The organism is Terasakiella brassicae (genome assembly GCF_014641495.1).
Classification (GTDB): Bacteria; Pseudomonadota; Alphaproteobacteria; order Rhodospirillales; family Terasakiellaceae; genus Terasakiella; species Terasakiella brassicae.
Genome location: NZ_BMHV01000007.1, coordinates 1 through 115,343, shown reverse-complemented (window position 1 = coordinate 115,343; position 115,343 = coordinate 1). Strand labels below are relative to the sequence as shown.

Below are 115,343 nucleotides of genomic sequence, written 5' to 3'. Positions count from 1 at the left end.
TGGCATTACGCGACGATGGGCATTCCCGGCGTGTCCAAACACCATGAAAGCATGGTGCATTTTGGCGCCCGGCAATGGCTGGACATTATTTCCCCGACAAACTTTTTTGCAACCAACCCTCATGTTTTAAAAACCACCGTCGAACAAAGCGGGCAAAACCTTGTGAAGGGCGCTGAAAACTTCTGGAATGAAGTCATGCGCAACATTGTGGACCAACACAACGCCGCCGACAGTGAATATAGCGTTGGTAAAAATCTGGCTGTGACCAAAGGCAAAGTTGTTTATCGCAACCGTCTGGTCGAACTGATCCAGTACGAACCAACCACCAAAAAAGTGGATGCGGAACCTGTTCTGATCGTACCGGCCTGGATTATGAAATATTACATCCTTGATCTGTCCCAATATAATTCACTGGTGAAATATCTGGTCGATAAAGGCCATACCGTCTTTATGATATCCTGGCACAACCCGACAGCACAGGATCGTGATCTCGATATGGAAGATTACGTCATACAAGGCGTGATGGAATCCTTAAAAGCGGTTACCACCATTGTGCCGGATCAAAAAGTGCACGGTGTCGGCTATTGTCTGGGCGGTACACTTCTAACCATCGCCGCAGCTGCAATGGCGCGTAACGAAGATGACCGTTTCAAAACGATTACGCTGTTCACCACACAAACCGATTTCAGCGAAGCCGGTGAGTTGATGTTGTTCATCGACGAAAGTCAGATTTCCTATATGGAAGATATGATGTGGGATCAGGGTTATCTGGACACCAAACAAATGTCCGGTGCTTTCCAGTTGTTGCGTTCATTTGATCTCGTCTGGTCAAAAATGGTATCGGAATATCTGCTTGGCGAACAACCGCGCGTCAACGATTTGATGAGCTGGAACGCAGACGCAACCCGCATGCCTTACAAGATGCACACGCAATATCTGCGCCGTCTCTTCCTTGATAACGACTTGGCGGCCAGACGTTTTGAAGTCGGCGGTAAACCGATTTCTGTATCCGATATCCGGACCCCCATGTTTGCGGTTGCCACCGGGAAAGACCATGTGGCCCCGTGGAAGTCTGTTTATAAAATCCATCAATTGGTCGATACCGATGTCACCTTCGTCCTTACCAACGGGGGGCATAACGCCGGGATCGTAAATGAACCGGGTCACCCGCGTCGCCATTATCAAATCGGCACCAAACTGGATAACGATAAATTCGTCCCGCCTGCAGAATGGGCAGAAAGGCACCCGGTTATCGACGGGTCCTGGTGGGAGCCGTGGGAGGCATGGTTGACAGAACATTCATCCGGCAAAGTCACCCCGCCTCAGGTCGGGACAAAAGGCGGGGATTACGATCCGATTTGTGATGCCCCCGGCACCTATGTTTTTGAAGATTAAACAAATTTGCTTCACAAACCGATCTCAATAGAAAAGCCCTTTTGCGAACCTTTCGCAAAAGGGCTTTTTATTTTCTTGAAGTTAAAGAACCCAAAGACAATATAAACTAAAGAGACGTAAGGTCGGGGAAGAAATGCCATGCAATGCCACCCAGAAAAAAGCGACAAAGCGACCCTCTTCAATCATATGCAGGCCTTTCGAGCTTTATCGCGCAGCCCCGCCGTTTTGTGCGGGGATTTATATCACGCAATGGAAGATATCGTTCAAACCCTGACGCAGGCCCTTCCCCATGCCCGTATCGGTATCTGGACTATAGACGACACACAAACAGACCGTTGGCAATGCCTTGCCTCAAACCAACCTGCACAACCTTCATTTAAAAGTGCTGAACTTCAAGACCTGATCGATATATTGGATCAGGAATTTATTTATACCGTGGATAATACCGTCACCCTGCCCAAACGCAGTCTCGCCCCTTTGCCTTTTTTCGAGCGACCCATTTGCGCACAACTCTGTGCCGGCATTCAAATTAATGCACAAACCAAAGGGATCGTCTGTTGCGAATTTGAACATACCGCGCACCGATGGTCGATTGATGAAATGTATTTTACGGAATCCATCGCCAATTTTGCCTCTCTCTTTCTCAGTGATTACAACCGGCGTCGGGCGGAAATGAAATTGTTCGATGCCATATGCAATGATCGCCTGACCGGATTGGCCAATGCTTCCCATTTCATCCAGACATTGAAAAGCAAAATTGAACAACGGAGGCAAACACCCCTTCTGCTCGCCTTATTGGATATTCGCGGGTTTCGTCACATCAACGACATTCACGGTCACGATATTGGCGATGAAATCCTGAAGACAATGGCAATAGAACTGACCCGTCGTTTACCCGATGCCTTAATCGGTCGAACCGCCAGCAACGAGTTCATTATCGCGCGCCATATTGATGATATTGAAGTCCTTGCCCATACCAATCACGAACTGACCAAACTACTCCACAGCGATTTACAAATCCGGGACGAACATATAACGCTTGAATCTTCGATCGGGACAGCACTTTACCCAAACAATGCAACCCGGATCAAAAGCCTGATCCGCAAATGCGACATTGCCTTGTTCAAAGCAAAAGAAACCTCGCGTGCCGGATTTATCGCTTATAATGCGCAACTGGGACATGACTACGTTCAGCATATTCATCTCAAAAAACGCCTTAAGACCGCTATTCAAGACAAAACGTTCGTCAATTACTACCAACCCAAAGTCAATCTGGCGACACGCGCAATCGCCTCAGGTGAGGTCCTGATCCGTTGGCGCGACAAGCATGGTAAATTTGTGCCCCCTTCTGATTTTATCCCCATTGCAGAACGAACCGGCATGATCAACGAAGTCGGCCATCTTGTTCACGACAATATATGCAACGATCTGAATTTAATCCGTAATTTCAATCGCTGCAACCATGTCCTTGCGATTAACGCCAGCGTTCATGAATTGCGCGACCCGAATTATGTTGATCATTTACTGGACTGCACACAAGCCTGCGGTCTCCCCCCAAAACAGTTTGAAATCGAAGTTACCGAAAGCACGTTTCTGGATGAAGATTACATCACCCACAACAATTTAAAGCGGCTGCAAAAACAAGGATTTTCACTGGCATTGGATGATTTTGGAACAGGATATTCGTCCCTGTCTTATCTCAAAAAAATACAGTTTGATACAATCAAAATTGATCGGAGTTTCGTTCAAAACATTCATTTGTGTCCCAAGAACCGCGAAATCACCACCTCGCTGATCAAGCTTTTTCATACGATGGGCTGCAAAGTGGTCGCCGAAGGTGTTGAAGATATTGCCGAAGCCCATGTGTTACGTGATCTTGATTGCGACTTCGCCCAAGGATTCCTCTATGCCAAACCGATGGGGATCAATCAATATACCCAATATCTTGATTGTTCCCCTCTGCCTCCACCACCTTTTTTCTATGAAATTTAGCTCATCTCCCGTCCATCATCGCGCAACACCACATAAATCGCGGGGATAACCAGTAACGTCAAGGCAGTTGAGGAAAACAGACCAAAGACCAGCGATATCGCCAAGCCCTGAAAAATCGGGTCTGCCAGAATAAAGGCCGCCCCAATCATGGCCGCAGCGGCCGTCAGGAAAATCGGCTTAAACCGGATCATGCCCGCTTCCAACAAAATATCGCGCAAAGGGCGACCATCATTAATGCGATGACGGATAAAATCAACCAACAAGATGGAATTTCGCACGATAATCCCCGCCAATGCGATAAAACCGATCATCGATGTCGCCGTAAACGGGGCAGAAAACATCCAATGCCCCAGCACAATCCCGATCAAGGTCAACGGCACCGGGACAAGGATCACCAACGGTAACTTGAAACTGCCAAACTGACCAACAACCAGCAAATAAATCGCCAGAATAGCCACCCCAAAGGCCGCGCCCATATCGCGGAAGGTCACATAGGTGATTTCCCATTCCCCATCCCACAAAAAGGTCACGCCATTTTCATTGGCAGGTTGCCCATGATATTTAATCGCAACTGGACCAAGCTTTCCCCAGTCAGCCTGTTCAATGGCCTCTTCCACCGCAAACATCCCGTAAATCGGGGCTTCATACCGCCCGGCCAGTTCGGCTGTGACCATTTCCAAGGCATAGCCATCGCGTCGAAAGATGGGATAGGATGCTTTTTCCCACACAACCTGTACAACTTCACCCAGTTCTACATTGCCGGACGCCGACGGGATCGGCGTTGATAACAAACGTTGCGACATATGAAGGTCTTCTTTGGGCAGCCGCACCATGATTTCCATCGGATCGGTGCCTTCCCCACGATGGGAATATCCCACACGCACGCCACCTAACAACGCGGCGAGAGTGTCATAAACGGCTTCTTGTTCAACCCCGTGATATTCGAGGCGTTGTTGATCGATTTCCAGACGTAGGCGGTCACTGGGCACTCCGAAGCTATCATCCACATCCACGATAAAGTCAATTTCTTTAAACAACGCTTTCAGCTTGTTTGCGGCCTCGCGTCGAGTATGCGCGTCCGGTCCGTAAACTTCGGTCAGTAAAGTCGCCATGACGGGCGGTCCCGGTGGAACTTCGACCACTTTCAACGATGTACCATCCGGTGTGTTCACATTTTTCAAACGTTCACGGACTTCCAATGCAATTTCGTGGCTTTCACGATCACGATCATGTTTGGGCTGTAAATTAAGCTGAACATCACCCAGTTCGGGTTTATCGCGCAGATAATAATGACGCACCAACCCATTGAAGTTAAAAGGCATGGACGTCCCGACATAAGCCTGCATATTCAACAGTTCCGGGATATCTTTTAACTGGTCTGCAACATCCTGTGCGACCCGGTCGGTCATTTCCAGACTGGACCCTTCGGGCAGGTCAATCACCACCTGAATTTCGGATTTATTATCGAACGGCAACAGTTTAACCGTCACGCTTTTGGTATAAAACAACCCGCACGCCGCAATCGTTGCCACACCGACAATCGTCAGCAGCTTTTTCGATTTGCTGCGATCCTGAATGATAGGACGGGCAAAACGTTCGTAAAAACGCCCCATCTTGCCACCATCCAGATCATGAGCGTGACTGCCTTCTTCCAGCATACGACCACGCAATAACATCAACAACCACGGTGTTATGATCACAGCGACAAAGAAAGAAAACAGCATCGCGGCTGAAGCATTGGCGGGGATCGGGCTCATATACGGCCCCATCAGACCGGAAACAAACATCATCGGCAACAAGGCGGCAACAATGGTCAAGGTTGCGATAATCGTCGGGTTGCCGACTTCTGCCACCCCTTCAATCGCGGCTTGTAACGGGGGGCGCCCGTCATTCATATTCCAGTGGCGCACGATGTTTTCCACCACGACAATGGCATCATCAACCAAAATCCCGATAGAAAAGATCAGGGCAAACAAGCTGACCCGGTTAATCGTATAGCCCATCAGGTAAGAGGCAAATAACGTCAACAAAATCGTTGTCGGAATGACAACCGCAACCACGACCGCCTCACGCCAGCCGACCGTAAAGAAGATCAGGATCACAATAGAAACGGTTGCCAATCCCAAATGGAACAGCAATTCATCGGCTTTTTCCGTTGCCGTCTCACCATAATTTCGGGTGACATCCACATTGATATCTGCGGGAACAAGTTTTCCCTGCACAGTTTCAAGACGCTTTAGAATATCTTCTGCCACAAAGACCGCATTGGCCCCTTGACGTTTTGCCAGTGCCAGCGTGACCGCCGGTTTACGTACCAGTGTGCCATCTTCGCGTTTTTCCATCTGCCAGACACGTTTTTCTTCTTCACGTGCCCCAATAACAACTGAGGCCACATCTTTCACATAGACCGGGCGACCATCGTGACTGGTCAGCAGCAACAAACCGACATCCGGCATCCCTTGCAAGGTTTGTCCGGCAACGACAGGCACAGACTGATTGGCTTCGCGCAGGCGACCAATCATAAAAGAACGGTTGGCATGTTGAATTTTTTCGATCAACTGGTTCAGTGAAATACCATAAAGCGCCAGTTTTTCCGGGTCCGGTTCCACCCTGATCTGATCCGCACGTCCCCCGACGATATAGCTAAGCCCCACATTATCAACCTTGACCAGTTCATGCTGCAACTCATCCGCCAAGGCATGCAAACCATTATCGGTCCAACGCTCTGCAACTGCATCTTTCGGGGAAAGGGTCAGGGTGACAATCGCCACATCATTAATACCACGCCCAACAATCAAAGGTTCCGGTATCCCCAAGGGCAAGCGATCCAGATTGGCCCGAATATTTTCGTGAACACGCAAAATGGCGTCATCTTCGCTGGTGCCGACTAAAAAACGGGCGGTGACAACAACCTGATCATCTTGCGTTTGGGAATAGACATGTTCAACAGCATCAATCCCTTTGATAATATCTTCCAGCGGCTCGCTAACCAGTTCGACCGCATCGGTCGCCTTCAATCCGTTTGCGGACACCAAAATATCCACCATAGGGACAGAGATTTGCGGTTCCTCTTCACGCGGTAACATGACCAAAGCCACCATACCGACAACCAACGAGGCGAGTAATAACAACGGGGTCAAGGGCGATGTAATGAATACCTTGGTGATATAACCGGAAAGTCCGAGCTTCATAACGCCCCCCCGATCAACATATCACCATCTTGCACACCAGATAAAATCTCGATTTTATCCCCGATGTGACGGCCCGGTTGTACAACAATTTCGCGATTACCTTCCAACACGACAAAGTGCAAACCATATCGGGTAAAGATAAACCGTTGCGGGATCAAATATGTTGCGCGTTTCCCTGTCGAGACATAAACACGGATGCGTTCCCCGATGAAATAATCCTTCAGTCCGGCGACTTCCACATCAGCGACCACACGCCCATTGCGCATTTCCGGGTAGACTTGACGTACAACCCCTTGGTTTTCCTCTACAGCGGCCTGCGTTATGGAAACCAGATCGCCTTTGCGGATAAAGCGGGCATGGCGTTCCGGGACTTCGATGCGTAAAATATATGTTTCATCGGCGATATTGGCAATCGCTTCGCCCGGCATAACAACCACACCCGTTGTCACATTGACGCGAATAACCCGTCCATTGGACGGCGACAAGACGGATCCTTCGCGTTCACGCTGCAAGATCAATTCCCGATCACTTTCCATCGCTTTCAGGTTTTTCACCACCACATCCAGGTTGGTGCGCGCTTCATCCAGTTTGGCTTGCGAACCGGCCCCGGTTTTGCGCAATCTTTGAGCACGATCCAGCGCAATTTCCGCCAGTTTACGTTCCGCCTGCAAGGATGCCCTGCGCGCTTCCAACGCCTGTTTTTCAAGATTGATTTTTTCATCGACCACGCGGGCAATGACTTGACCGGCACGGACCGTACTACCTTCATCAACCAGCAGATCCACAATGGTTCCGCCGAGACGTGCACGGGCCGGTGTCATATCAACCGTTTGCACCGTTGCCAACACGGCTTTCCTATCGGCAATTTCTTCACGCGCAACCGTATAGCTTTCTTGTGCAAAAACGGAAGAAATGCGCAGAGAGACCACAACAACCAAACCGATAGCGCCAAACCATTTCATCGAAAAACTCCTTGATACAAATCGTATTGACAAATGTATCACACATGGCTAAATTAGCAACTATGAATATTGATGTTTTTAAAGATAAAGCGATTGCCGCAGCCGATCTGCTCAAAATGATGGGCAGTGAACGACGTTTGATGATCCTGTGCCAATTGGGCAGAGGGGAAAAATCGGTCGGGGAATTAGAAAGCCTGATTGGGTTGAAGCAATCGGCCCTATCACAACATCTTGCAAAACTCAGAGCACAGAAACTGGTGAAAACCAGACGGGTGTCTCAGACCATTTTCTATTCGCTGGCTTCTCAAGAAGTCGAACAGATTATCTTGACCTTGTACGGGCTTTATTGCCCAACGGATCAAAACGAGGATATATCCAATGACGATTGATCGCCTTGTAATGGCCTTTGCCGGCGGCGTTATTCTGCTGTCGCTTGCTTTGACTTTCTTTGTCCATCCCAATTTCTGGTGGCTGACGGCCTTCGTCGGGGCCAATATGTTTCAAGCCGCCTTTACAGGTTTTTGTCCCTTGGCAAAAATGCTGAAAAAGATCGGCGCACAACCCGGTGCGGCTTTCAACTAATCAGTCGACACTTACGGAGCAAAATTAGGCGTATCTTCTTCGATATCGTGGGGGTCCTGATGGATCAGGATTTCCGCGTCCGGGTACAATATCCGTAAAGACGCCGCCACTTCATCGGCAATTTCATGGCAATCACGCAAGGCCATGTCCCCATCCAGTTCCAGGTGCAGTTGAATAAACTGTTGCGGACCGCTGGAGCGCGTTCTTAAATCATGCATGCCGCTGACTCTGGCATGGGCACGAACGCATTTTGCAATTTCCTTGCGTTCTTCATCGGGAAATTCCCGGTCCATCAACAGATCAAAAGCATCCATTGCAATTTCGCGTACACTCCACAGAATGTAAGCGGCAATCACCCCGGCAATCAGGGGATCAAACCACAACCACCCGGTATAGGCGGAAACAAGCAATGCCAGAATAACACCCGCATTCACCAGAATATCGGTCATATAGTGTAAAGAGTCCGCAGAAACCGCCACAGAACGGGTTTTACGCACCACGTAACGCTGGAAACTGACCAGCCCGATCGTCAATATGATCGACAGCACCATGACCATAATGCCCATATCACTGTTTTCAATGGCGCGCGGCTGGATAAATCTGCGTCCGGTTTCTACAGTCAAAAACAAAGCAGAGGCAAAAATAAAACCCGACTGCATCAACCCGGCCAAAGGTTCTGCCTTGCCATGACCAAACCGATGTTCACGGTCAGCGGGTTGCAAGGCATAATGAACGGCAATCAGGTTCACCAGCGAGGCCCCGACATCCAGCACAGAATCAATCAAGGTTGATAACAGACTAACCGAATCTGTTGCCAGCCATGCATAGAGCTTCACCCCGATCAGGATTGAGGCCACAGCAACGGACGCATAGGTCGCCAGACGCATTAAGTGCGGTTTATTCAGTTCTTCAAGGCTGATATTCACAACTCAATGACCTTATCTGATTTTAATTAAGGGAACAACCGCACGACATCCCAGCCGTCATCCGTCATTTTATAAACAATGCGGTCATGGAGTCGAAATTTTTGATCCGCCCAAAATTCGATTTGACGGGGTTTCAGTCGGAAACCGGACCAGAAATCCGGGCGCGGAATTTCACCGATACCGAATTTTGCTGTATATTCCGCAATGCGTTTTTCCAGTTCCCAGCGCCCTTCCATTTCTTGTGATTGTTTGGACGCCCACGCCCCGATCCGGCTGACACGTGCGCGGCTTTGAAAATAAGCATCCGCCTCTTCTGCACTTACTGGCTCAATACTGCCTTCGACACGTACCTGTTTGCGCAAGGATTTCCAGTGCAAACACAGGGCTGCATTCGGATTTTCATGTAATTCCCCCGCTTTACGGCTGCCAAGGTTGGTATAAAAGACAAACCCTTTTTCATCGGCGCCTTTTAACAAAACCATGCGCACAGAAGGAATGGCATCCTTGGTTGCCGTTGCCAAAGACATCGCAGTCGGATCATTAACTTCGGTTTTTTCGGCCTCGGCCAGCCATTCATGGAACAAAGAAATGGGATTAGGGCTTTGCGTCACGGCTTTACTGTCCTAAATTATAAGAAACGATTGAAGGGTTCGCCCTTAATGAACGTCTTAGATAGGCGTTTGTCAACCCGCATGAAAGGTTAAAGATCATGTCTGTTTCCAAATTTGCTTGTGCAATTGCCGCCGTTTCCATGCTTGGTGCCTGTCAAACAACAATGGAAGACAATCCCAAACAAACCGTCGGCACCATCATTGGTGCGGTCGGCGGTGCCGTGATCGGATCCAACCTTGGTAAGGGAAAAGGCAGTCTTGTCGGTGTCGCACTGGGCACATTGGCGGGTGCGTGGCTCGGCAGTTCCATTGGGCAATCTATGGACGAGCTGGACCGCATGAAAATGGCAAATGCCACACAGGATGCACTGGAACACAAATCCGTTGGGCAGACATCAACATGGTCCAACCCCGACAGTGGTAATTCAGGTCGCATCACCCCGACTAAAACCTATTATGAACCGGGTGCAAAAGAACCGTGTCGTGAATACAGCAACACCGTCACCATTGATGGTCAGCTTGAAACCATTACCGGAACGGCTTGCCGACGACCGGACGGAACATGGCGAACCGTTGACTAAAGTCGCAGAGCAGATTATCTATGCGCGAAAAATAAGCGACATTACAGGATAGAGTCCGACGATGAAAGACCCATATAGAGTTCTTGGTATCCCCAAAGATTCAACAAAAATAGATATCAAAGCAGCCTATCGTAAACTCGCACGCCAGAACCATCCTGATTTGCATCAGGGCGACACCAAGGCCGAAGAACGTTTCAAGGAAATTCAGGCGGCCTATCAATTGCTGTCCGATGATGATAAACGCAATCAATATGATCGTGGACAGATCGATGCAGAAGGCAATCCGACCTTTCGTTCCGGTGGTTTTGGCGGTCAACGCCGTGGCGGCAATACCGGTGGGTTTGGCGCGGGTGGTTTCCACGATATTTTCAAGGATTTTGCCAATCAGGCCCGTAGACAAAAAGCCCAGGAAGACCCCTTCGCTGATTTAGGACGTGGATTTGGCGGCGGATTTGATTTTAGTGGCAGCTTCGGTGATGAAACCCACCCCCAAAGAAAAGGCGCAACGGTCAACTGCTGGCTGGAACTGGATTTTGCAGAAGCCGCACGCGGCTGTAAAAAAACAGTTCGCTTGCCCACTGGCAAAGAACTGAGTGTCAATGTCCCTGCCGGTTTTGAAGACGGTCAATCCTTGCGACTGAAAGGTCAAGGCATGCCGGGCTTAAACGGTGCGCCCAGCGGTGATGCGATGGTCGAAATCCATATCAAGCCGGACCCGATGTTTTCGCGCAAAGGCAACGATATTCACCTTGATTTGCCCATTACCGTCCCCGAAGCGGTCATGGGCGCAAAAATCGAAGCACCGACCATTGATGGTCCTGTGCATGTAAAAGTCCCGGAACACGCCAATTCCGGTACAACCCTGCGCCTGCGTGGCAAAGGCATCAAAGCAAAGGATGGCACACGCGGCGATCAATATGTCAAATTGCGTGTCATGCTGCCGGAAAAATCCGACAAGGAATTCATTGAATTCGTCAAAAGCTGGTCAGAACGCAAACCATACAGTGTGCGTGCAAAAAAGTCCTGATTTTTCCTTTAGGTTTCAGGTCCCATTCTGTATGCTTCCAAAAGTTAAATAATAAAGCTATGGATCGGTTTGATGCGCGCACTTCTTTCAATGTTTTTGCTTTTGGCTTTGTCCGCTTGCGTCAATAATTTTGACAAATATTATTCTGCAAACGGCACAACCCCAACACCGTATAACACTCTCCCGCCCTCCGGTGAGATCAAGATTATTTCCGTCTCTCAAAAAAAAGGGAAAGAGACACTCTATAAAATGCTGGAAAATGGATACAGCTATATTGGAAACTCCAGTTTTAATGGTGAACTCGGCGACGATTCCCAATTAAAAGCAGTGGCAAAGAAAGTCGGGGCCGAACTGGTCGTTTATGCAACAGCCATGACGGATAAAGAATCCAAAACCTTCGCATTATCAACACCGGATACACAAACAACCTATCATTCCGGCAGCTTTAACGATTATTCAAGCGGCTATTCTCCGACATATTATTCCGGGACCAGTACAACATATTCATCCAAAACAACCTACATCCCCTATACTGTTACCAACTATGATCAAGAGGCCATGTTTTTTGCCAAGAAACGCCCCGGCGGCCTTGGGTTATATGTCCGCGACCTGACTAAAGAACAACGCAAACAGGTCAACAGCAATATGGGCGCTTTTGTAACGGTTGTTGTTAAAGATTCTTCTGCCTTTCGCGCCAATATCATGCAGGACGATATCCTGCTGGGTATTCGTGACGTTCCCATTAAAGATGCCCAACATTATGTCGAACTTGCCCGAAAGGAAATCGGGCAAAAGAAAGTTCCGATTACATTTTGGCGAGATGGGGAAATCTACACACTTTACGTCGATATTGACGACTACGACTTTTCTGATTTAAAACCTCAATCCTGATGGTTGAAATTTATGTCGATGCAGATGCCTGTCCGGTAAAGGATGAGGTTCTTAAAGTGGTTGCAAGGCGAAATGTCAAAGTGCATTTCGTCTCCAACCAATGGCTTCGGTTGCCACAAAGCACACTGATCAACATCGTGGTCGCCCCACAAGGCCCCGATGAAGCCGACAACTGGATCGCAGAACATATCCAAAAAAACGATATCTGCATCACAGGGGATATTCCGCTGGCTGATCGCTGCATTAAAAAAGGGGCCGATGTCCTTGGACATAACGGCAAAACCTTTACGCCGGACAGTATCGGGATGGCACTTGCGACACGGGATTTAATGACCCATCTGCGCGACATCGGTGAAATTGACGGGGGCGGCAATCGCCCCTTTTCAAAGAACGACCGCTCGCGTTTTTCCAGCACACTGGACACGTTGGTTCAAAAACGGCTTTAATCCGCCATTATTCCTGCCAGATAAATCCGTCGAATGTATAGACTTCGGGGAAAATACCGATTTCATAATAAAGCTCTGCAATTTGATGAAATTTATCCGCTGTCACATTACCCAGTTCAACCCCGTTTTGATATGCCAGCTTGCGCAATTCGTGGCCTTCAAAGAGTAAGCTTTCAACCGATTTTTTCTGCCCATTATAACTTTCTTTTATGACCTGAACCGTTTCCTCAATATGATTAAACGCATAAGCCCAGCCCATCAATGAAGCCTCGCGAAAAGCCTTTACCCGTTTAGGATTTTCGCGAATTTCGCGCTCAGACGTAAACAGCAAATCCCCATAATAGGCCTGCCCATAATCTTTCGGGGCAAAACTGTTAAAGGCAATGCCCTTTTCTTTCAGAATAAAGGGCTCATTTGAAATATAGGATGCCATAGCATCCGTTTTACCAGTGATTAAATCATCCAGATTGTAGCTATGCTTTTGCCGGATTATATCAAAAGCACGCACCCCTTCTTGCTGCAACATGCCCATTGTGGCCGCTGCCCCCAATTCATCCGGGGTAATCATAATCTTTCGTCCGATCAAATCGGATATATTTTCAATGCCTGTATCTTTTCTTGTTAAAAGGATAGAAGGCGTATCCTGAAAGATCGCCGCCAACACGACAACGGGCTTGCCTTGGACGCGTGTCGCCAAGAGCGACGAGCGCCCGGTTCCATAAGTGGCTTTTCCCGTTAAAACCTGTGCGACAACATCGTCGTTTTCAAAGGTAAAGGGCTGTATGGCAACATCAAGACCACGATCACGATAAAATCCTTTTTCCTTCGCCATATAATATCCGGCAAACTGGAATTGATCCAACCACTGAAGTTTCAAGCTGACTTTTTCATATGCATGTACTGTTGCGCTTTGCAAAACAAAGATAAACAGCAGCACCACGGCCCGTTTTAAATGCATTTAATGTTCTTCAACGTCCTGTTAATTTTTTAATTTCCTTAACATGCACGATACCCAACCTAAAAGCAATATACCTAACAGATAAAATCAATCTAAAATATCGTATAGCCCCTTTTGCATTGCCTGCATACGGGCAGCTTCCGCTTCTTCAAGGACTTGAGATGCCCGTGTCCCGATAGACGGGCTTTTAATATCCAGCCCCAATATGGAATACAGTTCACTAAAGGGCGCATTGTGTAAATCACGGGCCAGCACCCATTTGTCATCTTGGCTTAAGACAACAAAACCTGCTTTTTCAAGAGCTTTCATCACAACAGAGGCCACATGCGTCCCTAATTCCCGGTTTAATGTTTTATCCGATAATGCGCCGCCTTTGACGTGCTGTTCCTTTAACAAACGCAAGGCATGCAACGCGGCGGCCATTTTATCAGACGGCGAAATGATCTTTCCATTACGAAAGGCATTTCTTCCCCAGTCCTCCAATGTCGCCGTTAATAACGCCCCAATGAGCACCACCGCCCATGTGAGATACATCCAGATGAGAAAAATGGGGATCGTTGCCAAGACACCATAAATCGCCTGATAGGATGGAAAATGAGAAACGTAAAGCCCGAATAATTTCTTCAAAACTGCAAAAAAGAAACCTGCCGTCACGCCACCAATAATGCCATTTTTAAAAGAAATCGTCCGATTGGGCACAAAGACATAGAAAAACGTTAACGCCGCCATCATCATTAAGTTGGGCAGGATGACACTGGCAAACGACGATACGTTGATCCCACCGACACCGCTGACATCCACCCAGTTGGTCAAGGCATAGAAGTAAGTCGATAACGACAAACTTGCGCCCATTAACAGCGGTCCCAATGTCATCAAAGCCCAAAACACCAGCAAACGCGAGACAAAGGGGCGTTTTTCGCGGACCCTGAAAATTCGGTTCATGGCATCTTCGATTGTGGACAGCAACATAATTGCCGTCACCCCCAAACCAACAATCCCGAGCGTTGTCATACCGCCGGTTTTTTCAGTAAAAGTTTGCAGATATTTCGCAACCGCATCGCCTGCTGCGGGGACAAAGTTTTCAAACACATACGCCTGCAATTGATGTTGCACCCCGTCAAAGGCGGGAAAGGCCGCAAAAATTGCAAAACTGATCGCCATCAACGGCACCAGTGATAACAAAGAGGTATAACTGAGAGACGCTGCAATACGCAGACACTGGTCTTCCCCGAAACGACGCAGGATTAACGACCAGATTTGTGCGAGATTTGTCATATCGAACGATGTTTTTTGAGAGGCGTCCATTGTTTGTTACCGACTGTTACTAAAAACTTTAAAATTGTGACGAGAGAATTCTTTCCCCTTTGCTGATAATATCCTATACAAAGTTCAAAGAATTATTGAAGCTTTCTTTGAAAAAAGGCAAAAAGAGCTTCAATTATCATAGTTACAGAAGTTTGAAGTGAGGATGTCATGACTGTGCCTGCGCTTATGGCTGGTAAAAAAGGCCTGATTATGGGAGTCGCCAACGAGCGTTCAATCGCTTGGGGCATTACAAAAGCACTGAGAGAACAAGGTGCTGAACTGGCTTTCACCTATCAAGGCGATGCGTTGCTCAAACGCGTTGCGCCCTTGGCCGAGTCTGTTGGTTCCAACATTATGCTGCCGTGTGACGTCACCGATCAAGACAGTATTGATGCCGTCTTTGATGTGCTTGAAGAAAAATGGGGCAAACTGGACTTTGTCCTCCACGGGATCGCCTATTCAGATAAATCGGAACTTAAAGGCCGTTACGTGGACACAAGCCGCGACAACTTCCTGCAAACCATGGATATCTCGTGCTTCTCCTTCACAGCCGTTGCCAAGCGTGCGGCAGCCATGATGAACGAAGGCGGTGCGCTTGTGACCCTGACCTATTATGGATCGGAACGCGTTACCCCGCATTACAACGTCATGGGCGTTGCCAAGGCCGCGCTGGAAGCATCCGTTCGCTATCTGGCAGAAGACCTTGGTAAAGATAAAATCCGTGTCAATGCCCTGTCTGCCGGTCCGATGAAAACACTGGCGGCCAGCGGGATCGGTGATTTCCGCTATATCCTGAAATGGAACGAATTAAACTCCCCGCTTCGTCGCAACGTCACCTTGGAAGACGTTGGCGGTGCAGGCCTCTACCTGCTGTCCAACCTGTCTTCCGGTGTCACAGGGGAAACCCATCACGTTGATTGCGGGTATCACATCGTCGGGATGAAGGCAGTGGATGCCCCCGATATTGCGACTTCTTAAACGATCAAAAGGCCAAATAAATGTCCGGTAACCGTTTCGGTCACGTTTTCAGCTTCACCACCTTTGGCGAAAGCCACGGTCCCGCCATCGGCTGTATTGTCGATGGTGTGCCCTCGCAAATTGAATTGTGCGAAGAAGACATTCAAGTCTGGTTGGAAAAACGTAAACCCGGTACCAGCCGTTTTACCACACAACGCAAAGAACCGGACGAGGTTCGTATCCTCTCCGGTGTGTTTGAAGGTAAAACAACCGGAACATCCATTGGTCTGGAAATCATCAATACGGATCAACGATCCAAAGATTACGGCGAGATTAAAGATAAATTTCGTCCCGGTCACGCCGATTATACCTATTGGGAAAAATACGGTATCCGCGATTACCGTGGTGGTGGACGATCCAGCGCACGCGAAACCGCCATGCGGGTTGCAGCGGGTGCGATAGCACGCAAAGTCTTAGGCAACGCGATTGATATTAAAGGCTATCTCGTTCAAATCGGCCCCCATAAAATTGATCGCAGCCGCTTTGACTGGGCAGAAATTGACAACAACCCCTTCTTCTGCCCTGACCCGGTTATGGCAAAAGATTGGGAAAGCTATCTGGATGGTATCCGCAAGGATGGTTCTTCCATCGGGGCGGTTCTTGAAATCGTCGCCAAGGGTGTTCCCGTTGGGTGGGGACAACCGGTTTATGACAAACTGGATGCCGATCTTGCCAAGGCCATGATGTCAATCAATGCGGTCAAAGGTGTCGAAATTGGTGACGGTTTTGATGCCGCGAGCCTGAATGGTGTAGAAAATGCCGATGAAATCCGCATGGGGGAAGATGGCAAACCCGTCTTTCTGTCCAACCATGCTGGTGGAATCTTGGGCGGTATTTCCAGCGGACAGGACATTGTCGTGCGTGTCGCGATTAAACCCACCAGCTCCATTCTGGTGGAACGCAAAACCATCGATATTCACGGTAACGAATGTAACCTGATCACCAAAGGGCGCCATGATCCTTGCGTCGGTATTCGCGGTGTGCCTGTGGCCGAAGCCATGATGGCCTGCGTTCTTGCCGACCATATGATGTTGCACCGCGCCCAGCAGGGTTAAGGCTTTTGGCTGGGGCGAGCCTTTTTCAAAAAACGCGTCAGGCCTATCGCCTGTTTTACCCGTTGGCGGCACTCCACGCTGCGCTTTCCATTCCCCTCTGGATCCTCAGTTATCTGGGGCTTGTGGACTTGAGCCTAAGTGCACAGGATCACGCCCATGAGATGATTTTCGGTTTTGCGCTTGCCGTTATGACCGGATTTTTGCTTAACGGTGTCAAAAAGATCAATCTGATTTTATTAACCGTCCTTTGGATGGCGGGGCGGATCGCTTTATTTTTTCCAGACTTCCCCGCTTGGTTTGCAGCAATTCTGTATATTTCTTTCCCGGTTTTACTTGCCATTCTCGCCGCTGTACCCTTATTCAAAAATGCAAAAAGCTGGCGCAACCTGGCCTTTGCCCCCATTTTAACCGCCTTCACCATCGGTGAAACTCTTTTCCAACTCGGGCAAATGGGCATCTGGGACTTAGGCGAAGAACGCGGTCTGATCTTCGGGCTCAATCTGATTTGTGCGATGGTTTATATGATGGGTGGTCGTGTGGTCACCGCCGTCACCAATGGGGCGATGCAAGCCTTTGATGATCATTTAAAACCCGGCGCGCAATCCTATTGGGAAGAAAAGGGTTTTTTTGCTCTCCTCGCCCTTGTCATCGGCGACTTAAGCGGCCTGAATTTTCTTTCTGTCGCGGGTGGGCTTGCTTTAAGTTTTTGCCTCATCATGCGTCTTTACCACTGGCAGGTCTTACGTCTTCACCGTAATCCACAATGTCTTTGGCTTCATATCGGATTTGCATGGTTGTTGATTGGAATTGTCTTGCGCACAATGGGGCATATTCTGGGGGCTCCCTATGCCATCCTTGGCATCCACACAATCACGATTGCCGCCCTCGGCACCCTGACCCTGACCATCATGTGCCGAACCACCCAACAACGTCTGCGCATAAAAATTCACATTCCACCCGCCTTGCTATGGATGCTTGCGTTCCTAAGTTTTTCCGTAGTTAGTCGATTGCTGATGGAGATTGTTGATATCTCCCCTTGGGGCATTATCTCTGCCGCGTCCTATAGCATCGGGTTCACTTTATTCTTTATCTGGATCATACGGCAATTCTCTATAAGTAACCGTTGATAAATACCTTTGCGATAACAGAGAGCCACAACGCAAATCCCCAATCCCATTACATTCTATGTCATTTCACACCCGGTATCGGTGATTGTACGAGGCATATTTTTTTGTTTTCTTTTGTCTGACAAATATGATAACAATTTGTTCATATAACAAACAATATGTAAACCGAACATAAACAACAGGAGGAAAACATGCCGCAACCCGATCATATCGTCAAAGTTGCCCTACCCGATCAAACCAAACTGGATGACGACATTCAGGCATATTTTGCAAAATGTGAAGAAAAGTTGGGAATGGTACCAAACGTCTTACGGGCCTTTACGTTTAATTCTGATAAATTTCGCACCTTTAGTAAATTCTACAATCAATTAATGCTGGGCGATTCTGTTTTAACCAAATTGGAACGCGAGATGATTGCCGTTGTCGTGTCCAGTTGCAATCGTTGTTATTATTGCCTCGTCGCCCACGGTCAAGCCGTGCGTGAGCTTTCAGGTGACCCACAACTGGGGGAAATGCTGGTGATGAATTATAGAATCGCAAAGCTGGATAAAAAACAGCGTACAATGCTCGACTATGCATGGAAATTAACGGATACTCCCCATGATATTTGTGATGAGGACCGAGAGGCTCTCAAACAAGCCGGATGGGGGGACGATGCCATTTGCGACATTACGGATGTTACCGCATTTTTCAATTATACCAATAGGATGGCACACGGTTTAGATATGATCCCCAATCCTGAATACCATGGCCAGTCACGTTAACTACGCTCGACTATCTTCTGCCACAGGATCGTAATTTATAATTATTACAATTTATATTGACAGAGTAGGAGAGTCGGATTAATAATGACCTCACTAAGTTGATGATATCTGATTTCATTAAGAATGATGATTGAGACAGCCACGTTTCCTACCGTCCCGGGCGACTTCCCCCCCCTGTTCCTACCCCCACGCCCGGGACGGTTTTTCTTTTTTCCATTTTCTGATACATAGAAGCCCTGACCAATAAGGGCTATATTACTATGAGCGAATTTGCTTCCATCATTCTTCATGCAGGGCGCGCTGGTGTCGAACTCGCGCTTTTTGTGTTGCTCCCTGTTATGATCGTTATGCTCAGCCTAATGCGTCTGTTGGAAGCCAAAGGTCTGCTGGACCGTCTCGTCGCTGTTGTCGCCCCCATATTACGCCCCTTTGGGTTGCCCGGCCTTGGCGTCTTTGCCATGATACAGGTTCTGTTCGTCAGTTTTGCCGCCCCTATGGCCACCCTCGCCATGATGGATAAGGGTGGTTCACCACGCCGACATATCGCGGCAACACTGGCTATGGTATTGGGAATGGCACAGGCCAATGTGGTCTTTCCAATGGCGGCCCTTGGCCTGAATGCACCAATCACGATGGGTGTTTCTGCCCTATGCGGTCTAATCGGTGCCGCCCTGACCTATCACGTATTTGCGCGAAATTTACCAGACCGTGACGATGACAACCCCATGATCGTCAAACATAAAGATGCCGATGGCCCAAAAGGGGTCCTTGATGTCATTAACAAGGCCGGTGGCGAAGCTTTAAAAATCACCGTTGGTGCCATCCCGATGCTGGTCCTTGCCCTCGTCTTTGTATCCATCATGCGCGAAGCCGGTGTGATGACCTTTCTCGAAGAGGCACTTACCCCGCTGCTCAATACTCTCAACTTGCCCGGCAGCGTCATCATGGCAACCATCAGTAAATATATCGCGGGCGGAACCGCAATGATGGGGGTTATGAAAGACTTTTTGGATCAAGGCCAAGTCACCATCCCGGAATTCAACCGATTGGCAGGCTTTCTCATTCACCCCTACGATGTCGCCGGGATTGCCGTTCTCATTTCTGCCGGTCAACGGGTTGCCGAGGTTTTAAAGCCCGCTTTGTTCGGCGCCGCAATCGCCATTATATTGCGCAGTCTCATTCACGGTTTTCTTTTTTAAACGGAAAGATTGACGGAAAGTTGAACCGTTAACACATCACTTTGTATATTTGATAATTCCGTATCGACATCACGTAATGACTTTTCGGCAGACTTGACATCATCGTTGTCCTTGCCCTTTTCTTCCAGTTCCAACTGCCGTTTCACCAGTTCAATCAACGCCTTTAATTGGCCTTTAACTTTTCGAACTTCATTCATAAAATCGCGATCTTCCTGCGTGCGGGATAACTGTTCGGCCTGTTTTTGGGTGATCCCCATCAACTCGGCTTTCTGTTTTTCTTTCTCTTCTGTTTGTCCCTGCGCACTATCTTGTGAAGGATTGTTTTTACCTTCCTCGCCCTGTGATGATGTCGGAACAGAGTTGGCGCCAGATACCGTTACCGTGCCCCCCGTTGAGACAGCTTGTGTCTGCCCATCAGAAGTATCCCCAGTCGATGACACCATCGATCCACCTCCCATTCCAGTCGATGTAGAACTCGGCGTACTCGCACTGCCATAGGCTTTAACAGCAGCCGCCAGTTCCTTTGATAACTGGGCAAGACGCCGGGCAACCGCTTTGGGGTTGATACGTGCCATCATCATCAACATGGCAATTTCTTGCTTGATTTGTTCGATTTTCTGGCGCGCACGCTCTTTTTCGGCTTCGCGGGCATTTTCAACAGCCGTACGCACTTTCTTCAGGGCTTCACTTTCACTACGACGTTGTTCTTCAAGCTTTTGCGCCAGCTTGGCATCTTCCAATGCCTGCTTTAATTTTTTTACGATTGCATCATCTTCATCAAGACGGGCTATCAGGTTCGATGCTTTTTCGAACTGACGCTTGGAGATATGACTGGAAATTGAAGCAAGGGTCGTAGCAAAATTATCATCCCCCTTATTTGAAAGATGATCTTTCGTGCGCGCATTCCCTGCCCATGCAGAGAGCGCATTTGTCGCTACCGTATTCATGATTTTCTCCTTTCTGGAGTATTTGATGAATTCTCTCACCAACAGTTATTCTACTACAAAGCCCACCCCTGATCAAAATAGAACACCTCAAAACGATTTGAGCGCATGAGTTTACATGTCAAAAAACAAATAGGCCGCAACCCCGCATAGAATCACCCCCATCGTGCGATTGAAAATTTGCAATCGCTTTGCATCATCCAGAAAATGTTGTGCCCCGGCCCCCAACACGGCCCAAAATCCCACACCAACGCTGCATATAAGAAAATAGAGGACACAAAAAATCATTAAATTCGCTTCATTTTCACCACTTGCAAAAGCCCCGACACCGGACAAGCACGCAATCCACGCCTTTGGGTTTAACCATTGCAGCAAAAAACCTTCGTGGAATTTTGGCAACCTTGCTTGCGATTTTTCCAGAATTCCTTTGGCCAAAGCGATGCGTACGCCAATATAAAAAATAAAGGCCGTTCCCCCAAAATGCAGAACATCCATGACGTACGGATAGTTTTGCAATAGAGCCCCGACCCCCACCCCCGTGATATAAAGCAATGCCGTAAACCCTACGCACGCGCCCGTAACGAACGGTAACGTCCGAATGACACCATTATTTACCCCAGACACCAGCGTCACCATATTGACAGGCCCCGGTGATATGGAAAGCACCATTGCAAAACTGGCCATCGCCAAAAAAAGCGTCATGAAAATCTCCTTTCTCTGTTGAAAGGAATGTAATCACACCATAAATATATTATTATACAGAATTATAAAATTATACTGTTCTGGAAAATGATATAATGATTGATAACCTTCGCGCCTTGGCCCTGTTTGTCAAAACGGTTGAACTCGGATCCTTTCGTGAATGCGCCCGTCATTTTCATCTCTCGCCATCCGTTGTCAGCCATCAAATCAGTGATCTTGAACGCCGTCACGGTGTTCCCCTTCTCTATCGGACAACCCGTAAGCTGTCCCTGACCAAAGAAGGCCATAACGTTTTTGACCAAGCACAAATCATGGTGGAAGCCGCCCATCATGCTTTGAACCATTTAAGTGATGGTTCAGAAATCCCATCCGGGCATTTGGTTTTAACGATGCCCGCAGGATTAATCCAAAACCCGAGCATGAAACGTATTGCACATTTTTGTAGTATTTACCCACAGGTCACACTGGATATCCGGTTCACAGATGAACGCGTCGATTTGATCGAACACGGCCTTGACCTGGCCTTACGCGTTGGGAAAATGGACGATAGCACCTTAAAATCACGCAAAATCGGACAGATCGAACGGAAACTGGTTTGCAGTAAAACCTATTACCACAGACACCCCACGCCCGCCCATGCCGATGATCTATCAAACTGGGACTGGATCAAAATGAAAATGATGCCCCCTTACCGGCAGTTGATTGCCCCCGATGGGACCGCCCATAAAGTTTATTCACAGTCGCAAATCGAAGTTGATAATGTACAAGCGATGTATGAACTCACCTGTCATGGACTTGGCCTCTCAACACCGCCTGTCGATTTACTGGATCATGCCCTCAAGAACGGGGATTTAATTGAAGTTTTGCCGGACTGGGGTGTTTCATCAATGCCGGTCTATGTCGTCTGGCCGCAAAATGGGCTGCGTCGCCGTCTGACCAGTCTTATGCTGGATATATTGACCGCTTAAGATGGCTTATATCTTCTGCCCACAGATCAAAAATTCGATATTGCCTTCCGGCCCCTTGATCGGGCTTTGTGTCAAACCGACAACGGACCAGTCATCCAGTTCATTCAGCCAGTTTTCGATTTTATCGCAGACTTCTTGGTGTAATTCAGGTTCACGCACGACACCGCCTTTGCCGACACGCCCTTTACCCACTTCAAACTGCGGTTTGATCAAGGCAACCAAATAACCACCACTGCGCACTAAATCCATGGCAGCGGGTAACACAGTTTGTAAACCGATAAAGCTGGCATCACACACCACGATATCAACCGCATCCGGGATATCGTCTGCCGTCAAATGACGGGCGTTTGTGCGTTCCATCACGACAACACGTTCATCGGATCGCAATTTCCAGGCAAGCTGACCATGACCGACATCAACACTGTAAACTTTTGTCGCACCACGTGTCAGTAAAACGTCTGTAAACCCACCTGTAGATGATCCAACATCAATGCCAATAAACCCATCAACCGCGATATCAAATTCATCCAGTCCCTTGACCAGCTTCAGGCCGCCACGTGATACCCACGGGTGGTCCTGACCTTTCAGTTCAATCGCAATATCTTCGGCAACTTTCTGCCCGGCCTTGTCCAGACGTTTGGTCTCGGAATAGACATTGCCCGCCATAATCATAGCCTGAGCGCGCGTGCGTGATTCCACCAGTCCCCGATCGACCAACAATTGATCCAACCGGGTTTTGGTGATTTTCTGTTTCTTATGTTCAGGCACGTTGGGCATCTTCTGCTGATCGTCCCAAGGCTTTTAAAACCGCACGGACCATACCGGAAGCATTAATACCAGCAGCCTCGTACTGTTGATGAACATTACCATGATCGACAAATTTATCTTCCATTGTCAAACAACGCACTTTCAACGTACCATCCATCAGGCCTTCACTTAACATATACTGTACGACATGGGCACCGAAGCCACCGGCACTACCTTCTTCAACCGTGATCAGAACTTCATGGTTATTGGCAAGATTGCGCACCAAATCCCGGTCAATCGGTTTTGCAAAACGGGCATCGGCAACGGTTGTCGCCAAACCGAGTGCCTCCAGCTTTTCAGCGGCCAATAAAGCTTCGGCCAAACGTGTCCCATAAGACAGGATGGCAACGCTTCCCCCTTCTTTCATGATGCGGCCTTTGCCGATTTCAAGAACCGTCCCTTTTTCCGGCAGATCGACACCGACACCTTCGCCACGTGGATAACGCAGCGCACTGGCGCGGTCATCAATTTGCGCAGACGTTGCCACCATATGCATCAATTCGGCCTCATCACTTGGGGCCATGACGACAATATCAGGCAAGGTACAGAGATAGGCAATATCAAACGACCCCGCATGGGTCGGCCCATCTGCACCGACCAAGCCCGCCCGGTCAATAGCAAAACGAACCGGCAAATGCTGTAAAACAGCATCATGGATCAACTGGTCGTACCCCCGTTGCAGGAAGGTCGAATAAATGGCGCAAAACGGCTTGAACCCTTCTGCCGCCAATCCAGCCGCAAAGGTCACCGCATGTTGTTCGGCAATCCCCACATCAAACATCCGGTTCGGGAACCGTTCACCGAACTTGTCCAACCCGGTCCCGGACGGCATAGCCGCCGTAATACCGACAATCTTTTCATCGGTTTCGGCTTCTTTAATCAAGGCCTTGGCGAATGTGCCCGTATAGCTGGGCGCATTGGATTTGGTTTTTTGCTGCTTGCCTGTTACCACATCAAACTTGGAAACACCGTGATATTTATCCGCCGAATTTTCCGCCGGCGCATAGCCATGACCTTTTTTGGTTTTGATATGCAGCAACACAGGCCCCGGGTCTTTATCATCGCGCAGATTTTCCAGCACAGACACCACATGATCCAGATTATGCCCATCAATCGGCCCGACATAATAAAAGCCAAGATCGGAAAAAATATTACTGCCGCCCGTCACCATTTTGCGCGCTGCACTTTCTGCATCTTTCACAGTTCGCGCCAGACTACCCGGCAGTTTTTTGACCAGATCTTTCGCGCTATGACGGAAAGATTTCAATGTTGTGCTGGTCAAAAGTTCCGACAGATAATAGCTCATGGCCCCAACAGGCGGTGCAATCGACATATCATTATCATTCAGAATAACAATCAAGCGACTGTCCAGCGCGCCAGCGTTGTTCATGGCTTCATAAGCCATGCCCGCCGTGATGGACCCGTCCCCGATTACCGCAATCACATGATTTTTGCCACCTTTCAAATCGCGTGCAACCGCCATACCCAAACCGGCAGAGATCGAGGTAGAACTATGCCCCGCACCGAAAGGATCATAATCGCTTTCTGTGCGTTTGGTAAAACCGGAAATACCGCCATCCTGACGCAGCGTGCCCATCTGATCGCGTCGCCCGGTCAGAACTTTATGGGGGTAACACTGGTGCCCGACATCCCAGATAATTTTATCATCGGGTGCGTTAAACACATGATGCAAACCAACGGTCAGTTCCATAACCCCCAGGCTGGCCCCCAAATGCCCACCTGTGCGCGAAACATGGCGCACTACATCGTTACGCAACTCATCCGTTAACTGGCGCAATTGATCAAGGTTCATGCCTTTCAAATCGGCCGGGGAATGAACGGTATCGAGTAAAGGTGTGTCAGACACGTCTTTCATCCTTAAGTCTTAATTATTTTAGCTGCGGCGGTTTACCACATATTGCGCCATTGCGCGCAATAATTCTGTATCACGATCAAAAACATCCAGATGACGGCACGCCTGCTCTGATAGCATATGGGCCTGTTCGCGCGCACGTTCCACCCCTAAAAGGGATACAAACGTGGCCTTACCGCGTTCGGCATCCTTGCCGACTTTCTTGCCGGTTTCTTCTTCGGACGCTTCCACATCCAGCAAATCATCTGCAATTTGAAAAGCCAGCCCCAGATCATGCCCGTAATTACGCAAAGCCTGCATTTTGATATCTTTCGCCTTGCCCAGAATGGCCCCGGCCTTACAGGCAAAGACGATCAAGGCACCCGTTTTCAAACGCTGTAAACGGGTGATTTCAGGAATACCAAGCTCGCGGGTTTCCGCCATCAAATCAATCATTTGACCGCCAACCATCCCGTTCATACCGGACGCCTTGGCCAGTTCGCTCACCAACGCACACCGTACACTTGGCGAAGGATGTGTTTCTTCATCGGCCAAAACTTCAAATGCCAATGTCAGCAACGCATCACCCGCCAAAATCGCCGTGGCTTCATCATATTCAATATGGCACGTGGGACGCCCACGGCGCAAATCATCGTCATCCATTGCCGGTAAATCATCATGGATCAAGGAATAACAATGCACCATTTCCAAAGCGGCTGCGACACGTAACGCACTGGCTTCGGACACACCGAATAAACGAGAAGACGCCATCACCAAAAACGGACGCACCCGTTTACCACCGCCCAAGGCACTGTAACGCATGGCCTTTACGACTTGGGCTTCCGGGCCTTCCGGTTCAAGTAACAAGTCATCTAAAACTTTATCAACGTCTTCGGCCTGTTCTTGTAAAGCCAGTTTTAAATCAGTCACGATTGCGGCCTTCTATCAGGAAATCTCGGTCGGTTGCGCACTGACACTGCCATCAGGGGCCAGCGAAATCTTATCGACTTTGGCTTTGGCCTCTGCCAGCTTGGCTTCGCAATGGCGTTTCAATAACGCACCCTTTTCATAGGCGGTGATTGCATCATCCAATTTACCGGAACCGCTCTCCAACTGGCGTACAATTTCTTCCAATTGGGAAAGGGCCTCTTCGAAGCTTAAATTTTCGATTTCAGTCTGGGACATCTTTAAAAAACTCTATAGATTGACGAGCGGGCCAATGTACGCCCGCCTCTCGCTCAGGGCAAGTTTTTAGGGTTGGATTCAGGCATGCATCAAAGTTTTGACATGTGCGGCAACGCTGGCGGCCAACGCATCAACATCGTAGCCCCCTTCTAAAACCGAGACCACACGCCCCTGACAACATTCATTGGCGACTTTAAGAAGTTCCTCCGTCACCCAGATGAAATCCTGAACCGTTAAACGAAGATGCGCCAATGGATCGCGGGCATGCGCATCGAATCCGGCAGAAATAATCAGAAAATCTGGATTGAATGCACGCAAGGCCGGAAGGATTTTTTCTTCATAAGCGGCGCGAAATTCTTCCGGTCGTGACCCCGGTGCCAATTCCACATTGCAGATATTGTTGGCAACACCTGTGTCACTTTCCTTACCCGTTTCCGGGTACCCCGGTGATTGATGGGATGATCCATAAAATAAATTCGGACTGTTATAAAAAATATCCTGCGTGCCATTGCCATGATGGACATCGAAATCAATCACAGCCGCTTTTTTCACTTCGGGATATTTTGCAACGGCGTGGATGGCTGCAATCGCTGCATTATTGAAAAAACAAAACCCCATTGCCTTGGTCGTTTCTGCATGATGGCCCGGTGGACGTGTTGCACAAAAAACATTGCGCGCTTTTTTCGCCATAACTTCATCCACCCCATAACAGGCCCCCCCGACGGAGCGCAAAGCCGCTTCCCACGTATCGGCAGAAACGATCGTGTCACCATCAATCGCATTCAGATGGTCGCCAACCTTGGGCACGGCACGTTCAACTGCCTCGATATAATTGGTCGGGTGGGCAAGTTCCAATTGCGCATGGCTCGCCATCGGCGCTTCGTCACGATGAAGCAGGAAAAACTCTTCCCGGTTTAAGTAACTGAGGATTTTGCGCAATCTGGCCGCGCGTTCCGGGTGATGTTCACCCGTGTCGTGTTTCATACAGACCGGGTGCGTCAATAACAATGTGGACATAGCCTCCCCCCTGCTTTCATTATCTTTATGTATCAGGTTGCATATGCATCATAGGTTATATTCGGGGAAAAGCTACTCTTTTCATCAGCCTTTTTTAAGGATGATCAGGTATTTTCCGTCGCGTTCTTCATTCAATAAAAGCTCATGGCCCGAGGCTTGACAAAAATCCCGAAAATCACGCGGTGCCTGAGAATCTGAAGCCGTTATTTCCAAAATCTCACCGGATTTCATTGCTTTTATTTCTTTACCGGCACGCAAAACCGGGATCGGGCAACGCATACCCGTAGCATCCAGATATTTATCTATTTCTATCTGTGCGGTTGTTTTTGCTTGTTTTTCCAATTGATAATCACTCTTATTCATATAAAACCAAAACACGATACAGCTTAAGCGAAAATTATATTCACAGCATATACTATTTTTTTTCGTAATATATGTTTTTTTATATGGAATATCCCTGTACAACTGCATATATTCACTTTATAAGATTTTCTTATATACGAAAAATAATATGTATTCAAAACCATTAACCATATGCGAACAGAGCCATGGATATAGAACTTCAGAAACTTGAAGAAAACGCCCGCCGTGCCAGCACCCTGCTGAAAGCAATGAGCAACCAACATCGTTTAATGATTTTATGCCAGATTTCCAATCAGGAAAAATCGGTTGGCGAACTGGAAGAGATTATCGGATTGAGCCAGTCGGCCCTGTCACAACATCTTGCCCGCTTGCGCCGCGATAATCTTGTGCAAACCCGACGCGATGCGCAAACCATTTATTACTCCTTAAAAGGGGAAGAGGCCTCAACGGTAATAGAGACTCTTTATAACCTCTATTGTGCCCCCGAAGACGCAACTGCTTGCGCTTAAGGCAGAACAGGTTATGTTAAGAAAAAAGCCGTTGTGCTTTGCAACGGCTTTTTTCTTTTAAAGATACCTGATACTGGATTTCCTATGACTTCGACTTCCCTTTCTCTGGCAAAATCCCCTGCAGTTTTAAGCCCTGCGGCTGAATTGGCGGCAGATTATTATGACGGCACCGCAGACGATATCTATCGCGCCATTTGGGGCAACAGCATTCATCTGGGTAAATTTCAGTCCAAAGACGAAGCCCTGCCGATTGCCATGCAACGCGCCAAAGACACCATGATTGATGGCATTGCCCTGCATAAGGAAAGTAAAGTTCTGGAAGTCGGTTGTGGATACGGCAGTCTGGCGCGCCAACTGGCACGCAGTTTCGATTGTTCTGTCCTCGCCACAAACATTTCACAAAGGCAACTGGATTATGCTGCGGAATTAACCAAGGCGGAAGGTCTGTCCGATAAAGTAAAATTTGAAAAATGCGATTATCACCACCTCCCTTATGCGGCAAACAGTTTTGAAGTGTACTGGAGTCAGGAAAGCTTTTTGCATGCAGGCGACCGCAATGTTGTACTGAATGAAGCCCATCGTGTGTTGGAACCGTTTGGCCTGCTGGCTTTTTCCGAAGTCACCTTGCGCCGTTCCACCCCGCCTGCCTTGCGCGAAGCCATCCTCAAACGGGTCAAGACACCGACCATGTGGTCCAAACATGAATATGAAGTCAACCTTGCCACCTGCGGTTTTCAGGTTGAAAAATGGGAAGACTGGTCCGAAAATGTTGCCCTGACCTATGGCTGGACCCTCAAACAGATGGAACGCAAACAAGGCGAAATCATCCCGCGCATCGGCAAAGAAGCCTTCGAACATGCCTGTGAAGGCATGGCCGTCTGGAAACGGGCCGCAGAAGACGGATACCTTGGATGGATCCACGTTATCGCAGCCGCAACAACACGCGATTAAATTTACAATAAACGCCCTTTGACAATTGCATTGCCGCCATACTTGCGCCGGATTTCCTCTATCGCTTTTTCTGATCGTTGATCTTTTTGGCTTTCTGCCATATCAAAAAGGTCTGGGGCCACAGGGGTTACCCGATTGCTATCTTGTAGCATGGAAAATCCTGTTCCGATCAGGCGATAACTCCGGCCATCACACAGGGGTTCCAGCAAATCAACGGAACAGTTAAACAGTTCTTCTGCCGATTGTGTGGGATGGGGAAGTTGGCGCGAACGGGTAATGTTGCGAAACCCCGTTGTTTTAAGCTTCAATGTCACCGTGCGCCCTGCCAGTTCCGCCTTTTTCATACGTTCTGATATTTTTTGACAAAGCGGATAAAGCTCCCGCTTCAAATCGGAAAAACTATGCAGGTTTTCATCCAGCGTCACCTCATTGGAAACACTTTTAGTCTCTGATTGTGGCGTTACCTTACGATCATCTTCGGCGCGGCAAAAATGATAAAGCCTTGCACCGATTGCCCCGTATTGGCGCATCAAATCAATTTTTTCAAAAGCACGCAATTGTCCAATCGTTGCAATCCCGTCCGAGGCCAGTTTTTTTTCCATAGCCGCCCCGACACCAAAGATCATCTTCACAGGCTTATCTGTCAAATAATCCAAGGCTTCCGAGCGACCTAAAATCGCAAAACCACGCGGTTTATCCAGATCGGATGCCAGTTTTGCCAAGGATTTATTATAGCTTAATCCAACGGATGCGGTAATGCCGATCTCTGTTTCAATGCGCTTGATAAGACGCACCAGAGTGCGCGCCGGACTACCGCCGTGCAAGGCTTCCGTCCCGCTTAAATCCAAAAAAGCTTCGTCAATGGACAAAGGTTCGACCATAGGGGTCGCCTCAAACATCAGGTTTCGGACTTCGCGTCCCACTTGACCGTATTTCCCCTTGGACGGTGGCACTACAACCAAATCAGGACAAAGTTTCAAAGCCCGCATCATCGGCATGGCGGAACGCACGCCATAAATGCGGGCGATATAACAGGCCGCCGCCACAACCCCGCGATGTCGCCCACCGACAACGACAGGCTTATCTTTCAAGGCCGGGTTATCGCGTTTTTCCACGGTTGCGAAAAACGAGTCACAGTCAATATGGGCAATATACAGGTTGTTTAATTCAGGATGCGACAAAAGGCGCACGGACCCACATTTCGGGCAACGTTGGCTGTCCGGTCGATCTTCGAAACTATGGGCGCAATCGCGACATAATGTAGGTAAGCGTTTTGTCATGGCGCTATTTTAGCGCAGAACACACAAGAACAAAAAGAGAATATTTAATCAGTATGCAATTATATTTTCACTGGATAACTGGCGGTAATATTCATATTGACGGCCAGAGCCACGCCGCCCCGCGCACACCACTGGAATCACCATGAACGGCCTTGCGCAGTTCCGTATCGCATTCATTGCCAAACACCCACTTTGACCAAAGTTCCGGTACGGTTTGATACCATCGATCCATATTGGACAAGCCACCGCCCAAAACAATTACATCAGGATCAAAGATGTTAATCACACTCGCCAATGCCCGTGCCAGACGATCTTCATAAACCGTAAAAAACGGATCCGTGATATCAGGGGGCAAACCGGCAATTTCCTTGGCGCTCATCTGCGCCCGCGTTGCCGTTTCAAACATTTGTGCCAGAGCCGGACCACATAAAAAGGTTTCAATACATCCGCGAAGACCACAATAACACAACGGCCCGGGTTGTTCGTCCCCTCGTGCCCACGGCATAGGGTTATGCCCCCATTCACCCGCCACACCGTTCACACCAGCAACAACCTGCTTGTCAATAACCAGCCCGCCGCCTGCACCGGTGCCAAGGATGACACCAAAGACCGTTTGTGCGTCTTTCCCCGCCCCGTCAACGGCTTCGGATAAGGCAAAACAATTTGCATCATTTGACATACGCACATCGCGGTCCAATGCATCGGATAAATCTTTTTGAAACGGTTGCCCGATTAACCAGACCGAATTCGCATTTTTAACCAAGCCTGTTTTTTTAGAAATCGAGCCGGGAATACCGACCCCGACACTGCCTGTTTGACCGATTTCCTGTTCTGCACACCACACCAAATCGCGAATCGATTGAATGGTATCTTGATAATTTCCCTGTTTTGTGGGGATCCGTTTTCTTAAGAGTTCTTGTCCAGACGGACTTAAACACAGAATTTCCGTTTTCGTTCCCCCAAGGTCGATTCCGATTCGCATAAGAAATTCCAATAAGTTACGAAGTGTTAATCAATTGTCGGCATTGTATCACAAGATCGGATCTGTCAATGGGCATTATTTGCCCATGCGATTGGGGCGGAAACTCCTTTGCAGGTCAAGGTGTTTATAGTTAGAATAGCGTGCTGTCCGTATGTTCGGGCACAGAATTTTGAATCAGGGAAACCAAGAATGGCTGATCAGTTGGAATCAAAACTGGGCATTTCTAAAAAAGGCATTTCGTGTGCATTGGGTCTAAAAGAAAAATACAAGACCCATCAACCGATTTGCGTCCCCGGCGAAAAGACAAAAATCCTCATGCCGGAAAACCTGTTGAACATCAATCTGGATCTGGAAGCACTGGAAGACCCGATGCCGCTTTCCCTGATGGCGACACGCGACCCAGAATCCCCGATGTCTATGGCCGCCGCCGCCCGCCTCAGCCCCAAGGCCGGAAAAAACAAATTTGTCGGCGAAGTCATGCGCATTGTTGCCGATGCCTCCAAACATGAAAATGTCACGCATGCCATTAACATGCTGCATGAAAATGATTTTCACCCAAAGGCGATTGGTGAAGTCGTGCGACAAACCAACCGCGCCATTGTGCAGACCCGCAAACAATTTTCGTCTGCCTTGCGTCAAAACCTGCATGCCTTGTTAGATGGCGAAATGGCGCCGCGCCTGTTTGTAAAAGAATTTTTCCAATTGACCGAAAACGGCAACTTGCGCCACGACATTCGTAAACGTCTGGTCACTTCCATGCTGTTATCCACAACGATCCGCCCCTCTATCAAATTTCTTTTCCTTGAAAACTTCGACCGCCTGCCCGAAGCCGTCCGTATGACCATCATCCGCGACGTATTGACCGCACCGGAAAACCACCATACCGAAGTCATCAAAGAAGAACTGGCCTGGATCGTTAATAACGAAAAAGGCGGATCATTCAAATATCACTAAGGTATTTGGGCACAAGATTTTTAAACGGCCTATCCTTATATAAAAAGGATGGGCCGTTTTAATTTGAGGATAAAAAAACATGTCTGAGACCATTCATTATCCCTTTGATGCCATTCCCGATGGCGGTACATCTGTCGAAGTTGCCCCCGGGGTTCATTGGGTGCGTATGCCCCTGCCCTTTAAGCTGAATCATATCAATTTATGGGTCCTGGATGACGGCGAAGGGTTAACAATCGTCGATACGGGCATTGACCTGCCCAATGTACGCGAACGTTGGGAAAAATTTTTTTCCGGCCCACTGGGGGCCAAACCGCTGAAACGCATGATCGTCACCCATTTTCATCCCGACCATGTCGGCTTAGCGGGCTGGTTTGAAGAAAAATATGATCTCCCCCTGTGGATGACCTTGGGCGAATGGGGAATGGCGCGTAATTTAAAACTGGAAACAACGGATCGATCCGGCACCTACCTTGCGCAATTTTATCGTCGGGCAGGATTTGATGACAAACTCATGGCCCTGATCCCAGAACGCAGTGTGTCTTATCCGTCCCGTATCAGTATGCCGCCCGCCGGTATTCACCGTATTCAGGACGGCGAATTGATCCGCATTGGCGCGCATGACTGGCAAGTGATTGTCGGTACAGGCCACAGCCCGGAACATGCCTGTTTATACTGTAAAGATTTGAATGTCTTGATTTCCGGTGATCAGGTTCTGCCCCGTATCAGCCCTAATATCAGCATTTGGCCGCAAGAACCGGATGCGGATCCCCTCAGCCAATTTTTAAACAGCTTGAACCGCTTTGCCCCTCTACCGGACGATGTTTTGGTTCTGCCCTCCCATGACTGGCCGTTTCGCGGTCTGCATGCCCGTCTTGCCGATCTGGCCCATCACCATGATGACCGGTTGGAAGAAACCTATAACCTTTGTGCAAAACCGGTAACCGCCTTGCAGGTTCTCAAAGGGTTATTCAGCCGGGAACTGGACAGCCATCAAATCTTCTTTGCCATTGGCGAAAGCCTTGCCCACCTGCATCATCTGGAAGCAAAAGGACGTTTGCAAAGGGACGATGGTATGGACGGTATATCTCGCTTTGTGCAAATAAAATAAAGTACAATCTTATTGGCAGGTGGGTTCATCCAGATAGGTCAGTTCGACCAAATCACCCACCAAAACCAAATCACCAAAATCCTGGACCAGTCGTGTCGCAATCCCGTCTTTGCGGTAGCGTGCGCCGATTTGGGTCGATGCAATGCTATCCTGACTACCCGGTTGGTGAAAAGACAATTGCATATCCCACGCTGGTGAGGGGGCCAATGTTGTTCCCTTCACTGCATGCAATGCTTTGCCTGTGTACGGTGTCATAACCGCATCCACATTGAAAAAGGCATCCTCCCCGCTGCCATCAAAATAAGGGGAGGAAAAGACAAGGTCACCTTTTTGCGCGCGTTCAATCGATTCAATCAAATGCGTTGTTGGAAAACGTGTCCCTTGCGGGATATCTTCGCGCCGCCCATCCGGGTTGGTATAGACGACAACGCCTTTGCCCTCTTCTAAACGGGCTTCCCCGCTGAAATTTTCTACCTGAACACCATTTTGTTTCATGCGACTGTGAAACCGGATCCGCTTGCCGTCATGAGCTTCCCAACTGGTGTAATTCCAGTTCATTTGGGATTGTTGGGCATTTTCAAAATCCATCGTCACATGACTTTGATGTTCAACCGTCCATCCGTCACACACGTTCTTAAAACGATAGCGTAACATCCCTTTTGCCTGTTCCACCCCGGACCAGTTTCGCCCGGCTTGATGAACCTGCTTCATGGCGTATGTCGCTTCATGGGAACGCAGTTTAAATGGCCCGGCCGCAGCCATCGCAACATTTGCAATGCTGAGTGCCCCAATTATGGTCAATATCATTTTCATATTCCGACTATACCTTGAACAGATCATTTTTGCCGAGGCGGCATTTTTTGCCTAGCGACGACAAGTTTCAACTAACCCATTTCCGCCGATTTCAGATTGTTTTTCTGGCACATGTTTTGCGTGGTTATCCAAAAATCCGGCATCATGCACGATGCAGGGTAAATATGTGTTTTGAAAGAAAGATTGGCAACCGGGGGGAAGCCTTAAGGGAATGAAACGATAACAAGGGCGGAGTACCGCAACATGTTTGATAACGTAAAGAACAATGATACTCAGGTCAGTGAACTTGTCGCCAGCATCTGCCGATTGGCAAGTTGTATGGAAGGGCGTGGCGATGCCGCACAGCGGGAAGAAACGCTGCATGAAACGCTACGCCTGACTTATAAACTGGAGGAAGCCCTTAACCAGCGCAATGAACGTATTGCGTATCTGGATCGACTTGCCATGACCGACAGTCTGACAGGCTTATTAAACCGGCGCGGCTTTCAGGCCGAATTGCAACGTGTTCTCGCCTCGGCACGGCGGTTTAAGGAAACCGGCATTCTCGCTTATATTGATCTGGACGATTTTAAACAGATTAACGACACCTTTGGACATGCCTGTGGGGATGAAGTTCTATGTCATATCGCCCGCGTCATGGAACGTATGACACGGGGGATGGATTACGTTGCCCGTCTGGGTGGCGATGAATTTGCTATTTTACTGGTTCGAAGCCAGTGGCAGGACGGCGAACGCTGCATTGAAAAAATTGCCCATGAAATCAACAGCACCACCTTACGCTGGCAGGAGCATTTATTAAGCTTAAAGGCCAGCTTCGGCATCCAGACTTACGACCATAACAGCAGCACAACCAACTTAATTTCCGCCGCAGATGATGCCATGTATCTCACCAAAAAACTGAAACGAGACAAATGCACATTAAGCGCAGCAGAATAAGTGCCCAATCGGCACAAACAAAAGTGATGACAGGAGCGGATCATGCATATTGACCCGACATTGTCACACGTCCTGCTGCACGAACAGGAAAATCAGTCTCAACGGTCAATAACGACAGGTCCCACAAGCCATGCCTTAATTACACCACCACCCGGACCGGATGATTTAACCAGAATCGAACAACAAAAACGCATTGCGCCACAAGATATTGTCCAGTTTCAAGGCATTGAAATTGATCTGGACCAACTGGACGCGATCAACAACACAGATGACAACACCGTGGATGTCACTTTTGACATTCGCACCATGACCCCGCGCGAAATGGCGGATTTCAGCCTTGACCTATATATCGACGGCTCGCTTTCTTTCGAAGAATATTCCATGCTGGCGTTCCAGCCGGAACTGCACCCCGGTTTTGAAAATACCATCGGCGCCTTGACCGGAGAACGCGCCGACCCGGACCGACCACGCGATTACATTCAACAATGGCAGGACCGTTTTGATTTTGAAAAACGTTATCCATCGGGCGACCCCAAAAAACTGGAACAAATCGACCGAATTTTAGGTGTCCTGCATGGCTTCGAAGAAACACTTGATTTCGTCGCATAATTCGCCCCTGTCGCCCTGATGACGTGTTGCTGTCTTTAAAATTCTCCTCTGTTTTTTCCATCAAATCCCCCATAAGGAAAAATCATGGAACAGATCTTCAATGCGGGCTTGGCAGCTATTAATCTCACATTTAGCCCCGAAACAATCTGGTTTCATTATCCCTTATTCGGATGGGGTATCGGCTTGATTTTACACGCAATAAAAACAATCCTGCCGGACTGGGAACAGCGACAGGAAACCCACTTGCGCAAAAAGGATTAACGAAGCCCCCTTCCGTTTGTCGATTTTTATGTTAGTCTGCCTGCCTCATTCTAGGATTTGATTAAGCAAGGCACTTCGAAATGGTCGACATTAAAGATCCCGAAAACACACTGTATCTGGACCTCAAAGACGGGCGCGTCACAATTGAACTGCGCCCCGATTTGGCCCCCAAGCATTGCGCCCGCATTAAAGAACTTGCCCGTGAAGGCTTTTACGATGGCATTGTTTTTCACCGCGTGATTGACGGTTTTATGGCACAAACAGGTGACCCAACCGGCACAGGGTACGGTGGATCAGGTACGAATATCGATGCTGAATTTTCAGACGAACCCCATATCGAAGGGTCTTGTTCCATGGCCCGTTCTATGGATCCCAATAGTGCAGATAGTCAATTCTTCCTTTGTTTTGACCGCGCCCCTCATTTGGACAATCAATATACGTTTTGGGGTCAAATTATTGACGGTATGGAACATGTTCACGCCATCAAAAAAGGCAGCCCGTTTGATAATGGCAGCGTCGAAGACCCTGATGCCATTATCAAAATGCAAGTTGCTGCCGACGCAGAATAAAATAAGGAAATACAATTATGTTGAAACGTTTGGTTCTTTCACTTTTGGTCGCCCTCGGCCTGAGCTTCAGCGCACATGCTGCCGATTTCGATAAGGAAAACACCATTTACATGGACCTGAAAGATGGTCGTGTGGTCATTAAACTACGTCCTGATTTGGCCCCGAAACATGTTGAACGCATCAAAAAACTAACGCGCGAAGGCTTCTATGATGGTGTGGTCTTCCACCGCGTCATCCGTGGTTTTATGGCGCAAACCGGGGACCCGACCGGTACCGGCATGGGCGGCAGCCAATACCCGGATTTGCCTGCGGAATTTACCAACACACCGCATGAAACCGGCACCCTGTCAATGGCACGCTCACGCAGCCCGCACAGTGCCAACAGCCAGTTTTTCATCGTCTTTAAGAAAGCCGCCCATCTTGATGGTCAATATACGGTCTTCGGACAAGTGGTTGACGGTATGGAATATGTCAACAAGATTAAAAAAGGCAGCAGCTACGAAAACGGTAAAGTCACCAACCCTGACAAAATCATTCGAATGCAAGTCGCTGCAGACGTTAAGGAATAAGCTGACCAATATGAAAAACCCGGTTCGCGCAACCGGGTTTTTCTTTATTCTATCTGTTTATAATACCCATCCAAAATCGCCTGCAAGCGGCCCGATTTCTTAAGGCGTGCAATTCCTTTATTCAGGATTTGGCGCAATTCCTCTGCCTGTGGAAATTGCCGCGATACCATCATGTAAAAATGATCTTTATCCGCACCCGGCACGGGAAAATATTCAATTTCATCTTCTGTAAACAGCTTTTTCCCTAACAAACCAAACCCCACAATCGCACTGGGGCGCGCCAGAAAGAAGGTGCAATAACCGCTCAATGTACGTGACACCAAAGCAGAAAACGATTTTCCGATCAACGCAAGTTTATCGTTTTTAAGAACACCCGTTCCTTCATAATTATAAGAATAACGCCCACAGACACGTCCATAGCCGAATAAATCGGCTGCAATCAAAACAGTTGGTGGTTTTGAAAAACGTGATTTTGCATAAAAATAATGAATTTCGGTTTCGTAATAAGAATCGGTGTAGAGAAATTTCTTATCGCGTTCCGGATGGAAGGACGCGCTTAACGCCACATGAAAGACGTTTCCTGCCTCGCTATGTTCCAGACATTGCTTCCATGACGGCATAAAAAATTCAGCCTTTATATCGTGCGGCGCCAATATTGCGCGCACAACATCCACATCATAGCCTAAAATTTGATCGGGATTGTCCGCTAAAGTGTATGTATAAGGCGGCCAACCGGACCCGTCCCCGCAAAAACGGATTGTCTTACCTGCCAAACTGCTTGCAAAGGCCTGTGAGGTCATCAAAATCAGGGCCAGAAGGCATAAAACAGCCCGATTTTTGCAAAACATTTCATACACTCCGTAACTTCTAAGCGCATATGTTAACGAACTTTCCCCAATGGGTCTATTGGATTTGCCTAACAATGACCACATTTAAGCGCGATATAGCACCTTAACAAATAATCACATTGATACGGATTTGCCATGAGCGTTACCATCGCAGAAAAAGCTGAAAAATACGACCTTCGGGTTCCGCGCTATACCAGCTACCCTACATCCCCGCATTTTCTGGAAACCGATAACGATAAAGAATATCGTCAATGGCTGTCCAATCTGGATCCCAAAACAGGCGTATCGTTATACATCCACGTTCCGTTTTGCGAGTCCATGTGTAACTTCTGCGGATGCTATACAAAAATCGTCAAACGCTATGACCCCGTTTCCGACTATCTGGAATATGTCCATAAGGAAATCGACCTGCTGGCGGCGGCCTTGCCTGCACGCATGACGGCCAAGCACGTCCACTGGGGCGGTGGTTCCCCCACCATGTTAAAAGCCGACGACTGGCGATCCATCATCGACAAGTTGAAAGACCTGTTCGATATTGATGAAAATTCCGAACTCGCCGTCGAACTGGACCCGCGCACCGCAACGGAAGACTACGTTCAAGCCATTGCCGAGGCCGGTATCAACCGTGCCTCCATTGGTGTTCAGGATTTCCATGAAGAAGTACAAATCGCCATCAACCGTGTCCAGCCGTTCGATGTGACCAAACGGGTTGTGGAGTGGCTGAAAAAATACGGCATTACCTCGATTAACTTCGACCTGCTGTACGGCCTGCCCTTCCAGACGACCGAACGCGTCATTGATATGGTGGACAAGGCTGTCAGTCTCGAACCCAAACGATTTGCTGTTTTTGGTTATGCCCATGTACCGTGGATGAAATCTCATATGAAGCTCATCCCCGAAGAAGCGCTGCCCAATGCCAGTGAACGCTGGGAACAAATGGAAGCCGCCGCCAAACGGTTGGAAGAACACGGCTTTGTCAAAATCGGTCTGGACCATTACGCCAAACCGGATGACGAAATGACAATCGCCATGAACGAAACCCGTTTGCACCGTAACTTCCAGGGCTATACGATTGATAACAATCCGGTGATGTTACCGCTTGGGGCCTCCAGTATTGGACAGACACCGGATGGTTATATGGCAAACGTTCAGCCGTTGCGCGATTATCGCCGCATGATTGATGCCGGTATGCTCCCCATCGGACGTACACGCGCCTTAACCAGCGAAGATATCCTGCGCCGTGCCGTCATCGAACAAATCATGTGTAATATGAAAGTTGACCTGCCTGCCCTGTGTCGCGCACACGGCGTGTCCGAAGATTTCTTTGCCGCCGAAGAAGAAAGGCTGCAAACCTTGATCAAAGACGAAATCTGTACATTGGATAACGGTGTTTTGACCTTGCCGGAAGAAGGCCGTCCCCTCATGCGGTTAATCGCGGCAACCTTCGATACCTATTTACAACAGGGACAGAAAAAACACTCCCGCGCCGTCTAGATTTAACATACCGTGCCCAGTTGAAAGACTGGGCACGAGACGATGCAAAGAATTTTATGTCTCGTGTCTCTTTTCTGAAGCGGTGGTCCAATAATCTGTCAATTCCCACCGCACAAAAGGGTTCTAAAATGGAGGAGCACTCACCCCTTTTTGCCCTTACTTGATAATCATATCCCGTGCCTTGACGATCATGTCGAATAAATAGCCGCTTTCATTTGTGCCGCTTTTATCGGGATGCAAAACCTTAAGCAATACTTTCGCCCGCTCTGGCGCTCTATTCGACTGATCGGGGTGCAAACCCAGCATATAATGCGGATCGGACGGAACAAGAACGACATTCTTTTCCTGCATTTGCGACAGTTCGGCCTTTATATCGTTATATTGCATCTTCAATTTTTGAATTTCACGCTTTTGCGCCTTGATTTGCCGGTCTTTTTCACGCAGTTGGTCCTTCGCAAATTCATCAAGTCGTTCATGCAAGCTTTTCTTATCCATAACCCGTTGATACTGGGACTGAATACAGGCTTGGCAAAACAAAACCGTCCGTAAATCTTCGAGGTTCTCCCCGACAAGCTCATCGGTATATTTTGCATTCCAGAATAAATTCAAATCCGCAAAATATTCCTGAAATGAACCAACAGGTGCCTGTAGGATATGTTGATAGGTTTGATAATTAAGCGATAACATTTTCGCAAAAAATTTATGAACGTCTGGCCCTGTCAAAAACCGGATATAAGGGGAACGTTCATATTCTTTTTTATAGTCTTCACTGAAAAAACGATTTTGGTCGTTGAAGACCTCTTTCAAACTTGCGGCTTTTTCCCGCAGACCATCCGGCAAAACAGCTTCAAAAGAACCCCAGCTCACAAAATGCAGATAAAGCGAAAAAGGCAAATAGAGTGACATTGCCTTTTTCTTCTGATGATCAATGCTTAAGGGGAGACGAATACGCATTCCAAGCGCAACCTAAGCCAGCTCAGCTTTAATTTCTTCTGCCAAGGCGGCAATCGCTTCCATATCCCCCGGGTTATGTCCCCAGTTCATTTTTAAATCATCGCCATTTGCCCGTGGCATAACGTGAATATGCAAATGAAAGACCGATTGCGCGGCCCCTTCCCCATTGGCTTGCAGAATATTGATCCCGTCCGGTGAAACGGTTTTTTCCACCGCCAGTGCAATTTTTTGCACTGTCACCATACAGGCACTTAACCATTCCGGCGGAATTTCAAAAATATTCGGGGCATGATATTTGGGAATCACCAGCACATGACCGGGGTTTGCCGGATTGATATCCATAAAGGCATAGGTTTGCTCGTCTTCATAAACCTTCAGGCTCGGGATTTCATTGCGTAAGATTTTGCAAAAAATACAATCGTCTGCAAGTGACATGGGGTATCTCCTTTTTACACCTATGCGATTTTACCAGTCTATCATGGCTCTTTTCTTTACATTTGTCATAAAAAAATAATTCGCTTACCGAACATTTTTATGGCATAGAATTTATTAATCGGTATAATCTTACCGAATTACAATTAAGTCTCTTGTCATAGACCAACGATGAAGTGAGCGAAACACCATGACTGAATACAATGCCCCGATTACCGAAATGGAATTTTTGATTAAAGACGTCTTTGATCTCAACTCCATTACCGCATTGCCCGGCTACGAAGAAGCAACACCGGACATGGTTGACGCAATTCTCGAAGAAGCCGGCAAACTTGGCCGTGACGTTATCGCTCCGCTCGCACAAGCCTCTGACGAACAAGGGGCAACATGGAACGACAACGAAGTCACCACGTCCCCGGGATTTAAAGAAGCCTATGCCCAATTTGTCGAAGGTGGCTGGAACGGGATCGGTTTTGACCCGGAATATGGCGGCATGGGCCTGCCTTTTGTTCTGTCCAACGCGGTCAGCGAAATCTGGAACTCGTCCTCCATTGCCTTTGGCCTGTGCCCGATGTTGACAGGTGGCGCCATCGAAGCCATGCACCACCACGCATCTGAGGAACAAAAAGCAATTTTCCTTGAAAAAATGGTTACGGGCGAATGGACAGGCACCATGAACCTGACCGAACCGTCTGCCGGTTCCGACCTCGCCGCCGTCAGCGCCAAGGCTGTTCCCCAAGACGATGGGACTTACAAAATCACCGGTCAAAAAATCTTCATCACCTTTGGTGAACATGATATGACCGAAAACATCATTCACCTTGTTCTTGCGCGCACACCGGATGCACCGGCAGGGTCACGCGGTATTTCCCTGTTTATCGTTCCAAAATATCTGGTCAACGAAGATGGCAGCCTTGGGGAACGCAACCCGGCTTATTGTATTTCGATTGAACATAAGCTCGGCATTCATGGCTCCCCGACCGCGACCATGTCTTTTGAAGGCGCGACAGGTTACCTTGTTAAAGAAGAAAACAAAGGCCTCGCCTGCATGTTCACCATGATGAACAACGCCCGCCTGAACGTGGGTAACGAAGGTTTTGCCGCAGCCGAGCGTGCCTATCAATGTGCGTTGAACTACGCGCGCGAACGCGTTCAAAGCCCGGTTATCGGGTCCAAGGACAAAACATCCGTCACCATCGACAAACACCCCGATGTACGCCGTATGTTGCTGACGATGAAAGCAAAAACCGAAGCGGCACGTGCCATTTCCTATTTCACCGCACGCCAGCAGGATATCGTTGCCAAAACCGATGACAATGATGCGCGCGCAACGGCCGATGCCTTGATCCAACTGCTGACCCCGGTGGTCAAAGCCTACAGCACCGATATCGGTATCGAAGTCGCCAATGACGGCATTCAGGTTCATGGCGGTATGGGCTTTATCGAAGAAAGCGGTGCCCCGCAATGGCTACGTGATGTACGTATCACCGCTATCTATGAAGGCACCAACGGCATTCAGGCCAACGACCTGATCGGTCGTAAAGTCGGCATGAACGGCGGCGCTTATCTGGATATCCTGCTGCCGATGATCAAAGAAGATCTAGCCGCCGCCAAAGCCAAAGGCGGTGTCTTTACTGAAATGGCCGAGGCCATCGAAGTGGGCTTAAACAATACGGAAAAAGCAACCGCATGGTTGTTGGAAAGCTTCAAGGAAGACCCGAAACAAGCCGCAACTGGGTCCGTTCATTACCTGCGTTTGCTCGGTAACTTGTGCGGCGGTTGGTTGCTGACCAAATCCGCCTTGATCGCACAGGCGAAACTGGATGCAAACGAAGGTAACCCGGCCTTTATGAAAGCTAAGATCAACACGGCCCGTTTCTTTGCCGAACAGATCATGCCGACCTCCAGCGCGTTAAAAGCCATCTTTACCAAAGGCTACAACGCGGTATTGGAATGCGAAGACGATTGGCTGTAAAATCCAGCCCAATGCCTTGACGAAAAAGAACAGTCTCTTGAAAAAGGGGCTGTTCTTTTATTTTTAACCTTTGCCCTTATACTACAAATGTAGTAAGTACCGTTTTCATATAGAACACCTCTTTTGATTGCGGTATGTTTTATAAACGAAACGGGGAAGCCTCTATGCGTTGGGCGCTATCTTTTTTATTCTGCGTTATCCTTGTCCTACCTGCATATGGCGAGTTGCCTGTACGCGCCTCCAAGCAATTGAAAATCGCCTTTAACAACCCCGGTTTTGCCGACCGTGGGTTTTGGAAAGATGTCAGCGATACCATGCAAGCCGCCGCCCATCATTTCGGGGCGGACCTGCATATCTGGTACGGGGATCGAACACCAAACAAAATCCGCGAAAACGCGGCTGAAATTTTCGATTCCTCTATTGATTTTGACTACATTATTATTGTCAATGAATATCAGAAATTATCCGGTTTCTTACGCAAGGCCGAACAACGCCGTATTCCCACTCTGTTTTTGCTGAATTCCATCACAGATCAACAAAAACAATTCATCGGTCGCCCCGGTCAGATTTTTAAATATTGGCTGGGCAGTATCACACCGGATAACGACAAGGCCGGATATGAAATGGCCACCTCGTTATTGGACTTTGCCCGCGCGCGCAACTGGCAAGCACCTTATACGGTTTTAACCCTAAGCGGGGACAACCGCACACCGGCATCATTGGAACGCAACGGTGGCCTCGGGCGTTTTTTGAATAAAAAGACCGAATTACGAGAAATCCATCGCGCCTACACCAATTGGTCCAAGGATCAAGCCTTTGACGAAACCAACAAATATCTTGCACGTGCCCCAGCCCCGAAACTGATTTGGGCGGCCAACGACAATATTGCCCTGGGTGCCATCGCGGCCATGAATAAACATCAACTGAAGGCAGGCCAGGATTACGCCATTGCCGGGTTAAACTGGTCCAAAGACGGCCTGAATGCTGTTCGCAACAAACAATTCACCATGACACATGGCGGTCATTTTTTCGCCGGGGCATGGGCCATTGTCACCCTGTTTGACCATCACAACAATCAACTGTTGGAAAAAGAAATCCACTTCCCCATGGAAGCCATTACCTTGAAGAATATCGACGAATTTGAAAAGAAACTCGGCACCCGCGACTGGTCAAAAATCGATTTTACCCGTTTCAGCAAAACCCAAAACAAAACGCTGATAACCTACGATTTCAGCCTCAAAAACCTCCTTGCAGCGACACACCCCTGAACAAGACGCGTCCTTCCTGTTACACTGGGTCCCCGCGTTCGCGGGGATGACAAAGTGGGGGGGGCAGCAACACAAACATTGCCCATATCATTTAACGCCCCCTAAACGTCATCGTCGTACTTGATACGATGATCCATCTAAAAGGCCGTGTGCGTTCGTTCAATCCCTCATCTTGCCGCGTACATAGGCAATGATCGGCGCAAGCCATGCAAATTCACGGGAACTGCCTGCATATGCAATTAACATATCCATCAGGCCCATATCTTCAAGCTGAATGAGAAAACGTTGCGCACGCCATTCAAACGCCTTACGATTTAACGCATCCACCCCGGCGCGGACTTTGCGCGCACAATCCACCACAGGCTTGGCAACAACGGATAAAAGGTTGCCGACACTGCGTACAAAATCAACGACAACCGGGTCGGATACGACAGCTTTATCATCCTCTTGCGGAACATAATCATCAAAGAGGAAGTCGGCATACGTCTTAAATTCCTCAATAACATCATCATCCAACAAGTCGCCTTGATCATCCAGTTGATTGACAACCTCGCGGGCAAAATCTACATCCGATTTTGCCACCCCTGTATCTGCATCTTTTTGATAATTGCGCCATTCCGGCACCTGTTTGATGAAATCGTTGTGATTGACAAGCAAGGCCGCGAGTTCAGCGGCCACATCGTCCATCAATTCATCTTTGGCCCGTTGCAGCAATTCTGACAGGCGGTTGCCTGTTTGCCCCAGCTTTATCACATTCATATTTTCAAAATGGGACGACAAAGCCTCTTGATACCGCTGCACAGCCCGATCCAGCGCACGATTATTGCCTTCTGGAACGTAATGAACAAAATCTTCCAACGCATCACGCAACCCATCCCACGCATCATGCCAGCGTTTATCCTGCGCTGCATCACGCGTGGTCAAAGGATGGGGTTGAATGTGGACTTTGTGATCTTCGCCCACCTGCAACATAATTTCTGCAAGGCGTTGCACGGGTGGTTCCGGCACCTGATAGCGTTTTTCCATCTCCGCAATCAGGGCGTTGACATGGGCGGCACCTTTGTTCCAGTCTTCATCGGGGATGAGGACGCGTTCGCGTTCCAATGCTTCAATCACAAGGCGACCGTTGGGGCGCGGGCCACCGACCAAACGGTCTTCGTACCAGTTGGTCCAGACCTGCCAGTTTTCATCCAAATTAAGCAAGGCTTCCTTCATCGACTGCCAGCGTTTTTTTAACTTCGAGTCCATCTCACCTAAAAAGAGCGGCCTTTCTATCAAGGCGCCAACAGCATTGTCTTCTTCAAGGAACGTAACATCATATGAAATTTCTTGCCATACGTTTGAAACGATGACATCAGAAGACCTATAAGAAAGGGCGGCAAGAGCTGCATCTGCGGTTCCTGCGGCAAGAGAGGCAACAACGTTCTTAGAGAAAGCGTAAACAAATATGTTATCAGCATCAACATTGGGCTTCATAGCTAACGCAAATACAGCATTAGCGAAAGAAGCACTTGGTGCTGCATCAATTGCTAGTTCCATTATATCCTTGCTTAACTCGATACCCCCAAACCAAGATATCGACATCGCACGTAAAAGAGGCAGAATCATTGCATCTTTATCTTCATATACTACTGCCTTGTCAAAAATCGGTATAAGCCGTAAGGCGATACGCGCAGCAATGGCAACTGAAATCTGCTTATCCTGCCCTTTCAGCCATTCTTTCAGTTCCTCCGATGAAGTAATCTCTGTCACGCTGGCTTATCCTATTTCCATTTCTCATCTTCCCTTGGGGCAAACTTTAACATGTCTTGTCACGGCATTACCACAGGTTTTAATGATTGGAGTAAAACATCTTTTTAGATGGGTAAATGCAAGGAAAAAACGTTTCTCCCGATGTAAAGACTGGGTCCCCGCGTTCGCGGGGATGACGAAAGGAGGGGCCTCAAACACCGTCATTCCCGCGAACGCGGGGACCCAGTCTGTCCGGTAGGATCACACCTATCCCGCCTCGCAATCCGATCTTCCCAAAAAGCGGAGCCTCACTGCTCAGACGACGAGAACCTCGACCCCGCCTTCGCCGAACATTTCGCGTGACACGGTCATGTCTTCTTCCCAGCGGGATTTGAAATCATCGGTCATGGATGATCCATCCACTACCACGCGGGCAATGCCTGCCTGAATGATTTTGCGCGCGCACCCTGCACAGGGGAAATGGGTTACATACAAGGTCGCGCCAAAGGCCGTGGCCCCGATGCGCGCCATATTGGCAATGGCGTTTTCTTCGGCGTGGCTGGTCCATTTGTATTTTTCAGGGCGTTCATGGCGGCATTCCACATCATCGTTCACGCCACGGGCAAATCCGTTGTAGGCAAACGTCAAGGGCGTGCCGTCTTCCATCATCACGACAGCACCGACTTGTGTGCTTTTGTCCTTGGACCATTTTGCCACCGTGCGTGCCACTTCGATCCCACGGGCATTCCATTTATTTCCGGCCATCTTGCCACCCTATGCTTGCTTTTTTTCCTCCAGTGATCATATTGCTTTCTTTTGGCGTATCAAGGGATATACTTCGCGGCGTTATGAAAAGTTTGGACAGATATATTTTCCGGCAACTTTTTACCGGATTTGTGATGATTTCACTGGCCTTGGTCTGTGTGTTATGGCTGACACAATCCTTGCGCTTTGTCGAAATGATCGTCAATCGCGGGCTGGGAATCGGTATGTTTATCTATTTCACCGCCCTTCTGTTACCCAACTTTTTAACCGTCATCCTGCCTGTTGCGTTGTTTGCCGTTATCACCTTTGTCTACAGCCGTCTGAATATCGACCGCGAACTGCCCGTCATGCGCGCTAGCGGCATGAGCAACTGGGCCATTGCCAAACCAGCCTTGATACTGACCGCCTGTGTCATGATGGCGTCTTACAGTCTGAACCTGTATTTGGTGCCGAAATCCTATCAACTGTTTCGCGAACTCCAGTGGGAACTCCGCAACAGCATGTCACACCTTTTGTTGCGCGAAGGCGCCTTTAACGAACTAAGCTCCAAAGTGACGGTCTATGTGCGCGAACGCACACAGGAAGGCCAGCTTCTCGGCATTCTGGTGCATGATGAAACCATCCCGGACCGCCCCGTCACCCTGATGGCAGAACGCGGCGCCTTGGTTGAGGTCGACGGGTCTGCCCGCGTGATTATGTTTGAAGGCAACCGTCAGGTCGTTGATAGCAATACGGGCAAGTTCTCCATGTTGTATTTCGACCGTTATACCCACGAAATTCCGCTGAAGACACAAGCCAATATCCAGCGCCAACCCGAAGCACGCGAACTGATGGTCGAAGACCTGCTTCGCCCACAAGATAACCCGCTGGTCGGCAAAAACGACTGGGGCAAACATATTGTCGAAGGCCACCAACGTTTGCTCACGCCTTTCCTGTGTCTGTCCAATGCCTTGGCGGCGTTAATGTTTCTGACCGCCGGGCAATTTAGCCGACGCGGACAAAGCCGGCGTATTTTGCTGGCGATCCTTGGTGTGATTTTTTTGCAGGTGGCCTCCCTTGGGTTAGCGAACGTGAGTGCCAAAAATCTACAGCTTTTACCGCTGCTTTATTTTGCGACCTTGGTTCCCATCCCCGTCAGCAGTTTCTTTATGAGCTGGCACCCAAAACGCAGTCCAAAACGCATGGCAAAAGAATTGAAACTCGTCCAATCCGGCCAGTTGGAAGCGTAGGTACAGACAATGATCAAACTTGCCCCGACACTTTCTGTTTATATCGGTCGTTATTTTCTGCTGCATTTTGCTGTTTTAATGCTGGTTTTTCTGGGCCTAATCTATTTAATCGATTCCATCGAACTGCTGCGGCGTTCGTCCAATAAAGAAGGCATTTCGGCCTTAATCAGCCTACAAATGGCCTTGTTGAAATTACCGCATCTGGGGCAGGAAACTTTCCCGTTTGCCGTTCTTTTTGCCGCCATGTCGGCCTTTACCCGCCTGACCCGCTCGCACGAACTGGTCGTTGCACGCGCTGCCGGTGTATCGGCATGGCGATTTATGAGCCCGGCGATTTTGGTCGCTTTCTGCCTTGGGCTCTTTCAAATCATGGTCATCAATCCATTGGGGTCTGCGACATTAAGTGCCTATGAACAAATGGAAAACCGTTATTTTGACGGACACACCAGTATGTTGAGTCTATCAGCAAACGGTTTATGGTTGCGCCAAAGCAACCCGGACGGGCAATCGGTTTTGCATTCGCGCTACGTCCTGCAACAAAAAGATAATGTGGACCTCAACAACGTCACCATTTTTATTTATAGCGAGCGTGACAAATTTTCCCACCGGATCGAAGCCCAGCGCGGCTCACTGGAAGAGGGTTTCTGGCATCTCTATGATGTGCAAATCCATGTGGCGGAACAGCCTACGGAATTTCAGGAAGAACTGTGGTTTGAAACAGACCTGACCTTAAACAAAATTCAAGACAGTTTCGCCCCGCCGGAAACCATGTCCTTCTGGGCGTTGCCGGAATTTATCGAAACCATGGAAAAAGCCGGTTTCAGCGGAAAACGCCACAAACTTTATTGGCATAGCCTTTTATCCACGCCGTTGTTGCTGGCTGCCATGATTTTAATCGCAGCCACATTTACCCTGCGCCATACGCGAAAAGGCGGCACCACCTTTGTGGTTGGTGCCGGTATGATGAGCGGGTTTATCCTGTATTTCTTTTCCGATATCTCAATGGCATTGGCATTGTCCGGCAGCATTCCCGTCCTGTTGGCGGCATGGGCACCTGCCAGTATTTGCATGCTTTTGGGCTGCGCCATGATTTTGCATTTGGAAGACGGATAGGAAGCATTCCTATAAAGGACTATACTTCTGTAAAAATCTCTTTAAATTATACGTGCTAAACGAAACAAAAGACTGATTTATCATGTTCAATTGCTGCCGTTCCTTCTTCCTTATTGGCCTGTTCAGCGCCTTCGTTGCCTGTGTCCCTTCCACTGTGTTACATGCACAAGGCGTTATGCGCATCGCTGCTGTTGTCAATGACGATATCATTTCCGAATTGGATATCGCCCAACGCGTGCGCTTAACAATGGCAACCACCCGCATGCCGAACACCCCCGAAGTTCAAAAAAGTCTTGCCGCCAACCTGTTGCGCGTGATGATCGATGAACGCCTGAAAATGCAGGAAGCCGAACGTCTGGAAATTGAAGTCACCGACAAAGAAGTCGATCAAGCCCTTGAACGCTACGCCCGAACACAACGTATTCGTGACGGGCAGCTTGACGGTTTTTTGCAATCCTTGGGGATTGATCGCGAAGTTCTTGCCGATCAGGCCCGCGCGGAATTGGGCTGGAGCACGGTCATCTCACGCACAGCCGGAAACCGGATCAGCGTCAGCGAAGAAGAAATCGACAAAGCCTTGGCTGAAAAAAATGCCAACAAAGGCAAGCCCGAATACCTCTATTCTGAGATTTATCTGCCTGTTGACAGCCCATCGCAAGAAGAAACCGCCTTGCAAATGGCTGATAGTTTGATTGGTCATATCAAAAGCGGTTCTCCGTTTGACAGCCTTGCCCGTGATTTTTCGCAAAGTGCATCCGCACCGGAAGGTGGCGCCTTGGGTTGGGTTCAAACAGGGCATATAGATCCGAAGATCGAGGCCGCCTTGATCCCAATGAAGGAAGGCGATTATTCCAATCCGATCCGCACATCGTCCGGTTTCTTCATTGTAAAATTACATGAAAAACGCCTTGCAGGTGTCGAAGAACGCGATGAATTGCTGGATATTGCCCAGGTCATTCTGCCTGTTGCCCCAGATGCAACACCAGAAGTTTGGGCCGCGCGCAATACCAAAGCCAGCACCATCGCGCATCAGGCGCGAAGCTGTGAAAACCTTGTGGAGATCGGCAAGCAGGTTGACGGTGCAAATGCCGGTATTTTAAACCAGCTGAAACTTTCCAACATGCCGGAAGATATCCGCAATACGCTCCTGCCCATGAGTGCAAATCAAATCACAACCTTGGAACAAAAAAAGGGGGCTGTTCTCGTTTTGATGATTTGCAACCGTGCCCCGGTTCCTGCCATACCGGAAGTTACCATACGCAACGATCTGAAACGTGAATTACGCATGGAAAAAATTAATCGGGAAAGCCGTCGTCAGTTGCAAACATTGCGCCGTAACGCTTTTGTGGATATTCGCCTATGATCGCACCGCTTGCCGTTAGTATGGGGGAACCTGCCGGAATTGGCGGTGAAATCACACTGAAGGCATGGCGCGAAAACCGGGAAAACATTCCCTGCTTTTTTGTGATTGATTGCCCGCATCGCCTTGCCCATCTTGCCAACCGTCTGGGCTGGACGGTGCCGATTTGTCCGATTACAACCCCGCAAGAAGCCCACGATGTTTTTCCAGACGCCTTACCTGTACTGGAACATCCCGTCACAGCCGTGGAACCGGGACAATTAAATAAGCATAGCGCGAAATCCGTTATCTCCTCGATTGAACGGGCGGTGGAATTTTGCCTCAAGGGGGAAGCCAGCGCCGTTGTCACCAACCCCATTCATAAACATAACCTTCATAACGCGGGATTTGGCTTTCCCGGTCATACGGAATTTTTGGCGGAGCTTGCCGGTATTCAGACCCCGCCGATTATGATGCTGGCATGTGACGAACTTCGTGTTGTGCCGATCACGGTACATGTCTCTTTACAACAGGCCATTGCAGAACTAACAACCGATCTGATCGTTGAAAAATGTGCCATCACGGCGAAAGCCTTACAGGACCGTGCGGGTATTGACTTCCCCCGGCTTGCCCTTGCCGGGCTTAACCCACATGCTGGTGAAAACGGCGATATGGGCAGCGAAGAAATTGATATCATCGCCCCGGCTGTTGAAAAATTACAAGAGATGGGGATTGATGCCTTTGGCCCCTTACCGCCAGACACCATGTTTCACGAGGCCGCACGCAAGACCTATGATGTCGCCATGTGCATGTATCACGATCAGGCATTGATCCCGATTAAAACAATTGCCTTTGATCTGGGGGTCAATGTGACCCTTGGCCTTCCCTTTATTCGGACCTCGCCGGACCACGGCACCGCTTTAAATATCGCAGGCACCGGAACCGCCAGTGCAACCAGCCTGTGTGCTGCCCTGAAAATGGCAGGCGATATGGCCCATAGACAACGACAGAAACAAAACACATGACGACAGATACCCTGCCCCCTTTACGCGATGTCATCGCAAAATACGATCTTGCTGCAAAAAAATCGCTGGGACAGCACTTCCTGTTGGATTTGAACCTGACCGGACGTGTTGCGCGCGCCGCCGGTGATTTAAGCCAATGCACCGTCATTGAAATTGGCCCCGGTCCCGGCGGTTTAACCCGTGCCCTGTTGGCCGAAGGGGCCAAGAAGGTCATTGCAATTGAACGCGACCAACGCCCCATTGCCGCCTTGCAGGAAATTGCAGCCGCTTATCCCGGTCGTCTGGAAATTATCGAAGGGGACGCCTTGGCAATTGATCCCGCCAGCCTATGTGACGGGCCGCGCAAGATCGTTGCCAACCTGCCTTACAATATCTCCACCCAACTTGTTTTAAACTGGCTGGAAAACATCACCGAATATGAATGCCTGACGTTGATGTTTCAAAAGGAAGTGGCCGATCGACTGGCAGCTCAGCCGCGCACCAAGGATTATGGGCGGCTTTCCGTTCTTACCCAATGGCTATGTGACGTGCGTTTGGAGTTCAACATCAAACCCACCGCCTTCACCCCACCGCCCAAAGTCATGTCCACGGTTGCCACACTGGTGCCACGCGATAAACCACTGGTCGATGTGGATCGCAGACAATTGGAACGCGTCACCCAAGCGGCATTCGGTCAACGCCGAAAAATGCTGCGCGCCAGCCTTAAATCCTTAGGGGTAAATGGCGAAGAACTCGCAAATAAGGCCGGGATTGAACCAACAAAACGCGCCGAAGAGCTTAGCGTTCCGGAGTTCTGCGCCCTTGTTCAAGCCTTGAATACCTAGATTAGTCGCCGCAAAATTCACGCAGCTTGTCGAGGTCTTCCACGATCAATTCGCGTTTCTGGCAATCCACACCGATTTCGCGCAAACGTGACAAGGCGCGCGACAGGCTTTCCGGCTTCATACCAACACGGGCAGCAATCAGGTTCTTATCATAAGGCAAAGCAACGGCTGTCCCTTCATTCCCTTCCGTCAAGGACAGGAAAAAGGCACCCAAACGCTGCGCCGGTGATTGAGTTTTCAGTTGTGAAATTTCATTGAGCAAATGACGATAACGCCCTGCCATTTTAGACAAGATTGTCCGCCCGATGCGCGGCTTGTTTTTCAATACATTTAAAAAAGGATCCCCGTCAATCCGAATAAGGCGGGAAGGAATAACCGTTTCGCAATTGACCGGAAAACGACCCGAAGCAAACATCGCTGCTTCGGCAAAACTGTTTGTCGGGTTGAAGATTTCAACAATGCTTTCCTCGCCTTCTTCATTGGCGGTAAAAAGCTTCACGCGGCCTTCCAGAATAATGTAAAAACGGTCTGCCGGATCGCCTTGGGAAAACAGTAAACTACCTTTTTCCTCTTCGATCAAAACGGCATTTTTCAGCAAAGCTTCCAGATCATCCGCCCCCAACCCCTTGAAGAAACGAACCTCACCGGCCCTTTGTACTTCTGTCGGTCCTAATGCCTTACTCATACCATGCCCTCTTCAAACAGCCAGTCATCTTCACCGCAATAGGTCTTCAAAACCTCAATATCCATAATTTTGACCTGATTGCGCATGGTTTCCACACCTGTTTTTTTCAATTTTGCAAGGGCGCGGGACAAACTCTCCGGCTTCATCGCCAAGCGGGCGGCTAAAAGACGTTTACCAAATGGCAAGTCAATCACGACCTCGCCTTCTTCTGCGGATGTCATGCCCAATAAATAGGCGCCCAGACGTCGGGACGTATTTTTCAGTTTCAAATCGTTGATTTCACGAACAGCACCGCGCATCTCAACCGAGATATTGGCAAAAACAGCCATCTGCAAATCAAACTGTTCTTCCAGCAGACTTAAAAACTGTGCCTTTGGCAATTGGAAAATCACGCTGTCTTCCAGAACTTGTACGGAAAGGCAATAAGCCCCTTCTTCACAGACTTCCGCCAAACCGACCTTTGCCCCTTGTGAAATAATATCAATGACCGTTTCTTCACCATTTATATTTTCAACCGATGTTTTTGCGCGCCCGGACAAAATCCAGATGACATGACAGGCTGGTGCACCTTCACGGCTGAGGATATCCCCGGCTTTCACCTGTTTTACTTCGCCTGTACGAAAGACGATTTCCAACACATCTTGTGGCAAACGATTTAAAATCGGTAATTGGGCTAACTTGTTAAAATCCATCGGATTGTCACCAAAAAATTGTGTGAGTTTAATTATTAAGAAAAAGAACAGCCCCTTGGCAAGCAAGAAGGTGAATTAATTCTCAAAAATCGCACAAATGTCTTTTATCGCAAATGCGAAAGGAATATGTTTCAGAAACACTCAAGAAACAAGTATAATCGACATTATCATGCAACAAGAACATCCCTTCGCACAATATATTCGTATCATCGGCAAAGGCCCGCGTCTATCGCGCCCTTTAAGCCGTGAAGAATCTTTTCAAGCCGCTACAATGATTTTAAATCATAAGGTTGACCCAATACAACTTGGGGCATTCCTGTGTATTCTGCGCGTCCGTACAGAAGACCCGGAAGAAGGGGCTGGTTTCGTTGATGCCGTTCGAAATGAGTTAAAACTTCCAAACGATATACCGGCAATTGATCTGGATTGGCCAAGCTATGCTGGCAAAGCACGGCAATTACCTTACTATCTGCTGGCGGCACTTGCGATGGCTGCAAGTGGTATTAAAATTTTCATGCATGGCGCCTCAGGCCATACGGCGAACCGCCTATACACGGATCAAGCCTTGGCTGAGCTGGGAATTGCCCAAAGCACCTCTTTGGAAGATGCGGCCTTGCGCCTTAAAACTGGGAACTTCAGCTATCTGTCACTAGATAAAATCAGCCCTGTCTTGCAGGAAATCATGGACCTGAAATCCACGTTGGGTGTGCGTACACCGGTCAATACCTTTGCCCGCATGATCAATGCCTTTCATGCCCCGTGCGTCTTGCAATGTATTACCCATTCCGCCTACCGCGACATTCATCGCGATTGTGCAGATTTGCTGGGGCAAAAACGCATGTGTGTCTTTAAAGGTGAAGGGGGCGAGATCGAACGCCGCGCGGCCAAACCCGTCAACATCCAATACCTGATTGACGGAGAACGTTTTGAAGAAGAATGGCCTGCATTCCTTGCACCGGAAGACGCCTACCATGACACGGAAATGGACATAACCCGCCTGAAAAAGGTCTGGTCCGGCGAAGACTGTCATCCATATGCCATTGCCGCCATTACAGGCACCATCGCCATTGCGTTACGCCTGATGGGGCGCGCCACATCCTGTGATGATGCGCATACAAAGGCCGAAACAATTTGGGCCAACCGCCAAATGGATACCGTCCCTTATGCCCAGTGATCAAAACATCCGCAATCGCGTTGTTCTTGTTGGGGCCGGCCCCGGTGACCCTGATCTACTGACCATTCGTGCCTTACGCATGATTGAACAGGCCGATGTCGTCGTATATGACCGCCTTGTCACGGACGAGATTCTCAGCCTCGTCCCTGATCATGTCGAAAAAGTTTTTGTTGGAAAGGCACCGGGGCGACATATTTTAAAACAGGAAGAGATTAACGCCCTGTTGTTTGAACTCGCCTGCAAACACAAGCTTGTCGTACGTTTAAAAGGCGGGGATCCATTTGTCTTTGGACGCGGCAGCGAAGAAGCCGAATTCCTGCTGGAAAAAAACATCCCGTTTGAAGTTGTTCCCGGTATTACGGCTGCGGCTGGATGCGGGGCGGCTGCGCGCATTCCCCTCACCCATCGCGGTGTGGCACGCAGTGTCCGTTTTGTTACAGGGCATTATAAAGAAGGTGCAGACCTCGACATCGACTGGGCCTCATTAAATGACCCGGAAATGACGGTTGTGATTTATATGGGATTGCAAAATCTAGATGCCATTGCCGAGAATATGATCAAAGCAGGCCGCGCGGCAAACACGCCTGCCGCCATTATCGAAAACGGCGCAACGCCAGCCCAACGCATTGCCTATACCACATTGGAACGCCTCCCTGAAACCAAACGCCAGGGCGACTTCAAACCGCCCTCATTGCTGATTATCGGTCATGTGATCGACGTTGCCCAAACATTAAACCATGAATGACAGATTAAAACAGACCACTTTGATTATTGCCGGACATGGATCGAGCAAAAGCCCAAACATGGGGCGCCCGGCCCGTCTGCATGCGCAATGGATTAAAGATCAAAATATATTTGCCGATGTCAAAACCGCCTTCTGGAAGGAAGAAACCTTTCTTCAAGACGCCCTTGAGGACGTGGACACCCCGGAAGTTGTCGTTGTCCCCAATCTGGCATGTTCCGGTTTTATCAATAAGGTCGTCATTCCGCGTGAAATGGGGCTGGATGGCCTTTTGACCCGGCGTAACGGACAAACCATCTACCTCTGTCAACCCGTTGGTGAACACCCGAACCTGGCGGCGCTTATGGCTGAGCGCCTCCATCAAGTGATGGACGATCAACAGCTTTCCCCAAGTGAAACAACCGTTTTTGTCGTTGCCCACGGCAACCCGGACCCGGACCGTCCGGCCTCTCACGACAGTGCGGTCATGCTGGCGACACGCACCTACAGTCATTTCCCGGTTCAAGCCATGCTACCCGCCTTTTTAGAAGAAAAACCTTTTTTGAAAAACTGGGAAAAGCGGGTCAATACCCCCAATGTTATTGTCCTGCCGTTTATGATTGCGGCGGGCACCCACGGTGCACGCGATATCCCTGAATTTTTGGGGATTGAACTCAGTGCACAACAAGAAATCGACCTTCACGAAAACGGCCAGCCTACAGGCCCGTTTGAAGCTGCACCGGGACGCAACATCTGGTTAATGCAAGCCATAGGGTCCCATCCGCGCATGGCCGAGTTTATTGTTGATATTGCCCGCGAAAAACTTGCAAGCCAAGATTAAGTCAAATCAGGATCAAAGCGTTATTTGGGTTCGCGTCCCAATCCCTGACACAAGGCCAGATACACCCGACCCACATCGGAACCATAGAACGTATTGGCGAGGATACCGTGTTGGTCCTTATCCTTGGCCTGAACGATCAATTGTTCAAACTCGCTAAAATAGCGGTTTGCGTAGGTTCTAAAGGCTTCATGGTCGCGATAGGCATCCTTGATGGCATTCAGTTTATTGCGGTCTTTCAAGGCCGCAAGTTTGCGCACAAAGATGGAACGATCCCCACGGGTGAAACGACGCCATTCTTCCTCGCTGATCCCGATTTCCAGCTCGCGCGTAATATCCACGCCCAAGGATTGCAAGGATTCAACAACAAAGGCATGACGGCGCATAAATTCATCCGTACCGACCTTACCGTCCACCTCGGACAGATCTTTCACCAGATCTTTGGCATGACGGTTAAGCTGGCTCATGGATTTGGTTTGTTGTTCCATTGCCTTGGCGGCATCATGGGCCTGATGGGCAGCTTCCGACCATGTTTTGCGCAACAGATCAGAACGTTTTTTCAGGTTGTCATCCCATGCGCCCAGTTTTTCCATCGCCAGATCGGAAATTTGCGTTACCTCGGCATTGCGACTTTCCAGATCATCACTGGCTTTGGTAATTTCTTTCAAGGTCTGATTAACGGTGCTGGCCAGTTCATCCATTTGATGACGCGCAGCCGCCCCGGCCACATCAAAGCCTTTCTTGATTTCCATTGCATTGACTTGTGCCGCACGTGTTTTGCGCTCCAACGACTTGCTTGCTTGATCCAGTTGCAGGGCTGAACGTTCACCCGCAGATAGAATATCCTTGGCCCGTTCTTCCAAATGATCGGCGGCTTGCGCAATATCGGCATGGATTTGATGGGCGGCCCCGGCCACAAGGTCGGAACGTTCACGTACCAGTTCACCGGCTTTGTTCAAACGGTGTGCCGCTTTTTCAGATCGTCCCTCTAACTGGGTGACAAATTCCTGCATGGCCATAATGGCCTCTTTAAGCTGGGATACCGTCTGATGGGTCACTTGTTCCACATGATCCCCGCTGCGTTCCATATTATGCGTTACACTTTGCAATTGCGCATTGGCCTGTTCGGTACTGGTTTGCGTATCCCGGCTGGCCTTATACATATTTTCCGCCATTTCCGCCATCAGTTTGGCCGCACGATCCATTGAAATTGCAATCTCGTCATTGCGGGTATCAATTTCCGCGCCCAACTGGCTGACCCGTGCCAGCGCATTATCCGCCACATCATTGATTTTACTGTTTTGGCGTTCCAGTTCCCGATTAACCGATTGTACCCGTTCTTGTGCCTCTTCGCTTGTGCGGGCAATCTTTTCGCCGCTTTTGCCCAACATCTCGCCCATATCGAACAAGCTACCCTGCGCCCCTTGCGTCACATGGTTCAAATTCGCGATATGAGACTGAAGCTTGTCCCCCACATCTTTCAATTCATCACGGGTTTGCCCCGCCATTTTCAAGGTGTCACGGGCGGAAGCCTGCGTGTTTTCGCTGACTTGTATCAATTGACGGGTCAAATGATCGCCAAACTGGCTGATCTTTTGCGCCTGCTCTTCCAAACTGCGCGAGGCAACTTCGACACTGTCCACAACGGTTTGTGCCTGTGTTCCCACCCGTTGCACACGTTTGGTCAGATTTATCCCGGCATCTTCAACACGGTGTTCCATTTCCGTGACTGTATCCGTCAATGTCGCCCCGGCCTGGTCGGCAACCTGATTGACACGCAAGGCATGGTTTTCCAGACCTTCGCCAATTTCAAAGACGCGTTTACCGGCTTCTTCGGTTGCATTCATCATGGCATCACGTTGACGTTGGAACCCGGACCCAACCAGTCCCATCAACTTCGCCGCACGGTCAGAGGCACTGGCCATTTCCTGCCCACTTTGGCGAATGGCAGATTGCGCCTGTTCCAACTGACCTGCTGTTTGTTCCGAAGTACTGCGCAAAAGGGACGTTTGTTCATCCAGACGTATGGAATAGCCTTCCATCTGACGAGCTGCGGCGTCTGCTGTATTTTTAAGCGAACGTGTACTGGTCTGTAACGTTGCATCCATATCATGTAAACGTTCTGCTGTGCGCGCACTGACCTGATCCAGTTCTTCGGTCCGGTCTTGCAAGGTTGCACTTACGCTTTCCATTCGACCAGCGGCTTCGCTGGACGCCTGATCCAGATTTTGTGCATGATGGGAAAGACGTCGCCCGGCTTCCGCCAGCGCATCGCGTGAGGTCAAAGATGTTTTTTGCAAACGTTCGTTTTGTTCTGAAATCTCGGCCCCCAAAGATTTCAGGCTGCTATCCATCTCAGTTGCATTATTACGCATTTCACCCAAGCGGTCGGTCAAATGGTCGGCCTGAATTTGTGCCTTTTCACCCAACAAGGTAACTTCCTGCGCGCTACGGCGCAAACTGTCCGTTGCAAGATCAATGCTTGCCACGCCTTTGTCCGACAAAATCGTAATGGTTTGTGAACCATCATGCAGCGCCGCCGTCACAGACTGAATCCGGCTTGATGCATTGGTTGCCGCATCAATCAAATCCAAGGACCGTTTCTGCAAATGGATACCGGCATTTTGCAAACGCTGTTCAGACAGGGTGGACAATTCCTGCAATTCGTCGGTGCGTGAACGTAAAACTTCACCGGCCCCGTTTAATTGCTCGCGCGCTTCTTCGCTGACCATCGTCACATCACGACCCGCCTGTGACAATTGATCGCTGATCTGTTTAATGCGCTCTTCGACACGGTTGGCGGCACTGGATGTTTTCTGGGCTGTTTCCTGAACTTCATCATTCAGCTTGCCAGTGCGTTCCATCGCCCGTTCTGTCGCCAAATCCAACTGGCGTGCCTGTTGGCGGAATGCATCCGATGTACTGCGCATGCCCATCAGCGAATTGTCTGTGGAGTTCATCAATTCCTGTGCGCTTCCTTTCAGGTTTTCGCGCATCTCACGCACACGCTCGGAAACCTGATCCGCCGTTTTGTTCAAATGATCCGTCTGGGAAACAAGATTTTCGCGAATTTGTCCGGTTTGCGTTTGCACCAATTGCGATGTCGCATTCAACTCTTTGAGTTGACGTTCAAACACCTTGCCCATTGCCTCGCCTTGATCGCGGGCCTCTTCACTGCTTTTGCGCAAGCTTACAGTGTGATCGTCCAATAATTTGGCATTTTGATTAAGACGATCTGCGGCTTCATGGGCCATTTGGTTGACCGAGCCAATGGCACTGCCCAACAAGTCACCGATTTCAATACTGCGCCCTTTGGCCTGTTCAAAGACCGTTTCCAGTGCCTTGCCTTCACGTTGAAAGATCGACGCGGTTTCTTTGGTTTTATTGACAATACCGTCCGATACTCTATCCAGCTCGCTTGCACGGCGTTTCAGTGTTTCCGCAATATCCTCAGTGCGAGAGGAGGCACGTTCAGACACATTCACCAAATCATGTGCCTGATGGTGTAAAACGTTGCCGACTTCACGCGCCCGGTCAATCGCACGATCAGATACATTCAGCAAATCTTCGGCCTGACGGCGCAAACTGTCTTCTGCTTCTTTCGCCCGTGTATCGGCCTCGTGGGAAACTTCGGACAATTCCACACTTCGCGAACGCAATAAATCATGGATGGCACGTGATCGCAGCAACGCATCTTCAGACGCGCGGGTCAATTCCTGTGTTTGGCCGCGCAACGAGTCCGTAATCGCGCGCACGCGCTGTTCTGCGGTTTCAGACGGATAGACCATACGGCGCAGATACCAGCGCAGTGCCTGACTTTCCGTCTGCAACAAACGGCTGCGTTCCAGATAGGCCACGATTAACCACAACAAGGCCAAGGGCGTAACAAGCCCCGCAGCCAGACCACCAATTTCATGGGGCATCAATTCACTAAGCGTCGACCAGCCGAAATAAGTTTCGATATAATCATAAGCCCCATAAACCCAGCCCACAGACAACAGGGCGGCAACAATACTTAAAAAACGATAACGCACATAAAATGGGGCGTGCCAGTCTTCCTCGGCCAGCAATTCCACATCAACCATGCGGTCGCCTTCATCAAGCAGGTAATCTTTCTGCAACGGGGACAATTCCGGCATGGCATTTTTTTTGCCCTTTTCATCTGCCTTTTCCCCGGTCTGATCTTTTACCTGATCTGCCTGATTTTCTGCGTCGAAAGCCACTTCGATAGAAGACCGACCCTCTCGCTTTGAACCATCATTGCTCATCGTGCCACTCGTGTCTGTATTCACAGGCCCCAAAAAAGGCCTCACTCCCGTTCATATTTTCCTTGCACGGTAAAAACCGTCCTTTACGATACAAAAATAAATTAAATGCAACTTTTAGAATGAAATTTTTATCTTTCATCCAACCCGTAAAGTTAGAAAAATGCGAACATTAAGAAAATATACAGGATTTTTAGCAAAAATACACAGTTTTGCACTTATTTTTTCATTTTTCTTTATAGGTGCGACTCCGCAGATTTCAAAGAGTTTTGCCCAACCTGTACGCGAAAGGACAAAAGTCCTGAAAGCCCCCCTAGCCCCTGTCGCACTGGAAGGGGAATTTCTGGTCCAGTTTCGCAGTGACAAATCCCTCAATGCCATAAAAAAAGGTAACAACCCCAAATGGATATCCAAACTGGGCGAGGATGTAAAAATTGATACACGGCTCAGTTCATTCAATATCGCGCACATTCAAGTCAGCAACCCGGCCGGAGATGGCAATTGGGAAAATCTTGCCAATATTTTATCCAGCGACCCCGATGTCTATGCGGTGGAACCAAACTATGTCGTCTATGCCAATACGGCAAATCCTGCATCCCCCAATGATCCCCACATTAATAAAATGTGGTTTTTGGACAAGATCAAAGCCTTTGAAGCTTGGTCTCAACCGTCTTCAACAACAGAAGATATCATTGTTGCTGTTGTCGATACGGGTGTCAAATTCACCCATGAAGACCTGAAAGGCCACATCTGGATTAATAAAAAGGAAATTCCTGACAACAAGATTGATGATGATAACAATGGTTTTGTCGATGATATTTTCGGATGGAATTTTTATGAAGGTAACAACTGGCCCGGCCCCATTGTGTACCCGGCCCCGACCATAACCCCCGACTACCAATGTCATGAGGGACAAAGCGGCGTTTACACAAACTTACATGGTACCCATGTTGCAGGAACCATCGCAGCAATGGGCAATAACGCAAAAGGCATCAAAGGTATCGCGGATAAAGTTAAAATCATGCCCCTTAAATCCTTAGGTGGGGGCTGTGGTCGCGGTCATACACTTGGCTCACTCGGGGCTATTGTCTATGCCTATGAAAACGGTGCGCGCATTATTAATCTGAGCCTCGGTAGTTTCGGACACTCTTTCATTGCTAAAAAAGTCTATGAAGATCTTGCCGCCAAAGGTGTTTTATTTGTCATTGCCGCCGGGAATGAAACTGTCGATAACGATGGGGAACCCCGATCATACCCGGCGAGTTACCCCGTCGACGGCATCTTAAGTGTCGCAGCGACAACACCAACAGACGATCTGGCAGAGTTTTCAAACTGGGGGCGCAAAAATGTGGATATCGCAGCTCCCGGCGTTGATATTTTTAGCACCATTGTTCTTCCGAATGAGGAAAAAAAGACGCTGAGTGATAGCTACAACTTCGAGTCAGGAACCTCGATGGCGACCCCGATTGTCAGCGGGGCGGCCGCGTTACTTCTTGCCCATCAACCAACCCTGACCAATTTACAAATCAAAGAAACACTGATGAACAGCGTTGACCCCATCCCCGGTCTTGCCAATAAGGTCGTCAGCGGCGGACGGTTAAATCTGCAAAAAGCCTTAATGAAACAAACCTCTAGGCAGCCATCAAGGGCAACAAAACCAGCACAAGAAAAACAAAAAACACGATCTGTGGAAAACCATATTGACGGCATTCGCATTTTTGATCGCCGTACCCAGCGTGAAGAAAGGATAAAATGGTAGATTTTTCCTTGCATAGAAGCCACCGAAACCGCAAAATCCGCAGCCAAGAGGGTTCTATAATCTAGGGATAAAAGAATATGGGCAAGTCCAAGCGACAGGTCAGTTTTCACCGCGCCTTATATACTGGCGTCTCTATGGGTGTTTGGGTCTTGCTGACATCACCCTGTTTTGCACAAAACACGCTTGATCCGTTTTCACCGGATGCAGTGGCCCCGAGCGAACCAAACGCAACACCCAAAGCCCCCGAACCGAAAGCGCCTGAAATCGTGCGCACGCCTGTGGAACCCGAACGCCCTGTCGTAAAGAAAGCCCCAGAGAAACCCGCCGTGAATGCCAGTCAAATTACCCCACCGGCACCGGCAGCGTCTGAGGTAAAGCCGGTTGTTCAGGCTCCGCCTCCAGCCCCCGTTGAAAAACAGGTTGAAATATTGGTGCCGGAACCTGCACCCGTTTTCAATGTCGCACCGAACCCACAAACAAAAGATCCGTTTGCCCCTTCCTATGTGATCTCAGCACAACCGCAACCGGCACCTGCCAGCCCACTAACAGCGCCCCCGGTTCAAACGACAACCGTGAACGCACAAGAAACGCCAGCGCCCTCCAGTGAACCTGTCCAGCCTGCAACAAAAGCTAGGCCAATCGCATCCGTTGCCGAAGAAAGCAGCCCTTCCTTTTTTGAACGTTTAGGCAAACTGTTTAGCAAGGCCGAGCCGTCCCCGGCACCAGAACACCAGAGCAAAGCGACAGCCCTTGCGCCCACTCAGCAAAATGAGGAAACGCCACCCGCAGCGGAGACACAAATCGCACCCCAAAAAGAGGATATGCCTGCTCCTGCGCTCACAGTTTCAGAAGAAACCGAACAAGCATCCTTTTTTGACAAATTACGCAATTTCTTAACGCCAACTCAACCATCCAAGAATCAAGACCTTTCAGAAACAACACAACAGGTGACACAAGAAAAGCCAGAGCCGGAACCGAAAACCGAACTGGAACCCGCCCTAACACAAGAGACAACATCACACGCTTCCCCCGCAGCGGAACAAGAAGACACCAGTCTCTTAAATAAAATCGGCGATTTCTTCAGCTCCCCTTTTTCCAGTGACGATAAAGCAGCACAAACCACAGAAAGTCCCGCAGAAAAACACTCCACTGCACCAGCGGTCGAACCAACTGTTCCGGTTCAATCACCTGCACCTGTTACAGAAGCCAAACCGATTGACCCGCGACTTGTAAAAGCCGAATTTGGTCTGGGGGCTGATATTAAACTGGGTCAAGGGGACAACGACCTCAGCAAACAGGCGAAGTGCTTTACCAAAAACCGGGGGACCATCGCCTTTTGCACAACACCAACCCGTTGGCCTGCCCCCATCGCACGGCATTTTGAAGTGTCCACCCATCTTTACAAAGGAACGCGCGCTATCGTGCAGTATGAAGGCAGTGTCGCAACCCGCCTTTATGGTATTTTTAAAGGGGATGGCTTCCAAGATGTTCTCCATTATTATGAAAATCAATATGGCCCTGCGACCAACTCATTCGTCCGCAACACCAGACTGCTGAACAAAACCGTTGAAAATAAAAGTTATATCTGGCGTAAAGAAAATCCACTGGAAGGGTTGGTTGAAATTATGGAAATTCGCCAAATCGCCGATACACGCGGCCCCAATCCAGATATGGATAACAGTATGATCCGTTCATATTTCGAAGGGTCCCGCGAAATTTTCTCACAAGTCTCCGATCTGGATTTCATGCATTTGCGCTGATAACATTTCGATATTTATATAATTATTGAAATATATAACATAACGGCATATACTCTTACATATGGATCAGATTATTGCAGTAAAACGTCTTGGTGAACTGGGCCACGACACTCGTATGTCGGTGTTCCGGCTTCTGGTGAAAGCGGGTAAAAAAGGCATGGTCGTTGGGGATATCCAACGTCATTTGGATGTTTCTGCCCCAAACCTGTCCCATCACATTCACCGTTTGATCGGCGTTGGCTTAATCCGTCAGGAACGCGACGGACGCAGCTTGTACTGTTATGCAGAACTGGATGCGTTGCGCGAGATTATGAACTTTTTAGAAGCGGAATGCTGTACACTTTAAACCTTTTTTTAAGCAATTATTTCAATATTTGTGGAAGTATTAAATTATGTTTGACCAGCTGCAAAATTACCTCAACACAATCCCATTGAATGAGATGTTGCAAGAAAGCTTCTGGATGTTTATCCAGCTTTTTACAGAACTGAGCATTCTCTTCCTCATCATCAGTTTTCTGGTTGCCTTGCTGCGACAAAAGCTTCCCGATAGCAAAATCCGTAACATCCTTGGGGGGCAAAAAGGGCGAGGATATCTGACAGCCGCCCTTTTAGGATCCATCACCCCCTTTTGCAGTTGTTCCAGTATTCCTGTCTTGGTCGGCCTTTTAAAAGCGCGTGCAGGCTTCGGCCCGACCATGACCTTTTTATTTACCTCTCCGTTGCTTAACCCCTTAGTCATTGCCCTTTTCATCCCGGTTTTAGGCTGGCAGGTCACCGCGCTTTACGCCCTTTTGGCCTTCAGTGTTTCTGTCCTTGCGGGGTTGACCCTCAACACACTGGGGTTTGAACGGTTCATCAAATCTGAATTACTCGAAGAAAAACCAAAATGCTGCGGATCTTCTTGTGGGGCACAACCTCAAGCCACCCCGACGATTTGGCAAACGGCAGGTCGCGAAACATGGGACATGTTTAAACAGATGTTTCCTTACATGTTTGTCGCCATGATCATTGGCGCAGGCGTTCATGGCTTTTTACCGGCTGACTTTTTTACAGAGGTTGCAGGCCCACAAAACCCTGCCGCCATTCCTGCCGCTGCCTTGATCGGGATACCGCTTTATATGCGGGTCAGCACCTTATTACCATTGGTCTCGGCCTTTCTGGCAAAGGGTGTCAGCCTGGGTGCCATCATGGCGCTTGCCATCGGCAGCGGCGGGGCAAGTCTGCCGGAAGCGATCTTGCTGCATAAACTCTTTTACTGGCCTTTGTTATCAGCCTTTTTGCTGGTCGTTTTCACAATGGCTGTGCTCAGCGGATTCACCTTCAATTTCCTGTTTACTTGACTAACATGACTGCTTTTTGGTGCAATTTCCATTTCGCAAGAACAGGGAAAGCCGTTGATTTGAATCCATTTTGATTCTAAAACAACGCAATGCATTTCTGATCAGAGGATAAATAAACTATGGCCATTGTTGCGCGCAGCCCGGAACATAAAAAAACAGGTGAAACCGTTGCCAAGATTTTATTGGAAATCGAAGCCATCAACTTCCGCCCGGAAGAACCTTATATCCTGACCTCCGGCAAAGCCAGCCCGGTTTATATCGATTGTCGCAAGCTCATCTCTTTCAACCGTGCGCGTCGTACAGTCATGGAACTCGCCAAAAACCAACTGCAACAGGACGCAGGGTTTGAGGTTTTCGACTATGTCGCGGGCGGCGAAACAGCCGGGATCCCTTATGCGGCATGGATGGCTGATCAACTGGATGCATCTATGTTATATGTGCGCAAAAAACCCAAAGGTTTTGGTCGCAACGCCCAGATCGAAGGCTATATGGAAGAAGACAAACGCGTTCTTCTGGTCGAAGATTTGGCAACAGATGGCGGTTCCAAGCTGAACTTCGTCAATGCGCTACGCAATGCCGGTGCCAAATGTGATGATGCCTTCGTCGTCTTTTTCTATGGTGTGATCCCCGGTGCTCTTGAATCTCTGGATCAGGCCGGTGTCACGCTGCATTACCTGTGTAATTGGTGGGACGTTATTCATGCGGCTGAAAAATACAATTATTTCACCAAAGAAAAAATCGCCGGTGTGAAAGAATTTTTGGAAGACCCGCTTGGCTGGTCCAGCAAAAACGGCGGCGAGTGATGACCCCTAAAAAGCTCGCATTCTGGATTTCGATAAAGATCATGGCCCTTGTCGCCATTGGATACTTTGTCGTTCCAATGCTAATGCCTTGATATACGAAAACGCCCCTGAGCCGATTGCTTAGGGGCGTTTTCTTATCGCGGTAAAATAATTTTCGCTTCCAGGCCACCTTCCGGGCAATTGATCAACAGAGCTGTTCCGCCATGCGCATGGGCGACAGAGCGCACAACCGCCAAGCCAAGGCCAACCCCGCCTGTTTCTTTATTGCGGGAACCTTCCAAACGGCGAAAGGGTCTGAAAACTTCTTCCAGTTCGCTTTCGGGGATACCGGGGCCCTTATCTTTTACGGTTAAAGTCACCTGACGTTGATCAGCCTCTAACACCACGTCACAGGCACCCGCATATTTCAAGGCATTGCCGACCAAATTGGCAACCGCACGTTTCAAGCCAACCGGACGTCCTTTAAAGGGAAGTTCATCCATACCGCTGTAGGCGACATCGCAATCGGTTTCACGCATATCTTCGCAAAGACTTTCCACCAACGCGGCCAGATCAATTGTGGAAACAGCCTCGTTTGCGATATCATCACGGGCAAAAGACATAGTTGCCTTGATCATGGATTCCATTTCATCCAGATCAGATAGCATTTTTTCACGTTGCTGATCGTCTTCCACAAATTCAGCCCGCAAACGCATACGGGTAATGGGGGTACGCAAATCATGGGAAATCGCCGCCAGCATATGCGTACGATCCTGAATAAAACGGCGCAGGCGGGTTTGCATCTCGTTAAAGGCACGCGCGGCATCGCGCACTTCGCGCGGGCCATCTTCTTTCATCGGTGGGGCATTGACATCGCGCCCCAATGTTTCTGCCGCCTGTGCCATACGGGCCAAGGGTTTATTCGCACGTCGCATTATGATAAAGGCGACCAAAGCAACCAGTAACGACAGAAACAATAACGGCATGGCAAAGGGAATGAAACCCGGCGGAGTTGGGCGTTCAAACGGAATACGCATATTCAGCCATGTACCATCGTCCAGCAGCACCGCCACCATCAGGCGCGCATTATAGTTATGTCCGTTCATCATACGGCCCCAATGAGGGCGTTGGTCGTCAGGCACATCATTACCGCCTCGCATACGGTGCTGACCAAAACCACCGCCTGGTCCAAAAGGCCTGCGTTCATCGTCATCCACGCGGATACGTTTTAGATCTATTCCGCCAAGTTCTTCGGACAAACCGGAACGGATGAAAGCCTCCACCCCAAACCAGTGCGCCTCCTCATCAACCGCGCTTTGTGTGCTTTGCCATGCCCGCATCCCGCGCGGACGATTGGTACGCAACAGGAATTCACGCTGCAAAGGACTCGCTGCATTCATCCATTGCACATAAGTTGCCATACGTTCAATCAAACGGCTGTGTTCAGCACTTTCTCTGAAATTTTTCCAATCCCGATAATAGAAAATTCCCCCAAGGGCCTGTACCAGTAAAATACCACCGACCAGGATCACAAGGGTTCTCCCCAGCATGGTTTGCGGGATCAGACGCATTGTCAAGATTGCTCCACTTTCGCCGTGAACATATAACCGCCCCCGCGCACCGTTTTTACCAAAGCCGGATTTTTTGGATCATCCTTCAATTTTTTACGCAGACGGCTGACCTGAACGTCAATCGCACGGTCAAACGGGATGGCTTCCCGGCCACGCGCCATATCCAATAACTGATCCCGATTTAAAACACGGTTGGGATGACGCACAAAGGTATCCAGCAATTCAAATTCCCCCCGACTAAGAGAAACAAGAACCCCTTCATCGTTTAACAATTCACGCCGTTCGGGACGAAATTCCCATTTATTAAAGATAAAGACATCGGCGTCTTCAGCCGTCACGGTTTCCTGCCCCCCGCTACGACGCAAAACTGCCTTGATACGGGCCAATAATTCGCGTGGATTAAACGGTTTTGCCAAATAATCATCCGCGCCCATTTCCAATCCGATAATCCGGTCGGTTTCTTCCCCCATTGCGGTCAACATAATGACCGGCATTTGCGAACTGGCCCGCAAATTGCGGCAAAGGGTCAAGCCATCCTCGCCCGGCATCATCACGTCCAGAACGACCAAATCGATGGACCAGTCCTCAAGTGCGCGTTTCATTTCGCGCCCGTCCTGTGCGGTTGTCACGCGCAGGTTATGCTGCTTTAGAAATTTCGCAACAAGGTCGCGAATTTCGCGGTCGTCATCGACGACAAGTATGTGTGATTGCTTTTCCATGAGACTAATATAATCGCTATTTTAGAAACTGCGCGGTTGAATGTGTAACAAACTGTAACAGAAATGGGCGCAGAAACAATGCGTCACCTTATCGCACTTCTGGCGACACATCCCCGTTACACAACAGGTCAATAATAAACTCATCAAAAGGGCGAACGCTATCGCCGGTTAACTCTAATCGATGGAGACTTATTATGAAACGCACAACACTTATTCTCAGTGCCGTTAGCGCAGTTGCCCTGATCACTTTGACGACCTTGGCAGTCGCCCAAGACAACAGCAAACCCAACTATAATGGCTGGTGCCCCAATGGTGGCCCCGGTGGTGGATACGGATACATGATGCGTGGACACGGAAATGGTATGGGATTTGGTATGATGAACGGCCCCCGCATGGGACGTTTCATGCAAGACGGCAACTACGACCTGCAACTGACACCGGAACGCGTCAAAGAAATTATGGAAGGTCGTCTCGCTTGGCGCGGTAACGACAACCTCAAAGTCGGCGATGTCACCACCGATCAAGACGGCAATATCATTGCCAAACTGGTCACAAAAGATAACTCACTGGTCGAAACTTTCAAAATCGACCCAAAAACCGGCGCACAAACCCCCTTGCGCTAATAACTTAAATCTCCTTCCCCTCCCGTAAAACTGAAAAAGGGTTCCTTCTGGAACCCTTTCTTTTATCCTCAATCTTCTTTTTCGCAGATTTCGATCTCTGCATCGTCCTCTTCATCCAGTTCCCCGGCTGCCGCACGTCTTTGCCATTTCTTGTAAGAATTAAAGCTTAAAGGGATGCTCACCAGATAAATCGCACCAATAACAGACAACATCGCCCACGGTGCACTGACTAAAAAGGCAACCAGCAAGCCCACACCGATCATAACCGGCAAAACATAAGCCGCCGGAACCTTCGCCTTTTTAAAGGAAAAAGTCGGGAAACGGCTGACCATCAAGCCACCGATCACCGTCAGGAAAAAACAGGCCATTGCCGGGCTGCGGAAAAAATCATCCCCGAACATGAAAGACAGTACCAACGGGTACATAATCAATAACGCGCCAGCCGGTGCCGGCACACCGGTAAAGAAATTATTTTCCCACGGTTGTTTGTCTGGATCTTCCAGTGCGGTATTGAAACGTGCCAGACGCAAGGCCATGCAAACGGTGAAAAAACAAACAAAGACCCAGCCAATCCGGCCGGCATTTTCCAAAACCCAGAAATAAAGGATCATGGGCGGGGCCACACCAAAACTGATAAAATCGGACAGGGAATCCAGTTCCGCACCAAATTTGCTTTGCGCATTCAATAAACGCGCAACACGACCATCCAAACCATCCAAAATCGCGGCAACAACAATTGCAAAAACCGATGCTTCCCACATATCACGCGCGGCAAAATTAATCGCGGTCATGCCTGCACACAATGCAGAAATGGTCAGAATATTCGGGATCAAGTGATTGATCGGTAATCGTTTCAGTTTTGGACGGCGTTTTTCCATGATTATCTCACTTCGCCTTGGCGGGCGGCTTCGGTGCTATTTAAATCAGCCAAAACAGTCTCAGCTGCTTTGGTTGTTTGCCCCAAAGCTACCATAGGTTCCACCCCTTCGGGTAGATAAACATCGACACGGCTGCCAAAACGGATCATGCCGAACCGTTCCCCGGCTTTCAATTGATCGCCTTCTTTTGTCCAGCAAATGATACGACGCGCAACCAGTCCCGCAATTTGAACAAAAGCAATTTGCGTTCCATTTTCGGTTTCAAGCGCCACGCTCATGCGTTCATTATCCACGCTGGCTTTATCCAAAGAGGCATTGAGGAATTTCCCCGGGCGGTAAGCCACTTTCTTAACCGTTCCGCTTAAAGGGGAGCGGTTTACGTGAACGTTAAATACGTTCATAAAAACACAGACGCGTGTGCGTTCCTGATCGCCCATGCCTAATTCCGCAGGCGGTGCGGCGCGGTCAATCAGTTGTACAACACCATCGGCCGGGCAGATCACCAATCCATCACGAGTCGGGGTGACACGATGCGGGTCACGGAAAAAGCAAATACACCAAACCGTCAGGATCAAACCGACCCAACCAATCGGCTGAACTGCACCCAGCCATCCCAAGGCATATGCCCCAACCATAAGGGCCACTGTCAAGATGGCAAAAATTGCGATAAACGGCCAACCTTCACGGTTGATCGGCACCAAGATTACTTTAAGCACGTTCTTCGTCCATGTTATCCAAATCCAATTGCCTTTCGTAACAGGATACGCCGGATGCGTAAAGACGACTTTTCTTTTTGTTTGCAACAAAGATGCATGTTAAATTGATAAAAATCTTGATTTTACGGGCTGATAGCAGTGAGCAATCCAAACACATTCCCTTCCAAAGCGAGAAGTCTGGTTGAATTTTCGAATTCGCCAACAAGGGAATTGTCCGTAACGGACAATTTACAGGCCAAAAACGGTAAAATCATTCAGGATAACAAGCTTTCTCAAATCAATTTTATGGTCCAGTATCAAGGATATTGGTTCGCTGTCCATGTCAAACCGGAAGGAACAAAATCTTTCCTGCACATTCATGGCATCATTGGAAAACTGCCTTATTCGTATGAAAGTTCTTTTGCCCGTGCCAACGTGCTGGCGGTTGTCAAAGCGGCGGGAAAAGCGTTAGGCGGCAGTGTTAAAATTGACGATAACCAAAACATTATCCTAATCGATAAATTGTCCTTCGAAGGCAATATATCACCCAAAATCTTATTGGCGGAAACCACCAAGGTTTTGTTACGCGTCAAGCCCTACCTGCAACTGGTTCATACCTTACAACCCCCAAAAGATTTGGCCTTTCACGCGCCTAAGAATTATATCGAACAACAGCCGCCACAAGACGTTCCCGCCTCTTCACCTGTTGAAGAACCCAAAGAACACGTGGCGGAAGAAAAAGTCACATTAAAATTGAAAACCAATAGCGTAAAGCTCAAGGTAAAACCTGTCATTACGCTGAAGCCAAACTAAGATCAAAGTCTTTCATCTAACCTGTGAATCAAAAGCCATCATCCCGCACTTGATGCGCGATCCATTTAAAATCAATAAGTTAAATATGACTCATGCAAAAAATATGGATCCCCGATCAGGGTCGGGGATGACGATTTAGGGGCTTTGCCCATAACCTGCCTCGCGCAAGGCGAGGATTTTTTATTGAGCTCAATTTGCTTTACTGCGCCGGAATTTCGAAAACCTGCCCCGGATAAATCAGGTTTGGGTCACTGATATGTTCTTTATTGGCACGATAGATAACCGCATAATCAAACCCTGTCCCGTAAATGCGACGCGCGATACGCCACAGACTGTTGCCCGGCTGAACGACGATTTGGCGATCCTGAGGGACATTGCTCATATTCGGCGCGCGGGAGAACGGAATGGTCACCCGGTTTAAAACTTTTCGATTTTCATCCACATGATCGGCGCGTAATTGATATACGCCCGGTTCCACAACCCGAGACGGTGCAACAACCCAATGCCCTTTGTCATCGGCCGCCGTGTTGCCTAAGAACTCGTTATCCAGATAAAGAAAAACCGCACCACCTTCCGGTGCTGTACCGGAAATTGACAATTCCCCCTTATCGTCATAATTCACGGCATCAATAGAAAGCGTTAAACTTTCCGCCCCCGGCACCTGCAAGGCGGTTACCGGACCGCTGCCATCTTTTGACATCGACACGGCCAAGGTCTGATCCCCTTTGCGTTCAGGTACAACAAGGACCACAACATCCTCGGAAGTCTGGATGGTACCGTCCGGGTTTAATGCACTCAGGCTCAGTTGGCGTTCCCCTGTTTCCAGCGGATTGGTCGGCAGATAAACCCATTCCCCCCGGTCATCGGATTTCGCCATTCCCAATTCATTTTCACCGTCTAAAACAGTGACTTCTGCTTTTGGTGTCGAACGTCCTGCCATGACAACATCCCCATCGGGATTGATGCGCACAACATCAAAACTCGGTGCCGTATTCTCGGTCTTTTGCGGTTGCTTCGCCGGTTTAGAGGGAGTATTTGCAGATTGTTGACTTTGTTGCGTTTCTGCCTGAGGCTGAGGGGCTATCGGTTCCTCGTCATTGAACAAGGTCAAAAATATTGCTAACGCAACAACTGCGAGTCCCAAGCCGATTAAAACGATTGAACGCAACGTACTCTCTCCGCCTCTAAAAAGGATATGCCCTAAACCTTAAATTAAGTTGACAGGGTATCCTTAAAACATCATTTGCGCAATTCAAGAAGTCTTATAAAGAGCGCAAAATATCAAAAAACACAATACTTAACCCAATGGGCAACAGCGAAACAACCACCCTGACCAGTGGTTCTGATTTTTGCAGCCATACGGGCGCACGATTAAGCACGCGTTCTGCGCCATGATGGCTAAATAAAACCAGAACAAAACAGAAAATGGACAATAATGGCAAATGCCCCTGCAACCACATATCCCAAACCAGAGCTGCCGTACACAAGCTTATGGGGAACACGGCATTTTCACTTAACACACCCGGTGTACGGTCATGCCCCCAAATAATTGCCCCAACGACAACAACGACCAAACTTATTGCAAAATGACCGGCCATTTGATCACCCAGATAAAAAGCAAAACCTGCCAGAGTGCCGTTTAAGACCAACGGCGTAATCAACCACGACAGTGGCGCGTGGGAGTTTGTAAATTCCGCCCGCATCTTGAATGTAAAAACAAGCGATAACACCAACAAGACAGATCCAGCCAACAAGGCCTTAATAAACATATCCATCTGTGTCGTCATGCCGGTCATCACCCAAACCCAGACGAAACAAAGCAGCCCCCCCGCACACATACGCAACACCGGATGCCTTAGAAATAAGGTAAAAAACAAGCTACCGAACGTGATGATCCCCACCCCATAGGCAAGCGCATTCACGCCGAACTGAAAGGGTTCCCCCACCTGCCCGAAAGCGCAGATCACGCCGACCCAGCAGGCAAGGCCAACGGCGAAGGACCCGACACTATCTTTATTTCCCCCCGTTGTTGCCCAGCGCAATAGCGGCACGCCCCCCAACAGAGTGAAGGCAGGAAAAAGGAGACTGAACAACAAGGGGCTATTTATCGAATTAAGCATGGTGTAAACATAGCGTTAAATCATTACCAAATCACAAAGAGGCTAAAATGAGTTTCACACCCAAATCCTTATGTATTTTCTGTGGTTCGCGCAACGGAAACGATTCCGCATTTGTTGAAGAAGCCAAAAAGCTGGCCCGTGCAATGGCTGAAAAAGGCATTGAACTTGTCTATGGTGGCGGATCTATCGGAATTATGGGAGTTATCGCGCAGGAAGTTTTGGATCATGGCGGCCGGGTCACAGGCGTGATCCCGGAATTCCTGCAAAAACACGAAGTCGGTCATTCCAATCTGAGTGAACTGATCATCACGGACAGCATGCATAACCGCAAGCGCACCATGTTTGAACGATCTGACGGTTTTGTCGTTCTGCCCGGCGGGTTAGGCACATTGGATGAAACCTTTGAAATTATGACATGGAAACAACTTCGCTTGCATGACAAGCCCATTGTTATTCTGGATACGAAAGATTATTGGAAACCATTTCAAGATTTGGTCGAGGCAACAATTTCATCAGGTTTTGCCCATGACAGCGCCCGCAATTTATTCAGTGTTGCAAAAAATGCCAATGCCGTCTTCGATTGTCTGAAAGATATTCCGCCAATTGATGAAAAAGTCTTCACAAGTCATTTATAAGAAATAAGAAAACTAGGCGTAATCTTAGGTTATACGCCTAGTTTTCGATATGTTTATCCAGCACTTTCATCACATCATCCAACAGGAATGGTTTGGTGATATAATCCTGAAAACCAAGTTCACCCGCCTTTTCAATCGCATCCGGCATCGCATTCGCACTGAGGGCCACCACGGGAATTTTCATGGTTTCTTCCATCGCCCGCAATTTCTGAAAAGCCTGAAAACCATCCATTCCCGGTAAGTTAATATCCATCAGGATTAAATGCGGTTTGCGGGTTTTGGCGATTTCAATGCCTTGTTCAGCCGTCTTCGCCGTAACCATATCCAGATTTGGAATTTCAGAGACAAATCCGTCCATCAATTCCCGGTTCAGGGAATTATCTTCAATATAGAGAATCGTGTGCTTTCCCGTACAGCAACTTAAAGCATAATCCGCATGTTCAATATGAATAGGGTCTGGAATGGGTTTGACCTCTTCGGCGATTACAAAATCGACCCAAAACGAAGATCCCTCCCCTTCAATGCTGGAAAAACCGATATTTCCCGACATTTCTTCGACCATTTTTTTCGTCAGCACCAATCCAATGCCAGCCCCTTCTACATCCAGACGTTCCGCCCCCAGGCGATTGAAGGGGTGAAAGACCTGATCTTGCAGTTCATAAGGGATCCCATATCCGGTATCGTCAACCACAATGCGCAAATAACCGCTGTCCGGTTGTTCACTGCGGACCCGGATCATACCGCCTTTGCGGTTATATTTCTTGGCATTGGACAACAAATTTAACAACACCTGACGCACACGCATATCATCGGCCAGAATACGTGGCAAAGGTTTGACGGTCTCATCCTTTAAGGTGACATTCATCTGTTTATGTGCGGTTTCGATATAGGTCAGGCAATCATGCAGGATATCTTCAATTGCAATTTCTTCAATGCGGTAAGACATTTTTCCGGCTTCAATTTTTGCCAGATCGAGAACTTCGTCAATCAAATGCAACAGATGTGTCCCGGCATTGTGAATATGGTCCAATTGCGTGCGTTGTCTTTCAGATACGGGATGCGTTTTATTCAAGGCGATCAATTGGCAAAACCCCAGAATAGAATTAAGCGGCGTGCGCAATTCGTGGCTGACGGACGATAGAAAATCCGATTTTGCCCGACTGGCCTGTTCCGCTTTTTCCTTTGCTTCGATAAAGTCCGAGATATCGGTTTCAATACCGACAAACTTAATGACTTTGCCTGTTTCATCTTTGACCGGCGAAATTTTTAATCTGGCCCAGTAAGGCTCGCCGTTTTTACGCACATTGCGCAGGGTGCCACTCCATGTTTCCCCCGCCTTAATCATTTGCCACATATTTTCGTAAAATTCAGAATCCTGTTGCCCGGAATTCAAAAGTCCCGGTGTCTGCCCGATCACTTCATCCAGTTCATATCCGTTAATCTGGCAAAAAGCGGCATTGGCATATTCAATGCGTCCCTCCACATCGGTAATCAGGGTACTGGCACCCGATTGATTGACCGCTTCGCCCAACAATTTGGCTTCCCACAAGGCTGCTTCTAACGCATGGCGCGCAGAAAGGTCATGCCAGACAACATGAATGAAATTTCCTTGTGATGATTTTTCGGAAATAAGCACAACCTCGACCGCAAACTCATCCCCGTTTTCACGACAATGCACCCATTCAAAACGGTGTGTCCCATTGTCAAACGCCTTGTTGATCATTTCCCCTGCTTTTTCGAAAGAGAGGCGGCCATCAGGTTGTCGTTGCGGTGAAATATCACCCGGATGCAGATTCTTTAAAGCTTGCTTATCGCTTAATCCAAGCATTTTCAAGGCTGCCTTGTTACAGTCAACAAAGCAGTCGTCCTGAATAGTCAGCATTGCATCTGTGGATGCTTCGAAAAAAAGTTTATATCGATCTAAATGTGCCATTGGAAAGATCCGTTATTCCCCCACCAGAAACGGATAATTTCCCAATTATACACATTAGACATATTTTTTCTACGGTTATTTACGTACACACTATAGAATTCAACCACAGGCAACATATTGATAATAGATGTACATCAAATATTTAAAATATTAATCGAGTAAATTTCTAATTGATTTTACTAACTTGACATGAAAATCTTTGGTAGCAATTTCTTTTGCCCGTTCAGCTTCGCCTTCATCCCCCCCGTGACCCGTCAAAACATGGATGCCGCCACATAGACCGGCAGCACGTCCGGCCTGCAAATCCCCGGCTTTATCGCCGACAATCCATGACTGTTCGCATACAACATCAATAACCTGCATTGCCCGCATTAACATACCCGGATTAGGCTTGCGCGCTTCATGGTCGGGATAATTATAAGGGGCTTTCCCCACCTTATGATGTGGACAAGCGTAAACCGCATCCACAAAAGCCCCTTCTTGTGCCAATAGTTGATGCATACGTTCCTGCACGGCGTTGAATTCTTCCCATCCAAACATATCACGTGCAATACCGGCCTGATTGGTGACGATAATCACAGGCCTGTTTTCAGCATTTGCCTGTGCAATCACCGCAGCAGCGCCATCAATGAGCGCGACATCCTCAACTTTATGTAAATAGTGAACTTCTTCCACAATAACGCCATCACGATCCAGAAACAGGGCGGGGCGTGCCGTTTCAAACCGTTTTGCACTGTCGAAAAGCTGGCACCATATATGCTGGGAATCAACTGTCACATTTGACGGAAGTTTTAAAGACATGGGAAACAGGACCTACAGAAATAGCGCACAGAAAATCAAACCCGATATGGGGCAAGTTCCCCTGTTTTAATGACCCATAACAACCGGAATATCCGCATTTTCAATCACATCGCGGGTCGCCCCGCCCAGGATCAATTCGCGCATGCGGCTGTGGGTATAGCCCCCCATAACCATGAGTTCCGCCCCCAGTTTCTGGCTTTCAGATAACAGGGCCAGACCAACGGATTTACCAGCCGGGGAGAAAAAGACAGACTGTGTTTCCACACCATGCCAGCGTAGGTATTTAGCCAAATTTTCACCAACAGGACCATCCGTAGAAGATGTATCTGCCGTAATGATATGGACGATTTTTGCCATTTTAATAAAGGGCAAGGCAGCCGCAACCGCACGCGCGCCTTCCATAGACCCGTTCCAACAAATCGTCACAACTTGCGGGAAAGCCGTCATAGAGGACGGCGGAAGCAACAACATCGGGCGCCCGGTTTCAAACAATGCGGCATTCAGGGCCAGTGTCGTATAAACTTCATTATCCTGTTGCGGTTTGGAAACGAGAATTAGGTCGGCAAGACGACCATGATGGGCGATGACTTCGTCTTCGCGGCCTTGATCTTCCACCCAACTGGCGCTCAGTTCCACACCCGCAAGCTGAACATCACTTTCATTCACGCCGTGCTTTGCCAGCATATCCTGATAAAGGGTGCGTGCTTTTTGGCGTTGTTCATTGCCTTCTTTTTCCGCCATCGAAATCATATCTTCGATCATGGCGCCTGACATCCCTTCGCCCAGCAGAGGCACAGCTGCTTTTGGGTCAGGCAGGACATGCAATGCATTCACATGGGCCTTAAATGCGCCCGCTAAAACAAAGGCCGCCTGTAGCACACCGTTCGATGTGGCCGTCCCGTCAATGGGGGCTAAGATGGACTTCATGCTCATGACAACCTCCTGTCTTTAAAAACTTACATAAGGATACGCTTAATTTGTACAACTTTCCAGACTTGCATCAAGTATCGATAAGGATTTTTCTAAAACGCTTTCAATATCTTGGCTTGCATCCAGCATTGCCCAATCCATTTTGCCGATATCATAGCCAGCCTGCATACGTACGACAGACGCATCCGCATCCGATACATCATTTCGACGATGGGTGACCCTTTGTTCCAAAACATCCAATGGTGCTGAAAGCCAGAAACCGAAAAATGGAACATCCATTTTTGCCGCAAGCTTTTCCAGTTTATGCCGTTCCCCCGGCTTGGCAAAAACACCATCCACAATCACGCTATTTCCAGATTGCAAGGCGTCTTCAATTTCCTGATAAAGCTGCTTGTAAGTCCGTTGTGTCGCCGCACGGCTATAGCCATCTTGTGACAATTTTTCCCACGGTTTTACACCCAGCACACGCTTGCGGATCATATCTGTACGCGCAACAAACGCACCGGGGGCATGCCCGATGTGGGGGGCCAACCCTTTTGCAAGAACGGATTTTCCACAACCGGACAACCCGCCAATGGCAATCAAGGTGGGAGACTGTTTTTTCAAAAAATGTTGGGCTTCCTGCAAATAACAACGGGCTTCTTTTTCTAAAAATTCTGTCTCTCTTTTCGTCTTTTGATTTTTTGAAGCGACCGCACTGACATGGGCGCGGATGGTGGCGCGTGACGATAAAAACACTCCCAAAACTTTTAAACCTGAAATATCACCGCTCAGCGCCAAATATCTATTGAGCACCAGATTGGCAAAATCCGGGCGCCCGCGATGTATCAAATCCATCAGCAAAAAAGATAGATCGTATAAAATATCGATAACGGCGTAATCAGGTTCAAATTCAATGGCGTCAAATAGGGTGACGGTATTTTTAAAAAAGCAGATATTACGTAGATGCAAATCACCATGACAATGACGCACAAACCCATTTTGCCTGCGCCTCTCCAATAAATCACCACACTTGCTAAGGGTCACAGAAACGCGTTGTTTCAGATCACTTATCTTGCCCTGTTCAAACACATGAGACGGACAGGCATCAAGGGCGAGGTAATGTCCCTCAAACGCACGTTGCATACCTGCCAGCCCTCCAAACGAAGCGTCTCGTTTTGCGTGCTCGTAACATTCAAACACACGGTCGACCAGACGAAGCAAGGCATCTTCTTCCAGCTTGTTTTCTTCGCACAACCTGTCAAACAGATTGGATTGTTCAAAACGATGCATTTTGACCAGCCAATCAACGACCTCGCCGTTGCCGCCTAAGGCAAAACCCTCCCCGGCGGTTACCGCAAGCGTCTCAATATAAAGATCAGGGGAAAAAGCGCGGTTGATCTCCAATTCCAGTTCACAAAAATGTTTTCGGCTTTCAATCGTGCGAAAATCGACAAAAGGCAACTGGATGGCACGCTTGAGTTTATAGGCATAGTTGCCTGCCAAAAAGACAATGGAAATATGCGTATCAAGGCGTTGCACTTTTTCACCCGCAGGCAATCCATAACTTTCGGGTCGGGAAAGAAAATCAATAACATCACGCTGTTGCATTTCTGATTGTCCTGACTGAAAAGTGCGGGTAATCTCCATCCTATGACAAATAGCGTACAAAAAACAGCCGTGATTACAGGGGCAAGCCAAGGAATTGGCCATGCCACCGCGAAATATTTTCTGAACAAAGGGTGGCGGGTGATTACCTGTGCCCGAACGGAAATGCCGCCGGAATGTATGAGCGACCCCAATTACGTTTTTCATTATCCCACCGATCTAGGGGACGATGCCAGTCTTGCCGACTTTGTCAAAGAAGCCAATAAACTCCTCGGCGACGATCCGCTACATGCGCTTGTCAATAATGCCGGAATGTCGCCTAAAACACCTTATAAAGAAAGACTGGGCTGCCTGAACGGGGATCTGGAGGCATGGCGCAAGGTGTTTGATCTTAACTTCTATGCACCGCTGAAGCTTTCGCGCGGTTTTGCCCCGGCCTTGCATCGTGGCGGCGGGGCCATTGTCAATGTTACCTCAATCGCCGGTCATTACATTCACCCCTTTGCCGGGTCGGCCTATTCTATTTCCAAGGCCGCCTTATCCGCACTGACCCGCGAAATGGCAAATGAGTTTGCGACAATTGGTGTGCGCGTCAATGCCGTTGCCCCCGGTGAAATTCAAACCGATATGATCCAGCCTGAATATGAAACCCTCATCCCCCGTATCCCCTTAAACCGCATGGGGTCCACCAGCGAGGTTGCGGCCTCTATTTACTATCTCTGTTCTGAAGACTCCTCTTATGTTACTGGCACGGAAATGTGGCTTACAGGCGGTCAGCATCTCTTTTGAACCATCACCCAAATACACACATTTTAATAAGTAATACATTCGGATTAGGTATATTCCTGAATTGTCTTTCTTGATGGCTATGTATATAGTCAGCACCTCACGAAACCCTGAGTTCAAAACTAAAGAGAAACCGTAATGCGCAACATGATATGCATTTTAACTTTATGTATATCACTTGGCTCTGCCGTAACGGTACGAGCCGAAGGCGATCTTCTTCGCATAAATTACGCAGATTCCTATCCACCGCTTTCTTATGGTCAACATGACAGTGTAAAAGGTGTTCTACCTGCCTTGATGGATGCCATTCTCGTCCAGAAAATGGGTTATACGGCTGTTCATACAGGCAAAGCGTGGAAACGCGCACAGGAAGAAGTCTGGAAAGGTTACGCCGACCTGCTCATCACGTCATCCACCCCTGAACGTGCGCAATATAGCTATCAGTCAAGACAACCTGTGTTTACACTGAGTTTCCGCCCTTTTACCAAGGTCAACTCGCCCGCATCCAAAGCTTTGCAGACCACCCTTGATATTTCAACACTATCGCAATTTAGATTTTGCGATGTTCACGGCAATCAGTGGGGAGAACAATTTTACAAAAAGCATAACATCGATTTTCATGTGACCCGTTCGTTTGAAACCTGCCTGCGCTTATTAAGCGTCGGACGCACGGATATCGTCGTTCATTCCGATCATATTTTATCTGAAATCATCAAAAAAAACGGCTGGCAAGACCAGATAAAACCCCATCCACAAGTGATGGCGGAAAGTCCAAAATTTTATCTGCTGTTATCCAAACAATCCAAATACAACCGCGCGCTTCTCGCTGAATTTGACCTGACCGTCGAACGCATGCGACACGATGGCAGCTATCACCATCTGCTTCGAAAATTAAATATAGACTACGGGGTATCCGTTGCTGCAAATTAACGCTTATGTTTTAGGAAAAGCCTTTTCATATAGGTCATTGCGTAAGCCTTCCAACCACTCCAGACGTTTTTCGACCAAATCCAGATCGTGATCCAGCCAAGCCGTTAGGTGCCCTGTTTCACTACAATGATTGTCGCGCAAATCCCCAAGACGGGACAGTTCAGCCTGCGCCGCATCACACAGGCTATCAACCTGATTGCATTGTTCTTCCAACGGCAAAAGATGCAGGAAACGAAATTTCAACGTAATAATCAGTTTATTCAGATCGTTGCTTTCTGCACGCACACGCGCGGTCAACAATTTCTGCAACTCCGCCCGGCCTTTTTCGGTCAGGTCCATCGCGGCATCATCTTCCATGCCTTGACCATCACTAGGCGCAATCAATCCTTCAAACTTCAGCAATTCAAGTGACGTTCCCATCAATTCCAATGATGGACCGGTGACACGGCTCATAAAATGGCGCGCGGCATGGGCAAGCACACTATAACGCATCGCCTCGTTGCTCAGGGCCAATGTCCCCAAAGCGCAAAGCCGCACGGCTTCTTTTGGCGTTAATGTGTTATCAGCATACATATTTTTGCGATCCTGTTCTTCCCGATCAAAACCATACCACAAAACCTGTGGCCATGCAGTTGAGATATGCCTGATTTGCGAACGATTTGCAAGAAACAAAAAAGGACGATACCCCCTCAGATACCGCCCTTTAAGTTTGCAGGTTAAACGTTTATGTCAATGTTTAAGCCGCAGCCTTTTTCAAGGAAAGTGATTGCCAGACGTCCACCAGACAGGAAACCAGATCATCCATCATTTCTTCCGTATGGAACGGTGACGGCGTAAAGCGCAAACGTTCCGTTCCCTTTGGCACCGTTGGGAAATTGATCGGCTGAACATAATGGTTGAATTTTTCCATCAGCATATCGCTGGCGCGTTTGCATAAAACCGGATCCCCCACCATAACCGGTACAATATGGCTGGGGTTTTCGATATGCGGGATACCCGCAGCATCCAGTTTATCACGCAACATACGGGCGTTGGCCTGATGTTTGATACGAACTTCATTATGCTGGGACACATAACGGATAGAAGCGCGACAACCTGCCGCCACTGCCGGCGGTAAAGAAGTCGAGAAAATAAAGCCCTGGCCGAAGGAACGCACGAAATCGCACATGGCTTTTGAACCCGCGATATAGCCGCCGACAACACCGAAACCTTTCGCCATTGTGCCCTGAATAATCGTCAAACGATCCATCAGGCCTTCACGCTCGGCAACACCGGCGCCATGTTCACCATAAAGACCAACGGCATGGACTTCGTCAATATAGGTCATGGCATTATATTTATCTGCCAGATCACAAATTTCCTTGATCGGAGCAATATCCCCATCCATCGAATAAACAGATTCAAAGGCAATCATTTTGGGACGATCATGGGGCTGTTCTTTCAGAATGCGTTCCAGATCGTCCAAATCATTATGTTTGAAAACCGTTTTTTCGCTTCGCCCAAGACGAATACCTTCAATCATGGAATTATGGTTTAATTCATCAGAAATAATCAACATTCCCGGCATCTTAGACCCCAATGTCGACAAGGTCGTAAAATTGGCGACATAGCCAGAGGTAAAGACCAGCGCGGCTTCTGTTTTATGCAGGTTCGCCAGTTCTTCTTCTAATAAAACGTGATAGTGATTGGTCCCGGAAATATTGCGCGTTCCACCCGCGCCCGCACCGCATTTGTCCAATGCTTCATGCATCGCAGCCAAAACTTCCTTGTTCTGCCCCATACAGAGATAATCGTTGGAACACCAGACTGTGACATCCGCAACTTTATCTGCGCGGTAATTCTTTGCATGCGGAAAATCGCCTGCTTTGCGTTCCAGATCGGCAAAGACGCGATAGTTGCCTTCGTTTTGCAGGTCGGCAATACGTTCAGCAAAAAAGTTTTCGTAATTCATTTTTTGTTCTCCACCCGGGGGGATAGCACCCGGCACCCCTTGTATCTGCTGTAATGTCCTAACCAATGATTGTGACCTCAATGTGTCCATCTTTTGTTTTTTTCATGCTCATTTTCAAATTCCACAATAAAGTCTTGATGTAAATCATAACATTTATACAATTAGGGACTATAAAGGTATTACCAATAAAAAATCGCGTCCCACCCTTAAAAAAAGGTTCGCACGCTTCCCTGTTAAAACAAAAAATAAGGACGACACCCATGTCCCTCAAAGATATCCTCGTGCATGTCGATCATTCGCCCAGCTGCAAAGAACGCATCAAGGCAGCCCTTAAGCTTGCACAGCTTCACAATGCCCATTTGACGGCACTTTACGTTATGACAAAGCCAATGATCCCGGGCTTTATCGAAGCACAACTGAGCAAAGAGGTTATCAAAGCGCAGGTTGCGGCTTCTGAAAATGCCGCCAAAGAAATTCAAACCATGTTCGCGTCCATAACAGACGGCAATAACGTTCCAACCGAATGGCGCTGCGTGGAAGGCGATATGGTTGAACAGGTCATGTTACATGCCCGTTACGCCGACCTCACCGTTTTGGGGCAAAAAGATTCCAAAACGATTGAAGACCCGGGTGCCAGCGAAATGCCTGATCAAATTCTCTTACGTTCCGGTCGTCCGGTTTTGATTATCCCGCATTCCGGTTCCTTTGAAACGGTTGGCAAACATATTATGGTTGCCTGGGATGGCAGCCGTTTGGCAACACGCGCCGTCAACGATGCCATTTGCCTGATGGAAAAAGCCGATAAGGTCGATGTCCTTGCCGTTGATCCGAAAAATTCTCATCACGGTGATATTCCGGGTGCCGATATTTCCCTGCACCTTGCCCGCCATGACATCAATGCCGAGGCTGAACATCTGGCTTCCAGCAACCTGTCTGCCGGTGATGCGCTGCTTTCCTATGCCGCCGACAGCGGGATCGACCTGATCGTCATGGGGGGATATGGTCACCGCAGATGGCGAGAAGTTGTCCTTGGCGGCGTGACACGCCATATGCTGAAACATATGACCGTACCGGTCTTTATGACGCACTAGAGCAAAGAAAAATCCCCTGCCGATCCTATCGTGCAGGGGATTTTTTGTAGCCTTTCTTATCCGGCCTAGTTTGTAGCAACCACCCGATCCACAAAACCACCGACATCATCGGAAAGTAACTGTGATTGTTGTGCCAGCTCACTGGCTGCGGCCCGAATTTGCGTAACGGCAGAATTGGACTCCGATGCCCCGTCCGCCACTTCGCCAATGGTTGAGGCAACGGTACTTACCTCGGAAACCGCATATTGCGAATTGGCACTGATTTCTTTGACCACCGCGCTTTGCTGTTCTACGGTCGCCGCAATATCACCAGCTGTTGCGTCGATATCTTCAATAGACTGGCTAATGGCCTGAATGGCTTCAACAGCAGAATCCGTTGCCTTTTTCATGGCCTGAACCTGCCCGGTAATTTCCTGTGTTGCGCGTGACGTTTGGTTGGAAAGATTTTTAACTTCACCGGCAACAACCGCAAAGCCTTTACCGGCCTCCCCTGCCCTTGCCGCCTCAATGGTTGCGTTCAAGGCCAGCATATTGGTCTGTTCGGCAATATCATTAATCAAGCTCACCACCTCGTTAATGCGGCCTGTGGCTTCATGCAACGTTTCAATGACATCACTGGCTTGCGCGGCAGATTGTACGGCGGCCGATGCCATTTGGGCAGAGCGGGTAACCTGTGAATGAATTTCATGGATAGAGGCGTTAAATTCTTCCGTGGCTGCGGCTACACTTTCCACATTGCCAAAGGCACTGTTGGCTGCTGCGCGCACCGTTTCAGACAAGGCACTGGTTTGTTCCGCCAAATGGGCAAGCGATTGCGAGGATGCATCCAGTTCCTGTGCCGCAGAAGAAACCCCGCTGACGACCCCCTTGATGTTGGACCCGATCTTACTGGCCCCTTCAACAAAATCGCGGGTTTTCTGCCCCATCGCATTTAAACCATTATTCACAACGCCCGCATGGGTGATAAAATCACCATTCATACCGCGTAAAATGATTTTGCGGAAATAACGGCCCTTTGCCGCATATTCCAGCGCCGCACCGGCTTCTTTGGCAAAAGCCTCGGTTTGATCGAGCAAGTGATTGATATCATGCATCAGTTTATGAATATTGCCGTTTCCCTCAATATTCAAAACGCGCGCATCCATGCGCCCGCAGGCCGCTTCGCGCGCCACATGACGAATTCTTTCCACCAGATTATTCGCCTGAACGGTCCGATATAAAGACAAAGATTGAAAGAGGACGATCCCCAATCCAACAAGGCCCGCAGAAACACCCTGCGTGATAAACAGATAAACCGTGGCAATCAGGGTAATTGTTAATGCGATCAGCGAATATCTTTCCGCCTTAGAGCGAGAGAATAAATTCATCGTATTCCATTCCTGCATCTGCAAGTTTTCCGATCAATAATTGATAAGCGGCATTCATGCCGTCTTTTTTATTGGGATGACGTTGTTCTTCGCGTAGCAATTCTGCATAAAGCGGCTTAATTTTTTCCAAGGCATCGCGGTCAGGTACACGCCGACTGGAATGATATCCCCTGAGCGTTTTTCCATCTTCTTCAAACGTTGGTGTCACATGGGCAAGAACCCAGTAATGGTCGCCGTGTTTGGTTCGGTTCATCACATAGGCAAAAATCTCTTTTCCCTGTGAAATCGTATCCCATAAAAGCTTAAAGACACATCGCGGCATATCCGGATGACGGATCACGCTATGGGGCTGCCCCAACATTTCTTTTTCCGTATAATCAGCAACCGTTAGAAACGCCTGGTTGGTATATACAATCCGACCTTTCATATCCGTTTTGCTCACGATAATTTCGTCTTCCTTAAAGGTGCGTTCAACACCTGTTAAAGCTTCGGATAGACCGCCCATCAGATACTCCGTTCAAGACCTATACAAAAATATAATATACTTACAGGGTAGGTTATATTCTTTAATAATCCATTACTCCAGTTGTTTGTTGTAATTTACATTAACTCTAATCAATTTAAAATAATGTATAAGTTTCAGTGACTTTTGCAATGCAACAAAGAGATGTCCTACCACTATTTCCTCAACTGGAATGTAATTTGAGAATGATTATAAAGATATTTGTATGTAATTGTTTTCTGTGTGCCTTAAGCCCTTTAAAATTTTCACACATAAATTATTGTTATATATTTATGGCATTTGACCAGACAAACATGGCAAGCGAATAAAATAAAAAAAATCACAATTGGAAGGAGGATTTTTATTCAAAAAAGACCAAAATTTTATCCTTTAATAAAAAACAAAAAGATAAATCAATTTCAGGTTATGTTTTATTTGCGAATCATACGCACCAGCAAATTTTTCCCTGTAAAAAGGTATTTAAAAACTTATATGATGTAGATAAGCTATTTCGAAATTTAGAAACAGGGAATGTAAAATGAGCGATCATGTCTATAAAAAAGTCGAAATTGTCGGTTCCTCAAAAGACAGCATCGAAGACGCCATCGACACTGCACTGGCCAAAGCCTCCAAAAGCATCAAGAATATGGATTGGTTTGAGGTCAAGGAAACCCGTGGACATATCACCGATGGCAAAGTCGGTCATTATCAGGTTGTCCTCAAGGTGGGTTTTAGACTGGAATAACGGGCGCCCCTGCAACGCCCTAGACCCCGGTATAATCATTCCTCTCTTTCGGTGATATCCGAAGGCGAATTTGTTTTTCGGTTTCCACAACTGCAAACAGCGCCACGCCAACACCAACAATCAACATGCCATCCAGAAAGGGGATGGGTTTTGTAGAAAAGACCGTCTGCAAGAGTGGTAGATAGGTAATGGCGAACTGTGCAACAGCGACAATCAGGACCACCGCCCAGACGATCCTGGTTCCACGCACCGCCTTCCATGTAAGCGAGGTACCATAGATATTGCGGATAAAGAACAGGTGGAATATTTCCATCACAACCAGCGTGTTGAGCGCAATGGTACGGGCAAGTTCTACCGAATAGCCCCGCTCAACCGCATAATGATACATGCCGAACACACCGCAAAGGAACAGCGTCGAGACCAGTATAATATGCCAAACAAGCCCGCTGGTCAGCAACGGTTCATCGCGGCGGCGCGGCGGACGACGCATGGTGCTTTCTTCTGTCGGTTCAAACGCAAGCGCAATCCCCAGTGTGATGGCGGTAATGAGATTGACCCAGAGAATTTGAACAGGTGTAATCGGCAACGTCATTCCGGCCAGTAACGCCACAATGATCGTCATCGCTTCGCCCGCATTGGTAGGAAGCGTCCAACTGATGACCTTCTTAATGTTGTCGTAAACGGTGCGGCCTTCACGCACGGCGGCCGCAATAGAAACGAAATTATCGTCGGCCAGCACCAGTTCCGCCGCTTCCTTTGCCGCCTCGCTGCCCTTCATCCCCATTGCGATCCCCGCATCGGCACGCTTCAGGGCAGGTGCATCATTCACACCATCGCCGGTCATCGCCACAGTCATCCCATGTGATTGCAAGGCCATAACCAACCGCAGCTTATGTTCCGGGCTGGTCCGGGCGAAGATATCACAATCCAGAACAGCTTGGCGCAACACAGCATCATCCATATCGTCAAGATCATTGCCTCTCAGAACTTTTTCCGGATTTTGCAGACCGATTTTTTGGCCGATCGCAGCCGCCGTTTTCGCATGGTCACCAGTAATCATTTTTACCCGGATCCCGGCACTATGACACTCTTTGACGGCGGCGATAGCCTCCGTGCGTGGCGGATCAATCATCCCCGTCATGCCAATCAGGGTGAGCGTCCCGTCCACATCCTTATGTTCCAGCACCGTATGTTCTGACGGCACCGCTTTCACGGCAAAGGTCAGAACACGTTGTCCCAAGGCAGCAATGGCTTCGGCTTCCGCGTGCCAGTAATCCATATCCAGCGGTTCTAATCCTCCGTTCATGCTGCGTTGATCCTGACACATGGCGAGGACCTGTTCCGGTGCGCCTTTCACAAATATGAAGGCATGATGTTCATGGTTATGATTCAATGTCGCCATAAAACGGTGCTTGGCATCAAACGGGATGGCATCGGTACGTGCCCATGCGGCCTGCGTTTTGCGGGCATCCACATCCATTTTCCCGGCAAACGCAAGCAGCGCACCTTCCATCGGATCACCCTCTACCGTCCAGACGCCGTCATGTTCGCGCAGGAACGCATCGTTACAAAGGGCCGCCGCCTGTGCGAGTTCCTCCAGCACAGCATGTTCAGACGGTGCAACCTGCGTTTCTTCCAGCCTAAGCAACCCTTTGGGCGCATACCCATCACCTTCCAGCGCAAACAGATGCTTGGTGGTGAGTACGGAAGCCACCATCATCTCGTTACGTGTAAGTGTCCCGGTTTTGTCTGTGCAGATCACAGATACCGCCCCCAATGTTTCAATTGCGGGCAAACGCCGCACAATGGCGTTGCGCCGCGCCATCGCCTGCACACCAATCGCCAGCGTAATGGTCAGAACGGCAGGCAAACCTTCGGGAATCGCCGCGACAGCCAGCCCGACCACCGCCATGAACATCTCTGTAAACTCATAATGACCGACAAAAGATCCGTAAACCAGCAACAGCGCCGCAATCAGTAAAATCAGAAGGGTCAGCCATTTGGCGAAGACCCCCATTTGCGCAACCAGCGGCGTGGTCAGCGTTTCAACTTCTGAAAGCAGGCCGCTGATGCGCCCGATCTCGGTCAGGCTGCCGGTGCCGACGACAACCCCACGGCCCTGACCAGCGGTTACCAAAGTACCGGAAAATGCCATGCAGGAACGATCACCCAGAGCGGCATCCCCGCGAACCGGATTTGTCTGTTTATCGACAGGTACGGACTCACCGGTTAGAATTGACTCCTGTACCGACAAGCCATGTGCGCTCAAAAGTCGCAGGTCAGCGGGCACTTTATCCCCCGCTTCAAGTAAGACAATATCACCGGGAACAAGGCCATCCCCTTCAATACTATACCTTTCCCCATCACGAAGCACATTGGCACGAGGCGCCAGCATATAGCGGATTGCGTCCATCGCCTTTTCCGCCTTGCCTTCCTGAATGAAACCGATGACGGCATTGGCGACAACCACCGCCAGAATGACGCCCATATCGATCCAGTGTTCGAACACCGCTGTAATCACAGCAGAACCAATCAGAACATAAATCAGAATATTATGAAATTGCAGCAAAAACCGCATAAACCCACTGCGTCGGGCGGCTTCCGGCAAGCGGTTAGCCCCATATTCCTCAAGCCGCTTTGTCGCTTCGTCATGCGACAGTCCACCCGTTGAAACATTGAGAAGTTCCAACGCATTTTCACTAGATAACGTGTGCCACGATTTTTGGCTCATATCCGCGTTCGGCTTTTCCATCATCTTCCCATCTGATCAATATGCCCTCATCAATAGGCATTATCTCTTCATTCCTGTTGCTGCTATGCAGCATAAAATCGTAATCGAAAAAAGTAAATGGAAAAGGTCCGACATCAAATAGGTAGTACCAATAGGTCAAATATAGTGGACATCCCTTCGTGAACATGCCATGCCTTTTGCCTTCACATTCAGAATAGAGGATAGGTGACGCACGTCATGTCCGTTACAGACAAACACCCGCAGGATTTACAGCTTTTTTTGGACAAACTGGGTACGCGCCTGCAAAAAACGCCACAAAAAGGCTCGGTTGCCGACTATATTCCCGAATTGGCCCGCGTGGACCCCGATCAATTTGCCCTCAGCATTTGTTTTAATGACGGACGGCAATTCAGCACGGGGAATTCCACCACCAAATTTTCCATTCAAAGCATCTCCAAAGTCTTTACCCTTGCCATTGCCTTGGGGCGTTTGGGCGATAAACTGTGGCAACGTGTGCGCAAGGAACCATCGGGCAATCCGTTCAATTCCATCATTCAACTGGAAACCGAACAGGGCATTCCGCGCAATCCCTTCATTAACGCCGGGGCCATTGTCACCACCGACAGTATCCTGAGCGGCAGCACCCCAAAAGAAGCCTTGGCGGAAATCCTGATGTTTGTACGCGCGGCGGCCTCAGATGACGATATCTATATTAACGAGGCCGTGGCAAAATCTGAAAATCAGACCGGACACCGCAATTACTCCCTCGCCCATTTTATGAAATCTATGGGGAATATTGAAAACGATTGTGATTGCACATTGGGCACGTACTTTCACCAATGCGCCATTGAAATGAGTTGTGAACAACTGGCCCGCGCCGGGCGTTTTCTCAGTGGTGGTACTGATAAACATCATATGATCGACAAACAAAGGGTGCGTTCGATCAATTCCTTAATGATGACCTGCGGCCATTACGATGGATCGGGCGAATTCGCCTATCGTGTCGGCATTCCCGGTAAAAGCGGTGTCGGCGGCGGCATCCTTGCCATCGTCCCCAATCAGGCCTCTATCGCCGTCTGGTCCCCGGGCCTTGATTCATGTGGAAACTCCCTGCTCGGTACCCAAGCCCTGGAAGACCTCTCCACCCACTACAACTGGTCCGTTTTCGGCAGCCCGGCCTGAGTGTTTTTTTCGTGCGAAGTCGCTATGACTGGATATTGAAGAAACGGGATCATCGCTTGAGGGGGCACCCATGATGGATAGGACGAATACTGCAACCTGAACAAAGAAATAACCTCTTAGATTGCATTTACGCAACCGCTGTTAATTTTCCAAAATCAGAACTCAGATGCAATTCCTAAATCATCAAGAATTGGCTGTATTTCCGCTTCTGTGAGCGGCCATCGTATTTTTGTCTGCCTAGGCTCTAGATATGCCAGCAGATAGATAAATAATACAACGGGCTGCCTGTAGATGAAGTCATCTACTGCACGTTTCTTAATATTTGCAATAACGAACGGCCTTTCTTTCAGAAAATCGTCCAAACGACCATCGAGAGCATCATTAATTTTGTCAACAAATTCATCCAAGATAAAACTGTTGAATTTCGAACAATCAGGCTCTGACCCAACAATATCTTTATATTTTTGTTCGAGCATTTTCATAGCGTCAACAATCGGTTTATTGACCACCTCGAGCTGCTTCATGACACCCAAGAAGCATTCATCAGCAGTCTCAATTAAAGCCATAGCCCTAGCGCAATAGCGTTTAGCTATAGGTGTAGCAGCTGTTTTAGGCTTATAAATGGCATCATGCGTCAATTCGCTATAAGCATGTTGCATTAATGTTCGAATTTGAACTTCACAAGGTAAATGTGCACTGAAAGTGCCATTTGCAAGAGCTGCCTCTGGCGTTGATGTCACGATATAATGGACTGATTGATAATCAAATAGCTCCGGCTTGTCTTCTCGTTCTTTTTCAAAATCACGATCACGGGACCATTGCCAATATTCTGAATCCTCAACAACCCGATTAATCTTTTGAATATCCGTAGACAATAAGACAACGAATCTAACACCAACCTTATCGGTGATATCATCATAGGGATTCTCATAGTCTTTGCCCCTATGAAAGGCTTTCTCAATTAAAGAACTTGTTTCTTTAACCCGCGGCATACTTGGCACTTTTAAAAAGTAGCCCGTATCTAAATTGAATTTCTCTTGTAATTTTGTCTCAATTTCCTTTTGAACAAAACCTCCCCAATTCGAGTACTCGGTTTTCTCACTATCCCACCGCCTAATAAACTCTATTTCCATCATTCTTGTGATGCAATCATATCTTTAACAGTGATGCGTGTCCAATTAGGAACCTCTCCCTCTCCCCCATCACCCTGAACTCCATCGATCTGTTCAATCTCAATTAGATTTGCAAACCGGTCTGCTGGTGCAGTTAATTTAACGCCTCTACGAAAACTTATCTTTCTTTGCTGTAAATGCAGCTCTACCTGAGTCAAATCTTTAGCAATCGCATTTTGAGGAAACTCTTTCTGCCTCATGAATGCTTCGTATGCGTCTCTCATTGCATCATCGCGAAGATATGTATTCGCATATGTTCCAACGTGGACTGTCTGTCCTTGATCTAATTTCAAATAGGAATACAGCGACTGATGCAAACCGATTTTTTCTTCTTCCGGTATGTCTAATTCATAAATGAAATTTTTAGTTAAATGATGAAACTCTCTGGTCAATCGAGCACTAGACTCTGGAAAAGCACACCCTAGAAAACCTTCATAAAAATATTGAGCTGCATTATCAGGGTTTTTCGGAGACATATTCTCGTCATAGATAAATGCCCGATAGCCATTTGATGGATTTTCGTTAGTCGCAAGATCTGGATCCATTTCAAGAAAGACACCGATTTTATATAATTTAGCTTGAGGGGTTAGAATCAAGTCCTCAATAAATGCTAAAGACAAATGGTCATCCTGATTCACACGAGTAAAACCATTGTGTGGCTCGGCCTTAATGAAACCAATTACATTTTTTTCAGGATAATCCACAACACCAGAGAATACGACCAAAATCCCGCCTGGAGTATCACGACGTGTTTGTGCTGATGATAATTGATTTGCTGCATTTCGAGACCTCAAAATGAATTCATTATCATCTAGTGACATTAATTCCTTGGATAAAGAAAACAAACCGCCAGGGTCCGTATTTCCAATCTCCATTTCAACATTCTTTGAAGCGCGCCCCATCGTATGAATAACCCTTGTACGTAAAGCAGCAAGAGCATCATCACCCAAAGCAATAAGCTGATCCCCATATATTGGTTGCACAGTATTTTTTTGATGATCTCTTTTAAAAACCTCGTGAATGATAAGACGCCGAATGGTCAAATTCTCAAAAATCATCTTATTCCCCTGTCGTTGCCACAACCATGCAACAACATATACTGAAAAAACTCAAGATCAATCTTTGATGGCAAAAAATTTACTACCAAGTAGTGTTTTCCACATTTCCGTGTTTTGCTCTTATATATTGGTTTAAATTCACTACGTTTTAGACTAAACACAGGGCGGAAAATGCCTAATCGTCCCGTCTTTTTTGTAGCCACTGCCCTGAAAAAATCCTCTTTTCTGCCATTGTTGAAAGCCTGCACCGTGTCCAACCAAATGCCAAAGTCTAGCAATACACCCAGAAAACAGGGGAAGGTAGACCGCAGGCTATCCGTTGCCCCGATGATGGAGTGGACGGATCGTCATCAGCGGGTCTTTATGCGGGGGTTGACCAAACAAACGTTACTTTATACGGAAATGGTTGTCGCTCCGGCGATTATTTTCAGCAAGGACGGACCCGGGCGGTTTTTGGATTACAGCGATATTGAGCATCCCATTGCCTTGCAACTGGGCGGTAGTGATCCGGCGCAGTTGGCGCAATGTTGTAAAATCGCAAAAGAATGGGGTTATGACGAGTTTAATTTGAACGTTGGCTGCCCCAGTGATCGGGTCAGTGCCGGGCGATTTGGTGCCTGTTTGATGGCAGAACCTGATTTGGTGGCTGATTGCATCAAGGCGATGCAGGATGCCAGTGATATCCCCGTCACCATCAAGCACCGCATTGGCATTGATGATCTGGATAGTTATGAATTGCTCTGTACCTTTATTGAGCGGGTGGCGCAAACCGGGTGCGAAACCTTTATCATTCATGCGCGCAAGGCATGGCTGAAAGGCTTAAGCCCCAAACAAAACCGGGAGATCCCGCCCCTGCGTCACGATATCGTGCATATGGTCAAAAAAGATTTCCCACATCTTGAGATTATCCTCAACGGTGGCATTCAAACGGTTGAAGAAGCCGCCAGCCATCTGGACAAAGTTGATGGCGTGATGATCGGGCGCGCGGCTTATGAAACGCCCTATATCATGGCAAATGCCGACCAGTTGATTTACGGCGACACACGCCCTGTGATCACCCGTGAAGAGGCGCTTACTGCCTTTCTGCCTTATGTCGATGACAAAGTTGCCAATGACGTTTATGTCCGGCATATGGCGAAGCATCTGTTTGGCCTGTTCCAAGGGGAACGCGGGGCCAAAGCATGGCGGCGTTACCTGAGTGAACATATGTTCCACCCCCAAGCCAACGGCGATGTCATTCGCCAAGCCGCCCGGTTGATTGAATAAACCCGTTTTGTACTTGAAATGATTCTAAAATGCAGGCAGTATGCGCCAAAATTTTAGGAAGACCTACTCGTGCCCAAGAAGATCGACTGGAATGAGAAACTCAGTACCGAGATTCTCAGCCTCGATGAACAACACGCTGCGCTTTTCCAGTTGTTCAACGAGTTTATTGATGTGATGGAAACAGGTTCATCGCAAACTGTTCTCGTTGAACAGTACACATACATCATAAGTGAAACACTTAAACATTTTGCTTATGAAGAACAGATTATGAAAAATATCGGCTTCCCGGAATATAGCGCCCACAAAGAACATCACGAAATTCTGCGCCAAGATGCTGATTTGATCCTCAAGGATTTGCAAGACGGCAAAGGCGGGGACGAAATTTCGCCTTCCGTCAACTTTCTGCGTGCCCTGATCGTCAAGCATATGGTCGAAAAAGACTTGAAAATCCGCGATTATATCAAGCAAGGCACTTTATAATCCTTAAGAACAATTATTTCTTGCAATAAAAATCCGCGATATAAGGGAACTCGTTCTTCCCGGACCATTGGGCCAGTTCCAGCGGATTTTGGCCTTGTGCAATTTGCTTGGTCGGCAATACCGCAACAATATCTTTCTCGCAATTCACCAGCACCGTCATATTCAATGTTTCCTGATGTTCCTGCATCATAACGGTTGCCCCCATGATGATTTCAGGATGTTCTTCGTTGGTGCGTGTTTGCGTGGTATCAGCCGCAATAAAATGTGAAACGCGCGGCACCAGATAGGTCCACGGTTCAAAGATGGAAGAGAAACGATATTCTTTTAACACAACGACTTCGGGCGGAAAGGCCGCCGCCGTGCGATCCCCCCATGTGTAGCGCATATACGCATTGAAAGTGAGTAAGGAAATCCCGGCCAGCATCGGTAAAACAAACTTGGGCAGATCAACACGTAAATAACGCGAAATCGCCCAAACAGGCCCACAAACAACCGCAACCAAACAAAGCGCAATAATAATATCCCACATAGGAAAAAATCTTTTCTCGTTCTTAAAAAACTAGGTCTGAGAAAATGCGCAGAAAGTAGAAAAAACTCAAGCTTTTCCTATCAAATCCGCCACTTTTTTAACGATTTTTGAACATAAGTTCACGCAGCATCAATTTTTCACCCTTCGCCGCCTTATGGGCAGCTTGAGCAAGGAACAATTCACCGGAGGCAACCGCGTCCACCAAAGCGTTATGCGCCCTGTAACGTGGCAAATTATACGTTTCGCGCGCCTTCGCCAGCCTGAGGACACCGCCATCAATCGGCTGATTGCGTTGTAAACGATTGCGTTTTTCAAGCTCAAGCGTATCGACCGCCCGTGTCAACAACGGATACCCATAAAGCCGTTCACAGGCAACATTCAGAAACCCCAGTTCAATCGGTGCGTGATGGGCCAGCAGAACCCGCCCGGACAAGGCCATCAAAACATGTGGTAAAACATTTTCCAGTGGCTCCGCCTCGGCGAGACGGTCATCCGTCAGACCATGCACAACAACCGAGTTTTCCGGTAAATCCCCTGACGGACGCACCAAATAATGCGCAGATTCAGATAAAATCACATTTTGATCGACAATAGGCGCAAAACCGATGCTGAGGATTTCATCGGTAAGCGGGTTTAATCCGGTTAGCTCCAGATCAATGCACAGATATTCCAGTTCCCGGTAATCGGTCTCCGGCCAGGGGATCGGTTTTCGATAAAATTGTTTCATCGGCCCTTCCGGCATCTTGAGCAGATACCATTCTCGACGCAGGTCCGGGCCGAATATTCTTTTCCACATAACAGTCGTCTCTTAGAGCAAATCCCGAGCTGGTTATGTCAACCTGCGACGATGCATTTGCGTTAAATTAAAATGTTCTAGGTATAGGCAGAAGCTAAAGCCGACTGCATGGTTTTCACCACATTGAAGGCATCCTTTAGATGGTTGCGCTCAAAATGCGACATATCATCCGGTGGCATAAAGTTATCCGCTTTTTGCGAATTGCGGATTTGTCTGGCTTGGTGGCGCAAGCGTGTAATACTAATGAATTCCAGCGCATCCAACAAATCATTTGCGCCCGCTTGACTGATAATTTTCTTTTCAACAGCCGCTTTCAAACGATCTTCGGTATTTACCTCGCTCAATCCCGCATCCAACGCATAGGTCCGCGCAAGATCGATAATCGGCACAACCCCATTGTGTTTGAGATCGAAAGTATGATCATTTTCCCCCCCGCGAATAAGCACAAAATTCTTGAAAAAGCCAAGCGGCGGTTGGTGTGTCAAAGCGTTGCCCGCCATGAAAGACAGGAAAATACGATTGCCGGTGGCTTTTTTCAGAACGAATTCACGCAAATTCGTATAGAGGCTTTCATCCCCGTAAATACTGCGCATATCGAAAAAGACACTGGACAGCATCAGGGCTTCGGGTTCCGGTGTATCGATCCACTTGGCAAAATATTTTTTCCACTGCGATAAAGGTTGGCGCCATTTATCATTGGTCGCCATCACATCCCCCGGACAATAGATGTACCCACAATCATTCAAGCCATCACTGACAAATTTCGAAAGATTGCGGAAATACTCCCCATGCCGGGCTTCGTCGTAGCTGTCATGCAAGATCAGTCCGTTATCCTGGTCGGACAACGCGGTCTGTTCATGGCGTGCTTCGGAACCGACAACAATCCACGAGTAAGGGACAGGTGGTTCACCGAATTTTTCTTCTGCCAATTGCAACAAACGTGTGGCGATTGCATCGGTAACGGTTGAGACCACATGGCCGATATTATGGGCACTCGCCCCAGTATCCACCAAATTCATCACCATTGCCGGGACCTGTTTCACAACCTCGCGCAAGCCGGCGATACTGTTGCGTTTATAAATATCGCCCACCAGATAAACCATCGAGGTCGTTTGTTTTTGAATAATATTTGTCGTGGTGACAACGCCTGCAACCTCGTCATTATCAATAATAGGCAAGTGGCGAATATTACTGCGAGACATCGTCAGCAAGGCATCAAAAAGATAATCATCGGCCTGAATGAAAATCGGATCGGTTGTCATAATTTCAGACAAGGGGTGATCATAGGCAATGCCCTTGGCGACCACCCGGTTGCGTAAATCCTTGTCGGTAACGATCCCGATCAATTTCCCGCCATCCGTGACCAAAAGGCAGGATACCCCTTCTTTGGACATTTGCTGGGCAGCTTGTTGAATGGTAACATCGGCAGATGTCGTCACCGGGGGGCGTTTCAACATGTCGCGCACCTTTGCCGACATTAACCCCATGCCGTTTTCACCGCCTGTTTCCGCCAATTCGCGTGCAGAACGCAAACGATCACCGCCCATCGGGGAGAAAAAGAAGGCAAATTGCGGATAAGCTTCACGCAAACGGTCGAATTCCGTTACCGGCATCAAATACAGCAGGCTGTCCTCAATCGCTTCACAACGGTTTACCGCAATGCCACCACGCAAAATCGCACGTACACCAAAACATTCCCCTTCGGACAAACGCGCAAGCAGGTTACCTTCCGGGTCCAATGTTTCCACAGCGCCTGTGCGTACAACCCACAAGAACTTATTTTCTTCACCCGGTTCAAACAAAACCGTTCCCCGTCGGGCATAACGGACCTCAATGCTTTTCGGCAGTTTTTCCAACGCCTCTTTCGGCAACAGATCAAAAGGATGATGTTGTTTTAAAAAATCCCGGATCTCGATAAGTTCAATGTCCATATAGTGCCCCCCTGCAACATGGAAAGAATACTAAATCTCATACAGCCTAGTATGAATTTGTTGTAGATTGAATTCTTTCCCACCATTCGTCAAGCGATACCCTATCGGATCGGATATGCATTTTCTGAATAGGGAGAATAAAAATAAAAAAACGGGCCCCGCCAGAAGCAGAGCCCGTCTTTATTTGTGGTCTATATCAGACAACTAAAATAAAATCTTAGTGGTCTTGAGCAGCACCCGCACCTTTGGGGATACGAATGTCTTCAACCATATGCTCGATTTCTTCCGGAACCGGCTCAGTCATGTTCATCACGATGAACGCAACCGCAAAGTTCAGGATTGCACCAACTGTACCGAAAGCTTCCGGAGAAATCCCGAACAGGTGGTTTGCAGGCGTGTTCGCCAGCATGTTTGTCCCCGGAATAAAGAACCAGCCTTTGTATGTAAAGATATATACCAAGGTGGAAACAATACCCGTTGTCATACCGGCAATAGCGCCTTTGTTGTTCATCTTCTTGGAGAAGATACCCATCATCAGAACCGGGAAGATGGAAGATGCCGCCAGACCGAAGGCAAGTGCCACGGTTTGTGCCGCAAAGCCCGGAGGATTCATACCCAGATAACCGGCCAGCAAGATCGCAGCAGCCATCGCAATACGCGCAGCCATCAATTCTTGTTTTTCGGAAATTTCAGGCATGAAGGTAGACTTCAACAAGTCATGAGAAACGGCAGAAGAAATCGCCAGCAACAGACCCGCCGCAGTGGACAGGGCCGCAGCCAAACCACCGGCAGCAACAAGAGCGATTACCCAGTTCGGGAGTTGCGCAACTTCCGGGTTCGCCAGAACCATGATGTCGCGGTCAACTTTAACCATTTCGTTGCCTTTCCAGCCCCAAGCTTCGGCTTTAGCAGCGAATTCCTTGTTTTTGTCGTTGTAGTACTGGATTTTGCCATCACCGTTTTTGTCTTCAAACTTCAACAGGCCAGTGGCTTCCCAGTTTTTAAACCAATCCGGACGTTCGGCATAGGCGAGGTTACCGTCAGGTGAACCAACTTCACCAGTTTGAATGGCATTCATCAGGTTCAGGCGAGCCATAGCACCAACAGCCGGAGCCGTTGTATAAAGCAACGCAATGAAGACCAATGCCCAACCGGCAGACGCACGCGCATCACGTACTTTCGGTACTGTGAAGAAACGAATGATAACGTGCGGCAGACCCGCTGTACCGATCATCAGGGAGAACGTATAGAAGATGATATTCATCGTTCCACCCTTTTGTGCGGTATATTCTGCAAAGCCCAAATCAGTGATAACCTGGTTCAGTTTCGCCAACATCGGCGTGCCGTCTTCCGTACCGGAGAACAGACCGACTTGCGGCACAGGAGTACCTGTCAGGTTCAAAGAGATGAACACAGCCGGTACAGTGTAAGCGGAGATCAAAACGCAGTACTGGGCGATCTGAGTGTATGTCACACCCTTCATACCGCCGAGAATAGCGTAAACCGCAACGATTGCCATACCGATCCACAGACCAGTTACGAAATCCACTTCCAGGAAGCGGGAGAACGCAACACCGATCCCTTTAACCTGACCGATAACGTACGTGACAGATGCCACGATCAAGCAGACAACCGCCGTGACACGGGCAGAAGTAGAATAGAAACGGTCACCCACAAATTCCGGCACCGTATATTTGCCGAATTTACGCAGGTACGGTGCCAGTAACAAAGCCAAAAGCACGTAACCGCCTGTCCAACCCATCAGGAAGATGGACGCATCATAACCCATGAACGAGATCAAACCCGCCATGGAAATAAAGGAAGCCGCAGACATCCAGTCTGCCGCCGTGGCCATACCATTGGCGACCGGGTGTACACCGCGACCCGCAGCATAAAATTCACCCGTTGTGCCAGCCTTGGCCCAAATTGCGATACCAAAGTAGAGCGCAAAAGAGCCGCCCACAAAGATATACGTAAGAGTTGTAAGATCCATTTTAAGTCATTCCCCAGACGATTATCAGTCTTCGCGTACGCCGAAATCAGCGTCAATTTGAGCCATTTTCTTGGCGTAGATCGCAATCAAAGCCAAGAAGACGAAAATTGACCCTTGTTGTGCAAACCAGAACCCCAGTCCAACACCACCAAACGGTACCATAGCATCCAGCGCATCACGCAGGAGAATACCAAAGCCATAAGAGCAGATTGCCCAAACAACAAGCAGCCAAGTCACGAGACGAATATTAGCCGCCCAATAACCTTGTCCATCATGTGTACTCATTTAAAAAAAGCCTCCCCTACAGATCGAGAGTGTCCGCCACATGGAAAGCAGCGGTTTATTGTTACAAAAAATTATTTTACGACAACTTTGTTACAAAGTAAGCGCCGTAACCCGCAATTTTGTACCTTAGAAAAACACCTCCGGTCCAGTCATCAATGCAAAAAAAATTGAGAAATCTTAAAATATTGTACGGTAATAAAACAACTTTTTGCACATGCGAAGAAGTATTCTAATTTTAGAAATTTCAACAAACTCTATAGTTTCCGCCGAGATTGATCAAAGTCAATTAAAAAGCAGAGGAACTCTCACGTTTCTGGTATTACCGACTATTTTTTTTGCATTGTGCAGCGCAATATGCGTTTTTTTCATGCCTGATTTCCGAATCTCGCATGGCTTTAACGTCAGAATCTTTGCGAAACCACCGAAACCTGCGTTCTCTGGAACAAAAAAACGGTCAAATCTGAACTGGATTTGACCGTTTTTTCAGCAATTTAAAATCGATTGAATGAGAATCACACAATCTAAAGGTATTTTTATTCCTCTATTTTAGCATTGCGGATTGTCTCAAGGAAATTGCGAACCTCTTCATCCAGCCCGACAATGGCAGTGCTCATATCCGAAATAGAGACTTGTAAATCTTTTGCTTGTTCACCTGTTCTCATCGCCCCTTCGCGCACCATCGAAATTGTTTGCGTTACCTCTGCCGCACCTGCTGCTGCTTGCTGTACGTTATGAGAAATTTCCTGCGTGGCAGCCCCTTGTTCTTCAACCGCAGACGCAATCGTTGCCGCAATTTCATTCACATTCAAAACCGTGGAAGATACCGTTTGAATAGCCGCAGCCGTCCCTCGGGTCTCGGTTTGAATAGAGGCAACCTGTTGCGAAATTTCATCCGTTGCAAGGGCTGTTTGGTTTGCAAGATTTTTCACTTCGGTTGCCACAACGGCGAACCCTTTACCGGCTTCTCCGGCCCGCGCCGCTTCAATCGTGGCATTCAGGGCAAGCAGATTGGTCTGGGCCGCAATATCTGTAATCAAATTCACAACTTCGCCAATTTTTTCAGCCGCCGTTGACAAGCGCAACACCATTTCATTGGCACGTTTTGACTCATCCACCGCTTCCTGTGTTGTTGAAGATGACAATTGCACCTGAGAGCTGATTTCATTGATAGAAGCGGAGAGCTCCTCGGCCGCAGAAGCCACGGCATGCGCATTGGAAGAGGACTCTTCCGCACTGGCTGCCACAAGAACGGCCTGCTCCATAGATTGATCAGATGTTGCCGACATTTCTTCTGAATCGTTTTTAATCCGCGTTGCCGCCGCATTGATCAACGCAATGGTCTTGCCTAATGTTTCCTCAAGGTTGGCTGCCATTTTCGCGCGTTCCTCGGCACGTTGCTGACTGGCTTCACGTAAGGCACGTTGCTGCGCGGCCTCCATCTCCTGCATTTTCTTGGCGTCATCGCGGAAAATTTCCAACGCCGTATTGATCTCGCCAATCTCGTCTTTGCGGCGCCGGCCTGTCACAGCAACTTCAAAATTACCGTTCTTCAACTCATTGATAATGCCAACCGAGTTCTGCAAGGGTTTACGAATGATGATCTGCCCCAAAAACAGCAAGGAAACACATAAGACAATCACCAGGACAACAGCAATTATGATCATGTTTAGCGCGATGCGATCGGCGCTCGCGGTCAACGTTTTCGTCGGAATATCCACCTCAACATACCACGGGGTCTTCACATCCATGATCGGAATGGGCAAAAACAAATGGTGGGCCGAACCGATTTCTTCGATCACAACATCTGTACCAGCCATTTTCTTCACAGCCGCAACCTGTTTGGCATCTTTATCATCCAGATCTTTACCCACTTTTTCCTTATCTGGATGCGCAACCCATTTCATCTTGTTTGAAATCACAGAGACACGGCCCGTGCCCATTGGCTGTAGCTTGGCAAACGCAGCGGCCATATCATTAACCGCCATATCCACGCCAACCACACCGATGGGTTTTCCCGCCTCGTCCAAAACCGGATAAACAAAAGACGGAAGAAGAATATCAACACCATCAATATTGTACATGACAGGGTCCACCACAAACGGCTGTCCTGTTTTTAACGGTACATTATAATAATCCCCCGTTGGGTCTGAGGGGTCCACATCCAGACTGGTCAGATAATAAGGCGTTACACCACCACCAAAATTATAAAAATAGGTAACATAGCGACCCGTCTTTACGTTATGCGGTTCTTTACCTTGATAATCCGCATCGCGCCCATCAAACGCATTTGGTTCGAACCCGGCCCAAGCCCCTGCTATTTCTGGATGCGTTTTCATCGTATCCTCTAAAATAGCATCATAGGCGGAACGATCATCAACCCCGGAGCGCCGCATCGCCATAAATGTTTTTTGCAATTCTTTCGCCACCAACATGGCGCTGTCCAATTGCAGTTTTACGTTCGCACTTTGCGTTCGCCCGATATCCGCCGCATCGGCCAAAGCAAGTTCCAATGTTGTTTTTGATGCCTGATTGGTTGCAATTGTAATCCCGACAATCAAACACAAAGACACGATTAAAGAAGAAAGAGCGGCCATTTTCCCGCCCAAGGACAAACGATCCCACATCACACTATATCCCCAGCTTTTAATTTTAATTATAAAATTATTAAATCATCGAAACGATTTAGCCACAAGTATAAAAGATTTAACCTTAAAGCGTTTCATAGTTATGACAGCATTTCCTCTTTTTTCCTTTCTTTCCTCTTTCCAGTCAGACGGCTTCATCGTATAAAAAGAATTCAGGGGTATTCGTCATAAAAATCATTTACGGACCGGAGCGTAAACACAAAGTGGCATCAAACCATATGCAGCACAGAAAGAAGCGTAAAAAAGCGCAGGGTGTACAGAATTCTGCCCTTATGCCTCTTTATGCCGCGTTGGATTTAGGCACCAATAACTGTCGGATGCTGATTGCACGGCGCACCCGCCAAGGATTTCGCGTTGTTGATTCTTTTTCACGTATCACCCGACTGGGTGAAGATGTGGCCCAAAGCGGTCGCCTGTCCGAAGACGCAATGGAACGCACCCTCAAGGCCTTGTTGGTCTGTGCCAAAAAAATTCAAAATCGCAATGTCACTTTTGTACGGTCCGTTGCGACAGAAGCCTGTCGCCGTGCAGAAAACACCCTTGATTTTCTCAATCGCGTTGCAGAAGAAACCGGACTGGATCTGGAAGCCATAAACCCGGAAGAAGAAGCAAACCTCGCCCTTGCCGGATGTGCTTCTCTCCTCAGCCTTGAAAAGCCCAAAGCTCTCGTCTTTGACATTGGCGGTGGCAGTACGGAAATCATGTGGATTGAACTGGACCGTCTGGGGGACCCGCAGGTGGTCGATGTGATCTCTCTGCCCATCGGGGTTGTGACAGTTTCCGAAGAATACGCCCACGCCGAAGAAGTCACACAGGAAAGCTATCAGGCCATTCAGGATCATGTCATAAAGGAACTGCGGGCCTTCAATGAACGCAACACGATCTCACATGATGTGGCAAATGGCATGGTCCAAATGCTGGGAACCTCAGGCACAGTCACCACGCTTGGGGCCATTCATCTGAAACTGCCCCGTTATTTGCGGTCCAAGGTTGATGGTATGAGCCTGCCGTTTGACGAAATCCATCGTGTATCTCAGAAGTTGGCCCTTATGAAATGCGATGAACGCGCGGCACACCCCTGTATTGGGACCAGTCGTGCCGATTTGGTCATTGCCGGGTGCGCCATATTGGAAGCCTTATGCAAACTTTGGCCCGTTGGGGAACTGACGATTGCAGACCGTGGCATTCGCGAAGGGATCTTGCTTAATCTTATGCGCGCACAAGAATAGGCGCAAAACCCCTTTATTTCTGTTATAAAGAAGATTATGTAAGAGACGCGAGCGGGCGATAATGCCCATCGACAACCCCTGACGACGTAAAGTGCCCCCATGTCCCAAAGCAAGAAGTGGAAAACCGTTCAAGCCAAACGCGATAAAACCGTGCGCGTCAAAACTGCACGCGGACGCAAGCTGTCTTCCACACGCTGGCTGCAACGCCAACTCAATGACCCTTACGTTCAAGAAGCCCACCGCAAAGGTTATCGTTCCCGCGCGGCCTTTAAGCTGATTGAGCTGGATGATCGCTTTGAATTTTTAAAACCCGGTCAAAAAGTCGTCGATCTGGGATGCGCGCCGGGTGGTTGGACACAAGTCGCCGCAGAACGTATTGATGCCGAAAAAAATCCGAACGGTCATGTCATCGGCATTGACTTGCAAGAAGTCGAAGAAATTCCCGGTGCAACCCTGCTGGTAGGTGACTTTATGGACAATGACGCCCCTGATCGGCTGAAAGAAGTCATCGGCGGGCCTGTCGATGTGGTCTTGAGCGATATGGCAGCCTCTGCCAGCGGACACCCGCAAACAGACCATATTCGCATCACGGCTCTGGTCGAGGCCGCAGCCTATTTCGCCGAAGAAGTCCTGAAACCGAACGGCTGGTTTGTAGCAAAAGTTTTGGCGGGCGGGGCCGATGCGGATTTGTTGAAACAGCTTAAACTGCAATTTCAAACGGTTCGCCACGCTAAACCGCCGGCAAGCCGCAAGGATTCATCAGAAACCTATTTGGTTGCCAGCGGTTTTCGCGGAAAGAACACCTTCAGCGACGCATCCTGATTATGGCCTAATTCCGGGCGAGATCGTCAACGCCTCGTGTAAAGGCCCCCAACCCCTGACTACGCAACGGAACAAAGGGTTTGGATTGTTGCGCGCAAATTCGTTTAATTTCACGTGTGGCTTCGTGGCTGACGCATGTAACCGGAAACATAACCGCATCGGCCTGTGCGACAATGGATTGCAAACGCGCCTGACCATCATGCAAACCGCCGTCATGGTGCAGGAATTGCCCGTTTTTCTTTTCCACATAGTCACGGAAGAACGCGGCTTGCTTGGTCTGCCCGCCGATATAGGCAATGCATCGACCACAAAGATCTTCCCCACCGGGGCAGCCTTGTTCTTTCATGCAGGCATTCTTTTCCAATGACAACAGTTCCTGTTCCAATTCAAGAATACGGGCATCCTTAAACGAGAGCGCCGCACGGGTTTCCTTATATTTCATTTCCATTTCCAGCATGCGGGCCTGACTTAAATCGGCACGATCCGTTTCCTGAAGGACCCGCGCCGTCAAGCAATCAATTCGTTTTTCAAGACGCGCGACAGAATGCCCTTCCTGTTCCGCCAATAACATCGCTTCAAGCTCGTCACTGCGGCTGGCCTTGGCTTGTGCGTCTGAAAGTTCCCGTTTTAAATTGCCGATAAGATGGTCGCGTTTGTCGATGGCTTTGCGATGGTTTCTGTTGAGATCCTGCATATCATTTTGCATGACCACAATTGTGGATTTTAAGTCTGCGATTTCACGATGATCTGCCCGATTACTGGCCCCTTCCAAATGCGACAACATATGCACTTCACCATAAACTTGCGCCAATAACTCATGGGAACTTGCCTGATGGGTCATCACGGCCCAAAATGGCCCGGGAATATAGCCACGTTCAAACGCATCCAACCAAAGTTCTTCAACCTCGTGTGAGGTTTTTGCTTTGGCAAATGTTTTGATCGTGCGGGCATACTTGCGTTCCAGAAACTTGTGCAAAACACGCCCGACCCCTTGGGAATAACGTGCATTGCCCACCATAAAGCCATGCAGTTTATAATCCGCACTTCGCCCATCGTAAGCCGGTGCCTTACATTTTTGCCCCAACTTGCGCAATTCGTCATGTGAAATACAGGTGCCAATCACCGAACAATGCCAATGAACATCCAATTCCCACAGTTTGCGCCGTTTGGGGATCATCTTTAGTTTGGTTTCGAGCATCAAATCGGGTTTATGCAAATCGCACATCGAAAACTCCATAACATCATCTGGAAATCTTGGCTGTCGAATTGTCCGGGCCTTACATTTTGGGGAGAAGAAGAAACCAAAACACAAGGCCCGGACGATCGTTTCACAGCATCCCGCGCTCGGGACACTTAAAACTTTATTAATAATCATTATCATTTGCAAGAACTATTTTCGATTTATTGAAAAAAAGTTTGCTGCGCTGCATGAATCTTGTGGAATGTTGGTAAGACCTGTGTATATATAACGCGCCAAATCCAGACACCCGATATCCATGGAGATGGCCGTGACTATTAAAGAAGCTTTGACCTTCGACGATGTATTGCTTATTCCCGCAGCATCAGACGTTTTGCCTGCAACAGCAAACACTTCCACATACCTGACAAAAGGCATCAAGCTGAACATTCCGCTTGTCTCTGCTGCAATGGATACGGTCACGGAAAGCAGCATGGCAATTGCGATGGCCCAGTTTGGCGGCATTGGTGTCATTCACAAAAATCTCGAGATTGCCGAGCAGGCTTCCGAAGTTCGCAAAGTTAAAAAATTCGAATCCGGTATGGTCGCCGACCCGCTCACCTTCCCGCCGGATGCAAAACTTGCCGAAGTCATGGCCAAAAAAGAAGAAGTCAAATTTTCAGGTTTCCCGGTTGTGGAACGCGGCACAGGCAAGCTGGTCGGTATTATTACCAACCGCGATATGCGTTTTGCCGAAAATCCAGATCAACCCATTTCAGAATTGATGACCAAGGAAAACCTCGTCACCGTCAAAGAGGGGGTCTCCGGTGAAGAAGCCAAACGCCTGCTCCATCAAAACCGGGTTGAAAAACTGTTGGTCGTTGATGATAAATATCGCTGCATCGGTCTGGTGACCGTACAGGATATTGATAAGGCAGCAACACATCCCCTCGCCTGTAAAGACGAACATGGCCGCCTGCGCGTGGCAGCCGCAACCGGCACAGGCGATAACGGTTGGGAACGTTCCGTTGCCCTGATCGATGCCGGTGTGGATGTTCTGGTTGTCGATACCGCCCACGGTCATTCCAAAGGGGTGATCGAACAGGTTGCCAAAATCAAAAAACATCATTCAAACGTTCAGGTGATCGGCGGCAACATTGCAACCGGTTCAGCGGCACAAGCCCTGATTGATGCGGGTGCAGATGCCGTCAAAGTCGGCATTGGCCCCGGTTCCATTTGTACAACCCGGATTGTTGCCGGTGTTGGTGTGCCACAATTAACCGCGATTATGAATGCGGTTGAAGTGGCTGCAAAACACGGCGTGCCGGTCATTGCAGATGGCGGGGTCAAACATTCCGGCGATATTGCCAAAGCCATTGCCGCCGGGGCAAGTTGCGTTATGGTCGGTTCTATGCTCGCCGGTACCCACGAAGCACCGGGTGAAGTCTTCCTTTATCAAGGGCGTTCATACAAATCCTATCGCGGCATGGGGTCTATGGGTGCAATGGCGCGTGGTTCTGCAGACCGTTATTTCCAGGCCGATGTTAAAGACGATATGAAATTTGTCCCCGAAGGGATCGAAGGCCGCGTCCCTTACAAAGGCGAAGCATCTGCCATTGTTCACCAGATGGTTGGTGGTTTGCGTTCCTCTATGGGTTATACCGGGAATGCAACCATTGACGATATGCGCACCAAATGTGAATTTAACCGCATTACAAACGCGGGTCTGCGCGAAAGCCACGTTCACGATGTCACCATCACACGTGAAGCACCGAACTACAGCGGTACAAAATAAGACTTAAGCGCATTCTAGTTGAAGACAGACTAAAAAGTTTGCGATATTCTGAACCCCTGCATTTGATGCGGGGGTTCTCTTCTTTCAGAACGGATAAGAATAAATGAAACCGGCAGCGCGCATCCAATCGTCCATTGAACTGGTCGATGAAATCCTAAAAGGCATAAAACCTGCCGACACTATCATTACCGATTATTTTAAAATCCGTCGTTATGCCGGTTCTAAAGACCGCCGCGCTGTGAACGATCAAATTTACAATATCCTGCGCAACCGCGCCAAGCTCGGCTGGCTCTCTCAAAAAACAGATTTGGACACAACCGCAGAAAATCTGGTTTTTATGGATTGTGTACTCAACGATATGGATGTGAACGACCTGTTCAACGGGGAACAATATGCCCCGGCCAAACTGACAAAAGAACAAGCCGAGGCCCTTCCTGTTCTCGCCCAACTCGACCTTGCAACAGCACCCGATTCTGTGCGTTTGGAATATCCTGACTGGATGGATGACGATTTACGGATTTCTTTGGGCGATGATTTCGAAAATTGCCTTCAGGCCCTCAATGCAGAAGCGCCGCTTGATCTGCGGATCAACAGCTTACATCCTGATTGTGATAAAGCTCAGGACTTACTGAACAAACAAAATATCGACACAACGACCACAGAATTTTCGCCCTTGTGTCTGCGTTCTGCCAAAAAAGTCAAACTGGGTGGTGTTCAGGCCTACAAGGACGGTATCGTTGATATTCAGGATGAAGGATCCCAACTTATCGCCTTATTGAGCGGGGCCAAAGGGTGTGATCTGGTCATGGATTTTTGTGCCGGCGCAGGGGGCAAGACATTGGCCTTGGGTGCAGAAATGGGCAATAAAGGCCATTTATATGCTTTGGACATCTCGTCTAAACGCCTTTATAAAATGCGTCGTCGGCTGGAACGTGCCGGGGTGACAAATGTCGTCCTGCATCCCATACAAAATGAAACCGACCCGTGGTTAAAACAATTTGAAAATCGTGTGGATCGTCTGCTGATTGACGCCCCTTGTTCCGGGGTTGGTGCATGGCGACGTTCACCGGAAAGCCGCTGGAAGATGACACCGGAATTACTGGACGATCTAGAAGGACGCCAACAGCGCATCTTGCAAAACGCGGCCCATTTGGTCAAACTTGGTGGGCGCATGATTTACGCCACCTGTTCTTTACTCAAACGAGAAAATGAAGATCAGATCGAACGTTTTCTCAATGAAAACAAAAACTTCAAACTCCTGCCCATTTCACAAGTCTGGGCGGAGACATTAACAACGCCCTGCCCGTTTGAGGGTGATTTCATGTCCATGCGCCCCGATCAACATCAAAGTGACGGATTTTTCTGCGCTGTGTTGGAGCGTCTGTAATGGAATTCCTCAGCTATGAAACCCTTGGCCTGCTTTTTTGCGTGGCCTTAATCGCAGGCTGGATTGATTCCATCGCGGGCGGTGGCGGGCTTATTGCCTTGCCGGCCTTGCTTGGGGCGGGCCTTTCCCCGGCGCAAGCCTTGGCCACCAACAAATTGCAAGGCAGCTTCGGCACCTTCGCCGCCACAATGAATTTTTATAAAAAGGGACACCTGAACCTTAAAGAAATCTGGCCGATGATCGTCATGACCTTCATCGGGGCCGCGTTGGGCACATTGGCGGTTCAAGCGATTGATGCGTCCTTGTTGATTGACGTCATTCCCTTTTTGCTTGTTGGAATGGGCTTTTATTTTTTACTTCAGCCACAAATCGGTACACAAGATCGCAAAGCACGGATCGGCGTTTGGGCCTATGGCTTGTTTTTCGGGTTTTCCATTGGCTTTTACGATGGTTTCTTTGGGCCCGGTACCGGGTCTTTCTTTGCCGTGGCTTTTATCACCATGATGGGGTTCAATATTTTAAAAGCCACTGCCCATACTAAGGTTTTAAACTTCACCAGCAATATTGCTTCCCTGCTCTTTTTCATTTTAGGCGGGCAAATGGTTTGGCTGGTCGGTCTGGTCATGGCGATGGGGCAGTTGGTCGGGGGCTACCTTGGGTCGCACATGTCCATGAAACATGGTGGCAAAATTATCCGCCCCTTGTTGGTCGTTATCAGCTTTGCCATGACGATCAAACTGATCTGGTCATCACCTGATCACATAATCCACCAATGGGTTGTGACTTTATTCAATCTGTAAAATCCGCTTCACTTCCTGTTTGGACGCTTCCAGTATCTCGTCACTCAGGCTTTCGTCTTCTATCGCACGCGCCAATGTGACCGCACCAACCATCAGGGACAAAGCCGTCAATCCATTCTGACGTGATGATTGCCCACCGGCCAGCCATCGTGAAAAACGATCCACCAGACAAGCCAAAACCTTGCGCGGTCTTGAACCAAAACGCGCCGCTTCTTGTGTCAGGGCTGTCAGCGGACACCCCTGATCCGGGTGATCCCGATGCGTTTTTGAAATATAAAAATCCACAATCATCTGTCGCATGGCTTTTTCGTCATTGATGCCTTCTTCTTTCAGTCGATTGATCGTTTCAATCGCCAACGTTTCGGACAGGGCTTCGACCAATAAATCGTCTTTCGATTTAAAATGGGCATAAAAACCGCCCCGTGTCAGTCCGGCTTCCGCCATGACATTGTCCACACTGGCCCCATCGTAGCCATCGCGTTTCCAAAGCTTACGTGCTGCCAAGACAATACGCTCGCGTGTTTTTTGCTTATGTCCTTGCGGATAGCCCATAACTCAACCTTTCCCTGCATAATGACTCGACTCTTTCCAAAATATGTTATACATCATATTTAAATATGACGCTTATCATATTTAAATCAACCAAACCGGAGAAAATAAAATGACGTCCCCCCAACTTTTTATAACCCCCGTTTACGCGATCATCCTGACAGTCATGTTGATCCTGTTAAGCGCCCGCGTCATCAAAGCGCGTTGGCGTCATCGTGTATCCTTTCACGATGGCGGGATTGACGAGTTGACCCGCACTATTCGATCACATGGAAACTTTATCGAGTATGTCCCTTTGTGCCTCCTTCTAATGGCATTGAGTGAGCTAAACCATGCGCTCGATTGGACACTCTATGTCGTTGGGACGATTCTGTTACTGGGACGCCTGCTTCATGCCCTTGGTGTGGGTAAAGCGATCTTCAAACTCCGGTTTTACGGTATGGTCCTGACGTTCGCCGCCTTAATCGGTACGATAATTGTGCTGATCACCACATTTTTTACCCTTTAACCTACAGACTGCCTATTGTGAGGTCGGGGCGCATGATGTATGTTGCGCCCTCCTTCAAGACCATAATCTGGTGGCCCCATGACCGATCGCATTCTTATTATCGACTTCGGATCTCAGGTAACACAGCTGATCGCGCGCCGCGTGCGTGAAAGCGGTGTCTATTCTGAAATTCACCCGTTCAATTCCATTACCGACAGCTTTCTGGACGACTATAACCCAAAGGGGATCATCCTCTCTGGTGGTCCGGCGTCCGTAACCTGGGCAGAATCCCCGCGCGCGCCTGAAAAAGTATTTGAAATGGGCATTCCTGTTTTGGGTATCTGTTATGGTCAACAAACCATGATGCAACAACTTGGCGGGTTGGTCGAAACATCCGATCACCACGAATTCGGACGGGCCTTTGTTGATATCAATAAAGACTGTGCCTTGTTTGATGGTGTCTGGTCTGTCGGTGCCAAAGAACAAGTCTGGATGAGCCACGGTGACCGTGTCACCAAACTGGCCCCGGGTTTTGAAGTTGTGGCAACGTCCGAAGGTGCACCTTTTGCCGCCGTTGCCAATGAAGAAAAGAAATTCTACGCCGTTCAATTCCACCCCGAAGTGGTCCACACACCGCACGGCGCGCAACTGATCCAGAACTTCACGCACAATGTTGCGGGATGTTCCGGTGACTGGACAATGGCAGCCTTTAAGGATCAAGCCATTGACGCCGTTCGCAAACAAGTTGGAAATGGCAAAGTCATTTGTGGCCTGTCCGGTGGTGTCGATAGCTCGGTTGTCGCCGTTCTCTTGCATGAAGCCATTGGCGAACAACTGACATGCGTTTTCGTTGACACCGGCTTTATGCGCATGGGCGAAGCCGAAGAAGTCGTGAATTTATTCCGCGATCATTACAACATCAAATTGATCCACAAGGATGCCTCCAAGCTGTTCTTCGATGCCCTTGGCGATGAAATCGATCCAGAGAAAAAACGCAAAACGATCGGTGGCCTGTTCATCGACGTGTTCGAAGAAGAGGCCAAAGCGGCAGGCGGCGCTGACTTCTTGGCCCAAGGGACTCTATATCCCGATGTGATCGAGTCCGTTTCCTTCACAGGCGGGCCGAGTGTCACCATCAAATCCCACCACAATGTCGGTGGTTTGCCGGAACGCATGAACATGGATCTGGTGGAACCATTACGCGAACTGTTCAAAGATGAAGTCCGTGAACTGGGTCGTGAATTGGGTCTGCCGGAAAAATTTGTCGGTCGCCACCCCTTCCCCGGCCCGGGTCTGGCTATCCGTATTCCGGGCCAACCCTTAACACCGGAAAAATGCGATATCCTGCGCAAAGCCGATGCCATCTATCTGGAAGAAATCCGCAATGCTGGCCTCTATGATGCCATCTGGCAGGCATTTGCCGTCTTGCTGCCGGTTCGCACCGTCGGTGTCATGGGCGATGCCCGGACATACGATTACGTCTGTGCGCTCCGCGCCGTAACCTCCACCGATGGCATGACCGCCGATTACTACCACTTTGACCACGAATTCTTGGGCCGTGTCACCAACCGCATTATCAACGAAGTGCGCGGTATTAACCGGGTCGTCTATGATTGCACCAGTAAACCACCGGGAACGATCGAGTGGGAATAATTCCCACCTTGGAAACGTAAGCATTACAAAGGCTTAGATTTTACACAGTCTTTTCATAGTCATTCAGGGTATGTTATTTTTCAATAGGTTAGAAATTTAGCTGACGGAAGAATTACATACTCTGGTGATTATCGCTCAACATAAGTGCTCCGCAACCAAGACGTTTGTCGATCAGCACCCCATTCTCGGCGGGGACGCTATCGTTTATCGCACCCGACAGAACGGTGACATCTACCAATTCCGCACATGGATACCGGCTGAGAAAAAATATTACCGTAAGACGTTAAAGACCCGTGATCTCGATACGGCGTTGGAACGCGGTAAACAGCTATTCTATGACATTCAGTTGCAGCTACGAACCGGACGTAAGCTGTTCGGCCTAAAAGTCGGCGAGCTTGTTGACGAGTTTTTAAAGTATCAGCAACAGCGTGTGACGACGGGTGTAATTACCCAAGGTCGCTATCACACAATCAAAACCCAATTGACCAAGCATCTCTATGAGTTCCTTGGAGATCGTAATCCTAAAATTGGTTCGAACCGGCAGATCAACGAAATTGATAAGTCGAAGTTCTACAATTTTGCACAGCATCGCCGATTAACGTCACCCGGCGTAAAAGACGTTACCATCAGGAATGAACAAACGACCCTGAATGCCCTGTTTAAATGGGGCTACCGTAATGGCTACGTTCATTTTGAGACGGTGGACTTTGAAGAAATACGGGTCCGTAACGCTGATCGACGTGACACGTTTACCTTTGAAGAATGGCGTTTAATTTACGATTATTTGGAAAATGATTGGATTGATCGAAACAACGACAATGATGCCAACATTCTCAAGAAAATCATCAGAGATTTTTGCATTATCAAAGTAAATACCTTCATGCGATTTGGGGAACTGCGGCAACTCAAATGGGAGAATATTCGGACATTCACACAAGATGAATACCCGGATGAAATCTTCGTTGAAATCAACATCCCTAGTGAAATCGCCAAAAATAGAAAATCCAGAACAGTCATGGCACGCGGAGGCCAGCACTTCACAAGATTGAAACAGGCTTCGAATTTCACCGGTAATAAAGACTTCATTTTCACGGATCGTCGCACGGGTAAAATTATTTCGAAGAAACAGTTCTACACGCTTTGGGATGAAATCCTGAACGGTGCAGGAATATCCCGTGAAGGCCGGAAGTTGTCATTTTATTCGCTACGGCACTTCGGCATCACCGCCAGACTATATGCTGGCGTATCCATGGAAGACCTGTCGCGACTGGCGGGGACTTCATATGCATTCATCGAAAACCACTATTCCCATGTGGACGGTAAACGCCTGATGAAGCAGATCATGAAGGACTTTACATTGGACAAAGACGGGTTCGTTCATCGTCCATAAACGTCTTTAAGATGAACCCGGATGATGTATCGGCATTGTCGCAGATCACGCTGGCTGAACTGATTACCCGCCAAGAAACGTCGCGTATGAATTATATCCTGAAACAGCCGATATCACAGTTGACGTTAGATCGTTTGACCTCAGGTGTATTTGCACGGTATCGAGATGATCGCCTAAAAAGGATCGTTAAAGTTTTGATCCGAGAATTCCTTATCATATTTCTTCACCATATCAGCCATAAGAAGGTTCGTCATCTCTCGGACTTTTGCATGAACCCTTGCATCATCATGTTGTTGGGCTTCATTGACGGACTTCATCATGCTTAGGAATACGGTTTCTTTAATACGATCAGAAAGGCGTATTCCTAGCAAGGTCGGAAATACATTTTGATATGACTTCCTCACTTCGGCTGCGGATGGGGCTAAGCTAATAAAGTTTAGGAGGAACTCTGGTCGCATAATGTATTGACACCCTTTTTTTGCAACTAGGTCTTTTGTATATTTCCGAACAGATGCCTCATGTGTTAGCCACCATGTGCGATAGCCATACTGATTTGTTACGCTCCGCTCGCCAAGTTTTTTCCGGCGACCATAAATATAGTGAATAATTAAAGCGTCGTTGTAGGCTAAGACCTCCTTGGATTTTGACTCCATCAATCGTTTCTTGAGAGTCTCGACTTGTTTGTCATCGGTTAATTCAGCGAGGTCTTCAAATTCTTCAAACTCTAAGCCTAGTTTAGTCATCAAATATGATCTGATTTGTTCTTTACCTAAGAAGTGGCCCCCATATGTTGGACAGTTTAGCAGCGAATTTAAGGTGGGATGCCTGAGTTAATATTTATGCTGCGATACCGTTCATCGGGGTTAACCCCGATGAACGGTAGTAAAC

108 protein-coding genes (1 of these 108 running past the window's edge) are annotated in these 115,343 nt (G+C 48.5%); 57 read left to right on the top strand and 51 right to left on the bottom strand.

Translation table 11 applies throughout. From position 1 onward, the window contains the following. Both IEW74_RS06535 and IEW74_RS06530 read left to right on the top strand, forming a co-directional pair. Nucleotides 1–1,395: the 3' portion of a PHA/PHB synthase family protein gene (locus tag IEW74_RS06535; protein ID WP_188662960.1), read on the top strand. It extends 342 nt beyond the left edge of the window; the window shows 1,395 of its 1,737 coding nt (coding positions 343–1,737); its start codon lies beyond the left edge, outside the window; its stop codon occupies nt 1,393–1,395. Nucleotides 1,396–1,533: 138 nt separating this feature from the next. Further along, nucleotides 1,534–3,387 (top strand): putative bifunctional diguanylate cyclase/phosphodiesterase, encoded by a 1,854-nt coding sequence (locus IEW74_RS06530; protein WP_188662958.1) that lies wholly within the window; start codon nt 1,534–1,536, stop codon nt 3,385–3,387. On the opposite strand, the gene IEW74_RS06525 is transcribed toward IEW74_RS06530, so the two are convergent. Together IEW74_RS06525 and IEW74_RS06520 are read right to left on the bottom strand one after the other, a co-directional pair. Beyond that, nucleotides 3,384–6,578 (bottom strand): efflux RND transporter permease subunit, encoded by a 3,195-nt coding sequence (locus tag IEW74_RS06525; RefSeq protein WP_188662956.1) that lies wholly within the window; start codon nt 6,576–6,578, stop codon nt 3,384–3,386. The genes IEW74_RS06530 and IEW74_RS06525 overlap by 4 nt on opposite strands. Continuing rightward, the gene (locus IEW74_RS06520) at nt 6,575–7,540 is read right to left on the bottom strand and encodes an efflux RND transporter periplasmic adaptor subunit (protein WP_188662954.1); all 966 of its coding nucleotides are present in this window, start codon (nt 7,538–7,540) and stop codon (nt 6,575–6,577) included. The genes IEW74_RS06525 and IEW74_RS06520 overlap by 4 nt, the downstream gene beginning before the upstream one ends. 44 nt (nt 7,541–7,584) lie before the next feature. Here IEW74_RS06520 and IEW74_RS06515 point away from each other — a divergent pair, with 44 nt between their 5' ends. Both IEW74_RS06515 and IEW74_RS06510 read left to right on the top strand, forming a co-directional pair. Continuing rightward, nucleotides 7,585–7,929, top strand: coding sequence for an ArsR/SmtB family transcription factor (locus IEW74_RS06515; protein ID WP_373283787.1), 345 nt, complete (start codon nt 7,585–7,587; stop codon nt 7,927–7,929). Further along, entirely contained in the window at nt 7,919–8,122 is a 204-nt protein-coding gene (locus tag IEW74_RS06510) for a YgaP family membrane protein (RefSeq protein WP_188662952.1), read from the top strand. The genes IEW74_RS06515 and IEW74_RS06510 overlap by 11 nt, the downstream gene beginning before the upstream one ends. An 11-nt stretch (nt 8,123–8,133) precedes the next feature. On the opposite strand, the gene IEW74_RS06505 is transcribed toward IEW74_RS06510, so the two are convergent. Together IEW74_RS06505 and pdxH are read right to left on the bottom strand one after the other, a co-directional pair. Further along, complete coding sequence (locus tag IEW74_RS06505; protein ID WP_229734255.1) at nt 8,134–9,048, bottom strand: cation diffusion facilitator family transporter; 915 nt, start codon at nt 9,046–9,048, stop codon at nt 8,134–8,136. A 26-nt stretch (nt 9,049–9,074) separates the two neighbouring features. Continuing rightward, a complete protein-coding gene (gene pdxH, locus IEW74_RS06500) occupies nt 9,075–9,659 on the bottom strand; it encodes a pyridoxamine 5'-phosphate oxidase (protein ID WP_188662950.1) in 585 nt (194 codons plus the stop codon). Nucleotides 9,660–9,757: 98 nt separating this feature from the next. On the opposite strand from pdxH, the gene IEW74_RS06495 reads away from it, so the two are divergent. From IEW74_RS06495 to IEW74_RS06480, 4 genes are all read left to right on the top strand, one after another. Beyond that, complete coding sequence (locus tag IEW74_RS06495) at nt 9,758–10,240, top strand: RT0821/Lpp0805 family surface protein (RefSeq protein WP_229734254.1); 483 nt, start codon at nt 9,758–9,760, stop codon at nt 10,238–10,240. Between the two features lie 61 nt (nt 10,241–10,301). Then, nucleotides 10,302–11,267 carry a DnaJ C-terminal domain-containing protein gene (locus tag IEW74_RS06490; RefSeq protein WP_188662948.1) on the top strand — a complete coding sequence of 322 codons (966 nt, stop codon included), beginning with the start codon at nt 10,302–10,304 and terminating at the stop codon, nt 11,265–11,267. A gap of 72 nt (nt 11,268–11,339) precedes the next feature. Further along, nucleotides 11,340–12,158: a PDZ domain-containing protein gene (locus IEW74_RS06485; protein WP_188662946.1), complete on the top strand. Its 819-nt coding sequence runs from the start codon at nt 11,340–11,342 to the stop codon at nt 12,156–12,158. Beyond that, nucleotides 12,158–12,604, top strand: a complete 447-nt coding sequence (locus IEW74_RS06480; protein ID WP_188662944.1) for a YaiI/YqxD family protein — start codon at nt 12,158–12,160, stop codon at nt 12,602–12,604. The genes IEW74_RS06485 and IEW74_RS06480 overlap by 1 nt, the downstream gene beginning before the upstream one ends. A gap of 7 nt (nt 12,605–12,611) precedes the next feature. On the opposite strand, the gene IEW74_RS06475 is transcribed toward IEW74_RS06480, so the two are convergent. Together IEW74_RS06475 and IEW74_RS06470 are read right to left on the bottom strand one after the other, a co-directional pair. Then, nucleotides 12,612–13,562 carry an ABC transporter substrate-binding protein gene (locus IEW74_RS06475; protein ID WP_188662943.1) on the bottom strand — a complete coding sequence of 317 codons (951 nt, stop codon included), beginning with the start codon at nt 13,560–13,562 and terminating at the stop codon, nt 12,612–12,614. A gap of 87 nt (nt 13,563–13,649) precedes the next feature. Beyond that, the gene (locus tag IEW74_RS06470) at nt 13,650–14,867 is read right to left on the bottom strand and encodes a YihY family inner membrane protein (RefSeq protein WP_188662941.1); all 1,218 of its coding nucleotides are present in this window, start codon (nt 14,865–14,867) and stop codon (nt 13,650–13,652) included. Between the two features lie 168 nt (nt 14,868–15,035). Between IEW74_RS06470 and fabI the strand changes: the two genes are divergently transcribed. From fabI to IEW74_RS06445, 5 genes are all read left to right on the top strand, one after another. After that, nucleotides 15,036–15,845: an enoyl-ACP reductase FabI gene (gene fabI / locus IEW74_RS06465; RefSeq protein WP_188662939.1), complete on the top strand. Its 810-nt coding sequence runs from the start codon at nt 15,036–15,038 to the stop codon at nt 15,843–15,845. Between the two features lie 20 nt (nt 15,846–15,865). Further along, entirely contained in the window at nt 15,866–16,939 is a 1,074-nt protein-coding gene (gene aroC / locus IEW74_RS06460; protein WP_188662937.1) for a chorismate synthase, read from the top strand. 5 nt (nt 16,940–16,944) lie between these two features. Continuing rightward, nucleotides 16,945–18,066 (top strand): NnrS family protein, encoded by a 1,122-nt coding sequence (locus tag IEW74_RS06455; protein ID WP_188662930.1) that lies wholly within the window; start codon nt 16,945–16,947, stop codon nt 18,064–18,066. 191 nt (nt 18,067–18,257) lie between these two features. Then, nucleotides 18,258–18,830: a peroxidase-related enzyme gene (locus IEW74_RS06450; protein ID WP_188662927.1), complete on the top strand. Its 573-nt coding sequence runs from the start codon at nt 18,258–18,260 to the stop codon at nt 18,828–18,830. 260 nt (nt 18,831–19,090) lie between these two features. Continuing rightward, nucleotides 19,091–20,029, top strand: coding sequence for a nucleoside recognition domain-containing protein (locus tag IEW74_RS06445; RefSeq protein WP_188662925.1), 939 nt, complete (start codon nt 19,091–19,093; stop codon nt 20,027–20,029). On the opposite strand, the gene IEW74_RS06440 is transcribed toward IEW74_RS06445, so the two are convergent. After that, on the bottom strand, nt 20,026–20,976 hold the full coding sequence (locus IEW74_RS06440) for a hypothetical protein (RefSeq protein WP_188662923.1): 951 nt from the start codon (nt 20,974–20,976) through the stop codon (nt 20,026–20,028). The genes IEW74_RS06445 and IEW74_RS06440 overlap by 4 nt on opposite strands. 111 nt (nt 20,977–21,087) lie before the next feature. Continuing rightward, the gene (locus tag IEW74_RS06435) at nt 21,088–21,675 is read right to left on the bottom strand and encodes a LysE family translocator (RefSeq protein WP_188662921.1); all 588 of its coding nucleotides are present in this window, start codon (nt 21,673–21,675) and stop codon (nt 21,088–21,090) included. Between the two features lie 95 nt (nt 21,676–21,770). Between IEW74_RS06435 and IEW74_RS06430 the strand changes: the two genes are divergently transcribed. Continuing rightward, the gene (locus tag IEW74_RS06430) at nt 21,771–22,643 is read left to right on the top strand and encodes a LysR family transcriptional regulator (protein ID WP_188662919.1); all 873 of its coding nucleotides are present in this window, start codon (nt 21,771–21,773) and stop codon (nt 22,641–22,643) included. A gap of 6 nt (nt 22,644–22,649) precedes the next feature. Here IEW74_RS06430 and IEW74_RS06425 read toward each other — a convergent pair whose 3' ends face one another. The 6 genes from IEW74_RS06425 to IEW74_RS06400 all read right to left on the bottom strand — a co-directional run bounded on the left by IEW74_RS06425 (nt 22,650) and on the right by IEW74_RS06400 (nt 27,867). Then, a complete protein-coding gene (locus IEW74_RS06425; protein ID WP_229734263.1) occupies nt 22,650–23,387 on the bottom strand; it encodes a TlyA family RNA methyltransferase in 738 nt (245 codons plus the stop codon). Between the two features lie 16 nt (nt 23,388–23,403). After that, on the bottom strand, nt 23,404–25,326 hold the full coding sequence (gene dxs, locus IEW74_RS06420; protein ID WP_188662915.1) for a 1-deoxy-D-xylulose-5-phosphate synthase: 1,923 nt from the start codon (nt 25,324–25,326) through the stop codon (nt 23,404–23,406). 18 nt (nt 25,327–25,344) lie between these two features. Further along, a complete protein-coding gene (locus IEW74_RS06415) occupies nt 25,345–26,235 on the bottom strand; it encodes a polyprenyl synthetase family protein (RefSeq protein ID WP_229734262.1) in 891 nt (296 codons plus the stop codon). Nucleotides 26,236–26,247: 12 nt separating this feature from the next. Continuing rightward, entirely contained in the window at nt 26,248–26,487 is a 240-nt protein-coding gene (locus IEW74_RS06410) for an exodeoxyribonuclease VII small subunit (RefSeq protein ID WP_188662913.1), read from the bottom strand. 78 nt (nt 26,488–26,565) lie between these two features. Further along, nucleotides 26,566–27,504, bottom strand: coding sequence for a histone deacetylase family protein (locus IEW74_RS06405; RefSeq protein WP_188662911.1), 939 nt, complete (start codon nt 27,502–27,504; stop codon nt 26,566–26,568). 84 nt (nt 27,505–27,588) lie between these two features. Beyond that, nucleotides 27,589–27,867, bottom strand: coding sequence for a sulfurtransferase TusA family protein (locus IEW74_RS06400; protein ID WP_188662909.1), 279 nt, complete (start codon nt 27,865–27,867; stop codon nt 27,589–27,591). Nucleotides 27,868–28,052: 185 nt separating this feature from the next. On the opposite strand from IEW74_RS06400, the gene IEW74_RS06395 reads away from it, so the two are divergent. Further along, nucleotides 28,053–28,376 carry an ArsR/SmtB family transcription factor gene (locus tag IEW74_RS06395; RefSeq protein ID WP_373283785.1) on the top strand — a complete coding sequence of 108 codons (324 nt, stop codon included), beginning with the start codon at nt 28,053–28,055 and terminating at the stop codon, nt 28,374–28,376. Nucleotides 28,377–28,460: 84 nt separating this feature from the next. Continuing rightward, complete coding sequence (locus IEW74_RS06390) at nt 28,461–29,327, top strand: SAM-dependent methyltransferase (protein WP_188662907.1); 867 nt, start codon at nt 28,461–28,463, stop codon at nt 29,325–29,327. Nucleotides 29,328–29,329: 2 nt separating this feature from the next. On the opposite strand, the gene IEW74_RS06385 is transcribed toward IEW74_RS06390, so the two are convergent. Further along, the gene (locus IEW74_RS06385) at nt 29,330–30,607 is read right to left on the bottom strand and encodes a DNA polymerase IV (RefSeq protein ID WP_188662905.1); all 1,278 of its coding nucleotides are present in this window, start codon (nt 30,605–30,607) and stop codon (nt 29,330–29,332) included. Between the two features lie 91 nt (nt 30,608–30,698). After that, nucleotides 30,699–31,589 carry an ROK family protein gene (locus IEW74_RS06380; protein ID WP_188662903.1) on the bottom strand — a complete coding sequence of 297 codons (891 nt, stop codon included), beginning with the start codon at nt 31,587–31,589 and terminating at the stop codon, nt 30,699–30,701. A gap of 189 nt (nt 31,590–31,778) precedes the next feature. Here IEW74_RS06380 and IEW74_RS06375 point away from each other — a divergent pair, with 189 nt between their 5' ends. After that, complete coding sequence (locus IEW74_RS06375; protein WP_188662901.1) at nt 31,779–32,543, top strand: hypothetical protein; 765 nt, start codon at nt 31,779–31,781, stop codon at nt 32,541–32,543. A gap of 79 nt (nt 32,544–32,622) precedes the next feature. Beyond that, nucleotides 32,623–33,651, top strand: coding sequence for an MBL fold metallo-hydrolase (locus IEW74_RS06370; protein WP_188662899.1), 1,029 nt, complete (start codon nt 32,623–32,625; stop codon nt 33,649–33,651). Nucleotides 33,652–33,660: 9 nt separating this feature from the next. Here the strand turns inward: IEW74_RS06370 and IEW74_RS06365 are convergent, their stop codons facing one another. Continuing rightward, on the bottom strand, nt 33,661–34,458 hold the full coding sequence (locus tag IEW74_RS06365) for an EipB family protein (protein ID WP_188662897.1): 798 nt from the start codon (nt 34,456–34,458) through the stop codon (nt 33,661–33,663). Nucleotides 34,459–34,707: 249 nt separating this feature from the next. Between IEW74_RS06365 and IEW74_RS06360 the strand changes: the two genes are divergently transcribed. The 5 genes from IEW74_RS06360 to IEW74_RS06340 all read left to right on the top strand — a co-directional run bounded on the left by IEW74_RS06360 (nt 34,708) and on the right by IEW74_RS06340 (nt 37,408). Next, nucleotides 34,708–35,400 (top strand): GGDEF domain-containing protein, encoded by a 693-nt coding sequence (locus IEW74_RS06360; protein WP_188662895.1) that lies wholly within the window; start codon nt 34,708–34,710, stop codon nt 35,398–35,400. A gap of 42 nt (nt 35,401–35,442) precedes the next feature. Beyond that, nucleotides 35,443–36,009, top strand: a complete 567-nt coding sequence (locus IEW74_RS06355; protein WP_188662893.1) for a hypothetical protein — start codon at nt 35,443–35,445, stop codon at nt 36,007–36,009. Between the two features lie 84 nt (nt 36,010–36,093). Further along, entirely contained in the window at nt 36,094–36,270 is a 177-nt protein-coding gene (locus tag IEW74_RS06350; protein WP_188662891.1) for a 2TM domain-containing protein, read from the top strand. Between the two features lie 80 nt (nt 36,271–36,350). Further along, nucleotides 36,351–36,839 carry a peptidylprolyl isomerase gene (locus IEW74_RS06345; RefSeq protein ID WP_188662889.1) on the top strand — a complete coding sequence of 163 codons (489 nt, stop codon included), beginning with the start codon at nt 36,351–36,353 and terminating at the stop codon, nt 36,837–36,839. A gap of 17 nt (nt 36,840–36,856) precedes the next feature. Then, nucleotides 36,857–37,408, top strand: a complete 552-nt coding sequence (locus IEW74_RS06340; protein ID WP_188662887.1) for a peptidylprolyl isomerase — start codon at nt 36,857–36,859, stop codon at nt 37,406–37,408. A gap of 44 nt (nt 37,409–37,452) precedes the next feature. On the opposite strand, the gene IEW74_RS06335 is transcribed toward IEW74_RS06340, so the two are convergent. Further along, on the bottom strand, nt 37,453–38,256 hold the full coding sequence (locus tag IEW74_RS06335) for a substrate-binding periplasmic protein (RefSeq protein WP_188662885.1): 804 nt from the start codon (nt 38,254–38,256) through the stop codon (nt 37,453–37,455). Nucleotides 38,257–38,391: 135 nt separating this feature from the next. Between IEW74_RS06335 and hemN the strand changes: the two genes are divergently transcribed. Then, entirely contained in the window at nt 38,392–39,750 is a 1,359-nt protein-coding gene (gene hemN, locus IEW74_RS06330) for an oxygen-independent coproporphyrinogen III oxidase (protein WP_188662884.1), read from the top strand. Nucleotides 39,751–39,906: 156 nt separating this feature from the next. Here the strand turns inward: hemN and IEW74_RS06325 are convergent, their stop codons facing one another. Further along, nucleotides 39,907–40,704, bottom strand: a complete 798-nt coding sequence (locus tag IEW74_RS06325; RefSeq protein WP_188662882.1) for a hypothetical protein — start codon at nt 40,702–40,704, stop codon at nt 39,907–39,909. A gap of 12 nt (nt 40,705–40,716) precedes the next feature. Then, a complete protein-coding gene (locus IEW74_RS06320; RefSeq protein WP_188662880.1) occupies nt 40,717–41,139 on the bottom strand; it encodes an HIT family protein in 423 nt (140 codons plus the stop codon). Between the two features lie 187 nt (nt 41,140–41,326). Here IEW74_RS06320 and IEW74_RS06315 point away from each other — a divergent pair, with 187 nt between their 5' ends. Together IEW74_RS06315 and IEW74_RS06310 are read left to right on the top strand one after the other, a co-directional pair. After that, nucleotides 41,327–43,111, top strand: a complete 1,785-nt coding sequence (locus IEW74_RS06315) for an acyl-CoA dehydrogenase (RefSeq protein WP_188662879.1) — start codon at nt 41,327–41,329, stop codon at nt 43,109–43,111. Between the two features lie 164 nt (nt 43,112–43,275). After that, on the top strand, nt 43,276–44,379 hold the full coding sequence (locus IEW74_RS06310) for an ABC transporter substrate-binding protein (RefSeq protein ID WP_188662877.1): 1,104 nt from the start codon (nt 43,276–43,278) through the stop codon (nt 44,377–44,379). 159 nt (nt 44,380–44,538) lie between these two features. Here IEW74_RS06310 and IEW74_RS06305 read toward each other — a convergent pair whose 3' ends face one another. Beyond that, on the bottom strand, nt 44,539–46,131 hold the full coding sequence (locus IEW74_RS06305; protein WP_188662875.1) for a hypothetical protein: 1,593 nt from the start codon (nt 46,129–46,131) through the stop codon (nt 44,539–44,541). A 294-nt stretch (nt 46,132–46,425) separates the two neighbouring features. Continuing rightward, nucleotides 46,426–46,875, bottom strand: a complete 450-nt coding sequence (locus tag IEW74_RS06300) for a deoxycytidylate deaminase (RefSeq protein WP_188662873.1) — start codon at nt 46,873–46,875, stop codon at nt 46,426–46,428. An 11-nt stretch (nt 46,876–46,886) separates the two neighbouring features. Here IEW74_RS06300 and lptF point away from each other — a divergent pair, with 11 nt between their 5' ends. From lptF to rsmA, 5 genes are all read left to right on the top strand, one after another. Beyond that, nucleotides 46,887–48,104 (top strand): LPS export ABC transporter permease LptF, encoded by a 1,218-nt coding sequence (gene lptF, locus IEW74_RS06295; RefSeq protein WP_308419087.1) that lies wholly within the window; start codon nt 46,887–46,889, stop codon nt 48,102–48,104. A gap of 9 nt (nt 48,105–48,113) precedes the next feature. Beyond that, complete coding sequence (gene lptG, locus IEW74_RS06290) at nt 48,114–49,217, top strand: LPS export ABC transporter permease LptG (protein ID WP_188662870.1); 1,104 nt, start codon at nt 48,114–48,116, stop codon at nt 49,215–49,217. A gap of 82 nt (nt 49,218–49,299) precedes the next feature. Further along, the gene (locus tag IEW74_RS06285; protein WP_188662868.1) at nt 49,300–50,580 is read left to right on the top strand and encodes a peptidylprolyl isomerase; all 1,281 of its coding nucleotides are present in this window, start codon (nt 49,300–49,302) and stop codon (nt 50,578–50,580) included. Beyond that, a complete protein-coding gene (pdxA, locus tag IEW74_RS06280; RefSeq protein ID WP_188662866.1) occupies nt 50,577–51,581 on the top strand; it encodes a 4-hydroxythreonine-4-phosphate dehydrogenase PdxA in 1,005 nt (334 codons plus the stop codon). Before IEW74_RS06285 ends, pdxA begins: the two co-directional genes overlap by 4 nt. Beyond that, the gene (rsmA, locus tag IEW74_RS06275; protein ID WP_188662864.1) at nt 51,578–52,405 is read left to right on the top strand and encodes a 16S rRNA (adenine(1518)-N(6)/adenine(1519)-N(6))-dimethyltransferase RsmA; all 828 of its coding nucleotides are present in this window, start codon (nt 51,578–51,580) and stop codon (nt 52,403–52,405) included. Before pdxA ends, rsmA begins: the two co-directional genes overlap by 4 nt. Before the next feature lies 1 nt (nt 52,406). On the opposite strand, the gene IEW74_RS06270 is transcribed toward rsmA, so the two are convergent. Together IEW74_RS06270 and IEW74_RS06265 are read right to left on the bottom strand one after the other, a co-directional pair. Next, on the bottom strand, nt 52,407–53,090 hold the full coding sequence (locus tag IEW74_RS06270) for a Crp/Fnr family transcriptional regulator (protein ID WP_188662862.1): 684 nt from the start codon (nt 53,088–53,090) through the stop codon (nt 52,407–52,409). Continuing rightward, nucleotides 53,087–53,782, bottom strand: a complete 696-nt coding sequence (locus IEW74_RS06265) for a Crp/Fnr family transcriptional regulator (RefSeq protein ID WP_188662860.1) — start codon at nt 53,780–53,782, stop codon at nt 53,087–53,089. Before IEW74_RS06265 ends, IEW74_RS06270 begins: the two co-directional genes overlap by 4 nt. Before the next feature lie 169 nt (nt 53,783–53,951). Between IEW74_RS06265 and IEW74_RS06260 the strand changes: the two genes are divergently transcribed. The 3 genes from IEW74_RS06260 to IEW74_RS06250 are packed head-to-tail and all read left to right on the top strand — an operon-like array spanning nt 53,952 to nt 56,518. Beyond that, a complete protein-coding gene (locus tag IEW74_RS06260; RefSeq protein ID WP_188662858.1) occupies nt 53,952–54,956 on the top strand; it encodes a glycosyl transferase family protein in 1,005 nt (334 codons plus the stop codon). After that, the gene (gene cobA, locus IEW74_RS06255) at nt 54,946–55,701 is read left to right on the top strand and encodes a uroporphyrinogen-III C-methyltransferase (RefSeq protein ID WP_188662856.1); all 756 of its coding nucleotides are present in this window, start codon (nt 54,946–54,948) and stop codon (nt 55,699–55,701) included. Before IEW74_RS06260 ends, cobA begins: the two co-directional genes overlap by 11 nt. Beyond that, the gene (locus IEW74_RS06250; protein WP_188662854.1) at nt 55,694–56,518 is read left to right on the top strand and encodes a CbiX/SirB N-terminal domain-containing protein; all 825 of its coding nucleotides are present in this window, start codon (nt 55,694–55,696) and stop codon (nt 56,516–56,518) included. The genes cobA and IEW74_RS06250 overlap by 8 nt, the downstream gene beginning before the upstream one ends. A 20-nt stretch (nt 56,519–56,538) precedes the next feature. On the opposite strand, the gene IEW74_RS06245 is transcribed toward IEW74_RS06250, so the two are convergent. Then, nucleotides 56,539–60,783 (bottom strand): coiled-coil domain-containing protein, encoded by a 4,245-nt coding sequence (locus IEW74_RS06245; RefSeq protein WP_188662852.1) that lies wholly within the window; start codon nt 60,781–60,783, stop codon nt 56,539–56,541. Between the two features lie 160 nt (nt 60,784–60,943). Here IEW74_RS06245 and IEW74_RS06240 point away from each other — a divergent pair, with 160 nt between their 5' ends. From IEW74_RS06240 to IEW74_RS06220, 5 genes are all read left to right on the top strand, one after another. After that, a complete protein-coding gene (locus tag IEW74_RS06240) occupies nt 60,944–62,539 on the top strand; it encodes a S8 family peptidase (protein ID WP_188662850.1) in 1,596 nt (531 codons plus the stop codon). A 77-nt stretch (nt 62,540–62,616) separates the two neighbouring features. Continuing rightward, nucleotides 62,617–64,299, top strand: coding sequence for a hypothetical protein (locus IEW74_RS06235; protein WP_188662847.1), 1,683 nt, complete (start codon nt 62,617–62,619; stop codon nt 64,297–64,299). Nucleotides 64,300–64,360: 61 nt separating this feature from the next. Then, nucleotides 64,361–64,645 (top strand): ArsR/SmtB family transcription factor, encoded by a 285-nt coding sequence (locus tag IEW74_RS06230; RefSeq protein WP_188662846.1) that lies wholly within the window; start codon nt 64,361–64,363, stop codon nt 64,643–64,645. 46 nt (nt 64,646–64,691) lie between these two features. Then, a complete protein-coding gene (locus tag IEW74_RS06225) occupies nt 64,692–65,639 on the top strand; it encodes a permease (RefSeq protein ID WP_188662844.1) in 948 nt (315 codons plus the stop codon). A 119-nt stretch (nt 65,640–65,758) separates the two neighbouring features. Then, nucleotides 65,759–66,442 carry an orotate phosphoribosyltransferase gene (locus IEW74_RS06220; RefSeq protein ID WP_188662842.1) on the top strand — a complete coding sequence of 228 codons (684 nt, stop codon included), beginning with the start codon at nt 65,759–65,761 and terminating at the stop codon, nt 66,440–66,442. Between the two features lie 134 nt (nt 66,443–66,576). On the opposite strand, the gene IEW74_RS06215 is transcribed toward IEW74_RS06220, so the two are convergent. Then, nucleotides 66,577–67,992 (bottom strand): ATP-binding protein, encoded by a 1,416-nt coding sequence (locus IEW74_RS06215; RefSeq protein WP_229734261.1) that lies wholly within the window; start codon nt 67,990–67,992, stop codon nt 66,577–66,579. Between the two features lie 2 nt (nt 67,993–67,994). After that, nucleotides 67,995–68,711 carry a response regulator gene (locus tag IEW74_RS06210; protein ID WP_188662837.1) on the bottom strand — a complete coding sequence of 239 codons (717 nt, stop codon included), beginning with the start codon at nt 68,709–68,711 and terminating at the stop codon, nt 67,995–67,997. Nucleotides 68,712–68,905: 194 nt separating this feature from the next. Here IEW74_RS06210 and IEW74_RS06205 point away from each other — a divergent pair, with 194 nt between their 5' ends. Next, on the top strand, nt 68,906–69,334 hold the full coding sequence (locus IEW74_RS06205; RefSeq protein WP_188662835.1) for a hypothetical protein: 429 nt from the start codon (nt 68,906–68,908) through the stop codon (nt 69,332–69,334). Between the two features lie 68 nt (nt 69,335–69,402). On the opposite strand, the gene pssA is transcribed toward IEW74_RS06205, so the two are convergent. Continuing rightward, complete coding sequence (gene pssA, locus IEW74_RS06200) at nt 69,403–70,212, bottom strand: CDP-diacylglycerol--serine O-phosphatidyltransferase (protein ID WP_188662833.1); 810 nt, start codon at nt 70,210–70,212, stop codon at nt 69,403–69,405. Nucleotides 70,213–70,214: 2 nt separating this feature from the next. Then, nucleotides 70,215–70,928 carry a phosphatidylserine decarboxylase gene (locus tag IEW74_RS06195; RefSeq protein ID WP_188662831.1) on the bottom strand — a complete coding sequence of 238 codons (714 nt, stop codon included), beginning with the start codon at nt 70,926–70,928 and terminating at the stop codon, nt 70,215–70,217. A gap of 138 nt (nt 70,929–71,066) precedes the next feature. On the opposite strand from IEW74_RS06195, the gene IEW74_RS06190 reads away from it, so the two are divergent. Further along, the gene (locus IEW74_RS06190) at nt 71,067–71,720 is read left to right on the top strand and encodes a hypothetical protein (RefSeq protein ID WP_188662830.1); all 654 of its coding nucleotides are present in this window, start codon (nt 71,067–71,069) and stop codon (nt 71,718–71,720) included. Between the two features lie 199 nt (nt 71,721–71,919). Here the strand turns inward: IEW74_RS06190 and IEW74_RS06185 are convergent, their stop codons facing one another. Both IEW74_RS06185 and IEW74_RS06180 read right to left on the bottom strand, forming a co-directional pair. Further along, nucleotides 71,920–72,888: a LysM peptidoglycan-binding domain-containing protein gene (locus tag IEW74_RS06185; RefSeq protein ID WP_188662828.1), complete on the bottom strand. Its 969-nt coding sequence runs from the start codon at nt 72,886–72,888 to the stop codon at nt 71,920–71,922. Between the two features lie 94 nt (nt 72,889–72,982). Next, the gene (locus tag IEW74_RS06180) at nt 72,983–73,840 is read right to left on the bottom strand and encodes a hypothetical protein (protein WP_188662826.1); all 858 of its coding nucleotides are present in this window, start codon (nt 73,838–73,840) and stop codon (nt 72,983–72,985) included. Nucleotides 73,841–73,887: 47 nt separating this feature from the next. Between IEW74_RS06180 and IEW74_RS06175 the strand changes: the two genes are divergently transcribed. Beyond that, a complete protein-coding gene (locus tag IEW74_RS06175) occupies nt 73,888–74,475 on the top strand; it encodes an LOG family protein (RefSeq protein ID WP_188662824.1) in 588 nt (195 codons plus the stop codon). 37 nt (nt 74,476–74,512) lie between these two features. Here IEW74_RS06175 and IEW74_RS06170 read toward each other — a convergent pair whose 3' ends face one another. The 4 genes from IEW74_RS06170 to IEW74_RS06155 form a co-directional block, all read right to left on the bottom strand. Then, nucleotides 74,513–76,408, bottom strand: a complete 1,896-nt coding sequence (locus IEW74_RS06170; RefSeq protein WP_188662822.1) for a hybrid sensor histidine kinase/response regulator — start codon at nt 76,406–76,408, stop codon at nt 74,513–74,515. Between the two features lie 150 nt (nt 76,409–76,558). Then, entirely contained in the window at nt 76,559–77,209 is a 651-nt protein-coding gene (locus tag IEW74_RS06165) for a D-glycero-alpha-D-manno-heptose-1,7-bisphosphate 7-phosphatase (protein ID WP_188662820.1), read from the bottom strand. A 66-nt stretch (nt 77,210–77,275) separates the two neighbouring features. After that, entirely contained in the window at nt 77,276–78,142 is an 867-nt protein-coding gene (locus IEW74_RS06160; RefSeq protein WP_188662818.1) for a universal stress protein, read from the bottom strand. 39 nt (nt 78,143–78,181) lie between these two features. Then, the gene (locus IEW74_RS06155; protein WP_188662816.1) at nt 78,182–79,729 is read right to left on the bottom strand and encodes a bifunctional aminoglycoside phosphotransferase/ATP-binding protein; all 1,548 of its coding nucleotides are present in this window, start codon (nt 79,727–79,729) and stop codon (nt 78,182–78,184) included. 42 nt (nt 79,730–79,771) lie between these two features. On the opposite strand from IEW74_RS06155, the gene IEW74_RS06150 reads away from it, so the two are divergent. Next, entirely contained in the window at nt 79,772–80,515 is a 744-nt protein-coding gene (locus tag IEW74_RS06150; protein ID WP_188662814.1) for an SDR family NAD(P)-dependent oxidoreductase, read from the top strand. A 135-nt stretch (nt 80,516–80,650) separates the two neighbouring features. Further along, the gene (locus IEW74_RS06145; protein WP_188662811.1) at nt 80,651–81,442 is read left to right on the top strand and encodes a substrate-binding periplasmic protein; all 792 of its coding nucleotides are present in this window, start codon (nt 80,651–80,653) and stop codon (nt 81,440–81,442) included. Nucleotides 81,443–81,445: 3 nt separating this feature from the next. On the opposite strand, the gene IEW74_RS06140 is transcribed toward IEW74_RS06145, so the two are convergent. Further along, nucleotides 81,446–82,114: a hypothetical protein gene (locus IEW74_RS06140; protein WP_308419086.1), complete on the bottom strand. Its 669-nt coding sequence runs from the start codon at nt 82,112–82,114 to the stop codon at nt 81,446–81,448. 64 nt (nt 82,115–82,178) lie between these two features. After that, nucleotides 82,179–83,393, bottom strand: a complete 1,215-nt coding sequence (gene hemA / locus IEW74_RS06135) for a 5-aminolevulinate synthase (RefSeq protein WP_188662809.1) — start codon at nt 83,391–83,393, stop codon at nt 82,179–82,181. 260 nt (nt 83,394–83,653) lie between these two features. Between hemA and IEW74_RS06130 the strand changes: the two genes are divergently transcribed. Beyond that, nucleotides 83,654–84,484: a universal stress protein gene (locus tag IEW74_RS06130; RefSeq protein ID WP_188662807.1), complete on the top strand. Its 831-nt coding sequence runs from the start codon at nt 83,654–83,656 to the stop codon at nt 84,482–84,484. A gap of 65 nt (nt 84,485–84,549) precedes the next feature. On the opposite strand, the gene IEW74_RS06125 is transcribed toward IEW74_RS06130, so the two are convergent. Both IEW74_RS06125 and IEW74_RS06120 read right to left on the bottom strand, forming a co-directional pair. Then, entirely contained in the window at nt 84,550–85,851 is a 1,302-nt protein-coding gene (locus tag IEW74_RS06125; protein WP_188662805.1) for a methyl-accepting chemotaxis protein, read from the bottom strand. Further along, nucleotides 85,829–86,356, bottom strand: coding sequence for a PAS domain-containing protein (locus IEW74_RS06120; RefSeq protein ID WP_188662803.1), 528 nt, complete (start codon nt 86,354–86,356; stop codon nt 85,829–85,831). The genes IEW74_RS06125 and IEW74_RS06120 overlap by 23 nt, the downstream gene beginning before the upstream one ends. A gap of 535 nt (nt 86,357–86,891) precedes the next feature. Here IEW74_RS06120 and IEW74_RS06115 point away from each other — a divergent pair. Continuing rightward, entirely contained in the window at nt 86,892–87,098 is a 207-nt protein-coding gene (locus IEW74_RS06115; protein WP_188662801.1) for a dodecin, read from the top strand. Between the two features lie 19 nt (nt 87,099–87,117). On the opposite strand, the gene IEW74_RS06110 is transcribed toward IEW74_RS06115, so the two are convergent. Beyond that, a complete protein-coding gene (locus tag IEW74_RS06110) occupies nt 87,118–89,850 on the bottom strand; it encodes a cation-transporting P-type ATPase (RefSeq protein ID WP_188662799.1) in 2,733 nt (910 codons plus the stop codon). Nucleotides 89,851–90,066: 216 nt separating this feature from the next. Between IEW74_RS06110 and IEW74_RS06105 the strand changes: the two genes are divergently transcribed. Then, nucleotides 90,067–91,011 (top strand): glutaminase, encoded by a 945-nt coding sequence (locus IEW74_RS06105; protein ID WP_188662797.1) that lies wholly within the window; start codon nt 90,067–90,069, stop codon nt 91,009–91,011. A gap of 155 nt (nt 91,012–91,166) precedes the next feature. Here the strand turns inward: IEW74_RS06105 and IEW74_RS06100 are convergent, their stop codons facing one another. Continuing rightward, on the bottom strand, nt 91,167–92,147 hold the full coding sequence (locus IEW74_RS06100) for a GTP pyrophosphokinase (protein WP_188662795.1): 981 nt from the start codon (nt 92,145–92,147) through the stop codon (nt 91,167–91,169). Then, complete coding sequence (locus tag IEW74_RS06095; protein WP_188662793.1) at nt 92,144–93,241, bottom strand: nucleoid-associated protein; 1,098 nt, start codon at nt 93,239–93,241, stop codon at nt 92,144–92,146. The genes IEW74_RS06100 and IEW74_RS06095 overlap by 4 nt, the downstream gene beginning before the upstream one ends. Before the next feature lie 171 nt (nt 93,242–93,412). Here IEW74_RS06095 and dusA point away from each other — a divergent pair, with 171 nt between their 5' ends. Then, nucleotides 93,413–94,507, top strand: coding sequence for a tRNA dihydrouridine(20/20a) synthase DusA (dusA, locus tag IEW74_RS06090; RefSeq protein WP_308419085.1), 1,095 nt, complete (start codon nt 93,413–93,415; stop codon nt 94,505–94,507). 69 nt (nt 94,508–94,576) lie between these two features. Beyond that, entirely contained in the window at nt 94,577–94,987 is a 411-nt protein-coding gene (locus IEW74_RS06085) for a bacteriohemerythrin (protein ID WP_188662791.1), read from the top strand. A gap of 13 nt (nt 94,988–95,000) precedes the next feature. Here IEW74_RS06085 and IEW74_RS06080 read toward each other — a convergent pair whose 3' ends face one another. The 6 genes from IEW74_RS06080 to IEW74_RS06055 all read right to left on the bottom strand — a co-directional run bounded on the left by IEW74_RS06080 (nt 95,001) and on the right by IEW74_RS06055 (nt 103,145). Then, nucleotides 95,001–95,516, bottom strand: a complete 516-nt coding sequence (locus IEW74_RS06080; protein ID WP_188662789.1) for a hypothetical protein — start codon at nt 95,514–95,516, stop codon at nt 95,001–95,003. 97 nt (nt 95,517–95,613) lie between these two features. Beyond that, nucleotides 95,614–96,312: an exonuclease domain-containing protein gene (locus IEW74_RS06075; RefSeq protein WP_188662787.1), complete on the bottom strand. Its 699-nt coding sequence runs from the start codon at nt 96,310–96,312 to the stop codon at nt 95,614–95,616. A gap of 77 nt (nt 96,313–96,389) precedes the next feature. Beyond that, nucleotides 96,390–98,243 (bottom strand): DUF294 nucleotidyltransferase-like domain-containing protein, encoded by a 1,854-nt coding sequence (locus IEW74_RS06070; protein ID WP_188662785.1) that lies wholly within the window; start codon nt 98,241–98,243, stop codon nt 96,390–96,392. 217 nt (nt 98,244–98,460) lie between these two features. Continuing rightward, nucleotides 98,461–100,236, bottom strand: coding sequence for a sodium:solute symporter family protein (locus tag IEW74_RS06065; protein WP_188662783.1), 1,776 nt, complete (start codon nt 100,234–100,236; stop codon nt 98,461–98,463). A 24-nt stretch (nt 100,237–100,260) separates the two neighbouring features. After that, entirely contained in the window at nt 100,261–100,521 is a 261-nt protein-coding gene (locus IEW74_RS06060) for a DUF4212 domain-containing protein (RefSeq protein WP_188662781.1), read from the bottom strand. Between the two features lie 533 nt (nt 100,522–101,054). Then, entirely contained in the window at nt 101,055–103,145 is a 2,091-nt protein-coding gene (locus IEW74_RS06055) for a methyl-accepting chemotaxis protein (protein ID WP_188662779.1), read from the bottom strand. Nucleotides 103,146–103,384: 239 nt separating this feature from the next. On the opposite strand from IEW74_RS06055, the gene IEW74_RS06050 reads away from it, so the two are divergent. Together IEW74_RS06050 and IEW74_RS06045 are read left to right on the top strand one after the other, a co-directional pair. Continuing rightward, nucleotides 103,385–104,395, top strand: a complete 1,011-nt coding sequence (locus IEW74_RS06050) for a Ppx/GppA phosphatase family protein (protein ID WP_229734253.1) — start codon at nt 103,385–103,387, stop codon at nt 104,393–104,395. 99 nt (nt 104,396–104,494) lie between these two features. Beyond that, a complete protein-coding gene (locus tag IEW74_RS06045) occupies nt 104,495–105,217 on the top strand; it encodes an RlmE family RNA methyltransferase (RefSeq protein WP_188662777.1) in 723 nt (240 codons plus the stop codon). A gap of 7 nt (nt 105,218–105,224) precedes the next feature. On the opposite strand, the gene IEW74_RS06040 is transcribed toward IEW74_RS06045, so the two are convergent. Continuing rightward, the gene (locus tag IEW74_RS06040) at nt 105,225–106,442 is read right to left on the bottom strand and encodes a DUF2325 domain-containing protein (RefSeq protein WP_188662775.1); all 1,218 of its coding nucleotides are present in this window, start codon (nt 106,440–106,442) and stop codon (nt 105,225–105,227) included. A gap of 283 nt (nt 106,443–106,725) precedes the next feature. On the opposite strand from IEW74_RS06040, the gene guaB reads away from it, so the two are divergent. The 3 genes from guaB (at nt 106,726) to IEW74_RS06025 (ending at nt 110,376) form a co-directional block, all read left to right on the top strand. After that, nucleotides 106,726–108,189, top strand: coding sequence for an IMP dehydrogenase (gene guaB / locus IEW74_RS06035; protein ID WP_308419084.1), 1,464 nt, complete (start codon nt 106,726–106,728; stop codon nt 108,187–108,189). Nucleotides 108,190–108,292: 103 nt separating this feature from the next. Next, nucleotides 108,293–109,576, top strand: coding sequence for an RsmB/NOP family class I SAM-dependent RNA methyltransferase (locus IEW74_RS06030; RefSeq protein WP_188662771.1), 1,284 nt, complete (start codon nt 108,293–108,295; stop codon nt 109,574–109,576). Next, the gene (locus IEW74_RS06025; RefSeq protein WP_188662769.1) at nt 109,576–110,376 is read left to right on the top strand and encodes a TSUP family transporter; all 801 of its coding nucleotides are present in this window, start codon (nt 109,576–109,578) and stop codon (nt 110,374–110,376) included. The genes IEW74_RS06030 and IEW74_RS06025 overlap by 1 nt, the downstream gene beginning before the upstream one ends. On the opposite strand, the gene IEW74_RS06020 is transcribed toward IEW74_RS06025, so the two are convergent. Then, complete coding sequence (locus IEW74_RS06020) at nt 110,362–110,928, bottom strand: TetR/AcrR family transcriptional regulator (RefSeq protein ID WP_188662766.1); 567 nt, start codon at nt 110,926–110,928, stop codon at nt 110,362–110,364. The two genes, IEW74_RS06025 and IEW74_RS06020, sit on opposite strands and share 15 nt — an antisense overlap. A gap of 109 nt (nt 110,929–111,037) precedes the next feature. Here IEW74_RS06020 and IEW74_RS06015 point away from each other — a divergent pair, with 109 nt between their 5' ends. The 3 genes from IEW74_RS06015 to IEW74_RS06005 all read left to right on the top strand — a co-directional run bounded on the left by IEW74_RS06015 (nt 111,038) and on the right by IEW74_RS06005 (nt 114,455). Then, the gene (locus tag IEW74_RS06015) at nt 111,038–111,433 is read left to right on the top strand and encodes an MAPEG family protein (RefSeq protein ID WP_188662765.1); all 396 of its coding nucleotides are present in this window, start codon (nt 111,038–111,040) and stop codon (nt 111,431–111,433) included. A 78-nt stretch (nt 111,434–111,511) separates the two neighbouring features. Then, nucleotides 111,512–113,065 carry a glutamine-hydrolyzing GMP synthase gene (guaA, locus tag IEW74_RS06010; RefSeq protein WP_188662763.1) on the top strand — a complete coding sequence of 518 codons (1,554 nt, stop codon included), beginning with the start codon at nt 111,512–111,514 and terminating at the stop codon, nt 113,063–113,065. A 124-nt stretch (nt 113,066–113,189) separates the two neighbouring features. Beyond that, on the top strand, nt 113,190–114,455 hold the full coding sequence (locus IEW74_RS06005; protein ID WP_188662761.1) for a tyrosine-type recombinase/integrase: 1,266 nt from the start codon (nt 113,190–113,192) through the stop codon (nt 114,453–114,455). A 173-nt stretch (nt 114,456–114,628) separates the two neighbouring features. Here IEW74_RS06005 and IEW74_RS06000 read toward each other — a convergent pair whose 3' ends face one another. Then, nucleotides 114,629–115,198: a hypothetical protein gene (locus tag IEW74_RS06000; RefSeq protein ID WP_188662759.1), complete on the bottom strand. Its 570-nt coding sequence runs from the start codon at nt 115,196–115,198 to the stop codon at nt 114,629–114,631. Nucleotides 115,199–115,343: the final 145 nt, after the last annotated feature.

Coding starts and splice junctions, on each gene's coding strand:
- IEW74_RS06530 (WP_188662958.1), top strand. CDS start 1,534: ATGCAATGCCACCCAGAAAAAAGCGACAAAGCGACCCTCTTCAATCAT.
- IEW74_RS06525 (WP_188662956.1), bottom strand. CDS start 6,578: ATGAAGCTCGGACTTTCCGGTTATATCACCAAGGTATTCATTACATCG.
- IEW74_RS06520 (WP_188662954.1), bottom strand. CDS start 7,540: ATGAAATGGTTTGGCGCTATCGGTTTGGTTGTTGTGGTCTCTCTGCGC.
- IEW74_RS06515 (WP_373283787.1), top strand. CDS start 7,585: ATGGCTAAATTAGCAACTATGAATATTGATGTTTTTAAAGATAAAGCG.
- IEW74_RS06510 (WP_188662952.1), top strand. CDS start 7,919: ATGACGATTGATCGCCTTGTAATGGCCTTTGCCGGCGGCGTTATTCTG.
- IEW74_RS06495 (WP_229734254.1), top strand. CDS start 9,758: ATGTCTGTTTCCAAATTTGCTTGTGCAATTGCCGCCGTTTCCATGCTT.
- IEW74_RS06490 (WP_188662948.1), top strand. CDS start 10,302: ATGAAAGACCCATATAGAGTTCTTGGTATCCCCAAAGATTCAACAAAA.
- IEW74_RS06485 (WP_188662946.1), top strand. CDS start 11,340: ATGCGCGCACTTCTTTCAATGTTTTTGCTTTTGGCTTTGTCCGCTTGC.
- IEW74_RS06480 (WP_188662944.1), top strand. CDS start 12,158: ATGGTTGAAATTTATGTCGATGCAGATGCCTGTCCGGTAAAGGATGAG.
- IEW74_RS06475 (WP_188662943.1), bottom strand. CDS start 13,562: ATGCATTTAAAACGGGCCGTGGTGCTGCTGTTTATCTTTGTTTTGCAA.
- IEW74_RS06470 (WP_188662941.1), bottom strand. CDS start 14,867: ATGGACGCCTCTCAAAAAACATCGTTCGATATGACAAATCTCGCACAA.
- fabI (WP_188662939.1), top strand. CDS start 15,036: ATGACTGTGCCTGCGCTTATGGCTGGTAAAAAAGGCCTGATTATGGGA.
- aroC (WP_188662937.1), top strand. CDS start 15,866: ATGTCCGGTAACCGTTTCGGTCACGTTTTCAGCTTCACCACCTTTGGC.
- IEW74_RS06450 (WP_188662927.1), top strand. CDS start 18,258: ATGCCGCAACCCGATCATATCGTCAAAGTTGCCCTACCCGATCAAACC.
- IEW74_RS06445 (WP_188662925.1), top strand. CDS start 19,091: ATGAGCGAATTTGCTTCCATCATTCTTCATGCAGGGCGCGCTGGTGTC.
- IEW74_RS06440 (WP_188662923.1), bottom strand. CDS start 20,976: ATGAATACGGTAGCGACAAATGCGCTCTCTGCATGGGCAGGGAATGCG.
- IEW74_RS06435 (WP_188662921.1), bottom strand. CDS start 21,675: ATGACGCTTTTTTTGGCGATGGCCAGTTTTGCAATGGTGCTTTCCATA.
- IEW74_RS06430 (WP_188662919.1), top strand. CDS start 21,771: ATGATTGATAACCTTCGCGCCTTGGCCCTGTTTGTCAAAACGGTTGAA.
- dxs (WP_188662915.1), bottom strand. CDS start 25,326: ATGAAAGACGTGTCTGACACACCTTTACTCGATACCGTTCATTCCCCG.
- IEW74_RS06410 (WP_188662913.1), bottom strand. CDS start 26,487: ATGTCCCAGACTGAAATCGAAAATTTAAGCTTCGAAGAGGCCCTTTCC.
- IEW74_RS06405 (WP_188662911.1), bottom strand. CDS start 27,504: ATGTCCACATTGTTATTGACGCACCCGGTCTGTATGAAACACGACACG.
- IEW74_RS06400 (WP_188662909.1), bottom strand. CDS start 27,867: ATGAATAAGAGTGATTATCAATTGGAAAAACAAGCAAAAACAACCGCA.
- IEW74_RS06395 (WP_373283785.1), top strand. CDS start 28,053: ATGGATATAGAACTTCAGAAACTTGAAGAAAACGCCCGCCGTGCCAGC.
- IEW74_RS06390 (WP_188662907.1), top strand. CDS start 28,461: ATGACTTCGACTTCCCTTTCTCTGGCAAAATCCCCTGCAGTTTTAAGC.
- IEW74_RS06385 (WP_188662905.1), bottom strand. CDS start 30,607: ATGACAAAACGCTTACCTACATTATGTCGCGATTGCGCCCATAGTTTC.
- IEW74_RS06380 (WP_188662903.1), bottom strand. CDS start 31,589: ATGCGAATCGGAATCGACCTTGGGGGAACGAAAACGGAAATTCTGTGT.
- IEW74_RS06375 (WP_188662901.1), top strand. CDS start 31,779: ATGGCTGATCAGTTGGAATCAAAACTGGGCATTTCTAAAAAAGGCATT.
- IEW74_RS06370 (WP_188662899.1), top strand. CDS start 32,623: ATGTCTGAGACCATTCATTATCCCTTTGATGCCATTCCCGATGGCGGT.
- IEW74_RS06365 (WP_188662897.1), bottom strand. CDS start 34,458: ATGATATTGACCATAATTGGGGCACTCAGCATTGCAAATGTTGCGATG.
- IEW74_RS06360 (WP_188662895.1), top strand. CDS start 34,708: ATGTTTGATAACGTAAAGAACAATGATACTCAGGTCAGTGAACTTGTC.
- IEW74_RS06355 (WP_188662893.1), top strand. CDS start 35,443: ATGCATATTGACCCGACATTGTCACACGTCCTGCTGCACGAACAGGAA.
- IEW74_RS06350 (WP_188662891.1), top strand. CDS start 36,094: ATGGAACAGATCTTCAATGCGGGCTTGGCAGCTATTAATCTCACATTT.
- IEW74_RS06345 (WP_188662889.1), top strand. CDS start 36,351: ATGGTCGACATTAAAGATCCCGAAAACACACTGTATCTGGACCTCAAA.
- IEW74_RS06340 (WP_188662887.1), top strand. CDS start 36,857: ATGTTGAAACGTTTGGTTCTTTCACTTTTGGTCGCCCTCGGCCTGAGC.
- IEW74_RS06335 (WP_188662885.1), bottom strand. CDS start 38,256: ATGTTTTGCAAAAATCGGGCTGTTTTATGCCTTCTGGCCCTGATTTTG.
- hemN (WP_188662884.1), top strand. CDS start 38,392: ATGAGCGTTACCATCGCAGAAAAAGCTGAAAAATACGACCTTCGGGTT.
- IEW74_RS06325 (WP_188662882.1), bottom strand. CDS start 40,704: ATGCGTATTCGTCTCCCCTTAAGCATTGATCATCAGAAGAAAAAGGCA.
- IEW74_RS06320 (WP_188662880.1), bottom strand. CDS start 41,139: ATGTCACTTGCAGACGATTGTATTTTTTGCAAAATCTTACGCAATGAA.
- IEW74_RS06315 (WP_188662879.1), top strand. CDS start 41,327: ATGACTGAATACAATGCCCCGATTACCGAAATGGAATTTTTGATTAAA.
- IEW74_RS06310 (WP_188662877.1), top strand. CDS start 43,276: ATGCGTTGGGCGCTATCTTTTTTATTCTGCGTTATCCTTGTCCTACCT.
- IEW74_RS06300 (WP_188662873.1), bottom strand. CDS start 46,875: ATGGCCGGAAATAAATGGAATGCCCGTGGGATCGAAGTGGCACGCACG.
- lptF (WP_308419087.1), top strand. CDS start 46,887: ATGCTTGCTTTTTTTCCTCCAGTGATCATATTGCTTTCTTTTGGCGTA.
- lptG (WP_188662870.1), top strand. CDS start 48,114: ATGATCAAACTTGCCCCGACACTTTCTGTTTATATCGGTCGTTATTTT.
- IEW74_RS06285 (WP_188662868.1), top strand. CDS start 49,300: ATGTTCAATTGCTGCCGTTCCTTCTTCCTTATTGGCCTGTTCAGCGCC.
- pdxA (WP_188662866.1), top strand. CDS start 50,577: ATGATCGCACCGCTTGCCGTTAGTATGGGGGAACCTGCCGGAATTGGC.
- rsmA (WP_188662864.1), top strand. CDS start 51,578: ATGACGACAGATACCCTGCCCCCTTTACGCGATGTCATCGCAAAATAC.
- IEW74_RS06270 (WP_188662862.1), bottom strand. CDS start 53,090: ATGAGTAAGGCATTAGGACCGACAGAAGTACAAAGGGCCGGTGAGGTT.
- IEW74_RS06265 (WP_188662860.1), bottom strand. CDS start 53,782: ATGGATTTTAACAAGTTAGCCCAATTACCGATTTTAAATCGTTTGCCA.
- IEW74_RS06260 (WP_188662858.1), top strand. CDS start 53,952: ATGCAACAAGAACATCCCTTCGCACAATATATTCGTATCATCGGCAAA.
- cobA (WP_188662856.1), top strand. CDS start 54,946: ATGCCCAGTGATCAAAACATCCGCAATCGCGTTGTTCTTGTTGGGGCC.
- IEW74_RS06250 (WP_188662854.1), top strand. CDS start 55,694: ATGAATGACAGATTAAAACAGACCACTTTGATTATTGCCGGACATGGA.
- IEW74_RS06245 (WP_188662852.1), bottom strand. CDS start 60,783: ATGAGCAATGATGGTTCAAAGCGAGAGGGTCGGTCTTCTATCGAAGTG.
- IEW74_RS06240 (WP_188662850.1), top strand. CDS start 60,944: ATGCGAACATTAAGAAAATATACAGGATTTTTAGCAAAAATACACAGT.
- IEW74_RS06235 (WP_188662847.1), top strand. CDS start 62,617: ATGGGCAAGTCCAAGCGACAGGTCAGTTTTCACCGCGCCTTATATACT.
- IEW74_RS06230 (WP_188662846.1), top strand. CDS start 64,361: ATGGATCAGATTATTGCAGTAAAACGTCTTGGTGAACTGGGCCACGAC.
- IEW74_RS06225 (WP_188662844.1), top strand. CDS start 64,692: ATGTTTGACCAGCTGCAAAATTACCTCAACACAATCCCATTGAATGAG.
- IEW74_RS06220 (WP_188662842.1), top strand. CDS start 65,759: ATGGCCATTGTTGCGCGCAGCCCGGAACATAAAAAAACAGGTGAAACC.
- IEW74_RS06215 (WP_229734261.1), bottom strand. CDS start 67,992: ATGCGTCTGATCCCGCAAACCATGCTGGGGAGAACCCTTGTGATCCTG.
- IEW74_RS06210 (WP_188662837.1), bottom strand. CDS start 68,711: ATGGAAAAGCAATCACACATACTTGTCGTCGATGACGACCGCGAAATT.
- IEW74_RS06205 (WP_188662835.1), top strand. CDS start 68,906: ATGAAACGCACAACACTTATTCTCAGTGCCGTTAGCGCAGTTGCCCTG.
- pssA (WP_188662833.1), bottom strand. CDS start 70,212: ATGGAAAAACGCCGTCCAAAACTGAAACGATTACCGATCAATCACTTG.
- IEW74_RS06180 (WP_188662826.1), bottom strand. CDS start 73,840: ATGCTTAATTCGATAAATAGCCCCTTGTTGTTCAGTCTCCTTTTTCCT.
- IEW74_RS06175 (WP_188662824.1), top strand. CDS start 73,888: ATGAGTTTCACACCCAAATCCTTATGTATTTTCTGTGGTTCGCGCAAC.
- IEW74_RS06170 (WP_188662822.1), bottom strand. CDS start 76,408: ATGGCACATTTAGATCGATATAAACTTTTTTTCGAAGCATCCACAGAT.
- IEW74_RS06165 (WP_188662820.1), bottom strand. CDS start 77,209: ATGTCTTTAAAACTTCCGTCAAATGTGACAGTTGATTCCCAGCATATA.
- IEW74_RS06160 (WP_188662818.1), bottom strand. CDS start 78,142: ATGAGCATGAAGTCCATCTTAGCCCCCATTGACGGGACGGCCACATCG.
- IEW74_RS06155 (WP_188662816.1), bottom strand. CDS start 79,729: ATGCAACAGCGTGATGTTATTGATTTTCTTTCCCGACCCGAAAGTTAT.
- IEW74_RS06150 (WP_188662814.1), top strand. CDS start 79,772: ATGACAAATAGCGTACAAAAAACAGCCGTGATTACAGGGGCAAGCCAA.
- IEW74_RS06145 (WP_188662811.1), top strand. CDS start 80,651: ATGCGCAACATGATATGCATTTTAACTTTATGTATATCACTTGGCTCT.
- hemA (WP_188662809.1), bottom strand. CDS start 83,393: ATGAATTACGAAAACTTTTTTGCTGAACGTATTGCCGACCTGCAAAAC.
- IEW74_RS06130 (WP_188662807.1), top strand. CDS start 83,654: ATGTCCCTCAAAGATATCCTCGTGCATGTCGATCATTCGCCCAGCTGC.
- IEW74_RS06125 (WP_188662805.1), bottom strand. CDS start 85,851: ATGAATTTATTCTCTCGCTCTAAGGCGGAAAGATATTCGCTGATCGCA.
- IEW74_RS06120 (WP_188662803.1), bottom strand. CDS start 86,356: ATGGGCGGTCTATCCGAAGCTTTAACAGGTGTTGAACGCACCTTTAAG.
- IEW74_RS06115 (WP_188662801.1), top strand. CDS start 86,892: ATGAGCGATCATGTCTATAAAAAAGTCGAAATTGTCGGTTCCTCAAAA.
- IEW74_RS06110 (WP_188662799.1), bottom strand. CDS start 89,850: ATGGAAAAGCCGAACGCGGATATGAGCCAAAAATCGTGGCACACGTTA.
- IEW74_RS06105 (WP_188662797.1), top strand. CDS start 90,067: ATGTCCGTTACAGACAAACACCCGCAGGATTTACAGCTTTTTTTGGAC.
- IEW74_RS06100 (WP_188662795.1), bottom strand. CDS start 92,147: ATGATGGAAATAGAGTTTATTAGGCGGTGGGATAGTGAGAAAACCGAG.
- IEW74_RS06095 (WP_188662793.1), bottom strand. CDS start 93,241: ATGATTTTTGAGAATTTGACCATTCGGCGTCTTATCATTCACGAGGTT.
- dusA (WP_308419085.1), top strand. CDS start 93,413: ATGCCTAATCGTCCCGTCTTTTTTGTAGCCACTGCCCTGAAAAAATCC.
- IEW74_RS06080 (WP_188662789.1), bottom strand. CDS start 95,516: ATGTGGGATATTATTATTGCGCTTTGTTTGGTTGCGGTTGTTTGTGGG.
- IEW74_RS06075 (WP_188662787.1), bottom strand. CDS start 96,312: ATGTGGAAAAGAATATTCGGCCCGGACCTGCGTCGAGAATGGTATCTG.
- IEW74_RS06070 (WP_188662785.1), bottom strand. CDS start 98,243: ATGGACATTGAACTTATCGAGATCCGGGATTTTTTAAAACAACATCAT.
- IEW74_RS06065 (WP_188662783.1), bottom strand. CDS start 100,236: ATGGATCTTACAACTCTTACGTATATCTTTGTGGGCGGCTCTTTTGCG.
- IEW74_RS06060 (WP_188662781.1), bottom strand. CDS start 100,521: ATGAGTACACATGATGGACAAGGTTATTGGGCGGCTAATATTCGTCTC.
- IEW74_RS06055 (WP_188662779.1), bottom strand. CDS start 103,145: ATGTGGGATCGTTTGTCCTTGGGCGGGAAAATGGCCGCTCTTTCTTCT.
- IEW74_RS06050 (WP_229734253.1), top strand. CDS start 103,385: ATGCAGCACAGAAAGAAGCGTAAAAAAGCGCAGGGTGTACAGAATTCT.
- IEW74_RS06045 (WP_188662777.1), top strand. CDS start 104,495: ATGTCCCAAAGCAAGAAGTGGAAAACCGTTCAAGCCAAACGCGATAAA.
- IEW74_RS06040 (WP_188662775.1), bottom strand. CDS start 106,442: ATGTGCGATTTGCATAAACCCGATTTGATGCTCGAAACCAAACTAAAG.
- IEW74_RS06030 (WP_188662771.1), top strand. CDS start 108,293: ATGAAACCGGCAGCGCGCATCCAATCGTCCATTGAACTGGTCGATGAA.
- IEW74_RS06025 (WP_188662769.1), top strand. CDS start 109,576: ATGGAATTCCTCAGCTATGAAACCCTTGGCCTGCTTTTTTGCGTGGCC.
- IEW74_RS06020 (WP_188662766.1), bottom strand. CDS start 110,928: ATGGGCTATCCGCAAGGACATAAGCAAAAAACACGCGAGCGTATTGTC.
- IEW74_RS06015 (WP_188662765.1), top strand. CDS start 111,038: ATGACGTCCCCCCAACTTTTTATAACCCCCGTTTACGCGATCATCCTG.
- guaA (WP_188662763.1), top strand. CDS start 111,512: ATGACCGATCGCATTCTTATTATCGACTTCGGATCTCAGGTAACACAG.
- IEW74_RS06000 (WP_188662759.1), bottom strand. CDS start 115,198: ATGACTAAACTAGGCTTAGAGTTTGAAGAATTTGAAGACCTCGCTGAA.